Annotated in this window: 92 protein-coding genes and 1 pseudogene (1 of these 93 only partly in view); 39 read left to right on the top strand and 54 right to left on the bottom strand. The window is 64.6% G+C overall.

Going from position 1 to position 115,343, the window contains the following annotated elements:
• From BLW56_RS08895 to BLW56_RS08885, 3 genes are all read left to right on the top strand, one after another.
• On the top strand, positions 1-190 hold the final stretch of the coding sequence (locus BLW56_RS08895) for an alpha-2-macroglobulin family protein (RefSeq protein WP_093510167.1). 5,654 nt of this gene lie to the left of the window's left edge; the window shows 190 of its 5,844 coding nt (coding positions 5,655-5,844); its start codon lies off the left edge, out of view; it ends in the stop codon at positions 188-190.
• 4 nt (positions 191-194) lie between these two features.
• Positions 195-2,351, top strand: a complete 2,157-nt coding sequence (gene pbpC / locus BLW56_RS08890) for a penicillin-binding protein 1C (protein ID WP_093510166.1) — start codon at positions 195-197, stop codon at positions 2,349-2,351.
• Between the two features lie 99 nt (positions 2,352-2,450).
• On the top strand, positions 2,451-4,013 hold the full coding sequence (locus BLW56_RS08885; protein WP_093510165.1) for an amino acid permease: 1,563 nt from the start codon (positions 2,451-2,453) through the stop codon (positions 4,011-4,013).
• Positions 4,014-4,081: 68 nt separating this feature from the next.
• Here BLW56_RS08885 and BLW56_RS08880 read toward each other — a convergent pair whose 3' ends face one another.
• The 4 genes from BLW56_RS08880 to BLW56_RS08865 all read right to left on the bottom strand — a co-directional run bounded on the left by BLW56_RS08880 (position 4,082) and on the right by BLW56_RS08865 (position 10,915).
• On the bottom strand, positions 4,082-5,326 hold the full coding sequence (locus tag BLW56_RS08880) for a multidrug effflux MFS transporter (RefSeq protein WP_093510164.1): 1,245 nt from the start codon (positions 5,324-5,326) through the stop codon (positions 4,082-4,084).
• Positions 5,327-5,456: 130 nt separating this feature from the next.
• Positions 5,457-5,759, bottom strand: coding sequence for a hypothetical protein (locus tag BLW56_RS08875; RefSeq protein ID WP_062185929.1), 303 nt, complete (start codon positions 5,757-5,759; stop codon positions 5,457-5,459).
• Between the two features lie 26 nt (positions 5,760-5,785).
• Positions 5,786-8,665, bottom strand: coding sequence for a M16 family metallopeptidase (locus BLW56_RS08870; protein ID WP_093510163.1), 2,880 nt, complete (start codon positions 8,663-8,665; stop codon positions 5,786-5,788).
• Between the two features lie 93 nt (positions 8,666-8,758).
• On the bottom strand, positions 8,759-10,915 hold the full coding sequence (locus BLW56_RS08865; protein WP_177175887.1) for an acylase: 2,157 nt from the start codon (positions 10,913-10,915) through the stop codon (positions 8,759-8,761).
• Between the two features lie 155 nt (positions 10,916-11,070).
• Between BLW56_RS08865 and BLW56_RS08860 the strand changes: the two genes are divergently transcribed.
• Both BLW56_RS08860 and clpB read left to right on the top strand, forming a co-directional pair.
• Positions 11,071-12,636 (top strand): leucyl aminopeptidase, encoded by a 1,566-nt coding sequence (locus tag BLW56_RS08860; RefSeq protein ID WP_093510876.1) that lies wholly within the window; start codon positions 11,071-11,073, stop codon positions 12,634-12,636.
• A 205-nt stretch (positions 12,637-12,841) separates the two neighbouring features.
• A complete protein-coding gene (gene clpB, locus BLW56_RS08855) occupies positions 12,842-15,421 on the top strand; it encodes an ATP-dependent chaperone ClpB (protein WP_093510162.1) in 2,580 nt (859 codons plus the stop codon).
• Between the two features lie 25 nt (positions 15,422-15,446).
• Here clpB and BLW56_RS08850 read toward each other — a convergent pair whose 3' ends face one another.
• The 10 genes from BLW56_RS08850 to xseA form a co-directional block, all read right to left on the bottom strand.
• On the bottom strand, positions 15,447-15,764 hold the full coding sequence (locus tag BLW56_RS08850) for a hypothetical protein (protein WP_143043417.1): 318 nt from the start codon (positions 15,762-15,764) through the stop codon (positions 15,447-15,449).
• A 92-nt stretch (positions 15,765-15,856) separates the two neighbouring features.
• The gene (locus BLW56_RS08845; RefSeq protein WP_256203361.1) at positions 15,857-17,377 is read right to left on the bottom strand and encodes a 2OG-Fe(II) oxygenase family protein; all 1,521 of its coding nucleotides are present in this window, start codon (positions 17,375-17,377) and stop codon (positions 15,857-15,859) included.
• Positions 17,374-18,531: an aspartyl/asparaginyl beta-hydroxylase domain-containing protein gene (locus BLW56_RS08840; RefSeq protein ID WP_177175732.1), complete on the bottom strand. Its 1,158-nt coding sequence runs from the start codon at positions 18,529-18,531 to the stop codon at positions 17,374-17,376. Before BLW56_RS08840 ends, BLW56_RS08845 begins: the two co-directional genes overlap by 4 nt.
• Positions 18,528-20,537 (bottom strand): tetratricopeptide repeat-containing sulfotransferase family protein, encoded by a 2,010-nt coding sequence (locus BLW56_RS08835; RefSeq protein ID WP_177175886.1) that lies wholly within the window; start codon positions 20,535-20,537, stop codon positions 18,528-18,530. Before BLW56_RS08835 ends, BLW56_RS08840 begins: the two co-directional genes overlap by 4 nt.
• Before the next feature lie 72 nt (positions 20,538-20,609).
• On the bottom strand, positions 20,610-23,756 hold the full coding sequence (locus tag BLW56_RS08830; RefSeq protein WP_256203360.1) for a TonB-dependent receptor domain-containing protein: 3,147 nt from the start codon (positions 23,754-23,756) through the stop codon (positions 20,610-20,612).
• A 264-nt stretch (positions 23,757-24,020) separates the two neighbouring features.
• Positions 24,021-25,502 (bottom strand): 2OG-Fe(II) oxygenase family protein, encoded by a 1,482-nt coding sequence (locus tag BLW56_RS08825; protein ID WP_093510158.1) that lies wholly within the window; start codon positions 25,500-25,502, stop codon positions 24,021-24,023.
• A gap of 92 nt (positions 25,503-25,594) precedes the next feature.
• Positions 25,595-28,609, bottom strand: a complete 3,015-nt coding sequence (locus BLW56_RS08820) for a TonB-dependent receptor domain-containing protein (protein WP_256203359.1) — start codon at positions 28,607-28,609, stop codon at positions 25,595-25,597.
• A 267-nt stretch (positions 28,610-28,876) separates the two neighbouring features.
• A complete protein-coding gene (locus BLW56_RS08815; protein ID WP_093510157.1) occupies positions 28,877-29,809 on the bottom strand; it encodes a M23 family metallopeptidase in 933 nt (310 codons plus the stop codon).
• Complete coding sequence (locus tag BLW56_RS08810) at positions 29,806-30,018, bottom strand: DUF2093 domain-containing protein (RefSeq protein ID WP_039576993.1); 213 nt, start codon at positions 30,016-30,018, stop codon at positions 29,806-29,808. Before BLW56_RS08810 ends, BLW56_RS08815 begins: the two co-directional genes overlap by 4 nt.
• Before the next feature lie 76 nt (positions 30,019-30,094).
• Positions 30,095-31,519: an exodeoxyribonuclease VII large subunit gene (xseA, locus tag BLW56_RS08805; RefSeq protein ID WP_093510156.1), complete on the bottom strand. Its 1,425-nt coding sequence runs from the start codon at positions 31,517-31,519 to the stop codon at positions 30,095-30,097.
• Between xseA and purD the strand changes: the two genes are divergently transcribed.
• The 4 genes from purD to BLW56_RS20840 all read left to right on the top strand — a co-directional run bounded on the left by purD (position 31,518) and on the right by BLW56_RS20840 (position 34,667).
• Positions 31,518-32,795 carry a phosphoribosylamine--glycine ligase gene (gene purD, locus BLW56_RS08800; RefSeq protein ID WP_093510155.1) on the top strand — a complete coding sequence of 426 codons (1,278 nt, stop codon included), beginning with the start codon at positions 31,518-31,520 and terminating at the stop codon, positions 32,793-32,795. The genes xseA and purD overlap by 2 nt on opposite strands.
• A 98-nt stretch (positions 32,796-32,893) precedes the next feature.
• On the top strand, positions 32,894-33,724 hold the full coding sequence (locus tag BLW56_RS20845; protein WP_256203358.1) for a hypothetical protein: 831 nt from the start codon (positions 32,894-32,896) through the stop codon (positions 33,722-33,724).
• A 115-nt stretch (positions 33,725-33,839) separates the two neighbouring features.
• Positions 33,840-34,154, top strand: a complete 315-nt coding sequence (locus tag BLW56_RS08790; protein ID WP_177175885.1) for a hypothetical protein — start codon at positions 33,840-33,842, stop codon at positions 34,152-34,154.
• A 75-nt stretch (positions 34,155-34,229) separates the two neighbouring features.
• Entirely contained in the window at positions 34,230-34,667 is a 438-nt protein-coding gene (locus tag BLW56_RS20840) for a hypothetical protein (RefSeq protein WP_256203357.1), read from the top strand.
• A 50-nt stretch (positions 34,668-34,717) separates the two neighbouring features.
• Here the strand turns inward: BLW56_RS20840 and BLW56_RS08780 are convergent, their stop codons facing one another.
• On the bottom strand, positions 34,718-36,040 hold the full coding sequence (locus BLW56_RS08780) for a hemolysin family protein (RefSeq protein WP_093510153.1): 1,323 nt from the start codon (positions 36,038-36,040) through the stop codon (positions 34,718-34,720).
• A gap of 221 nt (positions 36,041-36,261) precedes the next feature.
• Between BLW56_RS08780 and BLW56_RS08775 the strand changes: the two genes are divergently transcribed.
• On the top strand, positions 36,262-36,951 hold the full coding sequence (locus BLW56_RS08775; protein ID WP_093510152.1) for an OmpA family protein: 690 nt from the start codon (positions 36,262-36,264) through the stop codon (positions 36,949-36,951).
• Positions 36,952-37,004: 53 nt separating this feature from the next.
• Here the strand turns inward: BLW56_RS08775 and BLW56_RS08770 are convergent, their stop codons facing one another.
• Genes BLW56_RS08770 through BLW56_RS08745 form a run of 6 tightly spaced genes read right to left on the bottom strand, consistent with a single transcriptional unit; the run spans position 37,005 to position 41,124 of the window.
• The gene (locus BLW56_RS08770; RefSeq protein WP_093510151.1) at positions 37,005-37,634 is read right to left on the bottom strand and encodes a MarC family protein; all 630 of its coding nucleotides are present in this window, start codon (positions 37,632-37,634) and stop codon (positions 37,005-37,007) included.
• Positions 37,631-38,302 (bottom strand): hypothetical protein, encoded by a 672-nt coding sequence (locus BLW56_RS08765; RefSeq protein ID WP_093510150.1) that lies wholly within the window; start codon positions 38,300-38,302, stop codon positions 37,631-37,633. Before BLW56_RS08765 ends, BLW56_RS08770 begins: the two co-directional genes overlap by 4 nt.
• Positions 38,302-39,198, bottom strand: a complete 897-nt coding sequence (gene folD, locus BLW56_RS08760) for a bifunctional methylenetetrahydrofolate dehydrogenase/methenyltetrahydrofolate cyclohydrolase FolD (RefSeq protein ID WP_093510149.1) — start codon at positions 39,196-39,198, stop codon at positions 38,302-38,304. Before folD ends, BLW56_RS08765 begins: the two co-directional genes overlap by 1 nt.
• Complete coding sequence (locus tag BLW56_RS08755; protein ID WP_093510148.1) at positions 39,198-39,497, bottom strand: YggT family protein; 300 nt, start codon at positions 39,495-39,497, stop codon at positions 39,198-39,200. The genes folD and BLW56_RS08755 overlap by 1 nt, the downstream gene beginning before the upstream one ends.
• Before the next feature lie 44 nt (positions 39,498-39,541).
• On the bottom strand, positions 39,542-40,450 hold the full coding sequence (gene argB / locus BLW56_RS08750; protein WP_371262218.1) for an acetylglutamate kinase: 909 nt from the start codon (positions 40,448-40,450) through the stop codon (positions 39,542-39,544).
• A complete protein-coding gene (locus BLW56_RS08745) occupies positions 40,447-41,124 on the bottom strand; it encodes a queuosine precursor transporter (protein WP_093510147.1) in 678 nt (225 codons plus the stop codon). Before BLW56_RS08745 ends, argB begins: the two co-directional genes overlap by 4 nt.
• 126 nt (positions 41,125-41,250) lie before the next feature.
• On the opposite strand from BLW56_RS08745, the gene BLW56_RS08740 reads away from it, so the two are divergent.
• The 3 genes from BLW56_RS08740 (at position 41,251) to BLW56_RS08730 (ending at position 43,655) form a co-directional block, all read left to right on the top strand.
• A complete protein-coding gene (locus tag BLW56_RS08740; protein ID WP_093510146.1) occupies positions 41,251-42,591 on the top strand; it encodes a NupC/NupG family nucleoside CNT transporter in 1,341 nt (446 codons plus the stop codon).
• 112 nt (positions 42,592-42,703) lie between these two features.
• Positions 42,704-43,324, top strand: a complete 621-nt coding sequence (locus BLW56_RS08735) for a beta/gamma crystallin-related protein (protein WP_093510145.1) — start codon at positions 42,704-42,706, stop codon at positions 43,322-43,324.
• A 13-nt stretch (positions 43,325-43,337) separates the two neighbouring features.
• The gene (locus tag BLW56_RS08730; protein WP_177175884.1) at positions 43,338-43,655 is read left to right on the top strand and encodes an MliC family protein; all 318 of its coding nucleotides are present in this window, start codon (positions 43,338-43,340) and stop codon (positions 43,653-43,655) included.
• A 34-nt stretch (positions 43,656-43,689) separates the two neighbouring features.
• Here the strand turns inward: BLW56_RS08730 and BLW56_RS08725 are convergent, their stop codons facing one another.
• The 8 genes from BLW56_RS08725 to gluQRS all read right to left on the bottom strand — a co-directional run bounded on the left by BLW56_RS08725 (position 43,690) and on the right by gluQRS (position 50,778).
• The gene (locus BLW56_RS08725) at positions 43,690-44,832 is read right to left on the bottom strand and encodes an epoxide hydrolase family protein (RefSeq protein ID WP_093510143.1); all 1,143 of its coding nucleotides are present in this window, start codon (positions 44,830-44,832) and stop codon (positions 43,690-43,692) included.
• Positions 44,833-44,860: 28 nt separating this feature from the next.
• The gene (locus BLW56_RS08720) at positions 44,861-45,346 is read right to left on the bottom strand and encodes a hypothetical protein (RefSeq protein ID WP_093510142.1); all 486 of its coding nucleotides are present in this window, start codon (positions 45,344-45,346) and stop codon (positions 44,861-44,863) included.
• 316 nt (positions 45,347-45,662) lie between these two features.
• Complete coding sequence (locus BLW56_RS08715; RefSeq protein ID WP_093510141.1) at positions 45,663-46,529, bottom strand: 3-hydroxyacyl-CoA dehydrogenase NAD-binding domain-containing protein; 867 nt, start codon at positions 46,527-46,529, stop codon at positions 45,663-45,665.
• Between the two features lie 69 nt (positions 46,530-46,598).
• On the bottom strand, positions 46,599-47,585 hold the full coding sequence (gene egtD, locus BLW56_RS08710) for an L-histidine N(alpha)-methyltransferase (RefSeq protein WP_093510140.1): 987 nt from the start codon (positions 47,583-47,585) through the stop codon (positions 46,599-46,601).
• Between the two features lie 2 nt (positions 47,586-47,587).
• On the bottom strand, positions 47,588-48,853 hold the full coding sequence (egtB, locus tag BLW56_RS08705; protein ID WP_093510139.1) for an ergothioneine biosynthesis protein EgtB: 1,266 nt from the start codon (positions 48,851-48,853) through the stop codon (positions 47,588-47,590).
• A gap of 152 nt (positions 48,854-49,005) precedes the next feature.
• Positions 49,006-49,587, bottom strand: coding sequence for a cob(I)yrinic acid a,c-diamide adenosyltransferase (locus BLW56_RS08700; protein ID WP_093510138.1), 582 nt, complete (start codon positions 49,585-49,587; stop codon positions 49,006-49,008).
• A gap of 105 nt (positions 49,588-49,692) precedes the next feature.
• Positions 49,693-49,917: an HIG1 domain-containing protein gene (locus BLW56_RS08695; protein WP_093510137.1), complete on the bottom strand. Its 225-nt coding sequence runs from the start codon at positions 49,915-49,917 to the stop codon at positions 49,693-49,695.
• A 9-nt stretch (positions 49,918-49,926) separates the two neighbouring features.
• On the bottom strand, positions 49,927-50,778 hold the full coding sequence (gene gluQRS, locus BLW56_RS08690; protein WP_093510136.1) for a tRNA glutamyl-Q(34) synthetase GluQRS: 852 nt from the start codon (positions 50,776-50,778) through the stop codon (positions 49,927-49,929).
• 171 nt (positions 50,779-50,949) lie between these two features.
• Here gluQRS and BLW56_RS08685 point away from each other — a divergent pair, with 171 nt between their 5' ends.
• From BLW56_RS08685 to ppc, 3 genes are all read left to right on the top strand, one after another.
• Positions 50,950-51,516 carry an HNH endonuclease gene (locus BLW56_RS08685; protein ID WP_093510135.1) on the top strand — a complete coding sequence of 189 codons (567 nt, stop codon included), beginning with the start codon at positions 50,950-50,952 and terminating at the stop codon, positions 51,514-51,516.
• 37 nt (positions 51,517-51,553) lie between these two features.
• Positions 51,554-51,976, top strand: a complete 423-nt coding sequence (locus BLW56_RS08680) for a YbaY family lipoprotein (RefSeq protein WP_093510134.1) — start codon at positions 51,554-51,556, stop codon at positions 51,974-51,976.
• A gap of 64 nt (positions 51,977-52,040) precedes the next feature.
• A complete protein-coding gene (ppc, locus tag BLW56_RS08675; RefSeq protein ID WP_093510133.1) occupies positions 52,041-54,719 on the top strand; it encodes a phosphoenolpyruvate carboxylase in 2,679 nt (892 codons plus the stop codon).
• 111 nt (positions 54,720-54,830) lie between these two features.
• Here the strand turns inward: ppc and BLW56_RS08670 are convergent, their stop codons facing one another.
• The 4 genes from BLW56_RS08670 to BLW56_RS08655 form a co-directional block, all read right to left on the bottom strand.
• The gene (locus BLW56_RS08670) at positions 54,831-55,349 is read right to left on the bottom strand and encodes a hypothetical protein (RefSeq protein ID WP_093510132.1); all 519 of its coding nucleotides are present in this window, start codon (positions 55,347-55,349) and stop codon (positions 54,831-54,833) included.
• Between the two features lie 151 nt (positions 55,350-55,500).
• Positions 55,501-56,304 carry an SDR family oxidoreductase gene (locus tag BLW56_RS08665; RefSeq protein ID WP_093510131.1) on the bottom strand — a complete coding sequence of 268 codons (804 nt, stop codon included), beginning with the start codon at positions 56,302-56,304 and terminating at the stop codon, positions 55,501-55,503.
• A 16-nt stretch (positions 56,305-56,320) separates the two neighbouring features.
• Entirely contained in the window at positions 56,321-57,439 is a 1,119-nt protein-coding gene (locus tag BLW56_RS08660) for an acyl-CoA dehydrogenase family protein (RefSeq protein ID WP_093510130.1), read from the bottom strand.
• A gap of 3 nt (positions 57,440-57,442) precedes the next feature.
• The gene (locus BLW56_RS08655) at positions 57,443-58,624 is read right to left on the bottom strand and encodes an acyl-CoA dehydrogenase family protein (protein ID WP_093510129.1); all 1,182 of its coding nucleotides are present in this window, start codon (positions 58,622-58,624) and stop codon (positions 57,443-57,445) included.
• A gap of 172 nt (positions 58,625-58,796) precedes the next feature.
• On the opposite strand from BLW56_RS08655, the gene BLW56_RS08650 reads away from it, so the two are divergent.
• The 11 genes from BLW56_RS08650 to BLW56_RS08600 all read left to right on the top strand — a co-directional run bounded on the left by BLW56_RS08650 (position 58,797) and on the right by BLW56_RS08600 (position 70,918).
• Positions 58,797-59,654: an SDR family NAD(P)-dependent oxidoreductase gene (locus BLW56_RS08650; protein ID WP_093510128.1), complete on the top strand. Its 858-nt coding sequence runs from the start codon at positions 58,797-58,799 to the stop codon at positions 59,652-59,654.
• The gene (locus BLW56_RS08645; RefSeq protein WP_177175883.1) at positions 59,651-61,111 is read left to right on the top strand and encodes an MFS transporter; all 1,461 of its coding nucleotides are present in this window, start codon (positions 59,651-59,653) and stop codon (positions 61,109-61,111) included. Before BLW56_RS08650 ends, BLW56_RS08645 begins: the two co-directional genes overlap by 4 nt.
• Before the next feature lie 110 nt (positions 61,112-61,221).
• Positions 61,222-62,511, top strand: coding sequence for an acyl-CoA dehydrogenase family protein (locus BLW56_RS08640; protein WP_093510126.1), 1,290 nt, complete (start codon positions 61,222-61,224; stop codon positions 62,509-62,511).
• Between the two features lie 23 nt (positions 62,512-62,534).
• The gene (locus BLW56_RS08635) at positions 62,535-63,626 is read left to right on the top strand and encodes a Zn-dependent alcohol dehydrogenase (RefSeq protein WP_093510125.1); all 1,092 of its coding nucleotides are present in this window, start codon (positions 62,535-62,537) and stop codon (positions 63,624-63,626) included.
• Entirely contained in the window at positions 63,623-64,696 is a 1,074-nt protein-coding gene (locus tag BLW56_RS08630) for a phosphotransferase family protein (protein WP_093510124.1), read from the top strand. Before BLW56_RS08635 ends, BLW56_RS08630 begins: the two co-directional genes overlap by 4 nt.
• On the top strand, positions 64,693-65,469 hold the full coding sequence (locus BLW56_RS08625) for an SDR family NAD(P)-dependent oxidoreductase (RefSeq protein WP_093510123.1): 777 nt from the start codon (positions 64,693-64,695) through the stop codon (positions 65,467-65,469). The genes BLW56_RS08630 and BLW56_RS08625 overlap by 4 nt, the downstream gene beginning before the upstream one ends.
• Complete coding sequence (locus BLW56_RS08620) at positions 65,469-66,272, top strand: SDR family NAD(P)-dependent oxidoreductase (RefSeq protein ID WP_093510122.1); 804 nt, start codon at positions 65,469-65,471, stop codon at positions 66,270-66,272. The genes BLW56_RS08625 and BLW56_RS08620 overlap by 1 nt, the downstream gene beginning before the upstream one ends.
• Before the next feature lie 12 nt (positions 66,273-66,284).
• Positions 66,285-67,232, top strand: coding sequence for an aldo/keto reductase family protein (locus BLW56_RS08615; protein ID WP_093510121.1), 948 nt, complete (start codon positions 66,285-66,287; stop codon positions 67,230-67,232).
• Complete coding sequence (locus BLW56_RS08610) at positions 67,229-68,431, top strand: serine hydrolase domain-containing protein (protein WP_093510120.1); 1,203 nt, start codon at positions 67,229-67,231, stop codon at positions 68,429-68,431. Before BLW56_RS08615 ends, BLW56_RS08610 begins: the two co-directional genes overlap by 4 nt.
• 73 nt (positions 68,432-68,504) lie before the next feature.
• The gene (locus BLW56_RS08605) at positions 68,505-70,538 is read left to right on the top strand and encodes a 3-hydroxyacyl-CoA dehydrogenase NAD-binding domain-containing protein (protein WP_093510119.1); all 2,034 of its coding nucleotides are present in this window, start codon (positions 68,505-68,507) and stop codon (positions 70,536-70,538) included.
• A gap of 152 nt (positions 70,539-70,690) precedes the next feature.
• Positions 70,691-70,918, top strand: coding sequence for a hypothetical protein (locus tag BLW56_RS08600; RefSeq protein ID WP_256203356.1), 228 nt, complete (start codon positions 70,691-70,693; stop codon positions 70,916-70,918).
• On the opposite strand, the pseudogene mmsB reads toward BLW56_RS08600, so the two are convergent.
• The 8 genes and pseudogenes from mmsB to BLW56_RS08560 all read right to left on the bottom strand — a co-directional run.
• Positions 70,912-71,787, bottom strand: a pseudogene (gene mmsB, locus BLW56_RS08595) (3-hydroxyisobutyrate dehydrogenase); the annotation flags it as partial. The gene BLW56_RS08600 and the pseudogene mmsB overlap by 7 nt on opposite strands.
• The gene (locus tag BLW56_RS08590; protein WP_093510117.1) at positions 71,786-72,568 is read right to left on the bottom strand and encodes an enoyl-CoA hydratase-related protein; all 783 of its coding nucleotides are present in this window, start codon (positions 72,566-72,568) and stop codon (positions 71,786-71,788) included. The gene BLW56_RS08590 and the pseudogene mmsB, both read right to left, overlap by 2 nt.
• 107 nt (positions 72,569-72,675) lie before the next feature.
• Positions 72,676-73,722 carry an enoyl-CoA hydratase/isomerase family protein gene (locus tag BLW56_RS08585; RefSeq protein WP_093510116.1) on the bottom strand — a complete coding sequence of 349 codons (1,047 nt, stop codon included), beginning with the start codon at positions 73,720-73,722 and terminating at the stop codon, positions 72,676-72,678.
• Positions 73,719-74,864 (bottom strand): acyl-CoA dehydrogenase family protein, encoded by a 1,146-nt coding sequence (locus BLW56_RS08580; protein WP_093510115.1) that lies wholly within the window; start codon positions 74,862-74,864, stop codon positions 73,719-73,721. Before BLW56_RS08580 ends, BLW56_RS08585 begins: the two co-directional genes overlap by 4 nt.
• 2 nt (positions 74,865-74,866) lie before the next feature.
• Positions 74,867-75,262 carry a RidA family protein gene (locus tag BLW56_RS08575; protein WP_256203355.1) on the bottom strand — a complete coding sequence of 132 codons (396 nt, stop codon included), beginning with the start codon at positions 75,260-75,262 and terminating at the stop codon, positions 74,867-74,869.
• Complete coding sequence (locus BLW56_RS08570) at positions 75,255-75,557, bottom strand: I78 family peptidase inhibitor (RefSeq protein ID WP_093510113.1); 303 nt, start codon at positions 75,555-75,557, stop codon at positions 75,255-75,257. The genes BLW56_RS08575 and BLW56_RS08570 overlap by 8 nt, the downstream gene beginning before the upstream one ends.
• A gap of 23 nt (positions 75,558-75,580) precedes the next feature.
• Positions 75,581-76,117 (bottom strand): hypothetical protein, encoded by a 537-nt coding sequence (locus BLW56_RS08565; RefSeq protein WP_093510871.1) that lies wholly within the window; start codon positions 76,115-76,117, stop codon positions 75,581-75,583.
• 90 nt (positions 76,118-76,207) lie between these two features.
• Complete coding sequence (locus BLW56_RS08560; RefSeq protein ID WP_093510870.1) at positions 76,208-77,701, bottom strand: CoA-acylating methylmalonate-semialdehyde dehydrogenase; 1,494 nt, start codon at positions 77,699-77,701, stop codon at positions 76,208-76,210.
• 97 nt (positions 77,702-77,798) lie between these two features.
• Between BLW56_RS08560 and BLW56_RS08555 the strand changes: the two genes are divergently transcribed.
• On the top strand, positions 77,799-78,686 hold the full coding sequence (locus BLW56_RS08555; RefSeq protein ID WP_093510112.1) for a LysR family transcriptional regulator: 888 nt from the start codon (positions 77,799-77,801) through the stop codon (positions 78,684-78,686).
• On the opposite strand, the gene BLW56_RS08550 is transcribed toward BLW56_RS08555, so the two are convergent.
• The 4 genes from BLW56_RS08550 to BLW56_RS08535 are packed head-to-tail and all read right to left on the bottom strand — an operon-like array spanning position 78,683 to position 83,535.
• Positions 78,683-80,002, bottom strand: coding sequence for a mannitol dehydrogenase family protein (locus BLW56_RS08550; protein ID WP_093510111.1), 1,320 nt, complete (start codon positions 80,000-80,002; stop codon positions 78,683-78,685). The two genes, BLW56_RS08555 and BLW56_RS08550, sit on opposite strands and share 4 nt — an antisense overlap.
• Positions 79,999-81,411 (bottom strand): glucuronate isomerase, encoded by a 1,413-nt coding sequence (uxaC, locus tag BLW56_RS08545; RefSeq protein WP_093510110.1) that lies wholly within the window; start codon positions 81,409-81,411, stop codon positions 79,999-80,001. The genes BLW56_RS08550 and uxaC overlap by 4 nt, the downstream gene beginning before the upstream one ends.
• 4 nt (positions 81,412-81,415) lie before the next feature.
• Positions 81,416-82,723 carry an MFS transporter gene (locus BLW56_RS08540; protein ID WP_093510109.1) on the bottom strand — a complete coding sequence of 436 codons (1,308 nt, stop codon included), beginning with the start codon at positions 82,721-82,723 and terminating at the stop codon, positions 81,416-81,418.
• A gap of 20 nt (positions 82,724-82,743) precedes the next feature.
• Positions 82,744-83,535 (bottom strand): 2-keto-4-pentenoate hydratase, encoded by a 792-nt coding sequence (locus BLW56_RS08535; protein ID WP_256203354.1) that lies wholly within the window; start codon positions 83,533-83,535, stop codon positions 82,744-82,746.
• 100 nt (positions 83,536-83,635) lie between these two features.
• On the opposite strand from BLW56_RS08535, the gene BLW56_RS08530 reads away from it, so the two are divergent.
• Positions 83,636-85,132: a UxaA family hydrolase gene (locus BLW56_RS08530; protein ID WP_093510107.1), complete on the top strand. Its 1,497-nt coding sequence runs from the start codon at positions 83,636-83,638 to the stop codon at positions 85,130-85,132.
• On the opposite strand, the gene BLW56_RS08525 is transcribed toward BLW56_RS08530, so the two are convergent.
• Together BLW56_RS08525 and BLW56_RS08520 are read right to left on the bottom strand one after the other, a co-directional pair.
• Positions 85,129-86,724, bottom strand: a complete 1,596-nt coding sequence (locus BLW56_RS08525) for a family 43 glycosylhydrolase (protein WP_093510869.1) — start codon at positions 86,722-86,724, stop codon at positions 85,129-85,131. The two genes, BLW56_RS08530 and BLW56_RS08525, sit on opposite strands and share 4 nt — an antisense overlap.
• A 97-nt stretch (positions 86,725-86,821) precedes the next feature.
• The gene (locus BLW56_RS08520) at positions 86,822-89,647 is read right to left on the bottom strand and encodes a TonB-dependent receptor (protein WP_256203353.1); all 2,826 of its coding nucleotides are present in this window, start codon (positions 89,645-89,647) and stop codon (positions 86,822-86,824) included.
• Between the two features lie 259 nt (positions 89,648-89,906).
• On the opposite strand from BLW56_RS08520, the gene BLW56_RS08515 reads away from it, so the two are divergent.
• Genes BLW56_RS08515 through BLW56_RS08505 form a run of 3 tightly spaced genes read left to right on the top strand, consistent with a single transcriptional unit; the run spans position 89,907 to position 92,655 of the window.
• Positions 89,907-91,286, top strand: coding sequence for a pectate lyase family protein (locus BLW56_RS08515; RefSeq protein WP_093510105.1), 1,380 nt, complete (start codon positions 89,907-89,909; stop codon positions 91,284-91,286).
• A complete protein-coding gene (locus tag BLW56_RS08510; protein WP_093510104.1) occupies positions 91,283-91,684 on the top strand; it encodes a cupin domain-containing protein in 402 nt (133 codons plus the stop codon). Before BLW56_RS08515 ends, BLW56_RS08510 begins: the two co-directional genes overlap by 4 nt.
• Complete coding sequence (locus tag BLW56_RS08505) at positions 91,681-92,655, top strand: alpha/beta hydrolase (protein ID WP_093510103.1); 975 nt, start codon at positions 91,681-91,683, stop codon at positions 92,653-92,655. Before BLW56_RS08510 ends, BLW56_RS08505 begins: the two co-directional genes overlap by 4 nt.
• Here the strand turns inward: BLW56_RS08505 and BLW56_RS08500 are convergent.
• From BLW56_RS08500 to kduI, 4 genes are read right to left on the bottom strand one after another with little or no spacing between them, the layout of a single operon-like run.
• Entirely contained in the window at positions 92,652-94,178 is a 1,527-nt protein-coding gene (locus BLW56_RS08500) for a carboxylesterase/lipase family protein (RefSeq protein WP_177175882.1), read from the bottom strand. The two genes, BLW56_RS08505 and BLW56_RS08500, sit on opposite strands and share 4 nt — an antisense overlap.
• On the bottom strand, positions 94,165-95,175 hold the full coding sequence (locus BLW56_RS08495) for a sugar kinase (protein WP_093510102.1): 1,011 nt from the start codon (positions 95,173-95,175) through the stop codon (positions 94,165-94,167). The genes BLW56_RS08500 and BLW56_RS08495 overlap by 14 nt, the downstream gene beginning before the upstream one ends.
• Positions 95,176-95,184: 9 nt before the next feature.
• Positions 95,185-95,940, bottom strand: coding sequence for a 2-dehydro-3-deoxy-D-gluconate 5-dehydrogenase KduD (kduD, locus tag BLW56_RS08490; protein ID WP_093510101.1), 756 nt, complete (start codon positions 95,938-95,940; stop codon positions 95,185-95,187).
• Complete coding sequence (gene kduI, locus BLW56_RS08485; RefSeq protein WP_093510100.1) at positions 95,940-96,782, bottom strand: 5-dehydro-4-deoxy-D-glucuronate isomerase; 843 nt, start codon at positions 96,780-96,782, stop codon at positions 95,940-95,942. Before kduI ends, kduD begins: the two co-directional genes overlap by 1 nt.
• A gap of 168 nt (positions 96,783-96,950) precedes the next feature.
• Here kduI and BLW56_RS08480 point away from each other — a divergent pair, with 168 nt between their 5' ends.
• Complete coding sequence (locus BLW56_RS08480; protein WP_093510099.1) at positions 96,951-98,006, top strand: LacI family DNA-binding transcriptional regulator; 1,056 nt, start codon at positions 96,951-96,953, stop codon at positions 98,004-98,006.
• Positions 98,007-98,009: 3 nt separating this feature from the next.
• Here BLW56_RS08480 and BLW56_RS08475 read toward each other — a convergent pair whose 3' ends face one another.
• Positions 98,010-99,689, bottom strand: coding sequence for a hypothetical protein (locus BLW56_RS08475; protein WP_143043415.1), 1,680 nt, complete (start codon positions 99,687-99,689; stop codon positions 98,010-98,012).
• Positions 99,690-99,762: 73 nt separating this feature from the next.
• Positions 99,763-102,369: a TonB-dependent receptor gene (locus tag BLW56_RS08470; protein ID WP_177175881.1), complete on the bottom strand. Its 2,607-nt coding sequence runs from the start codon at positions 102,367-102,369 to the stop codon at positions 99,763-99,765.
• Between the two features lie 364 nt (positions 102,370-102,733).
• Between BLW56_RS08470 and BLW56_RS08465 the strand changes: the two genes are divergently transcribed.
• The 6 genes from BLW56_RS08465 to BLW56_RS08440 all read left to right on the top strand — a co-directional run bounded on the left by BLW56_RS08465 (position 102,734) and on the right by BLW56_RS08440 (position 114,130).
• Positions 102,734-103,912 (top strand): efflux RND transporter periplasmic adaptor subunit, encoded by a 1,179-nt coding sequence (locus tag BLW56_RS08465; protein WP_177175880.1) that lies wholly within the window; start codon positions 102,734-102,736, stop codon positions 103,910-103,912.
• A 6-nt stretch (positions 103,913-103,918) separates the two neighbouring features.
• Entirely contained in the window at positions 103,919-107,125 is a 3,207-nt protein-coding gene (locus BLW56_RS08460; protein ID WP_093510096.1) for an efflux RND transporter permease subunit, read from the top strand.
• Positions 107,122-108,528, top strand: a complete 1,407-nt coding sequence (locus BLW56_RS08455; protein ID WP_093510095.1) for an efflux transporter outer membrane subunit — start codon at positions 107,122-107,124, stop codon at positions 108,526-108,528. Before BLW56_RS08460 ends, BLW56_RS08455 begins: the two co-directional genes overlap by 4 nt.
• Before the next feature lie 82 nt (positions 108,529-108,610).
• On the top strand, positions 108,611-109,411 hold the full coding sequence (locus BLW56_RS08450) for an ImuA family protein (protein ID WP_093510866.1): 801 nt from the start codon (positions 108,611-108,613) through the stop codon (positions 109,409-109,411).
• Positions 109,302-110,852, top strand: a complete 1,551-nt coding sequence (locus BLW56_RS08445) for a Y-family DNA polymerase (RefSeq protein WP_093510094.1) — start codon at positions 109,302-109,304, stop codon at positions 110,850-110,852. Before BLW56_RS08450 ends, BLW56_RS08445 begins: the two co-directional genes overlap by 110 nt.
• Positions 110,849-114,130, top strand: a complete 3,282-nt coding sequence (locus BLW56_RS08440) for an error-prone DNA polymerase (protein WP_093510093.1) — start codon at positions 110,849-110,851, stop codon at positions 114,128-114,130. Before BLW56_RS08445 ends, BLW56_RS08440 begins: the two co-directional genes overlap by 4 nt.
• 219 nt (positions 114,131-114,349) lie before the next feature.
• Here the strand turns inward: BLW56_RS08440 and BLW56_RS08435 are convergent, their stop codons facing one another.
• Entirely contained in the window at positions 114,350-115,162 is an 813-nt protein-coding gene (locus BLW56_RS08435; protein ID WP_093510865.1) for a flagellin N-terminal helical domain-containing protein, read from the bottom strand.
• Positions 115,163-115,343: the final 181 nt, after the last annotated feature.

Below are 115,343 nucleotides of genomic sequence, written 5' to 3'. Positions count from 1 at the left end.
CGGCAAGGACAGCTGGCGCGGCTATTTCGGCTGGATGCCCGCGGGCACCCACGCGGTCGAATATGTCGTGCGCTTGAACGGCTCGGGCAAATTCACCCTGCCGCCGACGCGGGTCGAGGCGATGTATTCGCCCGCAATCCGCGGCCAGTGGCCGAACGCGCCGATGACGATCGCCAGCGTCACGCAGTGATGCGATGAGCCTGTCGCCCGTCCCCGGGCGCCGGCGGCGCTGGCCCCATGTCCTTGCATGGGCCGCGCTCGCGGCGCTTGTTCTCGTCACCATCGCACATCTCGCAACGCGGCCGCCCGCGATGCCGGCCTTCGACGAGGTGCGCGCCGGTTGGAAACCAAGCGAAGCATGGCTCTATGACCGCGACGGCCAATTGCTCGATAGCGAACGCGTCAATTTCGAACGCCGCCGCCTTGCATGGGTGCCACTGGACCACATCAGCCCTGCCGTCCGCACCGCCGTGGTGCAAAGCGAGGACCGCCGTTTCTGGTCGCATGGCGGGGTCGACTGGCTTGCCATCGCCAGCGCGATCCGTTCGCGTCTGACAATGTTGGGGGGGACCGGTGACCGTTCGCGCGGCGCCTCGACGCTCGCGATGCAGCTCGCCGCCTTTCTCGATCCCGGCCTCGCGCAGCCCGGCAAACGCGACTGGCGAACCAAGCTCCGCCAGATGCGCGCCGGACAGGCGCTTGCGGCAAGCTGGTCGCACGAACAGATGCTCGAGGCCTATTTCAACCTCTTGCCCTTGCGCGGCGAGGCGCAAGGGATCGGCGCGGGGGCGCAAAGCCTGTTCGGCAAGAAACCCGCCGAGCTGAACCGCACCGACGCTGCGCTGTTCGCCGGCCTCCTCCCTAACCCCGCCGCGGGTGCCGAAGCGCTCGGCCGCCGCGCGTGCCGTGTTGCAAAAGCAAAGGATTGCACCGCGATCCGCGCGGCCGCAGCAACGCTTGTTTCGGGCGAGCATGCCGCGCGCTTCGACCCTGCGCTCGCGCCGCACCTCGCCGTCCGCCTGCTCGACAAGCCCGGCAAGCGCGTCAGAACCACGATCGACCGCCGCATCCAGGCCGCCGCGATCGTCGCGCTGCGCCGCCAGCTCGCGGGACTTGGCTCAGACCGCGTGCGCGACGGCGCCGTCGTCGTGCTCGACAATGCCACGGGCGAAGTCCTCGCCTATGTCGGGGGCGTCGGCCTCAAATCGACCGCCGCCTCGGTCGACGGCGCCAACGCGCGGCGGCAGGCGGGCTCGACCTTGAAACCGCATCTCTATGCGCAGGTGATCGAACATGGCTGGCTCACCGCCGCGTCGATCCTCGACGACAGCCCCGTCCAGCTCGACACCGCCTCGGGGCTCTATGTACCGAAAAACTATGACCACAGCTTCAAGGGGCCGGTCAGCGTCCGCCACGCGCTCGCCAGCTCGCTCAACGTCCCCGCGGTGCGAGCGCTCGTCATCGACGACGTCCAGCAATTCCGCGACCGCCTCTGGGCCCTCGGCTATCACGGCCTCGTCGAGGACGGCGAGTATTACGGCTTCAGCCTTGCACTGGGTTCCGCCGAAGTTTCGCTGGTCGAACAGGCCAACGCTTTCCGTACCTTCGCCAATCGGGGCCGCTATTCCCCTGTCCATTTCATGCGAAGCGAAAAAGCGGATGATGCGCGCCAGATCGTGAACCCCGCCGCCGCCTTCATCGTCGGCGACATCCTTTCCGACGCCTCGGCACGTACGGATGCCTTCGGCGCCGACAGCGCGCTCCGCCTCCCCTTCTGGGCGGCCGCCAAGACGGGCACATCGAAAGGCATGCGCGACAATTGGTGCATCGGCTGGTCCGACCGCTTCACCGTCGCAGTATGGGTCGGCAATCTCGAGGGCGATTCGATGCGCGCCGTCTCGGGCACGTCGGGCGCCGCGCCGGTGTGGCGCGACGTCATGCTCGCGCTCCACGCGGGCAGCCCTGGCAAGCCTCCCGCCATGCCCGATGGCGTTGATGCGCGTCAGATCAGCCTGCCCGGAACGCGCGAACCACCGCGGCGCGAATATTTCCTGCATGGCACCGCACAAAGTGAAATGGCCGCGGCGCCGCACGCCGCGCGCCGGCCGCGCATCACCAGCCCCATCAGCGGCAGCGTTTACGCGCTCGATCCCGACATTCCGATCGATCGGCAACGGCTGGCGGTCACCGTTAGCGGATCGGTTGCCGGATACCGGCTGATCCTCGACAAGAAAACGCTCGGCGACGCCGATGCGGGGGCGCAGATCCTGCCGCGCCCCGGGGTCCATATGCTCACGCTGGTTGATCCAGGCGGCCGAATGATTGACCGGGTGCGCTTTACGGTACGGTAGGCTGCGCCAGCGCATGAAATTAAGTTGCGCTGACGCGCGGAGCGACTAGTCTGCCCCGCCATGAGACGGCGGCAGTTCAGCCGCCCCAAGGGGAAGAATATGCTATTTGACCGGGTAAAACCGTTGGATGCCATTTTGGCGACAGCGGAAAAAAAGTCGCTTCACCGCACATTGGGTGCCTTTCAACTAACGCTGTTCGGCATCGGCTGCGTCATCGGCACCGGCATTTTCGTGCTGACGGCGGCAGGCGCCCAAAAGGCCGGCCCCGGCCTGATGCTCGCTTTCGCGATCGCCGGCCTGATCTGCATCGTCGCGGCGCTCTGTTATGCTGAAATCGCAGCCATGATCCCGGTCGCCGGCTCGGCTTATACCTATACCTATTCGACCATGGGCGAAATGCTCGCCTGGACGGTCGGGTGGGCGCTCGTCCTCGAATATGCTGTGGCGGCCTCCGCCGTGTCGGTCGGATGGTCCGGCTATTTCACCGGGACAATATTAAACGAATTCCTTGGGATACAGCTTCCTTCCTTCCTTGCCGGCGCTCCGCTCGCGCTCGGCGGCGTCGAGGGCGGCTTCATCAATCTTCCCGCCGTGGTTATCGCGCTGCTCATTACCTGGCTGCTGATGATCGGCACCACCGAAAGCGCGCGCGTCAACGCGATCCTCGTCGCGATCAAAGTCACTGCACTCACCGCCTTCATCATCCTGACGCTGCCCAGCGACTATTTCACGACAGACAAGTTCAACCCCTTCCTGCCCGCCGGGGTCTTCGGCGGCTTTGGCTCGGGCGTCGGCGCCGTCGGTGCCGCAGCGACGATCTTTTTCGCCTATGTCGGTTTCGACGCGGTTTCGACCGCTGCCGAGGAAACAAAAAATCCGCAGCGCAACGTGCCGATCGGCCTGATCGGCTCGCTCCTGTTCTGCACCGTCTTCTACATTCTCGTGGCGGCGGGCGCGATCGGCACCGTAGGCGGCCAGCCGATCATGGGGCCGAACGGCGTTCCCTTCCCCGCCGGTTCGGAAGAGCTGGCGCGCCAGTGCGCGACCTATGCCGCGAACGAGTTGCCCCTCGTCTGCTCGAACGAAGCTCTTGCGCACGTCCTTCGCCAGATCGGCTGGTCAGGTGTCGGCAACATGCTCGGAATTGCAGCTTTTGTCGCTTTGCCTTCGGTTATCCTGATCCTGCTGTTCGGCCAGACTCGCGTCGCCTTCGTGATGAGCCGCGACGGGTTGCTGCCTGAATCGTGGAGCAAGGTGCATCCGAAGTGGAAGACGCCGCACGTGATCACTGCGATCACCGGCGTGGCGGTGGCCTTTGCTGCCGCATTCCTGCCTGTCGGCAAGCTTGCCGACATCGCCAATGCGGGCACGCTCTATGCGTTCATGATGGTCGCCATCGCGGTGATGATCCTGCGCCGGACCGCCCCCAACCAGCCGCGCGCTTTCAGGACGCCTGCATTGTGGCTGGTCGGCCCGCTCACGATCGCCGGTACCATCTTCCTGTTCCTCAACCTGCCGCTGGATGCGATGCTGGTGCTCCCGATCTGGGGCGCGCTCGGCTTGCTGATCTATTATCTCTACAGCCGCAACCGCAGCCACCTTGGCCGCGGTATCGTCGAGGTTCATGAGGACGATCTGGAACCGCACACTCCGATCAACTGAGGAAGCTCAGTCGAAAAGGGAATGGGGGGTCGCCCGGGCAAATGCGCCGGGGCGGCCCTTTTTTCTTGTCAGTAAGGGCTCTTTGGCGCCGTTCCCGGCCGGGTGAACAGCTTGCCGCGTTCGGCCCAGAAGACGAGCGCGAGGCCAACCACCGCGCTGATCAGGAAGGCATAGGCCAGCGGCAGCGTCGTGCCGTCATATTGCTGCCCGATCGTCGCGCCGACGGTCGCGGCGAGCAAAGTCTTGGCAAAGCTCTGATAAGACGACGCGACCCCGGCCATATGGCCAAAATCTTCCATCGCGATCGACCCGAAATTGCTGCCGATGAAGCCGACGAGGCCGACATTGACCATCATCAGCGCGGTGAACATCCACAGCGTTTCCGCGCCGCTCAGCGCTGCGATAATCTGCAGGATCGAGGTCGCCATGAAGGCGAAGACCGCCGACTGCGACACACGGCGCGCGCCGAACCGCTCGACGATCGCGGCGTTCGAGAAATTCGCAATCGCGATGCCCACCGCGACACAGGCAAAGATCAACGGGAACATCGCCTGCGCCCCGAACACCTCGGAGATGATCTGTTCGCTGCTGTTGAGATAGCCATAGAGCGCGCCCTGCATCATCCCCGACGCGATCATATAACCGGCGGCGCGGCGGTGCCGCGTCACCGTCGCCCAGCCCGCGATCATCGTCTTGAGGTCGAGCGGACGCACGTCGGCCGGAGCAAGCGTTTCGGGCAGGCGGCGGAGCCACAGCAGCATCACGATCGACATCACCGCCAGCACGATGAAGATCGCCCGCCAGCCCGCAACCGCGGCGATCCCCGCCCCGATCGTCGGCGCGATGATCGGGACGATCATGAAGACAAGGAAGATCAGCGACAGCCTTTTCGCCATCGCATCGCCCGCGAACAGGTCGCGGATCACCGCGACGACGATGACGCCGAGCGCCGCGCTGATCAATCCGTGAACGAAACGCAGCACGAGCAGCATCGCAAAGCTCGTCGCCAGCCCGCACCCGATCGACAGCGCCAGATAAGCGAACAGCGCGGGGACGAGCACGCCCTTGCGCCCGAAACGGTCCGACAGCGGCCCGTAAAGCAGCGAACCGAAACCGATGCCGAGCAGATAGATGGAGATAACATGCTGGCGGTCGTTCGCGACGGTAACGCCCAGCGCCTCGCCGATCGCCGGAAGCGCGGGCAGCATCGAATCGATGGCGAGCGCATTCAGCGCCATGACCATCGCCATCATGACCACCATCTCACGGTCGCCCGGCAGGCTCCGTTGGGGGGATTGGGCCGGCTTGTGCATGGGAGCAGCCTATGCGCCCGCGTCGCCGCTTTGGATAGCCCCCGAATGCCCGCAAAGCCAAAGGGCATTGCTATGCAACGCAAAAGGGCCGCCCGATACGGACGGCCCTTCGCATTAGGTGGCTCGTGATTCAGCCCTGGCGCGTGCCGGTCATCGCCATCGAACCGAACGCACCGGCCTTGATCGTACCGGTCAGCGCGTCGCCGTCGATCGTCGCTTCGCATTCGAGCGTCATCGGCATCGGCACCTTCATGTTCATGGTCCAGGTCAGCTTGTTGCCGTCGACCTTGCCATTTTCGACGTCGAGCGAACCCATTGCGCCGGCGTTCTGGCCGGTGAAGCCGTCGCCGCTGCTGTTGACGGTGAAAACCGACTTCTGATCGCCCATGGGCGACTTGGTGACGCAATCATAGCTGCCATCGACTTGAGACATAGGGGCTCTCCTTACTGAAACTGATGTTAGTTATCGAGGGACACCGTTTCCACCGGCAAACCCAATCCGTCAAGCTGCGGTTTTACAACCGCGGCATCGCCGACGACGACATAGACGAGGTCGGCGATGCTCAGCGCCTTGCGCGCCGCAGCATCGATCTCGGCCGTGGTCATTGCCTCATAGGTGGCGGGCAGCTTTTCGTAATAATTGTCGGGGCGACCGAACTTCGCGATCTGGCGCAGCCCGCCGAGCACATCGCCCGAGGTTTCGAAGCTGCCGGGCAGTTCGCGGACACTGCCGTTGATCGTGCGCTCCAGCTCTTCCTTCGTCACGCCCTTGTCGCCAAGGAAGCTTTTGAGGTCGCTCTGGAACTCCTTGATCGAATCGCCGGTACGGTCGGCCTGCACCGGCGCCACGGCGACCCAGGTCAGCCGGTCCTGATCGCCCGAAATGCGGCTGCGCACGCCATAGGACCAGCCCTTCGTCTCGCGCAGGTTCGTGTTGAACCGCGACAGGAAATTGCCACCGAAAATATCGTTCGCCGACCGCAGCACTTCGAGCGCGTCGCCACCCTTGGCGTCGAGCACCTTGCCCGCGAGGATCACCGACTGCGGCGACTTGGGGCGGTCGAACAACAGGATACGCGGCTTCGGCGCCGGAATCGCAACCTCGAAATGCTTGACCGGTTTGGCCGTGGCGGGCGCCCGCCACTGGCCCAGCGTCGCATCGAGCTGCTTCTTCACCTCGGCCAGCGTGGTGTCGCCGACGACAAAGATCTGCGCATTGTCGGGACGGATCCACGCGGCGTGGAAGGCCGCGAGCTGGTCGCGCGTCGCCGCCTGCACCGAGGCTGCGTTGCCCAGACCCGAGGGCGGAATGCCATAGGGGTGATCGGCGCCATAGAGCACCGGCGTCAATATGCGCGACGCGATGGCACTCGGGTTGTTGAGCTCGGCCTTGAGCCGGTTCAGTTGCTGCGCGCGAACGCGCTCCAGTTCCTTGCCGTCGAATGCCGGATTGCGGATATAGTCGGCAAGCAGGCTCAAAGAGGCACCAAGATTGGGCTTCAGCGCGAACAGGCTGAACACCGTTTCGTCGGCATTGGCGGTCGCGTCGATCTGCGCGCCCAGACGCTCCTTCGCCTCGGCAAAGGCGATTGAATCGAGATTTTGCGTGCCTTCGTCCATCAGGCTGAGCATCAGCGACTGCGTGCCCAATGCGCTGTGCGGGTCGGCGGCATAGCCTGCGTCGAAGCTCACCGCGACATTGACCGTCGGCACCGTCGTGCGCCGCGCGAAAACGACCTCGACACCATTTTTGAGCCTGGTGCGTTCGATCGCCGGAAATTCGAGCGCCTTGAGGTCGGCGACCGCGGGCAGCTGCGAACGGTCGGCGAATGAGGATGTTCCGCCTGCGCCGGGCCCGACATCGCCAAGCGCTTCGTTCCAATAACGGTCGGGCTGGATCGGCGCGACCACCTTGCCCTCAGTCACCGCGCCGCCGCGGTTTTCGCCGCCCTCGGTACGCTCGCCGGGGGTGTAGGTCAGCGAGAAGGCAGGGCGCGACATCCATTTCTGCGCCACCGCCTTGACCTGTTCGGGCGTGGCCTTTGCCATCCGGTCGAGCTCGATCTTGTAATAGGCGGGATTGTTCGAATAGAGCGCCCCCTCGGCCAGCGTCACCGCCTTGCCGCCGAACCCGCCGACCGACTCCAGCCCCGAGATCGTCCCCGCGAGATAGCTTGCGGCGGTACGCTGCAACTCGTCGGCAGTGGGGCCGGACGCGATGAAGCTCGCGATTTCCTCATCCAACCGCTTGCCAACCACGGCTGGATCGACACCGGGCTTCACATCGGCCTGAACGATCAGGAAGCCTGCATCCTCGAACGGCTGCGCGCCCGCCGACACGCTCACCGCGATCGGATCCTTGCGTACCATGGCGTTGTCGAGGCGCGACGAGGACAGCCCGCCCAGCACCGTCGCCGCCATCTGCAGCGGCACCGCTTCGGGATCGTTGAGGCCAGGGATGGCCCACATGCGATAGAGGCGTGTCGTCGGGACGAGATCCTTGACCTCTTTAGCCAGCGGCGCGGGAAGCGTCGGAACCGACGTCTTGGGCGCCATAATTTCGGGCCCGCGGGGGATGTCGCCGAACCATTGCTGCACCTTGGCCTTTGCAGTGGCGACGTCGACATCGCCCGCAAGCACCAGCACCGCATTGTTCGGACCGTAATTGTCGGTGAACCACTTCTTCACATCGGCGAGGCTGGCCGAATTCAGGTCGCCCATCGAACCGATCGTGCTGTGGTGATAGGGGTGGCCGGTCGGAAAGAGATTCTCGAAAATCTCGTACCGCAACAATCCATAGGGGTTGTTGTCGCCCTGACGCTTTTCGTTCTGGACGACGCCGCGCTGGTTATCGAGCTTCTCCTGCGTCACCGCGCCCAGCAAATGCCCCATGCGATCGCTTTCGAGAAACAGCGCCATGTCGAGCGCGCCAGTCGGCACGGTCTCGAAATAATTGGTGCGATCGACGTTGGTCGTCCCGTTCTCGTCGGTCGCGCCGACCTGTTGCAGCGGTTCGAAGAAATCGCCCGGCGCATTTTCCGATCCGTTGAACATCAGATGTTCGAACAGATGCGCAAAGCCCGTCTTGCCCTTGGGCTCATGCTTCGACCCGACGCGATACCATACCGACACCGCGACCACGGGCGCCTTACGATCCTCGTGCACGATCACGCGCAGACCATTGTCGAGCGTAAAGCTCTGGTACGGAATATCGACCGCCTTCACGAGGTCGGCGATCGGTGCGGGGCTGGCGGCCTTCGCCTTGGCGAACGCCGGTGCCGCCGCAACGAGCGAACTAGTGACCGCGAGGGCAAGGGCGAAACGATGGAAACGGGGCATGGAAATCCTTTTTACGGGGCACAGGCCGGGCCTGTTTTCAACCGGGTGCCGGGCGGCACTGTATCAATGGTTTAGGACAGCGCCTTCGGCCTTTCAAGGCCGATAGAATCGCACGCCGCTCGCCTTCAAGGCCGCCGGGTCGAACAGCACGGGCTTCAGCTTGTGCGCGACGAACAGCGGCGCCTGATCATTATAATGCGGGCTTTCGGGGCGCGTTGTCGCCGACCCGAACGGCTGGATCGATTCCGACCGGACGCGGCCATCCTTGTCCCAGGTCACGAACATGATGAAGCTGTCGCCATGGCGCACCTTCAGCCGTCCGTCGGGTTCGGCATCCCACAATGTCGAGGCGCGCACCGTATCGTTACCGCCGTCGAGCGGCAGGTCGACGCGCGACGCCCCCTCGCCGTGCCGCAACCGCAAGACCGTCCCGAGCTTGGGATCGAGCCCGTTAAAATGCTCCTGCAGATGCGCGACGGTCTCTTTCAGCACGGTCCGCGGATCGGGTGCCGCGCGGCGCTGGTAGTGGCTGCCGTTGGCAGGGCGCAGCACCATCAGCGCCAGCGCATCGCCCTTGCCCCGGCCATCGAGATTCCAGTCCCATTCGCGCAGCAACTTCTGCGCTTCGGCCAGTGCGGGATCGCCCTTCGTGTCGAGCGCGAGCAACCGGTCAATCCACGCCTTGGCATAACCCGTTTTGGCATAGGCGGTGTCATATTTGATCGTCTTCAGCCGCGCTTCGTCGATCTGCCCCGACGCCTCGAACAGTTCGATCAGCCGCGTCGCGCGGTTGGTCATATCGTCCTCGATCCCGAGCAGCGGCGAGAAAGCCGCAGCATCGAGTTCGTCGCCCGGACCCGCCGCGACCCACGGCGTGTTGTTCGCATTCATCACATAGCCCGAGCGCGGATTGACCAGCGCCGGCACCCGGTCGAAGGGCAAAGTCTTCGTCCACAGGTCCGCCGATGTATCGCCGGGCAGCACGCCGCGCCAGTTGAACCCGGCCGGCCGGTCGGGGAACATCGCATTATAGAAGAGCCCGATATTGCCCTTGGCATCGGCGTAAATGAAATTGGTCGCGGGCACGCCCTGTCCCGCCATCGCCGCGCGCCACTCGGCAAAACTCTTCGCTTTGTTCAGCCGGTAATATTGGGTGACCATATTCGCCTGATCGATCCCCGCATAACGGATCGCGAAGGCACCCTTCTCATTCTTCACCACCGGCCCATGGACCGAGCGATAAATGGTGCGCGGCACCGGCAGCACAAACGGCCCGACCTTGACCTTCAGCCAGATGCGCTTTTCCTCGAGCGGCCGCCATGCCCCGTCGAAGCGATATTTCTTGCCGCTCTCATCAAAGGTCAGCTTGTAAACATCGATCAGATCGGGCCGGTTCACCGTGTTCGTCCAGCCGAGATATTTGTTGTGGCCGAGGAAGGGGTAAGGCGAGCCGGGGAAGTTCGCGCCCGCGAAATCCCATCCCTCCTGGCTATGAACGACCAGCTCGTACCAGGCGACACCGCCCGTCCACGGCTGGTGCGAGTTGGAGACGAGCCGCGTCGCGCCGTCGGTCGAGCGCGCGGGCGCGACCGCCATGCCGTTCGATCCATTATCGGCCGGGTCACGGCCGACCGGGGTGAGTTCGCGCGGGACGAGCTTGCCGGTCGCATCGAGCGCCGGGCCGCCCTCGCGCGCCAGCGCCTTGTCCTCGACGAGCGACCCCAGCACCGAATCGAGCCCGAAGAAAAAGGGCGAGCGCAGCACGAAGCCCGCGACGACATCCTCGCCGGTCACCGGGAACAGCCCCGACAGTCGCACCTCATCGGGATGCTTGTCGGCATAATGGTTGAGTCCCGCGGCATAGGCCGTGAAGAGCGCCTTCACATCGGCGGGCAAGCGCGGCCAGTCGCGCGCGGTCGTTGCGCGAACACCCAGCAGCGCCTCGGCATAATCGATCTTCGCGCCGTCCTCGCCGAGCATCGCGCCCGCGCGGCCGCGCGTCATCGCGAGCACTTCCTGCAGGGTCGAAAAATCATCCTCGGCATGGGCATAGGCGACGCCATAGGCTACGTCGGCGTCGGTCTTGCCGAAGATATGCGGCACGCCGAACTTGTCGCGCGCGATCCGGACGTCGGTGGGCTTGAACGCGGGCGCAGCGGGCGCCTCGGCGGTCAGCGGTTCCCAGAAAGCGAGCGAGGCAGCCGTCAGCGCCAGCAGCAACAGGAGACCCAGGAAAATCCGTCGCAGCATCGTTGGTCCTCTTACGGTTTGCCTCGCAGGGCTATGTGACCGCCATGTCGTCCGATGGCAAGCGACTGTCGTTCGTCGAGCCGGATTTGCGGACGCGCCGCGTCCGGCTATGCAGGGTCAGGTCATTGAACAACGGGGAATATCGAACCATGCGCATGAAAAGCCTGCTCCTGTCCGCCTGCCTGTCGCTCACGCTCGCGCCCGCCGCGATGGCACAGGACATCGCCGGATCGGGCGTCGTTCCGGCGACTGCCGGCAACAGCGCCGAGCGCACAATCGGTTTTGCCGCAAACGCTCCCGCAGGCGCAGCCCTCGTTATCGTGATGACCGACGCCACGCTGCCGCCGCTCGACGGCGTGGCGCTAAGCACGGCCGAGCGTCAGGCGATCTCCGCCGCGGTGGCATCCGCCGCGTTCGACGGCAAGGCCGGGTCGACATTGTCGTTGCGGGGCATCGGTGCGCATCCGCGCATCCTGCTTGTCGGTGCGGGCGCGGCACCTTCGTCGCTCGCGCTTGCCGAGGCCGGCGGCAAGGCGGTGCAGGAACTCAAGAGCGAAGCGCAGCCGGTGGCGATCGCAGGCGCGTTCGGCGATGTCTCGGCCGCCGACGTCGCTTATGGCGTCGCGCTCGGCCAATATCGATTCGACCGCTATCAGACCGTTGGCAAAAAGGCGCCGCCGACCGGCGCGGTGACGGTCGTCGGGGCGAATGCGTCGGCCGCCGAGGCCGTCTTCGCCAATCGCTGGAAGCCGCTTGCCGATGGCGTGCGCCTGTCGCGCGACCTCGCGAACGAACCCGCAAACGTCATCTATCCCGAGACCTTCGTTGCCGAGGCGCGCAAGGCTTTCGCCGGCGTTGCGGGCGTCAGCATCGAAGTGCTCGACGAAGCGGCGATGCGCAAGCTCGGCATGGGGACGCTCGTCGGCGTCGGCCAGGGCAGCCCGCGCGGATCGCGCCTGCTGCTGGTGCGCTATCGCGGCGCGAACGCGCCCGACGCACCGACCGCCTTTGTCGGCAAGGGCATCACCTTCGATTCGGGCGGCCTGTCGCTGAAACCCGGCGCAGGCATGGGCAATATGAAGGGCGATATGTCGGGCGCCGCCTCGGCAATCGGCGCGGTCGTGTCGCTCGCCAAATCGCGCGCGCCGGTGCATGTTGTCGGCGTCGCGGCGCTGGCCGAGAATATGCCCGACGGCAATGCGCAGCGTCCGGGCGACGTCACGCGGACCATGTCGGGCAAGACGATCGAGATGGTCAACGCCGACGCCGAGGGGCGCCTCGTCCTCGCCGATGCGAATGAATATGTCGCCAAGGCTTACAAGCCCAAGGCGATCGTCAACATCGCGACGCTGACCGGCGCGGTCGTCGGTGCGCTCGACAACAGCTATGCGGGTCTCTTCGCGCGCGACGAGGCGCTTGCGGCGCGCCTGACCGCCGCTGGCACCACAAGCGGCGAGGAAGTCTGGCGCCTGCCGCTCCACAAGGATTATGCCGAGCGGATGAAATCGGATATCGCCGATATCCGCAACTCGGCGACCGGACAGGGCCCCGGCGCGAGCCTCGGCGCCCATTTCATCGGCTTCTTCGTCGACGAGGCGACCCCGTGGGCGCATCTCGACATCGCCGGGGTCAACCGTTCGGAGAAGGCGGGCGCGCTCGCTCCCAAGGGCATGACGGGCTTCGGCGTGCGCCTGCTCGACCAGTTCGCACGGAGCGAATAGAGTTTTTCGACGAACATCGAAGCGGCACCAGCCCGCTCCCCCACCCGGCCTCCCATTTCAGGATACGCTGTTGGGAGGTCGGGTGGGGGAGCGGGCCGGTGCCGCCTCTGTTTCAGCTCCGCTGAAACAGAGAGGAACCTTCGAGACTCCCCTTGTGTTGCACAAAGGCAACACTATCTTGCTCGGCGAGAAAGGGGCTTTCTGAATGAACCTCGAAAAATTTACCGACCGCGCCAAGGGCTTTTTGCAGGCGGCGCAGACGATCGCGATCCGCATGAACCATCAGCGGATTTCGCCCGAGCATATCGCGAAAGCGCTGCTCGAAGACAGTGAGGGCATGGCCGCGGGCCTGATCGCGAAAAGCGGCGGCGACGCCCCGCGCGCGGTGCAGGGCCTCGACGGGCTGCTCGCCAAGGTTCCCGCTGTGTCGGGATCGGGCGCACAGCAAACGCCGGGCCTCGACAATGACGCCGTGCGCCTGCTTGACCAGGCCGAACAGGTCGCGAGCAAGGCGGGCGACGGCTATGTCACCGTCGAGCGGCTGCTGCTCGCGATGGTACTTTCGACGACCACCCCGGTCGGCAAGGCGTTCGCCGATGCCGGCGTGAAGGCCGACGCGCTCAATACCGCGATCAACGACCTGCGCGGCGGCCGCAGCGCGGATACCGCCTCAGCCGAAGATCGTTACGAAGCGCTCAAGAAATTCGCCCGCGACCTCACCGAAGTCGCGCGCGAGGGCAAGCTCGACCCGGTCATCGGCCGCGACGAGGAAATCCGCCGTACGATCCAGATCCTCGCGCGCCGGACCAAGAACAACCCCGTGCTGATCGGCGAACCCGGCGTCGGCAAGACCGCGATCGCCGAAGGGCTCGCGCTGCGCATCGTCAACGGCGACGTGCCCGACAGCCTGAAGGACCGCCGCCTGTTGTCGCTCGACATGGGCGCGCTGATCGCCGGTGCCAAATATCGCGGCGAATTCGAGGAGCGCCTGAAGGGCGTGCTCGACGATGTGAAGGCCGCCGAGGGCGAGATCATCCTGTTCATCGACGAGATGCACACGCTCGTCGGCGCGGGCAAGGGCGAGGGCGCGATGGACGCGTCGAACCTCTTGAAGCCCGCCCTCGCGCGCGGCGAACTCCACTGCATCGGCGCGACGACGCTCGACGAATATCGCAAGCATGTCGAAAAAGACCCCGCGCTCCAGCGGCGCTTCCAGCCCGTCTTCGTCGGCGAACCGACGGTCGAGGATTCGATCTCGATCCTGCGCGGGATCAAGGAAAAATACGAGCTGCATCACGGTGTACGGATCACCGACGGCGCGATCGTCGCCGCGGCTACGCTATCGAACCGCTATATCTCCGACCGCTTCCTGCCCGACAAGGCGATCGACCTGATGGACGAGGCCGCGAGCCGTATCCGCATGGAGGTCGAATCGAAGCCAGAGGAAATCGAGGGCCTCGACCGCCGCATCATCCAGATGAAGATCGAGGAATCGGCGCTCGGCAAGGAAAGCGACGCCGCGTCGAAGGACCGGCTCGCAAACCTGCAGGCCGAACTCGCGAACCTCGAGCAGCAATCGGCGGGCCTCACCCAGAAATGGCAGGCCGAAAAGGACAAGATCCACGCCGAAGCGAAGATCAAGGAAGAGCTGGACGCGGCGCGTTCGGCGCTCGATCAGGCGCAGCGCGCCGGCGACCTCGCGAAGGCGGGCGAGCTAAGCTACGGCACCATCCCCGGCCTCGAAAAAAGGCTCGAGGAAGCCCAGGCGGCTGCCGGTAACGCCATGCTGCGCGAGGAAGTCACCGCCGACGACATCGCCGCGGTGGTCAGCAAATGGACCGGCATCCCCGTCGACCGGATGATGGAAGGCGAGCGCGAGAAGCTTCTCGGCATGGAAGCGACGCTCGAAAAGCGCGTCATCGGGCAGGACGACGCCGTCCGCGCCGTCTCGACCGCCGTCCGCCGCGCCCGCGCGGGGCTTCAGGATCCGAACCGCCCGCTCGGCAGCTTCCTGTTCCTCGGCCCCACGGGGGTCGGCAAGACCGAGCTGACCAAGGCGCTCGCACGCTTCCTGTTCGACGACGACAATGCGATGGTTCGCATCGACATGTCCGAATTCATGGAAAAGCACAGCGTCGCGCGGCTCGTAGGCGCACCTCCGGGCTATGTCGGCTATGAAGAAGGCGGCACGCTGACCGAGGCGGTACGCCGCCGACCCTATCAGGTCGTGTTGTTCGACGAGGTCGAAAAGGCGCATGCGGACGTGTTCAACATCCTGCTCCAGGTGCTCGACGACGGGCGCCTGACCGATGGGCAGGGCCGCACGGTCGACTTCACCAACACGCTGATCATCCTGACATCGAACCTCGGCAGCCAGGCGATCGCCGCGCTGCCCGACGATGCGCCGGTCGAACAGGCCGAGCCCGCCGTCATGGAAGTGGTGCGCGGGCATTTCCGGCCCGAGTTCCTGAACCGGCTCGACGAGATCGTGCTCTTCAACCGCCTCGCGCAGCAGCATATGGGCGGCATCGTCGATATTCAGGTCGCACGGGTGCAGAAATTGCTCACCGATCGCAAGGTGACGCTCGACCTCACCGACGCTGCGCGCGCATGGCTCGGCCGTGTCGGCTATGATCCGGTGTACGGCGCACGGCCGCTGAAGCGCGCGGTGCAGAAATATCTGCAGGACCCGCTCGCCGACCTGATCCTGAAGGGCGAGGTCAAAGACGGCTCGACGATCAGGGTCGACGAAGGCGATGGGGCGCTGAAGCTGGCGTCGCAATGATCGCGCCGGCCAGCGGGTCGGGGCGCTATCGCGTCACCGAACCGCGCTGAACCTGCCGGCGTTCGACCTCGCTGCGCTGCTGGCGGTTCGCTTCGGCCCATTCGCTCCGCGTCATGCAGATGCGTTGCGACCGGAGGCGGCTGCCCAGCACGTCCTCTTTCCGGCAAACAACCTCGTTCGGATCGGCTTTCTTTTTGCCTTTGCCCGACGCGGTCGCGGCGGGCGCCGCAGCGGTGGCGGGGGTCGAGGAAGCGGTATCGGGATCGGCCGCTTGGCTTGCGACCGACATCATCATCGAACAGCCGAGCAATGCGGCTAGCGACAGGGAACGAACAGAAAGCATGGCAAACGCCCTCAATATCATCTGATAATCCATGTTTATGCCCTCCTCTCCGGGCGGCCAAGCCTTTTCGATGAACGGCGGATTCGCGCTGTTCAACGCGGCACCGCCACGTCGAAGGCGACCGTGAGCCGTTCGCCTTCGGCAAACGGCCGGGTTCCGTGCCATAGCCACGATGGAAACAACACCAGCCGCCCCGGCTTGGGTTCGACGCGCCTGATCGGCGCCAGATCGAGCCCGAGCGTATCCTGCGGTTCGCCCAATGTCAGCCAGCCCGCATCGGGCGCATCGGCGGGGCGCCTTTCGGGCAAGGCCACATAAAGCGCCGAACTCACCCAGCCTTGCGGATGAACGTGATTGGCGTGATAGCCGGAGCCGCGCAGTCGGACCGACCAGCTACCGGCAAAGCGGCGGCGGCGGTCGCGTGGCGGCCCCAGCAACGGATGCGCGGCATCGGGCGCCGGCAGTGCCGCGACATAGGCGTCGACCGCCTCGACGACCGCCGTGCGCAGCGTCCGGATCAGCGGATCGACACGGCTGAACAGCGGGCCGTCGGTCTGCGTCCCCCCCCGCACCGACTGGTCGAGATATTCGCTGCGCGCAACATGGAGCGAGCGGAGATGCGCCGCCAGCTCGCCAAGTGGCGGCAGGCGGTCGCGCAGGTCGAATTCGCGCACAAGGTCCGGGTTACCGACCAGCCAGTCATATCGCGGATCGCCCCGATCGCGCCACAGCAGCAACGCATAGGGCCAGATCGCCGCGCGCCGCGCGCCGCCCGCTTCGATTTCGGCATCGATCAGCGGCCACGCCTGCGCAAATCGGCCGGTGCGAAGAAGGTGCCGCACGCGCCATATCCGCACCGCGAGACGCATCGCGGCGTCCGGCAGTGTTTCGAACAAACGGTCCGCGCGATCGGCCTGCCCCAGTTCGGCGGCAGCGATCGCCGCATGATCGGCCAGCTCGGCAGCGGGCACCCCGGCCGCCTCGGCGCGCTCGGCGACAGCCGCCTGCGCGGCATGGTCCTCGTTGCGCAGGTGCAGATCGAGCAATCCGCGCCAGAGCGCGACCGACGCCGGCTCCTGCGCAAGCGCACGCTCGAACGACGCGGTCGCCCCGTTGCGCCGCCCCATCAGCGCGCGCAATTGCGCGAGCTGCGCATGTCCCTGCATCCACAGCGGCACCTGTGCGACAATCGCGTCGAGCGCGGCTTCGGCCGCATCGCCCTGCCCCGCCGCCCAGCGCGCCGCCGCCAGACCGATCAGCACATCGCCATTCGGCGGCCCCAGCCGCTCGGCCGCCTCGAAAAGCGAAACCGCGTCAAGCCCGGCCTCGAAAGCGACGCGGGCGCGGCCGTGCGCAATGCCCGCGTCTTCCGGCGCGCGCTGCGCCGCCTCGTCGAAAGCCGCAAGCGCCGCCTCATGCTCGTCGAGCCCGCGGTGCAGCAAGCCCGTCCATTGCCAGAAGCGCGCGCCACCGCTCGCCTTGGCGGCTGCAATAAGCATGGGCAGCGCCGCCGCCTCTTCGCCCTCGTCGAGCGCAAGGCTGGCAAGCTGGCCCAGGCTGTCGCCATCGGCCTGCCCGGCACGGACGGCGGCAAGCCGCGCCGCAAAATTCACGCATTCTCCGGAAGCTGGTTCGCATCGCTGCCGATCAGCGCCGCGACCGCTTCGCGTTCGACCGGGGTCAGGTCGGGATGCCACAGGTCGAAGATCAGGACGACGCGCAACCGGTCGCTCGGGTTCATCGCTTCATGCTCGATCGTATCGTCGAACACGAACGCCGCGCCGCGCCGCCATTCGCGGGTTTCGGCGCCGACGCGGAACCAGCATCCCGCGGGCACGACCAGCGGCAGATGGCAGACAAGCCGCGCATTATTATAACCGACATGCGGCGGAATCGCGGTGCCCGGCGCGAGCAGCGAAAACATGACATTGGGCGATGCGCCGGCGATCACCGGCTGCGCGACCCCCTCGATCAGCGCGAGCGTCGCCGGGCAATGGCGCGCATTGGCCTCGATTCGCCGGCCGCCACGCATCAGGTGGATCGCGGTCCAGTCGGGATTGTGATTGAGCGTGCGCCATTGGTCGAGCGGCTGGTGCGCCGCATATTGCACATAGGGCACAAGCTCGGCGCGCTCGGCATTCATCACCGCGTCGAGTTCGTCCGCGATCGTATCGGTCGCCGCCTCGATGTCCGCCAGCCATGGGAACAGGCTGCGTGGGTGGAATTCGCGCTCGCGCAGACCCGGAAAATGAAAATGGGTCGGTTCGCTATGATAGGGCCGCGTGCGGCGCAGGGCGTTGCTGCGGAAGCGCGCGATACGGTCGCGCTCGCCGGCATCGGCGCGCGCCTCGGCATCGCCCGTCAGCTCGCTCCAGCGCGCATCCTTCGCGTCGAGCCAGGCCGCATATTTTCGTTCGCCTTCAGCAAGAACCTGGGCCAGTTGCGGCGGCAGCGCCTCGTCCGGCCGCTGTGCGATCGCATGCCCCCATGCCTCGCCGGCGCCCGGATCGCCGATCCGGTCGAGCAGACTGGCGCGCATCATCAGAGCGGTAAAGTCGAGCGGCGCGAGCGCGAGCGCGCGGTGAACCGCGGCGAGCGCGAAGCGTGGACGGCCGGCTGCGCGCTGGACACCTGCGAGCCGCAGCAACACCGAAAAATCCTCGCCCGAGGACAGCGCCTCCTCGAGCAACGCCGCCGCACGCGCCAGATCCTGCGCCGCCAGCGCGCGGTCGGCCGCGGCGATCAGCGCGGCGCGTTCGTCGCTCACAGGCTGTATCCGAATTTCTCGACCCACGGACGCAGGACCGGCAGGATCGGCTCGAGATGCGCGCGATAGCCTTCCCACCGCCCGGCGGCGCGCTTGTAGATCGGCTCGACGACCTGCGCATAGCTCGCGGTGGTGATCAGCCCGCGCTTCTTCGCGGTCGCCTGATGGTCGAGCACTTCGTCGCGCCATTCGAGCCCGAGAAAATCGAACAGCGGCCGCACTTCGGCCCCGACATCCTCGATCAACCGCTCGTACACGATCGTGTGGACATTCAATCCGAACAATTCGCGCGCGCGCTCCCAGTGTGAAAAGGCAAGGTCATAGAAGTCCGCGGCGTCTTCGAGCCGCAGGAAGTTCGACATCGCATTGTTGAGCCGGAAATTGCTCATGAAACAGCTCAGCAGCACGTCGCACGGATGGCGGAGCGCAAGGATGAAGCGTGCGTTCGGAAACAACCGCTGGATCAGCACCGCCTTCGTCAGGAACAGCGGCGACTTGTCGACGAGCATGCGCCCGGGCGCCAGCGGGGTGGGCGCGACCTTCGCAATTTCCTCGAAATAGAAACGGCGCGCATCGGCGACTGCCGCGGCGTCGAGCCCCGGGATCGCCGAAGTTCCACCAATCCGCTTGTCGGTCAGGTTCAGCGGCGGCTGCTCTTCGAGCACGGCCGTATCGGGATGCCCCATCAGGATCGTATCGAGCAAGGTGGTTCCCGATCGCGGAAAACCGAGCAGGAATACCGGATCGGGATGGTCGCGCACGGTCTCGATCGCGGGCCAACTCGCCGCCCACGCGGGAGTCATCAGTTCTAGGTCGCCGCGCACCTGCGCGCGCAGTTCGGCCGAGCGTTGCAGCGGGTCGGTTGCCGATTGCTGATGCAGGCGATTGGTTTCGCTGAAGGCTGCGAAAGCCTCGTCGATACGGCCGAGCCGGTCGAGAATCTGCCCGCGCAGATGCGTCGTCCGTTCGAGTTCGACCCCCGATGGTACGAGCGCGAGGCTTTCGAGCGCGTCCTCGAACCGCTTGGCGCGGCGATATTCGAAAGCGCGCATGAAGGCGAGCGCGCCATCATCGATACCATTGGCTTCCGCCAATGCGATGAGCGGCGCAAATTCGTCCTCACGGTTGCTATGCTCGTACTGGACGGTCAGGCCAAGATAGGCGTCGACAACCGCCGGGTCGATTTCCAACACCTTGCGAAAGGCCTGTTCGGCCTCTTCGATCCGGTTCACCAGCCCGCATTCGACGCCGAATTTCAGCTGGAGGTTGGCGTTGACCGGATCGCGTGCGAGTGCGCCTTCCAGCGCTGCCATCGCCTCATCCTGGCGGCCTTCCTTCTTGTACTGCACATAAAGTTCGTGGAGCGCGCGCGCGTCATTCGGAAATTCTTCGGCCGTCTTGCGCAGCAGGGTTTCTGCCTCTTCGGCGCGGCCCACCGATCGCAGCGCCACCGCGAGGTTGAGGCGCGTCGGCGGCGCCAGCGGGTTCAGCGCCATCGCCTTTTCAAGCGCCGCGACGCTGCCGTCCAAATCGCCCGTCGCCGACCGGGCGTTGCCCAGATTGTTCCAGCTTTCGAAATCATCGGGTTCGCGCGCGACGACCTGCTCATAAGCCTCGACGGCTTCGTCGAAGCGTTCGAGCGACTGCGCCACAAAGCCGCGATACCGCGCGATCCGCAGCGTCGGATCGCTGCGCGCCAGATCGACGGTGGCGATCACCAGCGCATCGCCGAGGTCACCCTTGTCGATCAACACTGCGATCAGGTTGCACGCGATCGTCGTATCGGCCGGCCGCTCGGCGTGTGCCGCCTGCAAGTGCCGGACGGCGCCCGCAAGATCGTTCGACCGGGCAAGCAACATGCCGAGAAACGCGTTGAGCGCTGTCCGGTCCCCGCCCGCCTCCAGCGCGCCTTCCGCAAGCTGGCGCGCGCGCGCCGCATCGCCCGATTGCGCGGCCCCGACCGCCTGGCGCAGCACATCGGCGGTCTTGGGATCGAGCATCTTCATCATCCGTCGAATCAAAAAAAGGGGCGGCGGGTCGCATGACCAGCCGCCCCATCTTAGGGTTAAATGCCGACCTTAAAAGTCCAGCGTGAAGCCTGCGAACAAGTAACGGCCCAGCGCGTCATAGGTCGCCGGATAGGTGTTGCCGTTGCACGGACCCGTCGGACACAGGTTCGAACCATCGACGCCCGCATTGCCCGACGTCACCAGCGGCGGCTGCTTGTCGAACAGATTGTTGACGCCCAGACGGAAGGTGTAATTGTCCGAGACGTTGAACGTCGTCGTCAGGTCGAAGAAGCTGTACGACTTGATGCGCGCGCCCGGATCGAAGATCGAGTCCGGATCAGCGTTCAGCGACTGGCTGGCGCTGGTGGTCTCGGCCTTGACCTTGCCGATGAAGCGCCACTGGAACGAAACGCCGACACCGTCCGCGAACTGGAAGGTCGAGCGCAGCTTGTGGCGCCATTTCGGCAGCATCGAACCACCGGCGGTCGTGCCGCCCGAGCTGCAGACCGGGCCATAAAGTCCGGCGCAGTCGTAAGGCGCGGTGATGCCGTTATCGACCTTATACTTGTCGAGATAGGTGCCGACGAAGTTGAACGACAGCGTGCCGAGGTCGCCAATTTCCTGGCTGTACGCGCTGTTGATTTCGACACCGCTCGTGTGGACGCGGCCAAGGTTCGACGGGATATTGTCGACATAGCCGCCCGGGGTCAGCCACAGCGACCCGGCAGGGTCGCGGAAGATGAGGCTGCACGAGAAGGGCGTCGAGGTCGCCGTGGCGTTGAGGGTACAATCCTTGAGGATCGCATCCTGCGCCGGCGGCTGGATCGCATTCTTGAGCTTGATGTCGAACCAGTCGACCGTCAGCGAGAAGCGCGGCAGGAAGCCGGGCTGCAGGATGACGCCCAGCGTCTTGGTCGTCGCCGTTTCGGGCTTCAGGTCGGGGTTGCCGCCCAGAAGACCGTTATACTGACCAGCCGGGTTCGCGGTCGTGCCCTGCCCGACGGCAAGGCCCTGCGCGATACAGCCATAATCGGTCGCGGTGATCGTGCGGCCTGCGCACGGATCGCTCGCACCGTTCAGGCCGACGGTCGGCGTCGAGAACAGTTCCTGAATGTTCGGGGCGCGGACCGCACGGTTATACTGGCCGCGGAACCGGATATCGCGAACCGGCGCCAGTTCAAGCTGCAGCTTGTAGGTGTCGGTGTCATATTTCCGGTCGGCGCTCGTCTCGTACCACGACTTGCGATAGCCACCGCTGAAGGTCAGGTCGTAGATGAAGCTTTCCTGCACCAACGGAACCTGCGTTTCGGCGAAGAATTCATAGACGCGGAAGCTGCCCGACAGCGGCAGCGTCGCACCGCCCTGACCGGTCAGATCGCCCGTGCTGAACGCATTGTCGGTCTTGAGGTCGAGCGATTCCTTGCGCCATTCGAAACCGATGTTCGCGCTGATGCCATCCTGCGCCCACGGCAAGGTCATGCCATATTCGCCGAGCAGGCCGGTGAACGACACGTTGGCGACCTGTTCCGACGTATACCCCTTCTGGAAACCGGTCGCCGACAGATAGGCGATCGATTCGGGGCTTGCGCCGCCGGCTCCGTTGAAGATGTTATAAGGAACGCAGGTCGGATCGCTGCCGTCGATGACCGAACGGCAAACCGGATCGAACGCAGCGGTGCGCGGATCGTCGATGACGTTCAGCGCGCGGCCGAGGCGGGCGACCGAGAATTCGTTCGAATAGACCTGGGTGTAGTTCGAACGGCCATATTGATAATAGGCGTCATACGACCAGGCCTTGCCGAGGTCGCCCTTCGCACCGATCACGCCGCGGAAGTTGGTGTGCTGCAGATCGCTCTGACGCGGACCGCCTTCGACGTTGCGGCGCAGAACCTGGAGGAAGCCCTGATTATAGGTGTTGCCGAGCGAGTCGGTGAACACCAGCGCCGGCGCGCCCGGTCCGGGCGCTCCGTTGGCGATCGTGTTGTACGGCGCCGCGATGGCGGTCGGGAAATTGCCGATATAGCCGTTGATCAGGTTCGGATTGGCGCAAATGACGGCGCGCTGGGCGGCCGACATCAGCGCGTTGTCGCAGTTGATCGTCAGCGTGTTGCCGAAGTTGCCCGACGGAGCGATCTGGGCGACCGTGCGGTCGTCCATGAACATGAACTCCATGTACGGCTTGATCGACTCGTTGATCTCATAATTCGCGAACAGGCCGGCCGTGTAGCGTTCGTCGGGACGCTGGAAGTGGTTCGTCGGCGCGAAATTGTACCGCGAGGTGGTGTTTTCGAAGCCGCCGCCCGGCAGGAAGCTGTAGACCGTCGACGACGCCGTGTTGAGCGTCGGGTCGAACAGGATCGCCGTGCCCGTGGCGTTGGTCAGCGAGCCGCCGCAGTTCGGAACACCGCCACCCGTGTTCTGGATCGTACAGGCGCTATAGTCGCGGTTCGACTGAAGCACGGCCTTCGCCTTGCGGTAGCCGGCATAGGCGACGATGTGGCCGCGGCCGTCGTCGAAGGCGGCGCCGAAGGTCGCGGTCAGGTCGACCGTGCCGCCATCGACGACGCTCGAGGTCGGATAGCCGAAGCCGCGCGCATCGAGGATCGGCGGGGTCAGCTTGTTGCGATTGGTGTGCTGGAAGACGCTATACTGGCCGTCGAGGCGGAAACCGGTGAAATCGGTATCCATCACGAAGTTAACGACGCCCGCGACCGCGTCCGCACCATAGGTCGCCGAAGCGCCGCCGGTCAGAACCTGAACATTCTTCAGCAGCGAGGCCGGGATCATGTTGATGTCGGCGGCCGAACCGCTTCCGGGGCTGGGGTCGCCCGGCAGCAGGCGGCGGCCGTTGACCAGCGCGAGGGTACGCGTGGTGCCGAGGCCGCGAAGGTCGACCGTTGCCGTGCCGTCAGCGCCGTTTGCGGCGGTCGACGACTGGCTGGCGAACACCGAAGGCAGCGAATTCAGCATGTCTTCGACGCGGGTCGTGCCCTGCAGCTTGATGTCTTCGCTGGTGACAACGGTGACGGGGGCGGCCGATTCAAGATTGGCCTGCGGGATACGCGAACCGGTGACGACGATCGTCTCTTCGGCGCCGGCATTGTCTTCCGCAGTCGTGTCCTGCGCCATGGCTGGCGCGGCACTTGCGAGAAGGCCGATACCGAGAACGAACGGCGCAACGCCGATCTTCAATTTCGTGATGTTGGTGGTTTTCACAGTGCAGTCCCTTGCTACTGATGGTTCCGTTACCAAGGGCGCGCGTGTTCCGACGGCAAATATCGTCACACTAAACGCCCCGGATGCTTGCGGAATGATCCCCGATACTGGCCGAGTAAAGCAATTTCCTGTCATTTGTGTCGTTTGCGCAGCGATTGTGTCTGAATTGCAACAGATGGCAAAGAGCAACCGAAACGGAGTTATCGGCGCCATCAGGCCGCGAAAACGGCTCGATCTTTAGGGGTCGGGTGGGCGATCTGGGCGCTATCCGGCCGCCGCGACGTCGAAGGCGACGGTCAACCGCTCACCCGCAGCGAAGGGCAAGGTGCCGTGCCACATCGTCGAGGGGAATAATATCAACCGTCCCGCCACCGGCTCGATCGTGCGATACGCAGGCAGATCGAGTCCGAGCTCGTGCGGCGGTGCCCCCAGTTGCAGCCAGCCTGCCGGCTCGGGCCCCATGTCCGCCGGCGGCGGTAGCGCGACATAGAAGGCGGAACTGATCCAGCCTTGCGGATGGATATGGTTGCTGTGATGGCCGGCGCCGGTCAGTCGCACCGACCAGGACCCCGAAAAGCCGAAGCTGCGACCGACGTGCCGCCGCGTCGGGTGCGCGGCATCGCGCGGTCCGATGCCGCCGACATGGCCCCGCACCGCATCGACGATGGCGGCGCGCAGCTTGCGGATTTCGGGCTCCTCGCGCGCAAAAAGCGGCCCGTCGGTCTGGGTGCCGCCGCGCACCGACTGGCCGAGCGGCGCCGCCTTGGCACGGTGCAACGCACGGAGACGCTCGGCGAGCGGGACGAGAAGATCGGCAACATCAAGGTCGACGACGCCGATCAACGCCGGGTCGCCCTCCAGCCAGTCGATCCGATCGTCACCCGTCAGGCGCCACGCCAGCGAGACATAGGGCCAGATACGGTTCGCCTCGGCATGATCGCGCCAGCGTTCGGCGAGCGCCGCCGCCGCATCGGCGCGCCGGGTACGCAGCAAGTGACGAAGGTGGCGTTCGACGATGCCGATGTCGGCTCGGCCGGCAAGCGCCGCGAATAATCGGTCGGCCCGGTCCGTCTCGCCGAGTTCCGCCGCACAGGCCGCCTCGAGCGGCATCAGTGCGTCCGGCGTATCGATTGCCGCTTGCGCTTGTCCGATCGCCGCCGCGGCGTCGGCGTAACGCTCGACATGTATCAGCAGATTGACAAGCTCGCTCCAGAGCGCCGCCGATTGCGGCATCCCGGTCAGCGCTTGCCGATAGCCGTCGGCGAACCCGTCCAGATCCCCCGCCAGCCACCGCAGCCGCGCCAGCGTCGCCTGACCGTCGAACCACAAAGGATTGTTCCGGACGATGTCGGCGAGCCCGTTTATGGCTTCGTCGGCATGCCCCTCGGCAATTTGCGCCGCCGCGCGGCCGAGCAGTAGCGAACCGTCGCCGGGCGCCAGTGCGCGGGCGCGCTCGAACAGCGCCGTTGCCGGCCGGCCGGCCTCGAGGCTAGCCTGCGCGACGCCATAGACGGGTTTCAGATCGGCAGGTGTCAGCCGCGCCGCTTCGGTGAAAGCCTTGACGGCGGCCGCACTGTCATTGAGCGCGCGATGGAGCACACCCAGGGTCTGCCACAGGCGTGGATTGCGCGGATGCTCGGCGATCACCGCTTTTAACAGCGGCAACGCGTCTTCGCCGCGTCCGGCGTCGCGCGCGTCGAGCGCCAGATCGATGGCTTGTTCAGGGGATTGAACCGGGAAAGACATGGCGGACAGCCTATAATCATCTCAGCCGATGCTCGATAAAAAAAGGGGGCGGACCCAAGGCCCGCCCCCCGATTTTTTTCAGTTCGAGTGCCTCAGAACTTGAGACGCGTCGTGACCGAATAGCTCCGTCCGATCGTGTCATAGAGCGACGGGAAGGTGTTGGCATTGTTGAATGCCGTACCACCGATCGTCGCGCCCACCACCGGCGGCTTCTTGTCGAACAGGTTTTCGACGCCAAAGGTGAACGTGAAATTCTCGTTCACTTCCGCCGCGACCGTCAGATCGAAATAATCATAGGCCTTGATGCGTTCGTAGGCGTCAAAGATATTCGCCGGATTCGGACCCGCGGTCTGCGGGACATCCAACGCCGGACGCTGGCCTGCCGGCAGGGCAGCGGGTTCCAGACGCACGCTCGAGATGTGATTCCACATCAGCGAGATATCGAACGGTCCGTTCGAGTAGGTCAGGCGGCTGTTCCATTTCCATTCGGCGCGCGGGTTGGTGCAGTTGGTGCTGTAGTAGCCCGTGCAGTCGCGATTGATCGCGTTCGGCGTTGCCTGGAAGTGGTAATAGTCGAGCCACGTGCCGTTGAAGCTGAACCGCAGACCGCTGTCTTCACCGAGGTCAAGACGATAGGTCAGACCAAGGTCGATACCTGCCGTTTCGATCTGGCCGAGGTTCGAACCCGCCAGGATAACCCCCGGGGTTTCGCCAGCGCCGTTGAGCGACCCGTTGTTCGGGCTACGCTTGATCAGATCGCAGAACGCATTCGGCGTCTGGCTCGGATTCAGCGCGGTCGAATAGCAACCGTTCAGAATATCGCCGGCAGCCGGGTTGCTGATCGCATCCTTCACCTTGATGTTGAAATAATCGACGGTGAGGGCGAGGCTCGGCACGAAGGACGGCTGGAGCACCACGCCCAGCGTCCAGGTCTTGGCCCGTTCGACATCGAGGTTGGGATTGCCCGAAGTCGTCGCGTTGATCTGACCCGAGGTCGGCGACGAGATGTTGCCGATCGAAGCAGCCGGCGCACCGGTGTACTGGCAGAGTGCTGCAAGCTGCGGGTTCGCCGTCGGCGACCCGGGCACGCCAAGCTGGCTTGCCTGACACGGATCGGTACCCAGGTTGTTCAGCCCCGTAACCGGCGACTGGAACAGTTCCTGGATGTTGGGCGAACGCGCCGCGACCTGGTACATGCCGCGGATCTTGTAGCCCCGTACCGGTTCCCAGCTACCGCCGGCCTTCCACGTCGTCGACGTGCCGGTGGTGTTGTAATCCGAATAACGAAGGCCAGCTTCGAGCGACAGATCATAGAAGAAGGGCTTGTCCTCGACGATCGGAACGATCAGTTCGCCGAAGATTTCCTTCACCGTGATGCGGCCGAAGTCCGCCGGCGTGCGTGCGCCCGTACCCAGAACTTCGCTCTGGATCCGCGACGGCGCGTCCGGGTTGCTGCGCGACGAGAGGTTGCGGTGCTCGACACCCAGCGAGAAGGCGACAGCCTTGTCCGAGAACGGGCTCGAAATCCCGAACAAATCGCCCGAGATGTTGGCGCCAACGACGCTCAGCTTCGTCACGCGACGGATCTGCGCGTCGAGGTCGATGAAGTTCAACATGTCCGAATTGATCGAACCCAGCGGGCCGAAGAGGTTGATCGGAACGCAGCCGTTGCTCGTGTCGTAGCAGACCGGATTGTTGTTCGCGTCACGACGCGACAACAGGGCCTGCTGCAGACGCGAATAGGAACCCCAGTTTTCGCGGGTCTGATTCTGCGTCGTTTCACCATATTGGCCGAACACGTCGTACCGCAGCGTCTCGGTGATGTTGCCGCGCAAACCGCCCTGGATCTGGAACTGGTTCGAATCGACCTGGTTACCGCGTGCGCCGAATTCGACGATACGGCGACCCGGCGAAGCCGCAACTTCACGATAGTTGGGGTCTGTACGCGACGTGGCCGTCGCAGCAGCGGTACATTGTGCCGCCGTCAGGCCAATCGCGCCGCAAAGCTGATTGCGAGCGGCAACCGGCAGATAGGCGTTGCTGATCGGGATCACGAACGGATTGCTGAACGTGCCGGTGGAGGCGAGCTGAATACGCGCCGAGTTGCGCGTGAACATGCCGCTGGCATAGGCTTCGACATTGTCGCTGATTTCATAGCGAGCCTGAGCGTAAACGTTGAAGCGTTCCAGCGGTGCCTGAACATACTGGAATTCGTTGGTGTTATAGGTGTCCGACTGCAGTGCCGGGCGGAACACGCCGAGCACGGGATCGAAGGCAGCGCCGAAATCGCTGGCCGCAAGGCCCAGCGCGGCGTTCGACGGCGAACCCTGAATGATCGTCGGGACCGCAGCCGTAGCGCCCTGGAAATTGCCGTTCGCGATCGAACGCGGGAAACGGCCGACTTCGCGGTCCACCGAAAAGACCGGCTTGCGGTCGGTGTAGCCGAGCGCGAGGACGACGTTACCGCGATCATCGTCGAAGCTGGCGCCCATCACCACGTCGGCGCGGAACTGCTGGCCGTCGCCGCGTTCGGTGATACGATAGGATGCCGACGCGTCGAGACCCGTGAAATTGCGCTTGGTGACGAAGTTCACCGCGCCGGCGACGGCGTCCGCACCATAAACGGTCGACGCACCGCCGGTCAGCACGTCGACGCGTTCGACGAGTGCGATCGGGATGTTGTTGAGGTCGGTGAAACCGTCGAGGCCGAACGGCACGATGCGGCGGCCGTCGAGCAGCACCAGCGTGCGCTGCGACGAGTTGGAGCCGGCCTGGTTCAGGCCGCGAAGGTCGACCTGCGAGCTGCCGTCACCGCCGTTGTTCACTGCCGGGCCAAGCGCCGGGCGAACCGAAGGCAGGTCGCGGAGCAGATCTTCCGCCGTGTTCGGCTGCTTATACTGGATTTCTTCGGTTCCGACGACGGTAACCGGGCTCGAAATCGTGAGGTCGGGACGGCGGATGAGCGTGCCGGTAACGACGATTTCAGGTTGGCTCGACGCGCCCTCTTCGGCGGCGTCCTGCGCAAAGGCAGGCGTCGAGACGAGGGCGAGCCCCAGCACCAGCGGTGCCGCGCCCAGTCTCAATTTCGAATCTATGATCTTCTTCACAATGCAGTCCCCTTACTGCTGTTCCCAGGATACCCGGGCGCCATCATGCAAGCGAAGAACCGCCCCCATAATCCACCCCGATACGCCGGGGATGGCGGGTCGTCTGTGGCGAGTAAAGGGGTTTCACCGGCGGAATCCGCCGTTTCAAAACCGATTGTGACGAATTTGCAACAAATCGGGAAATCGGCGAAACACTATGTGCGGCATCGCCGGATTCGAGACATTTTATTACTTAGCTAGCGAAGCCAGCCCACCGAAGTTACACGCCTAGCCGCCGTTCGGCCCCGCGAGTTTCCCCGGATCAAGCCGCGCATCGCGCCACTTCAGTCCCCAGTGCATATGCGGCCCCGTGGCGCGTCCCGTCCGCCCGACCGTCCCGAGTTTCTGCCCCTGCACGACGCGGTCGCCGACCTTTACGTCGAGCCGCTGGCAATGGAGAAAGGCACTCGACAGCCCCATGCCATGGTCGACAATCAACAGATTGCCTTCGAGGGTAAAGGGCGCGGCCGCCGCCAGCACGACGACCCCGTCGGCCGGCGCCACGAACGGCGTTCCGGCTGGCACAGCGACATCGGTGCCGCTGTGATAGGTGCCGGGCTTGCCCTGATAGACGCGCTGCGATCCGAAGAAGCCCGACAAGCGCCCCGTGACCGGCCAGCGAAATTTCTGCCGCCAGCCGTCGGAGGCGACCTCCATGTTGCGCGCTGCCGCGATCTCAGCGAGTTCGGCGGGACGGCGGCGCTCGAAATCGGCGTCGCTCGACGCGCTGCCGCGCCATGGCGCGTTGATATGTTCGAGCCGCCAGCTTCCCGGAGCGACCGCGATCGCGCGCTCGACCGACCGCCCGTCGGCCAACGTCGCGACCAGCCGCGCGCCCGGCCCGGCATCGCGGTCGAACGCGATCAGGAAGCGCCCGTCGGCGGCAAAAGGGATCGCCTTGCCATCGAGCGTAAGCGCGCTGGTATCGCTGGGTACCTGCCCGACCATCACCGCCCCCTGTTCGGCGAGGCCGGTCAACGTAAAGTCTGCGCGAATGGGGTCGCGCGGCGGAGCGGGAGTCACAGATGGCGCGGTGACGGGCGGAGCTTCGGCGCGCGGCGCGAGCCGCGCCTCGGTCTCGGCGGGCGGAACGCAGCCTGCGGCGACGATCAGCAGCGCCAGCGTCGCCCCATGCCGCCGCCAATCCTTCGCGACCCTCATGCCTTGCGCGCGGCGTCCAGTTCGGCCTGCACCGATATCTCGGCGGTGGCGTAGGGCTCCTGCCGCGCGACCGACCAGTAACGCAGCTCGTCGAGCCCGATCGGCGCGCCGCTCACCGCGCACAGCACATGATCGCCGGGCGCGAGGACGCGAAAGCCGTTCGGTCCATATTGCAGGCGGGCGAGGCGGTTGCGGCTGGCGATCAACATGATTCTCTATCCATTCGGCGGTCCATAATTGCCCCGACTATAACAGCATCGCGCCGCGCGGCCACCCCCGCCAGGCTCAGAAAAGCTCGCCCTGCCCCCGTCTAGGCTCCGCGGGCGGCGCTTTGCGCGCGGGTCGGGGCGCGGGCGGAGCATCATCGCCGCCATCGACAACGACCGGCACTTCGCCCTCGGCGAACTGCAGCTGCAGATGGCCGGCAGCGCGTGCCTTCGCCGCGGTCGTGACGATCGTCCCCTCCTTGTCGCGCACCATCGCATAGCCGCGCGACAGCAAGGCGCGCGGGTCGAGCGACGTCAGCAACCGCCCCAGCCCTTCGAGCAGCGCGCGGTCGCGGTCCCAACGCCGCGCAAGCAGGCTGGGCCGTAGCGCCGCGCCGCGCGTCGCGAGCCGCTCCGAAATCACCGTCAGCCGATGCCGCTGGCTGCGGTCGAGCCGGTCGCCCGCATCGTCGAGCCGCTGCCGCTGCGGCGCATAGAGCGCATCGCGCTTCGGCAAATGCCGCGCCAGCGCGGTCAGCCGCTCGCCCGCCAGCGCCTGATGCCGGTTCGCCGCGCCGATAATCCGCCCGTTCCATGTCGCGAGCTGCGACATCAGCTCGGCGCGCACCGGCACCGCCATTTCGGCGGCCGCGGTCGGGGTCGGCGCGCGGACGTCGGCGGCATAATCGGCGAGCGTCACGTCGGTCTCGTGCCCGACCGCGCTGATCGTCGGGATGCGGCAGTCGGCGATCGCGCGCACGACCACCTCTTCGTTGAACGCCCACAGATCCTCGATCGACCCGCCGCCGCGCGCAACGATGACGAGGTCGGGCCGCGGCACCGGTCCACCCGGCGCGATCGCGTCGAAACCGCGGACGGCACCCGCGACCTGCGCCGCCGCACCGTCGCCCTGCACCAGCACCGGCCAGACGATGACATGCGTCGGACAGCGATCGGCGAGCCGGTGGAGAATATCGCGGATCACCGCCCCGGTGGGCGAGGTCACGACCCCGATCGTGCGCGGCAGATAGGGCAGGCGGTCATATTTGCGCTCGCGGTCGAACAGACCCTCGGCGCCCAGCCGCGCCTTCAGCTTTTCGAACAAGAGCATTAACGCGCCCTCGCCCGCGACCTCGAGCGTATCGACGACGAGCTGATATTTGGAGCGCCCCGGATAAGTGGTGAGCTTGCCGGTCGCGATCACCTCGATCCCGTCCTCGGGCCGGAACGCCAGCCGCCCTGCCTGCCCCTTCCACATCACCATATCGATCAGCGCATTGTCGTCTTTCAACGCGGCATAGAAATGCCCCGACGCCGCCCGTTTCGTTCCCGACAATTCGCCCCTTACCCGGACCCGCGCAAAGCCGTCCTCGACCGTCCGCTTGATCGCCGCGGATAATTGGCTGACCGACAAGGCAGGCGCATTGTCCCCCGGCGCTGCCTCGGCTAACAGCCGCGCTTCGGTGCCATCGTCGGACGCCGTATCGGGAAAAGGGACTGACATGAATATCCTGCTGGTGGGCTCGGGGGGCCGCGAACATGCGCTCAGCTGGCAGTTGGCACAATCGCCAAGCTGCGCCAAGCTCTATGCCGCACCGGGCAACCCGGGGATCGAACTCTACGCCGAATGCGTGCCGATTTCGGTCGACGACATCGACGGCCTGATCGCCTTCGTAAAGGCTCATGCGATCGACTTCGTCGTCGTCGGCCCCGAAGCCCCCCTCGTCGCCGGCCTCGCCGACCGCCTTGCAGAGATCGGCATACCGGCGTTCGGCCCGTCGGCCGCGGCCGCGCGGCTCGAAGGCTCGAAAGGCTTTACCAAGGATCTCTGCGCGCGCGCGTCGATCCCGACCGCCGCCTATGTCCGCTGCACCAGCGCCGAAGAAGCGCTCGCGGTGCTCGAGGGCTTTTCGATCCCCGTCGTGATCAAGGCCGACGGCCTCGCCGCGGGCAAGGGCGTGATCATCGCCGAAACGCGCGAGGAGGCCGAGGCCGCGATCGACGACATGTTCGATGGCGCCTTCGGCAGCGCGGGCGCCGAAGTGGTGATCGAGGAATTTATGACCGGCGAGGAGGCAAGCTTCTTCGCGCTGTCGGACGGCAAGGACGTCATCGCCTTCGGCAGCGCGCAGGATCATAAGCGCGTCGGCGACGGCGATGTCGGACCGAACACCGGCGGCATGGGGGCGTACAGCCCTGCTCCCGTCCTCACGCCCGAACTCGAAGCGGCAGTCATGGACCGCATCATCCGCCCGACGGTGGCGACGCTCGCCGCAGAGGGTACGCCCTATGTCGGCGTGCTGTTTGCGGGGCTGATGCTCACCGACGAAGGGCCGAAGCTGATCGAATATAATTGCCGCTTCGGCGATCCCGAATGCCAGGTGCTGATGATGCGCTTCAAGGGCGATTTCGCCGCGCTGCTCCACGCCGCCGCGAGTGGAACGGTCGCCACCGCCGACGCGCCCGCTTTCTCGCACGACTATGCGCTGACTGTCGTGATGGCGGCAAAGGGCTATCCGGGTACCCCCGAAAAGGGCGGCGCGATCCACCGCATCGCCGATGCCGAAGCGGGCGGCGTGCGCGTCTTTCACGCCGGCACCGCTCGCGAGGATCGGGTGATCGTCGCCGCCGGTGGCCGCGTGCTCAACGTCACCGCGACGGGCAAAAGCGTCACCGAAGCGCAGGCACGCGCCTATACCGCGGTCGACAGGCTCGATTTCCCGAGCGGCTTCTGCCGCCGCGATATCGGTTGGCGGGAGGTCGCGCGCGAAACCGAATGACATTTCCTGACGAGGAAATTCATGGTGGCCCGTTCGTTAAGGTAGACCCGGCACCCAAGCCCGCATAGGCTAGCCGAAAATCTCAAGCGGAGAAGATCATGACCTGGCTTCAGGAAAACTGGATTATCGCGGTTGTCGGACTCGTCGTGGCCGTCGTGCTGCTCTGGTGGCTGTTCGGTCGTTCGAAACCCGAAGAGATTGCGCCGCCGACCGTGGTCGAACCGGCGAAGCCCGCGAAACCGCTCGAACCGGTAAAGCCCGAAATCATCGCCGCCGAGCCCGCGCGCTTCAAGCCGATCGAGCCCAAAGCGCCGCCCGTCGCGCCCGCCGCGCCGCCACCCGCCCCCGAACCGGTCGCCAAGGCCGCTCCGCCGCCGCCCGAGCCGGTCCCCGCTCCAAAGCCCGCCCCCGCCGCCAAACCGGCTGTCGAGGCGGCGTCGCCAGCGCCCAAGCCCGCCGCGAAGCCGAAAGCCGCCGCAAAGCCCGCCGCGAAGAAAACGACGGCCAAGGAACCGGCAGCGAAACCCGCAGCGAAGCCCGCGGCAAAGGCGACCGCCAAGCCCGCGGCCAAAAAGGCTGCGAAACCTGCGCCCGCCAAAGCCGCCGCAGCCATCCCCGAAGAGCCGACCGTTCCACCGCCGCCCGCTGCGAAGCCCGCCCCGGCCCCCGCAAAAACCGGCGCGGACAATCTGCAACTGCTGAAGGGCGTCGGCCCCAAGCTCGCCGTGCTTTTGGGCGGTCTCGGTGTCACCAGCTTCCAGCAGATCGCCGATTGGACCGACGCCGACATCGCACGGATCGACCCCGAACTCGGCACCTTCCAGGGCCGCATCGCGCGCGACAATATTGTCGACCAAGCTGGCTATCTCGCACGCGGCGACAAGGCCGGGTTCGAAGCGAAATATGGCGCGCTCGGCGGCGAGCTCTAACGGCAACCAGCAATCGCTTTCCTACCCGTCATCATCGTCCCGGGCTCGGTCCGGGATGACGAATGACAGTTAGCGACCGATTGCAGACATCGACGATAGCGTTATGTTTGAGCGCATGATGGGCTTTGCAGACCGCGTGCGCATCAAACGCACCGAAGAAACCGAACGGCTTGGCTTGGCTGGACGTGAAGGCCAAGTATTTGGGTATACCACGCCATCCGTCACTGACGTGGCAGTGGTGGGCATTTTAGCGGATGACTATGCCGTCAACGTTCACTTCAAAGAATTGGCTGAGGGATTCTGGTTTGCGGACCACCTTGTTGAACAAATTGATCATGCACCAGGAACGGTGATGTCCCTTGAGGGACAAAATACGGCGTGGGTGCGCCTGCCGAATGGAGGGTGGCAGGAAAAGTCGTCACTAGGCTAACGTCTGCTTCCCACCCCAAAGCCGACGTCCGAATAGCTCTTTCCTACATTATCGGGTCATGCTCCATACTGACGGATGGAACAAAACGCCGCCCCGACCCGGCTCCTCGCCGACACCTGCTTCGCCTTCACACCCGTCGAACAACAGCGTCAGCGCGCCGATGGCTGGACGCCCGACGCGCAGGCCAATTTCATCCGCGCACTCGCCGCAATGGGCTCGGTCGGCAAGGCGGCGCGCGCTGTCGGCATAGGCCGCGCATCCGCCTATCGCCTCCGCGAACGCCCCGGTGCGGCAAGCTTTGCCGCCGCGTGGGATTGCGCGATTTCGATGGGGCGAACCCATCAATATAGCATTGCGATGGACCGGGCGCTCAATGGGGTCACCATCGTCCGCGTACTGAAGGGCGGCGCCATCGACGTCAGTGGCGGTCCCGACATGGCGGTCGTCCACGCCGCGCTGCGCGACGAAGCCGTGCCCCCGCATCTCCTTAAAGCGACAAAGGAGACAGAATGACGGCGCACGTCCGTATCTTTTGTCGCTTTAAGACCGCAATTGGGCCCGCGTCACGCGTCCTCGTCATCCTTCGGCTTCGACAATTCGGTGACGAGCAGCTTGTCGATCTTGCGCCCGTCCATGTCGACGATCTCGAAGCGCCAGCCCCGGTCGGTGAATTTTTCGCCTTCGGTCGGCAGATGCTTCAGGATCGCGAGCACATGGCCTGCGGCGGTCGCATAATCGCGGTCGTCGTAGAGTTCGATCCCCAGCCGTTCGGCCATCTGGTCGGCCGGCATCGAACCCGCGATCAGCAAGCTGCCGTCCTCGCGCTCGACCACGAACGGCTCGCTCCCGATATCCTGGTCCGACGCGAATTCGCCCGCGATCGCCGAAAGCAGGTCGGCGGGTGTCACCAGCCCGTCGAAATGACCATATTCGTCGTGGACGAGCAGCATCGGCACCTCGGCCACGCGCAGCGCCTCGAGCGCGTCCATCGCGTCGATCTGGTCGTGGATGACCTTGGCCGGCCGCATCAACTGTTCAAGGTCGAGCACTTCGCCCTGGAACAGCGCCGCCGCGATGTCGCGCGCCTGCACGACGCCGACGATGTCGTCCACCGATCCCCGCGCGACCGGCAGGCGGCTGTGCGGGGTTTCGAGCAATTTGTCGCGCACTTCGCGGGCGTCGAGCGAGATATCGACCCAGTCGACATCCTTGCGCGGCGTCATCACCTCGCGCACCGGCCGGTCGGCAAGGCGGACGACGCCCGAGATGATCGCGCGTTCGCTTTCCTCGATCACCCCCGACTTCGACGCCTCCGCGACGATCAGATGGAGTTCCTCGGCCGTCACCCGGTCTTCCGATTCGCGGTTGAGTCCAAGCAGGCGAAAGACGAGCGCCGAACTATTGTCGAGCAACCAGACCAGCGGCGCGGCGATGCGCGACAGCCAGTACATCATCGGCGCGACAATGATCGCGATCCGCTCGGGCGCGCGCAGCGCAAATTGTTTCGGCACCAGCTCGCCGGCGATCAGCGAGGCATAGGTGGTGAGCGCGATAACCACGGCAAAGGCCACCGACAGGGCGGTCTCCGCGTCCAGACCGAGCAGGGCCTGCAGGCGCTCGGCCACGGGCTGGCCCAGGCTCGCGCCCGAATAGGCGCCGGTCAGCACGCCGATCAGCGTGATGCCGACCTGCACCGTCGACAGAAAGCGTCCGGGGTCGGAGGCGAGCTGGCGCGCGATCTTGGCGCCGCGGCTCCCGCGTTTCTCGGCCGCCTGCAGCCGCGGGTCGCGCGACGAAACAAGGGCGAGTTCGGACATGGCGAAAACGCCGTTGAGCAGGATGAGAATCAGGATGATTACAACATCCGACCAGGGAAAAGGGGTCATTGGGCGATTGGACGGCGCGTCGGCGCCCGGCCCCTGTCAGCTTCGGTCATGCCCACCCTATAAGCGAAAGGCGGCGCATTGCACAATGGCACTCACCTGAATGTCCCGCTCAGTAAGTATTCAGGCGATTTTTGGAACCAGATTGCCGGCCATATGTTATCGGCAAGGAAGGGCGGCGTGCGGACGGACCAGACGCATCCGCCGGACAAGGGAGCGAAATAATGAACAGCAAGACGATCAAGCTCACCATTTTGACCAGCATCGGCGCGATCGCGCTGACCGGCTGCGTCACCGACCCGGAGACCGGTGAACGGCGCATCTCGAAAGCCGCGATCGGCGGCGTCGGCGGCGCGCTGGGCGGCTATCTGCTCGGCGACCTGATCGGCGGCCGCAACAGCCGTACCGAGGAAATCGTCGGCGCGGGCATCGGCGCGGTCGCCGGCGCGGGTGTCGGCTATTATATGGACCAGCAGGAAAAGAAGCTGCGCGAACGCACGGCGGGCACGGGGATCGACGTCGAGCGTCAGGGCGACCAGCTCGTGCTCAACATGCCCGGCGACGTAACCTTCGACCTTAACAGCGCGATGGTGAAATCACAGTTCCGCAGCGCGCTCGACAATGTCGCATCGACGCTCGCCGAATATCCGAGCACCTATATCGACGTTTACGGGCACACCGATTCGACCGGCAGCGACAGCTATAATCAGGGCCTGTCCGAACGCCGCGCGTCGTCGGTCGCCGACTATCTGGCGGGCCGCGGCATTCAGCGCGCGCGCATGGCGACGCTCGGTTACGGCGAATCGCAACTGAAATGCTCGCCCGAACGCAGCGAGGCCGATTATCAGTGCAATCGCCGCGTCGAAATCCGCATCGCGCCGGTCACGCAGGCCGACGTCAACGCGGCGCGTTAAGAGGTTCCATTCCCATGGAATAAGGAGGCGTCGCCTGCGGGCGGCGCCCTTTTTTAAGCGAGGCTCGGGAAGCTCGCCTTCAGCCCGTCGATCACGAACTGCGCCGCCAGCGCCGCAAGCAGCACGCCGAGCAGGCGGGTAATCACCGCCTCGCCCTTGTTGCCGATCAGCCGCATCAGCGGCCCCGCCGACAGCAAGGCGGCGAGCGTCAGCAGCAGCACGAGCAGCAATGCGCCAAAGATGACGAAAGCGCGGTCGAGCCCGTTATTCTGCGACACGAGCAGCATCACCGACGCGATCGACCCCGGCCCGGCGAGCATCGGCATCGCCATCGGAAACACCGAAACATCCTCGATCTCGGGGGTCGCCATCACTTTTTCGGCGCGCTGTTCGCGCCGTTCGGTGCGCTTTTCGAACACCATGTCGATCGCGATGATGAACAGCATGATCCCGCCGGCAATGCGGAAACTGTCGAGGTCGATGTGAAGAAAGCTCAGCAGCGCTTCGCCGAACATCGCGAAGAAAACGAGAATCAGCCCGGCGATCACCGTCGCCCGGATCGCCATCGACCGGCGCTGCGCGGCGCTCGCCCCCGTCGTCAGGCTGGCATAGATCGGCGCACAACCGGGCGGGTCGATGACCACGAACAAAGTGACAAAGGCCGAGATGAAAAGGTCGATCATGGCTGCTTCGGCGCCGCGACCTGGTCGTCGATGACAGTCGCCATCGCCTTGCCGTCCCACAAGCGGATCGTAAGGCGGCGCGACTTGTCGGCGCGGACGGTCGACGTCCAGCTCAGCGTCTGGTCGGGCGACAGGCCAACCGCCATATCGTCACCCTCGCCGCCCGCTTCGATCGGCACCGCGGGGCGCGAGCCGCAGACCGCCTGCTTCGCTGCGATAAACTCGGGCGCCTCGCGCGGCGTCGCCAGCGTATCGCCATGATCGAGCGTCCAGGCGAGCTTCCCTTTTTTGGGATCGCGCAGCCAGACTGTCGTGAAATAACCGTTCGCCGGCCCCTTCTGCCAGGCACCGGTCGTAACGCCGACATTGCCGTCACAGCTGGTATAGACCGCATGCGGCTGCCACTTCACCGCCTCGGCAGGGTCTTTTTGCGACTTGAGCCAATCGCGCGCAATCACGCGTTGCGGCACGAACATCACCGCTTCGGGCGCCGCCGTTTCGCGAAAGGCCGTCCACTGGCCCTTTTCCTGCGCGAGCCGCGCAAAGCCGATTTCGGCGGCAATGAACGCGCTGGGGTTCGCCGCGAGCGGCCGGTCGCGCTCGCGAGCCGTCACGGCACCACCCGCGATCACCGAAAGGACAATGGCCGCGACCGTCAAACGACGCATCAAAATCCCTCCGGATCGGCGAGCCCGGCGCGGCGGTGCGCGGCGACGAGCGTGTTGCGGAGCAGGCAGGCGATGGTCATCGGGCCGACGCCGCCGGGAACCGGGGTGATCGCATCGGCAACCGCAGCGGCGCTGTCATAATCGACATCGCCGACAAGCCGGCCTTTCGCGGCGCCGTCGGCGGGCGGCAGGCGGTTGATACCGACGTCGATCACGATCGCGCCGGGTTTGATCCAGTCGCCCTTTACCATTTCGGCGCGGCCGACCGCGGCAACGACGATATCGGCGCGGCGCACCAAATCGGGCAAATCCCTCGTCCGGCTGTGCGCCATGGTGACGGTGGCGTTCGCGCCGAGCAGCAACTGGCCCATGGGTTTGCCGACAAGAATCGAACGCCCAACGACGATCGCGTCCTTGCCCGACAAATCTCCCAGCCGGTCCTGCAGCAGCAGCAAACAACCATAGGGGGTGCAGGGCACCATCCCGGGGATACCGAGCGCGAGGCGACCTGCGCTGACCGGGGTCAGCCCGTCGACATCCTTGTCGGGATTGATCGTCGCGACCGCCGCCTGCTCATCGAGATGGCCGGGCAGCGGCAATTGCAGGAGGATGCCGTCGACCGCGTCGTCTTCATTGAGTTGACGCAGCAACGCCTCGACCTCGGCCTGCGTCGCGGTCGCGGGCAGGCGATGCTCGAAGCTTTCCATGCCGGCGGCGACGGTCGCCTTGCCCTTCGACCCGACATAGACCGCGCTCGCCGGATCGTCGCCGACAAGCACGACCGCCAAACCCGGCGCACGTCCGGTTGCCGCCTCGAACGCCGGAACGGCATCGGCAATCCGCGCCCGCAGGCCGGCGGCGAAAGCCTTGCCGTCGATCACCTGCGCGGCGGTCATCACGCCATCCCGTTCGCATAGGCGAGCCGCGCGAGATAGCTCAGCACCGGCCCGTCAATGATGATGATCAGGATCAGCACCAGCATCGGCGTCAGGTCGAGCCCACCAAAATCGGGCATGATGCGGCGGAACGGACGGTAAAGCGGCTCGGTAATCCGATCGAGCACCATCCACAGCTGGCCTACGAACTGATTGTGCGTATTGATGACGTTGAACGCGATCAGCCACGACATCACCGCCTGCGCGATGATGAACCACCACAGGACCGTCAGGATGATGTGGACGATCTGGAGGAGCATGAGAAGCAAGGCGTTTTCTCCAAAAAAGGGTCTTGCCGCGTCTCTTAGCGGTGAATGAGTGTCCCCGCACCCCTTGCGGTGAAAATTTCCAGCAGCATCGCGTGCGGAATGCGCCCGTCGAGGATGACCGCCGCCTCGACCCCCGCATCGACCGCGGCGACGCACGTCTCGACCTTCGGGATCATCCCGCCGGTGATCGTCCCGTCGGCTTTCAGCGTGTCGATCGCCGGACGGTCGAGATCGGTAAGCAGTGCGCCCGACTTGTCGAGCACCCCAGCAACATCGGTCAGCAGGAAGAAGCGTTTGGCACCCAATGCACCGGCGATCGCGCCCGCCATCGTGTCGGCGTTGATATTATAGGTCGCGCCGTCAGCGCCCAAGGCCACCGGAGCGACGATCGGGATGAAATTGTCGTTGGTGAGGTTGACGAGGATCGTCGGATCGACCGCAACCGGCTCTCCGACAAAGCCAAGGTCGACATGCCGCTCGATCCCCGAATTGGGGTCGGGCTCGGTGCGGCTGACCTTTTCGGCGAGCACGAGATTGGCATCCTTGCCCGAAATGCCGACCGCCCGGCCGCCGAGCGCCGCGATCCAGCTCACGATTTCCTTGTTAATCTTGCCCGCCAGCACCATTTCGGCAACCTCGGCGGTTGCAGCGTCGGTGACGCGGAGGCCCCCGACGAAGGTCGATTCAATCCCGAGCTGTTTCAGCATCGCGCCGATCTGCGGCCCGCCGCCGTGCACGACGACGGGGTTGATGCCGACCGCCTTCAGCAGGACGACATCCTCGGCGAAGTCGCGCTGCGCCTCGGGATCGCCCATGGCATGGCCGCCATATTTGATCACGAAGGTCTCGCCGGCATAGCGCTGCAGATAGGGCAGCGCTTCGACGAGCGTTTCGGCCTTGGCGAGCAGGTCGGGCATTTTCGAAGGATCGGTCATCGACATCATCCGGCGTTCTTCGCATCGAGGCTGCGGCCGAGCGCGACCATGCCGGTGATGACGAAAGGAATGACGAGCACCGACAGCGCCACCTTGGCGAGCATCTGCCCGCCCATCAGGTTGGCGATCGGGAACACGCCGTAAAAGGCGATCGTGACGAACAGCAACGTGTCGACGATCTGGCTCAATGCGCTGGCGATCGCGCCGCGTATCGCGATCCACGTCGCGCCCGTGCCCGCCCCTTCGCGTCCGCGAAGCTTTGAAAAGATCGTGACATTCAGGAATTGCGACGTGCCATAAGCAACGATACCCGCCGCCATCAGCCGCGGGCTTTGCCCCAGGATCATGTCGAACGCCGCGAGCCGCTCGGGCTGCATTTCGGGGGATGCCGGAAGCGCAAGCACCAGTGCCGTCAGCATGATCGAGAGAACCAGCGGAACGAAACCCCAGAGCACGAGGCGGTTCGCGACCGACTGCCCATGCAGTTCCGACACCGCGCTCGACAGCGCGACGAGGATCAGAAAGGCGAAGATGCCTGCCTCGACCGCCAACCAGCTCCCCAAAGCGACCTGCTTGTTGCCCAGCACGCCGGCAAGCACGACCATGCCGCCATAGACGATGGAGAAAAGGAAGAGCGAGGGCGATAGGGTGCGCGGCAACGCCGCCGAGGTCGGTTCGGTCATGCCGCCCGATAGTCGGTTTTACGCGGACTGGAAAGACCGGGAAACACGGCTGGCCGCGCGGGCCTTGCCCCGCCGCCAAAGCCCGCTAGACAGGCCTATTGGACTTGCGGGGGACGCACAGAAATTATGGAACGCCTTATCGGTTTGGTCGGCATCGTCGCATTGCTTGCGATTGCCGTGCTTTTTTCGTCGAACCGTCGCTGGATTCGCCCGCGTATCGTGATCCCCGCCTTCCTGCTCCAGGCCGGTTTCGCCGTGCTCGTCATCGGGACGCCATGGGGCCGCGCGGTGATCCAGGCGATGTCGAACGGCGTGTCGAACCTTTTGAGCTATGCCGACGAGGGGACGAAGTTCCTGTTCGGCGAGGTGTTGACGCAGGCACCCTATGGCAAGGCGGTGTTCGCGATCGGCGCGCTGCCCGTCATCATCTTCTTCGCCTCGCTTATTTCCGTGCTCTATTATCTTGGCATCATGCAGCTGATCATCAAATGGGTCGGCGGCGCGATCCAGAAGGTTACGGGGATCACCAAGGTCGAAAGCCTCGGCGCGGCGGCGAATATCTTCGTCGGCCAGTCCGAATCGCCGCTCGTCATCCGCCCCTACCTCGCGGGCCTGACCCCGCCGCAGTTGTTTACGGTAATGACGGTCGGGATGGCGGGTGTCGCGGGAACGATCCTCGGCGCCTATGCCGGAATGATCGGCCCGCACCTCCTTCCCTATCTGCTCGCCGCCAGCTTCATGTCGGCGCCGGGCGGCATCCTGATGGCCAAGATCATGATGCCCGACGATCCGAAGGATATCGGTATCGAGCCGGTCGTCATGCCCGAGGCGAGCCATGACGAGGAAAAGCCCGCGAACATCATCATGGCGGCAGCGCAGGGTGCGCAGACCGGCGTCAAGCTCGCGGTCGCGGTCGGTGCGACGGTGATGGCCTTCGTCGCGCTCGTCGCGCTTGCCAACGGCATCTTGGCCGGCATCGGCGGCTGGTTCGGCGTTGACGGCCTGTCTTTCCAGGCGATCATCGGCACGATCTTCCGCCCGGTGATGTGGCTGATGGGCGTGCCGTGGGAAGAAAGCGCAACCGTCGGCGGGCTTTTCGGCAGCAAGGTGGTGCTCAACGAATTCGTCGCCTTCATCGACCTTGGCCGCGCGCAAGGCGACATGTCGATGGCGGCGGTCGCGATCGCGACCTTTGCGCTCTGCGGTTTCGCCAATTTCAGCTCGATCGCGATCCAGATGGCGGTGACCGGCGGGCTGGCGCCGAACCAGCGTCCGATGATCGCGAAGCTCGGGCTGAAGGCTCTGCTCGCGGGTAGCCTGTCGAACCTGATGTCGGCGGCGCTCGCTGGGCTGATGCTCGGCATCGCCCCGCCGCTCGCCGCGCCGGTATCCGAACCGGCCGCGGCGCCGACAACATCTTCTCAGGCCAGTCCGGCGCCGGCCCCGGCGCCCGAACAAGCGCCGTGATGCCAAGCGACGCATCGCGCTGAATATGGGAGAATTTGCAAGCCGTCCGCGAATGACGTAAACTTAGGAATATAACGAATCCCGGGTCGCGTTCGCAAAATGGGAGGCTGTGATGAAAACCGCTTATCGTTTGTCGATTCTTGCCGCGGCTGCGGCATCGATAGGGGCGGGTTTCCTCGCCACTTCATACGCGCAGACCGTCGAAACCGAGCGCTACCGGCCCGAACGCCCGCCCGAGGCGACCATCTATCGCGACGCCGGCTATCGCGGCCCAGCAGTCTTCATCGGCGAGGAAAAGCCGAACCTCGGCCTCGCCTGGCCGGTCAATTCGATCCGCGTGCCCAATGGCCGCTGGGAACTTTGCGAAAAGACGCGCTATCGCGGCAATTGCCGCACGGTCGATCGCGACACGCCGATGCTCAACAATGTCCTTCGCGGGTTGACCATCCAGTCCATCCGCCCGGTCGGTGGGGGTGGCGGCTGGAACCCGAATCCACCCGCCAACGATCAGGTCGCACGCGGCAATTTTGCCGAATTCCATACCCAGCCATCGGAGCGCAATTATCGCGTGCTCGCCTGCGCCCGCGGCTCGGCGACCGCCAATTGCGCGGCGCAGACCGCCGACAGCTGGTGCCGCTCGATCGGCTGGAATGGGTCGGCACGCGAGCATATGGAAACGATCAGCGGGCGCATCTACCTCGCCGACGTGCTGTGCGTCCGTTCGGGCTATTGAGGGGAGACGGAATATGAAAACGACGATTCTTGTCGCGGCGGGCGCCGCGATCCTTTCCCTCGCGGCCTGTTCGTCGGTCCCGCGCAACACGGGGACAAGCTATGACTGCAGTGGCGGTACGAAGCTGAAGGTCGATTATGTCGGCGATGGTGCAATTGTGCGCGTCAACGGCCGGCGCACGATGGTACTCAAATCGACCCCGGCCAATCGCGGCCAGATTTACGAGAACAAGAGCGGCGCACGGCTGCAACGCAATGGCAATGATGTGACCTGGAATACCGCGCTGCGTACAGCACCCGAAAGCTGCCGCGTCGTTTATACGCCGTTGTGACCCGGCGGGCCGCCGGCGCGATCGGCGGCCCTTGCTATAATGTCATTTGCGCCAGCGCCGCGCGGACTTCGCCGGCGAACAGTTCGGGCTGTTCCCACGCGGCGAAATGACCACCGCGATCGGGTTCGTTCCAATAGACGATATTGGTGTAGCGCCACTCGGCCCAGCGACGCGACAGGCGCATGATTTCGTTCGGGAACAGGCTGCACCCCGTCGGCACCGCGATTTCTCCGGCGGCGAAATTGCGGAAACTGTGCCAATAGAGCCGCGCCGAAGAGGCCGCACTCGCCGTCAGCCAATAGAGGCTGACGGTGTCGAGCATCGCATCGCGCGACAGCGCATTTTCGGGGTGGCCGCCGATCGATTGCCCGCCCGGCTGATGACCGCAATCGGTCCAGCCGTGAAATTTCTCGACGATCCAGGCCATCTGTCCGGCAGGCGAATCGGTGAGCGCATAGCCGATCGTCTGCGGCCGCGTCGCCTGCTGGGACGAATAGCCATTGTCCTTGGACTGATACCAGCCGAAGCGCGCGAGATAGAGTTTCTCGCTGTCGGTGAGGTCGGTCATCAGATCGGGCGGCGGGGCGCCGACGACCATGTTGACGTGGATTCCGGCACAATGATCGGCATGGTTCATCCCGATCGCGCAGGTCACCGCGCTGCCCCAATCGCCACCCTGCGCAAAATAGCGATCATAGCCGAGCGCCCGCATCAGCGCGTCCCATGCCGCGCCAATATGTTCGACGCTCCATTTGGCCTCGGCGGGCTTGCCTGAAAAGCCGTAACCCGGAAGCGACGGGATCACGAGATGATAGTCTGCGACAAGCGGCTCGATCACATCGAGGAATTCGAGCACCGATCCCGGCCAGCCATGCGTCAGAATTAACGGCCGCGCCGCCGGATTGGCCGACCGGACATGCAGGAAATGAATGTCGAGCCCGTCGATCGTCGCGAGATAATTCGGGAGCGCGCCCAGCCGCGCCTCGACCCGGCGCCAGTCATATTCGTCGTGCCAATAGGCCGCGAGTTCGCGTGCATAGGCGAATGGGATGCCTTGATCCCAATCGTCGACCGTTTCCTTTTCGGGCCAGCGCGTGCGCGCCAGCCGCTCCTTCAGATCGTCGAGCGCCGCTTGCGGTACATCGACGGTGAAATCGCGAATATTGTCGACCTTCATCTGCTCGCCCCTCGCAAACGGATAATTTTCAGGGCCGCGCCGGCGCCTTGCAGCCGCGTTCGAGCCCGACGCCCTTCAGGAATCCGCGGCGAACCGTCCCGGCATAGACCGCCAGCGCGTAGCGCCGCCGTTCGGCGTTGGCGCCGGTAACTTCGCCGATCAGTCCGCGAAACGGGATGATCCCGCCCGCGACCGTGCCGGCAACGCGGCCGGCGGTTTCCTCGCGCTTCTTGGCGCGGTCCTTGTCGACCTGTTCATTGACGTCGGCGCCGAGAACTTCGTTGAGTTCATTCACTTCCTTGATGATCGCGGCGCATTTGCCGAGCCCCGCCAGCGAATAGGGGTCGCCCTGAATTGCCAACAGCTTCGGCGGAACCTCCTTGCCGTCAAAGGGCTCGGTGACCGTATTGGCGGTGTCCTTGATCGTCGATTCTTCGGGCGCCCCCTGCTGGGCCTGCGCGGGCAGGATCAGGGTGACAGCGGCGACGAGGCCGATCAGTGTAGAGTTGCGCATCGATTATCCCCTGTTGCTATTTGCGGATCGCACACAGACCCAACGCGCCACAGCCCGGTCGGCTCCCTCTAATCCCTTGTCGTATAACCGCTTTCGATCGCGCAGGAGTCGAATCGGCGCTTGAACTCGCCGCGCGGCAGGCCGGCAGCGGCATGGGCGCCAAACATATGGAGCGGCCTTTCATCGGCGGCAGCCGCCAGAATCGAACGCATGACATCCCCCACCGAGAAAGGCACATGACCTTTTCCGCATGCTGTGCAGCAATGCACCCCGCGTCCAGCCCTAAATGGCGAGGCGGCTCATTTTCCTGACGCTATCAGCGCGTCGGAACGGGCTCCGGCCCGGTCCAGTCATAAAAACCGCGCCCGGCCTTTTTCCCGACCCAGCCAGCGTCGACATATTGGACGAGCAGCGGCGCGGGGCGAAACTTGGGATCGCCTGTGCCGCTGTAGAGCACGCGGATAATTTCGAGGCAGGTATCGAGGCCGATGAAATCGGCGAGGGTGATCGGACCCATCGGATGGTTGAGCCCGAGGCGACAACCCGCGTCGATGTCCCGCATCGTTGCGACACCTTCGCCAAGCGCGAACACCGCTTCGTTGATCATCGGCATCAATACGCGGTTGACGATGAAGCCCGGTGCGTCGTTGGCGTGGACGATTTCCTTGCCGAGCCCGCGGCCGAAGGCTTCGACTGTTCCGAGCGTGTCGTCGCTCGTTGCAAGGCCGCGGATGAGTTCGATCAGGCCCATGACGGGAACGGGGTTGAAGAAATGGACGCCGATGAAGCGCGCCGGATCGGGCGCCGCCTGCGCGAGCCGGGTGATCGGGATCGAGCTGGTGTTCGAGGCGAGGATCGCAGTCGCCGAGAGATGCTGGCCGACGCTGGCAAAGATCGCGCGCTTGATCTCCTCGCGCTCGGTCGCCGCCTCGATGACGAGATCGGCGGGCGCGAAAGCACTATGGTCGGCGACAGGAGTGATGCGGCCAAGCAGCGCGTCGGCGTCGTCCTGGCTCATCTTTTCCTTGGCGACGAGCCGACCGAGCGCCTTGGCGATCCCCGCCTTGCCCGCTTCGGCGCGTGCGAGATCGATGTCGGAGAGAAGAACGTCATGGCCGGCGCCCGCCGATACCTGCGCAATGCCCGCACCCATTTGTCCCGCACCGATAACGCCGACGATCATATACTGCCCTTTTCGCTGAAAACCGTGCCTGTGCCCCTACGGGCTCGGTCCCGCGCGTCAAGAGCCGCGTCAGGGTGCCGAACGGAACTCCGTCGCCTCAGCGAGGATCAGGGCAAAGGCGGGATCGGCATCGTCCCACGTCGCAAGCGGCGTCCACCCACCTGCGCGAAGCAGCAGATTGGCGTCGCGCGGGCCATATTTATGGCTGTTCTCGCTGTGGATCGTCTCACCCTTCGCCATATGATAGGTGCGGCCATCGATGGTGAAGTCGATATCGCACGCGGCGACAAGGTGCATCTCGATCCGCGCATGGACATCATCCCAGACCGCACGGTGCGTGAAATTGTCGACCGGGATATCGCCCCCAAGTTCGCGGTTGATCCGTTCGAGCAGGTTGAGGTTGAACGCCGCCGTTACCCCGGCCGGGTCGTCATAGGCGAGTTCGAGGGTCGCGATATCCTTGATCCGGTCGACCCCGATCAGCATCAGCGATCCGTCGCCAAGCGCGGCCCGCCAGTTGCGCAGCAGATCGATCGCGGTGCGAGCGACCATGTTCCCGATCGTCGAGCCCGGAAAGAAGCCGAGTTTCGGGAGAGCGCAGATTTCACGCGGCAAATCGACGCGCTGGGTGAAGTCTGCCTCGACCGGATAGATGGCGAGCCCGGGAAAACGCACCGCAAGCGCCTCGGCGCTGTCGCGAAGGAAATCGCCCGAGATATCGACCGGAACATAGGCGGCGGGGTCGATCGCGTCGAGCAGCAACGGGGTCTTGGTCGAGCTGCCCGACCCGAGTTCGACCACCGCGCGGCCGGGACCGATCGCCGCCGCGATGCCCGCCGCGTGACGCGTCAGAAGATCCGTTTCGCTGCGCGTCGGATAATATTCGGGCAGCGCCGTGATATCCTCGAACAGCGCCGAGCCGACCGCATCGTAGAACCAGCGCGCCGGTACGGCCTTTTGCTTTTGCGACAGGCCGGCGTGAACGTCGGCGCGAAAGGCGACATCGATGCCCGCCGCATCGGCGTCGACCTGGCGAAGCTGGCGGACGACACCCATGGTCAAAGATCCTTTGCGAGGCGCAGGCCGGTGAATTGCCAACGCTGATGGGGGTAGAAGAAATTGCGGTACGAGGCGCGCAGATGGCCGCGCGGAGTCGCGCAGCTGCCGCCGCGAAGCACGAACTGGCCGCTCATGAACTTGCCATTATATTCGCCGACCGCACCGGGCGCGGCGCGAAAGCCGGGATAGGGGCGATAGGCGCTGCCGGTCCATTCCCACACGCTGCCGAACATCTGTTGCAGGTCGGTGTCATCATCCGCTGCAGCAGGCTGCACGGGCCCCGCTTTATCGAGTTGCTGCCCGCCGTCGGGGCCGAAGGCCGCAGCGGCCGCCTCCCATTCGAACTCGGTCGGCAGGCGCGCGCCGGCCCAGCTGGCGAAGGCGTCGGCCTCGAAGAAGCTGATATGCGTCACCGGCCCAGCGGGGTCGATTTCGCGCCAGCCTGAAAGCGTGAACTGCCGGTCGCCATCCCAATAAGCGGGCGCGTCGATATTTTCGGCCTGCACCCACGCCCAGCCGTCGCTGAGCCAGAGCGAGGGCGTGTGATAGCCGCCGTCGGCGATGAATTCCTGCCATTCGCCATTGCTCACCGGGCGGCTGGCGAGCGCGTGGGGGGCGAGCAGCACATCGTGGCGCGGCCCCTCGCAGTCGAAGGCGAAGCCGGTGCCGTCATGCCCGACTGCGGTCACACCGCTGGCACCCTTGATCCATTTCATCGCAGAAAACTGCGTAACTTCACTCGCGATCGGCGTTTCCCACACGGCGGGACCCAGCGGGCTTTGCGCGAAAAGATGCTTGAGGTCGGTGAGCAGCAATTCCTGATGTTGTTGTTCGTGATGGATACCGAGCTCGACGAGCGTCAGTGCAGCGGGCGAGAGGTCGGGCAGCGCGCTTTGCACCGCGGTGTCGACATGCGCGCGCCAGATGCAGATTTCGTCGAGCGACGGACGCGTCAGCAGGCCGCGCTGCGGACGCGCGTGGCGCGGTCCCTCGGCCTCATAATAGCTGTTGAACAGGAAAGGATAGCGATCGTCAAAGAGGCGGTAGCTCGCAACATGGTCGCGCAGGATGAAAGTTTCGAAAAACCATGTCGTGTGCGCAAGGTGCCATTTGGCGGGCGACGCGTCGGGCATCGACTGTGCGCTCGCGTCGGCGTCGGACAGCCTGGCGACAAGATCGAGCGACAGGCGCCGGGTCGCGGCGAAACGGCGGCCCAGTTCGTTCACAGGATCGGTGCGGGTAGAGGCGTCGGTGCGGCTGGCCATGGTGAGACAATCCCCCGAGATGCGATTCGGTTTCGCTGGTCGGCCGATTATGGTTACGCCGCGATGGAAAGTCTAGAACATTAAGGGAACATCAAAGTATAAGGCACCCCATATGGCGAGGCCCGGGCATTCCCCTTAGCGAAAATGCAGGGTCAGCGCGTCGCGCCGGGTTTCCACAAAATGTCGCCACCGGCCGCGGCGTTAAGATGCCGCGTGAAAACGAAGAGATGGTCCGACAGGCGGTTGAGATAGTTGAGCGCGATCGGGTTGAGATCACGCGTCGCGCTGGCCGCGACCGCCGCGCGTTCGGCGCGCCGCGTCACGGCGCGAGCAAGATGGAGCCGCGCCGCCGCCTCGGTACCTCCGGGCAGGATGAAACTGCGAAGCGCATCGAGCGCGTCGTTCATGCCGTCGATCTCATCCTCCAGCCGCGCGATCTGGCTCGGCACGATGCGTAGCGCCATTTCGTGGGGACCGAAGCCGAACTGGATGTCGGGCGGGGTCGCAAGGTCGGCGCCGAGGTCGAACATCTCGTTCTGGATTCGCGCGAGCATCGCGGCCTCATCGCTCGCGGGGTCAAGCACCGTGGCGGCAAGGCCGATCGCGCTGTTCGCTTCGTCGACGTCGCCGATCGCCGCCATCAGCGCGTCCGATTTGGCGACGCGCGATCCGTCGACGAGCCCGGTGGTGCCGTCGTCGCCGGTGCGGGTGTAGATCTTGTTGAGCTTGACCATATTATCCAGGTTCCCGCACCGGCCCGCTCCCCCATCCGGCCTCCCCGACCAGTGTACCCTGTGGGAGGCCGGGTGGGGGAGCGGGCCGGTGCCGCATCGTCAGAATTACTTCCCGGCGGCGAAGAGGCCGATCAGCACGAGCAGGATGATGGTGATCGCCTGCCACTTCACGCGCGACATCATCATCTTGTTCTGCATCACCTGATTTTCGTGCGCGGTGCCGTCCATCTGGGCGCGGTGACCTTGCGAGAAATAGAAGAGCCCGCGCGCGAGCGAGAAGAGGACGAAGCCGGCGGCAATCACGACGCCAAGGATGAGCAGGATTTCCATGCGTCCACTCTAGGGATTTTGCAGCGAATAGCCAGCGGGAAGCCGCCCCGCCGCCAGATCGGCGGCGAGCGCCCGCCCGTCGATCCCGGTCGAACGCAGCGAGGCGAGCGACGCTGCGGCGTCGCGTTTCGCCAGCCGTTTTCCGTCGGCGCCGCAGACGAGCGCATGGTGGCGATAGAGTGGAGTCGGCAGGGCGAGCAGCGCCTGGAGCAAGCGGTGGACATCGGTCGAGGCGATCAGGTCGGCGCCGCGGATGATATGCGTCACCCCCATCGCGGCGTCGTCGAGCGTGCTCGCGAGATGATAGCTGGCGGGGGCATCCTTGCGCGCGAGCACGATATCGCCGTGCGCAAGCGGATCGGCTACGCGCAATCCCCTCCCCGCTTCTTCCCATGCAAGCGCGCCCGCCTCCGCAACAGCACGCGGCATGTCGAGCCGCCAGCAATGCGGTTCGGTCGCGATGCGGCGTTCGCGGTCGGTTTCCGGGAGATTGCGGCAGGTGCCGGGGTAAACGGCGCCTGCCGGCCCATGCGGCGCCGACATGCTGGCGGCGATATCGGCGCGGGTGCAGAAGCAGGGATAGACGAGACCGCGCACGCGGAGCGTGTCGAGCGCAGCGGCATAGTGGTCGAGCCGTGCCGACTGCCGCACCGGATCGCCATCCCAGTCGATCCCGAGCCACGCCAGATCGGCGAGCGAGGCGCCGACATATTCCTCACGCGAGCGGCTGCCGTCGATATCGTCGATACGGATCAGGAAGCGCCCTGCCGCCGAACGCGCCGCATCATGCGCCAAGACCGCGCTATAGGCGTGACCGAGGTGAAGGTCGCCGGTCGGGCTGGGAGCGAAACGCGTCAACATGGGAGAGGCAATGAATCCATATGCTGTGCCGAGTCAAAGCCTATCATTCCATATCTTGCGGGCAGAAGCCCCCTTGACGTCAGAATCTGATAGGGCATGTAATGACAGTGTCACGCGCGGGAGGCAGTGGCGCGCCATCCCGTGAAACAAGGGGGGCAGCGTTACCTAGCCATGTTCCATCCCGATCTTGCCCGGCATCCCGATAGCTGTCCGGCGCTCGTACTCAACGCAGATTATACGCCGCTGAGCTATTATCCCCTGAGCCTGTGGCCGTGGCAGACCGCGGTCAAGGCGGTGTTCCTCGACCGCGTCACCATCGTCGAAAATTACGAACGCGAAATCCACTCGCCGACGAAGACGATGCCGATCCCGAGCGTGATTGCGCTGCGCCAATATGTGAAGCCGTCGGAGCATCCCGCCTTCACGCGTTTCAACCTGTTCCTGCGCGACCGCTTCGCGTGCCAATATTGCGGGTCGGGCAAGGATCTGACCTTCGATCATGTCGTGCCGCGCCGGCTCGGCGGGCGGACGACGTGGGAGAATGTCTCCACCGCCTGCGCGCCGTGCAACCTGAAAAAGGGGGGCCGGACGCCGCAACAGGCGCATATGCCGCTCTATCGCCAACCCTGGCGCCCGACGAGTTGGCAGTTGCAGGACAATGGCCGGGCGTTCCCGCCGAACTATCTCCACACGAGCTGGATCGACTGGCTGTACTGGGATGTTGAACTCGAAGGATAATCGGTTCAGGCTCGCCGGGTTCAGAAGGAGAAGACCGATGCGCCGTTTCGCCGCTTTCGCCCTTGGCCTTTCCGCGCTTGCGCTGTCCGCCTGCGCCGCGACGGGCGAGGCCGCGAACCAGCAATATACGGTGTCGGGCAAGATCGCCTATCGCGAGCGCATCGCGCTGCCGCCGAGAGCGCAGATCGAGGTGAAGCTCGACGACGTCAGCCTCGCCGATGCGCCGTCGCGCAATATCGCGCGGCAGGCGTTCGGCGCCGACGGGCAGCAGGTGCCGATCGCCTTCCTCCTCCGTTTCGACCGCAGCCAGATCGATCCGAAGCACAGCTATGCCGTGTCGGCGCGCATCACCGGCGACGACGGCAAGCTGATGTTCATCACCGACACGCGCAACTCTGTTACGTTCGATGGCGCGTCGGAGATTGATCTGGGCGTGCTTAACCTCGTCAAGACGCACTGATCTAATAGAAGCATAGCTATGCGCGGCTTGACCCTGCACCTTCGCAGGTGCAGCAAGCGCGCTTATGGGCCCGCCTATCCAGATCTCGCAAAACCCCGACATCCGCTATTTGGGGCGGATCCTCGGTGACGTCATCCGCACCTATGGCGGCGACAAATTGTTCCGCCAGACCGAATATATCCGCTCGTCGAGCGTCGACCGGCACCGCGGCATCGCGGGCGCCGAGGCGATCGACCCGGGGCTCGACGCGCTGAGCCTCGACGACACGATCGCGTTCGTGCGCGGCTTCATGCTGTTTTCGATGCTCGCCAACCTCGCCGAAGACCGGCAGGGGGTCGCGGCCGAGCCCGAGGCGACGGTCGCGGCGGCGATCGAAAAGCTGAAGGGCGACGGGATCGATGGCGACGCGATCGCGGCGTTGCTGAGCGCGTCGCTCGTCGCGCCGGTGTTGACCGCGCACCCGACCGAGGTGCGGCGCAAGTCGGTGCTCGACCACAAGAACCGCATCGCCGAGCTGATGCTGCTGCGCGACCGCGGCGAAGACGAGACGGCAGAGGGCGACGTCGTCGAGGATGCGATACGGCGGCAGGTCGTACTGCTGTGGCAAACCCGCCCGCTGCGCACCGAGAAATTGTTCGTTGCCGACGAGATCGACAATGCGCTCACTTATCTGCGCGACGTCTTCCTGCCCGTGGTGCCGAAGCTTTATGCGCGCTGGGAAGCCGAGCTGGGGCAGCGCCCCGCGAGCTTCCTGCGCGTCGGGAGCTGGATCGGCGGCGACCGCGACGGCAACCCCTTCGTCACCGCCGGGACGATGCATATGGCGACCGCGCGCAACGCCGCGGCGGTGCTCGGCCACTATATCGACGCGGTCCACCACCTCGGCGCCGAGCTGTCGGTGTCGGCAAGCCTTGCAGCAGTTCCCGAAGCGGTCGAGGCGCTGGCCGAGGCGAGCGGCGATACGGCACCAAGCCGCCGCGACGAACCCTATCGCCGCGCGCTGTCGGGCATCTATGCGCGGCTTTGTGCCACCTACGCCCAGATCGTCGGGCGCGCGCCGCCGCGTCCGTCGGCGCTGAGCGGCGCGTCCTATGCGACGCCCGCCGACTTCCGCCGTGACCTGGTCACCATCGCCACCGGCCTGTCGGCGAATAGCCAAGGGCAATTCGGCGGCATCGGCGCCTTGGGGCGGCTGATCCGCGCAGTCGAGGTGTTCGGATTTCACCTCGCGACCCTCGATATGCGTCAGAACAGCGCGGTGCACGAACGCGTGCTCGCCGAATTGCTGGCGGTATCGGGCGTGTGCGCCGATTATCTGGCGCTGGGCGAAGAGGCCCGCGTCGCTTTGCTCACCGCCGAACTGCAAAGCGACCGGCCGCTCGCCGCACCGTGGCACCAGTGGAGCGACGAGACCGCGGGCGAACTCGCGATCGTCCATGCCGCCGCCGATGTCCGCACGCGGCTGGGCAATGACGCGATATGCCAGTGGATCATCAGCATGGCGCAGGAATTGTCCGACCTGCTCGAAGTCCACGTCCTCGCACGCGAGGCGGGGCTGTGGCGGAGCGGCGATGCGGCGGGCCAATCGAACCTGATGGTCGTGCCGCTATTCGAGACGATCGCCGACCTCGACCGCGCCCCCGCGATCATGGCGCGATACTTCGCGATGCCCGAAATCGGCCCGCAGATCGGCCAGCGCGGGCATCAGGAAGTGATGATCGGCTATTCGGATTCGAACAAGGATGGCGGTTACCTGACCTCGACCTGGGGATTGCATCAGGCGTCGCAGGCGCTGACCCCGGTGTTCGAGGAAGCCGACACCGCGATGCAATTGTTCCACGGCCGCGGCGGCGCGGTCGGACGCGGCGGCGGCAGCGCCTTTGCCGCGATCCGCGCGCAGCCCGCGGGCACAGTGCAGGGGCGCATCCGCATCACCGAACAGGGCGAAGTGATCGCCGCGAAATATGGCACCGCAGCGAGCGCGGCAACGAACCTCGAAGCGATGGTGTCGGCGAGCCTGCTCGCGAGCCTCGAGCCCGAGGCGCTGAGCGAGAAGGATGCGGCACGCTTTACCGCCGCGATGGACCAGCTGTCTGACAGCGCTTTCGCCGCCTATCGCGGGCTCGTCTATGACACCCCGACCTTCAAGGATTTCTTCCGCGCGATGACGCCAATCGCCGAGATCGCGACGCTGAAGATCGGGTCGCGGCCGTCGAGCCGCACCAAATCGAGCGCGATCGAGGATCTGCGCGCAATCCCGTGGGTGTTCAGCTGGGCGCAGTCGCGCGCGATGCTGCCCGGCTGGTACGGCACCGGCGAGGGTTTTGCGGCGTTCGAGGACAAGGCGCTGCTGGCCGACATGGCGGCGGGCTGGCCCTTCTTTGCAGCACTGCTCGGCAATATGGAGATGGTGCTCGCGAAATCCGACATGGGGATCGCGGCGCGCTACGCCGAACTCGCGGCGGGCATCGACGGGCATGATGCGATCTTTGGCCGCATCCGCGACGGGTGGAACCGCGCGCATGACGGGCTGCTCGACATTACCGGGCAAACGCGGCTGCTCGAGAAGAACCCGGCGCTCGAAGCATCGATCCGGCTGCGCCTGCCCTATATCGAGCCGCTCAACCTGTTGCAGATCGAGCTGATGAAGCGCCACCGCGCCGGCGAGACCGACCCGCGCATTGCCGAGGGTATCCAGCTCACGATCAACGCGATCGCGACCGCGCTCAGGAACAGCGGGTAGGCGACTTCCGTCATTGCGAGCGAAGCGAAGCAATCTCCAGTGACCGGCCTCATGCCAGATCGATAGCTGGAGATTGCTTCGTCGCGACGCTCCTCGCAATGACGAAGGAACTCAGCTCTTCGTAATCACGACCTCGCCCTTGGCATTCGCGCCGTCGGGGCCGAAGTTGATCTTGAAGTCCGAGCCGTCCTTGTCCTTGCCCGCGAGCGTATCGCCGATACGCGTGACCTTGACGCCCTTCTTGGCGAATTCGCCTGCCATCCAGTCGGCCGCTTTCTTCGGTGCGGCGGGCGAGATGAAGCCGAGTTTGACCGTCGCCGTATCGGCGCCATTTTTGTCGTTCGCGTCGACGTCGACCTTCGTTACCTTGCTGCCGGGGTAGAGCTTTACCCCGTCGATATCGAAATCGCTCTCGATATCGAGGTCGACGAAATCGGGGATGTCGATGTCGATACCCGCTCCACCGCCACCGATCTTGATGTTGCCGCCATCCTTGCCGGTCTTGATCTGGACCCCGCCATGCTCGTCGCCGGCGTTGATCGAGACCTGGGTGCCCTCGGCAGACGTCTTCTCCTCCGAGCCGCAGGCGGCGAGGAGCATCATCGGGGGAATGAGGAAGGCGAGACGCATGGAATATCTCCTTGGTGAGTTATATTAATAATACACCTTGGCTGGCCTGGAGTCAAATCACCTTCCCCGTCACCCCCGACTTGATCCGGGGCCTGCGTTGTCTTGAAGCAAGAAAGGCGGGTGCCGGATCAAGCCCGGCATGACGAATGGATCAGGCGTCGATGCTGGTCCTGAGATCGCCGTGGACCAGCCCGCCATCGACGGTGATCGTGTCGCCGACGACATAGTCGCCCGCTTTCGACGCGAGGAAGATCGCGGCGCCCGCCATATCTTCGGGCACGCCAATGCGCTTCACGGGGATGCTCTTCGCCACCGCATCGCCATGGTCGCGCGCGGCCTTGTTCATATCCGACTGGAAGGCGCCGGGAGCGATCGCGGTGACGATGATGTTGTCGGTCACGAGCCGCGCGGCGAGGCGCTTGGTGAGGTAGAGGATCGCCGCTTTCGACGCGTGATAGCTATAGGTTTCCCACGGATTGAGGCGCTGGCCGTCGATCGAGCCGATGTTGATGACCTTCGCCGGACGCGCGGCGCTGCCGCCTGCCTTGAGCAGACCGTGGAGCGCCTGCGTCAGGAAGAAGGGTGATTTGACGTTGATGTCCATCACCTTGTCCCAGCCCGCCTCGGGGAAACCCTCGAACGGTTCGCCCCACGCGGCGCCGGCATTGTTGACTAGGATATCGAGGCGTTCCTCTCGCGCTTCGAGTTCCTTCGCAAGCGCGCGGCAACCTTCGACGGTTGCGAGGTCGACGGGAAGCCCGATCACCTTGCCGGGGTAACGCGTTTCGAAATCGGCGACGGCTTCCTCGATCTGCGCGGTCTTGCGTGCCGAGATATAGACGCGCGCGCAGCCGGCCGCGAGATAGCCCTCGACGATCATCTTGCCGATGCCGCGCGAGCCGCCGGTGACAAGCGCGATGCGGCCGTCGAGGCCGAACATGTCTTGAAGATTCATTGTTTCTCTCCCCGGCTCAATAGCCGTTCATGCGGGCGACCTGGTCGATGTGATAATGCACATCGCCCATGAACTCGGCGAGCGCGCGGTCGCGTTTCATATAGAGGCCGATGTCATATTCGTCGGTCATGCCGATGCCGCCGTGCATCTGCACGCCTTCGCGGACGGCAAGGTTGGCGGCGCGGCCGGCCTTCGCTTTCGCGACCGAGACCATCAGCTTCGCGCCCTCGCTGCCCTGATCGAGCAGTTCCTGCGCCTTCATCACCGTCGCGCGCGCGACTTCCATCTCGCCGTAAAGATGCGCGGCGCGGTGCTGCAGCCCCTGAAACTCGCCGATCAGCTTGCCGAACTGCTTGCGTTCCTTGAGGTAGGTGACGGTCATATCCATCGCGCCCTGCCCGACGCCGACCATTTCGGCGGCGGCACCGGTGCGCGTCGCGGCGAGCAAGGCGTCGAGAATCTCGCCGCCCGCATCGACCTCTCCGATCACCGCGTCGGCATCGACCTCGACGCCGTCGAGCGTGACATGGCTCGCGAGGCTGGAGTCGACGAGGCGGCGCGGATCGGCGGTGACGCCCTTCGCATCCTTCGGCACCGCGAACAAAGTGATACCGCCGTCGGTCTTCGCCGCGACGATGCTCATGTCGGCGACATGGCCGTGGAGGACGAAGCTCTTCTTGCCGTCGAGGCGGAAGCCGTTGCCGGCGCGCGTCGCGGTGGTGGCGATGCGGTCGGGACGGTGCTTGGCGCCCTCGTCGATCGCGAGTGCGATGATTGCTTCACCGCTGGCAATCGCCGGGAGCCAGCGGCCCGCCTGCGTGCCGCCCGCTTTCGCGAGCGCGGCGACCGCGCCGACGCTGGTCGCGAGGAACGGCGACGGGGTCAGGTTGCGGCCGATTTCCTCGAGCACGATACCTGCTTCCATATGCCCCATGCCGAGCCCGCCATGCGCCTCGGGAACGAGCATGCCGGGCAGGCCCATCTCGGTGAACTGTGCCCAGAGATCGCGCGAAAATCCGGTCGCGTCGGCGCTGTCGCGCAGTTTGCGCAGGTGCGAAACCGGCGCCTGTTCGGCCACGAAGGGCGCGACGCTGTCCTTGAGCATCGCCTGGTCGTCATTGTGATACAAAGGCATGGGTCAGGCTCCGGGCAGGTCGAGGATACGCTTGGCGATGACGTTGAGCATGACTTCGCTCGTCCCGCCTTCGATCGAATTGGCCTTGGTGCGCAGCCATGCGCGCGGGCGCGCACCGCCCTTGGTCTCTTCGCTATCCCATTCGAGCGCTTCGCTGCCGCCGCCCGACATCACCAGCTCGTGACGCCGCTTGTTGAGCTCGGTCCCGACATATTTCATCATGTTCGACGAAGCGGGGTGTGCCCGCCCGGTCTTCCACATATCCATGAAGCGTTCGCCCATCGCGCGATAGGCGAAGACATCGACGTCGAACGCCGCCATTTCGGCGCGCAGGATCGGATCGTCGAGCTCGCCCGCCGCATTCTTGCCGAACGCCTTGGCAAAGGCGCCGCCGATGCTGACCATGTCGCCGCCGGCGCCGCCGCCCGAGATCATCTCGCGTTCGTGACCGAGCAGATATTTGGCGACGTCCCAGCCGCGGTTGATTTCGCCGACGAACTGCGTCTTCGGCACCTCGACATCGTCGAAGAAGGTTTCGCAGAAGGGCGAGTTGCCGCTGATCAGCAGGATCGGCTTGGTGGTGACGCCCTTGCTCTCCATATCGAAGAGCATGAAGGTGATGCCCTGATATTTGTTCGTCTTGTCGGTGCGGACGAGGCAGAAGATCCAGTCGGCCTTGTCGGCATAGCTGGTCCAGATCTTCGACCCGTTGACGACCCAATGATCGCCCTTGTCCTCGCCGAAGGTCTGCAAGCTGACGAGGTCGCTGCCCGAGCCGGGTTCCGAATAGCCCTGGCACCAGCGGATTTCGCCGCGCGCGATCGGGTTCAGATAATGGACCTTCTGTTCCTCGGTGCCGAATTGCAGCAGCGCGGGGCCAAGCATCCAGATGCCGAAGCTGTCGAGCGGCGAACGCGCCTTGATGCGTTTCATTTCCTGTTTCAGGATCTTGGTCTGCTCGGCCGTCAGACCCGCACCGCCATAGGGCTTCGGCCAGTCGGGGACGGTATAGCCTTTGGAAACGCAGGCATCGAGCCACGCTTTCTGGGCGTCATTCTTGAATTTGAAATTGCGTCCGCCCCAGCAGACGTCATCCTCGTCGCGGATCGGTTCGCGCATTTCGGCGGGGCAGTTGGCCTCCAGCCATTCCCGCACCTCGGCGCGGAAAGCGTCCTGTTCGCTCATCCTTTTGGCTCCTCTTCTGCAGCCAAATCTACGTCCGCTTCGCCGCTTTACGCAAGCGTCAACTTGGTTGGACCGACCTGCCGTTACGGCGCCGTAGCGTCGGTTTGACCGCCGTTGACGCGTCACCTTTGGCGCCTAAGCTAAGTGGCAAAAGAAAACGGGAGAATGGGTCATGCGATTCGCAGGCAAGGTAGCCGTCGTCACCGGCGCAGCGTCGGGCATCGGCAAAGCATCGGTTTTGAAACTGGCGAGCGAGGGCGCTCATGTCTTCGCCGCCGACATCGACGAAGCGGGCGGACGCGCGCTCGCCGAGCAGTCGAACGGCAAGATCGACTTCATCCGCTGCGACGTGACCAAGCCCGCTGATATCGAGGCACTGATGAACGCCGCTGCAGCGAAGGCGGGCGGGATCGACATCGTCTTCAACAACGCAGCGGCGGGCGGTGACCGCGCACCGATCGACGAGATCAGCCCCGAAGGCTGGGACCGGACGATGGATCTGGTGCTGAAATCGGTCGCGATGGGAATCCGCTATGCCGCACCGCACATGAAGGGACGCAAGGGCGCGTCGATCGTCAATACGGCGAGCGTCGCGGCACTCGGCGCGGGCTATTCGCCGATCGCCTATGCCGTTGCAAAGGCGGGCGTGCTGCACCTCTCGAAAGTCGCGGCGACCGACCTCGCGCAATATGGCATCCGCGTGAACGCCATCTGCCCCGGCTTCATCAACACCAACATCTTCACCGCGTCGCTCGACGTGCCCGGCGAATTCAAGACGCAGGCGAATGAGGTGATCGCGCAGATGAGCGCGCAGGCGCAGCCCGTTGCACGCGGCGGCCAGCCCGAAGATATCGCCAATGCGGTCGCTTACCTCGCCAGCGAGGAATCAAGCTTCATGACGGGTACGCACCTGCTCGTCGACGGCGGGCTGACGATCGGCCAGCGGCATGCGTGGGACAAGGAAACGCCGGGCATGTTCGACGCCCTGCTCGCGATGGAGGAAGCGGCGAAAGCCGGAGCTTCCGCGTGAGCGCGGCAAGCGTCGCGGCCCCCAAAGCCGAACGCCTGCCCGTCTGGCTGAAGGTCACCCACGGCCTCGGCAGCATCGCCTATGGCGTCAAGGACAACGGCTTTTCGACCTTCCTGCTGCTCTTCTACAATCAGGTCATCGGGCTCGACGCGGGGATCGTCGGGCTTGCAATCATGGTTGCACTGATCGCCGATGCCTTCGTCGATCCGGTGATCGGCGAACTCACCGACCGCACACGCAGCCGCTGGGGCCGGCGTCTGCCGTGGCTCTATTTCGCGCCGATCCCGCTCGCAATCGCGTGGATGCTGCTGTGGTCACCACCCGCGATGAGCGACGCGATGACGATCGCCTGGCTGATCGGCTTTGCGATCATCGTCCGGTCGCTGGTGTCGATGTGCGAGGTGCCGTCGGTCGCGATCGTGCCGGAGCTTTCGTCGGACTATGACGAGCGCACCGTCGTGATGCGCTATCGCTATCTGTTCGGCTGGGGCGGCGGGTTGCTGATCCTCTGGCTCGCCTATGCGGTCTTCTTCAACGGCGCGCTCGGACTCGTCGATCCTGCGGGTTATTTCCCCTATGCGCTGACCGGCGCGCTGTTGATGGCGGGCGCGGTGATGCTGTCGGCGGCGGGGCAGCACAGCCGGATCGCGGTGTCGAACCTCGACCAGCCCAAAGCGACCGCAAAGCTCAGCCATGTCCTGCGCGACATGCGCGACACGCTGTCGAACCGCGCTTTCCTGTGGCTGACCTTTGCCGCGCTGTTCGCCTTCATCAACCAGGGCATCACTTTCTCGATGACCAACTATTTGCTTGGCTTTTTCTGGCGGCTGACCGGCGCGGAGATGAGCCTCTATGTCTTCCTGTTGTTCGGGACGATGATCGCCGCCTTCCTGCTCGTCGCGCCGCTGTCGGCGAAGCTCGGCAAGAAGGGCGGGGCGATCCTCGCCGGTGCAATCGCGTTGCTCGTCAACAGTGGCATGTATCTGATGTGGATTCAGGATGTCTTCCCCGGCCTGCCGGGCAAGCCGAGCGTCGCGGCCTTTTTTGCGATGGTCTTCATCGGCAACACTTTCTCGATCATCCTGATGATCCTCTCCTCGTCGATGATGGCCGACGTCGTCGAGGCATCGCAGGGCGAGACCGGCCGCCGGTCCGAAGGGCTGTTCTTCGCCGGCTATTTCTTCATGCAGAAATGCGCGACGGGCGTCGGCATCTTCCTTGCCGGACAGATATTGTCCTTCGCGGCCTTTCCTGCCGCCGCGAAACCCGGCGAGGTCGGCGATGAGGTGCTCACCAGCCTCGCCTCGGGCTATGCGCTGGCGATCGCGATCATCGGGACGATCGGCCTGATCGTGATGCGCCGATTCCCGATCTCGCGCGCCGATCATGAAGCGCGGCTGGCGCTGCTAGACGACACGGCGCGCGCCGAACCTGACGCCAGCGGGGCACATCCGTAACGATCATGTCGCCAATCGGCAGGATGATGTAATTTTGGGCCCGCAGGACTTGGCAAGGCCGACGAATCGGTCCAAGGGTTTACGTAAACGTAAAGGGAAAGGAAGCGCAGATGGACTTCGATCTCACCGACCGGCAGGTCTATTGGCGCGACCGGGTCCGCGATTTCATCGAGCGCAAGGTTCGCCCCGCGGTCCCGACCTATAACGAGCAGGACAAGGCCGGCGATCGCTGGAAGGTCATCCAGGTCGTCGAGGATCTGAAGGCCGAGGCGAAAGAGGCCGGCATCTGGAACCTGTTCATGCCGCCCAAGTCGGCCGCGCACCATCATGTCGAAGATAGTTTCGAATTCGAAGGCCCCGGCCTCACCAACCTCGAATATGCGCTGTGCGCCGAGGAAATGGGCCGCGTCGGCTTTGCCAGCGAGGTGTTCAACTGCTCGGCGCCCGATACCGGCAATATGGAGGTGTTTCACCGTTACGGCACCCGCGCGCAGAAGGACAAATATCTCGGCCGCCTGATGAATGGCGAAATCCGTTCGGCGTTCCTGATGACCGAACCGCGCGTGGCGTCTTCCGACGCGACGAACATCGAAACGCGCATCGAGCGCGACGGCGACGATTATGTCATCAACGGCACCAAATGGTGGTCGTCGGGCGCGGGCGATCCGCGCTGCGAGATCGCGATCGTGATGGGCAAGACCGACTTTGCCGCCAAGCGCCACGCGCAGCAGTCGATGGTATTGATGCCGCTCGACGCACCCGGCGTGACCATCCTGCGCCACCTGCCCGTCTTCGGCTATGACGACGCGCCGCACGGCCATATGGAAATCGAGCTGAAGGACGTGCGCGTCAACGCCGAGGAAGCGATGCTGCTCGGCGAAGGCCGCGGCTTCGAGATCGCGCAGGGCCGCCTCGGCCCGGGCCGCATCCATCACTGCATGCGCACGATCGGCGTCGCCGAAGAAGCGATCGCCAAGATGGCGAAACGGCTTCAGTCGCGCGTCGCCTTCGGCAAGAAGGTCGCCGAATACAGCATCTGGGAACATCGCCTGGCGCGCGCCCGCATCGATATCGAGATGACGCGCCTGCTCTGCCTCAAGGCGGCAGACATGATGGACAAGGTCGGTAACAAGACCGCCGCAGCCGAGATCGCGATGATCAAGGTGCAGGCGCCGAACATGGCGCTGAAGATCATCGACGATGCGATCCAGGCGCATGGCGGCGGCGGCGTGTCCGAGGATTATGGCCTGGCCAAGGCTTATGCGCATCAACGGACCTTGCGTCTCGCCGACGGTCCCGACGAAGTCCATGAGCGTGCGATCGCGCGGATCGAATTCGCCAAGCATAGCGAAGCGAGCGAGCCCGGCTTTTCGTCGGGCGACATCGGCGTTTCGCGTTAAAACCTGAAAACCGGAGAGCAATTGTGACCAAAGCCGCGATTCTGATCGAGCCGGGCAAGCCGCTGTCGATCGAAGACGTCGTCGTTGCCGACTGCGGCCCGCACGAGGTGCGCATTCGCACCGCCGCGTGCGGGCTCTGCCATTCGGACCTGCATTTCATCGATGGCGCCTATCCGCATCCCCTGCCGGCGATTCCCGGCCATGAAGCCGCGGGCATCGTCGAGGCGGTCGGCAGCGAAGTGCGCACGGTGAAAGTCGGCGATGCGGTCGTCACCTGCCTCTCCGCCTTCTGCGGTCACTGCGAATTCTGTGTCAGCGGCCGCATGTCGCTGTGCATGGGCGGCGACACCCGCCGTGCCGCCGGATCGGCACCGCGCATCACGCGCCCCGACGGCAGCATCGTCAACCAGATGCTGAACCTCAGCGCCTTTTCCGAAACGATGCTGATCCACGAACATGCCTGCGTGCGCATCGATCCTGACATGCCGCTCGACCGCGCCGCCGTCATCGGCTGCGCCGTGACAACCGGCGCGGGAACGATCTTCAACGCGTGCAAGGTGACGCCGGGCGAGACCGTCGCGGTGGTCGGCTGCGGCGGCGTCGGACTCGCGACGATCAACGCGGCGAAGATCGCGGGCGCCGGGCGCATCATCGCCGCAGACCCGGTACCCGAGAAGCGCGAACTCGCGAAGAAGCTGGGCGCAACCGACGTCGTCGACGCGCTGGCCGACGATGCGGCGAAGCAGATCGTCGAGTTGACGAAGGGCGGGGTCGATCATGCAATCGAAGCCGTCGGCCGCCCGGCATCGGCCAGCCTCGCGGTCGCCTCGCTCCGCCGCGGCGGCACCGCGACGATCCTCGGCATGATGCCGCTCTCCGAAAAGGTCGGCCTGTCCGCGATGGATCTGCTTTCGGGCAAGAAATTGCAGGGCGCGATCATGGGCGGCAACCGCTTCCCCGTCGACATCCCGCGCCTCGTCGACTTCTACCTGCGCGGCCTGCTCGACCTCGACTCGATCGTCGCCGAGACGATCCCGCTCGCCAAGGTCAACGAAGGTTTCGACAAGATGCGAAAGGGCGATGCCGCACGGTCGGTCATCGTGTTCGACCAATGACGACGGCAATGGACGCGCAGAAGCTGTTCAGCGGCACCGTCGCGCCCGAGGGCGCCGACCTGCTCGACGAAGCGAAGCTCACCGCATGGATGGAAGCCAATGTCGAAGGCTTTAAGGGCCCGCTGACGCAAGGCAAGTTCGCCGGCGGCCAGTCGAACCCGACCTACAAGATCAGCGCACCGTCGGGTAATTATGTGCTGCGGCGCAAGCCGTTCGGCCAGTTGCTCCCCTCGGCGCACGCGGTCGACCGCGAGTATAAGGTGCAGGCGGGCCTCCACAAGACCGGCTTCCCCGTGGCGCGCCAATATGGGCTTTGCACCGACGACAGCGTCGTCGGCAGCTGGTTCTATGTCATGGGCATGGTCGATGGACAGACGATCTGGGACGGATCGATGCCGGGATCGACGCCCGAGAACCGCCGCGCCACCTATGACGCGATGATCGACACGCTCGCCGCATTGCACAGCGTCGATATCGACGCCGCCGGCCTGTCGGACTTCGGCAAGCCGGGCAATTATTTCGGCCGCCAGGTCGATCGCTGGACCAAGCAGTACCGCCTCTCGGAAACCGAGACGATGGACGAGATGGAACAGCTGATCACCTGGCTGACCGCGACCTTGCCCGAACAGACGCGCACCAGCGTCGTCCATGGCGATTATCGCATCGACAATATGATCTTTGCGAAAGACCGCCCCGAAGTGCTCGCGGTGCTCGACTGGGAACTGTCGACGCTCGGCGATCCGCTCGCCGATTTCACTTATGTGGCGATGGCGTGGGTGACCGAGAATGGCGGCCGTTCGGGGGTCATGGACCTCGACCGCAAGGCGCTGGGCATTCCCGAGCTCGACGAAGTCGTCGAACGTTATTGCCAGGCGACCGGCCGCGACGGCGTGCCCGACATGAACTGGTATTTCGCCTATAATTTCTTCCGCCTCGCGGGCATCATGCAGGGCATCAAGAAGCGCGTCATCGACGGCACCGCCTCGTCGAGCCATGCGAAGGAAATGTCCGAACGTGTCCTGCCGCTGGCGCAAAAGGCCTGGGACTTCGCGAAGAAAGCGGGCGCGTGAGCCTGTTCGACATGGCGGGCCAGGTCGCGCTGATCACCGGATCGTCGCGCGGCATCGGCAAGGCCACGGCAGAAGCCATGGCCGAACAGGGCGCGAAGGTCGTGATCTCGAGCCGCAAGCAGGACGCCTGCGAAGCCACCGCGGCCGAGATCAATGCGCGCTTCGGTGAGGGCACCGCGATCGCCGTCGCGGCGAACATCTCGTCGAAGGACGATCTTCAGAACCTCGTCGACGAGACGCGCGCCGCGTTCGGCAAGATCACCACGCTCGTCTGCAACGCCGCATCGAACCCCTATTATGGCCCCGGCCTCGGGATCAGCGACGATCAGTTCCGCAAGATCATGGACAATAATATCCTGTCCAACCACTGGCTGATCGCGATGGTCGCGCCCGAAATGCTCGAACGCGGCGAAGGGTCGATCATAATCATCAGTTCGATCGGCGGGCTCAAGGGATCGCCGATCATCGGCGCTTACGGGATTTCGAAAGCCGCCGACATGCAGGTCGCGCGCAATTTCTCGGTCGAATTCGGCCCGCGCGGCGTGCGCGTCAACTGCATCGCGCCCGGCCTCATCCGCACCGACATGGCGCGCGCGCTGTGGGAAAATGAAGAAAATCTGCGGCGATCGACCGCGGCATCGACGCTGAAGCGTATCGGCGAGCCGCACGAGATTGCGGGCGCCGCAGTCTTTCTCGCCAGCAAGGCGGGGGCATTCACCACCGGCCAGACCATCGTGTGCGATGGCGGAGCCACGATTTCGGGAGGCGCATGATGGGCGCATTGGACGGCAAGGTTGCGATTATCACGGGCGCCGGCAGCGGCATCGGCCGCGCGAGCGCGCTGCGCTTTGCCGCCGAGGGCGCGAAGCTCGTCATCGGCGACAAGACGGCGGCGGTGCACGAGACCGCCAGGCTGGTGAAGGATGCCGGGGGCGACGCCGTCGCGCTCGAAATCGACGCGGGCGTCGAAGCCGATGTCATATCGTTGGTCGCGGCCGCAAAGGACACTTATGGCGCGCTCGACGTCGCCTTCGCCAACGCCGGAATCATCGGCGACATGGGCGGCATCTTCGATTTCGACCCGGCCGCCTGGGCCGAGACGCTGCGCGTCAATCTGATCGGCCCGGCGCTGATGGTGAAACATGCCGGCAAAGCGATGGTCGATCAGGGTCGCGGCGGCGCGATCGTGCTCACCGCGAGTGTCGCCGGCTTGAATTCGGGCGCCGGCCCGGGCGCCTATTCGGCGTCGAAGGCTGGGGTGATCAACCTCGCCAAGGTCGCGGCGCAACAGCTGTCGACGAGCGGCGTGCGCGTCAACGCGGTGTGCCCCGGCCTCACCGAAACGGGAATGACCAAACCGACCTTCGATTATGCCAAGGCGAAAGAGGTCACGCACAAGCTCGGCCAGCTCAATCCGCTGCGCCGCGCCGCCCAGCCCGAGGAACTGGCGAATGTTGCCCTCTTCCTTGCAAGCGACCAGGCGAGCTATGTCAACGGTCAGGCCATAGCGGTCGACGGCGGACTCACCAGCTCGCACCCGGTGACGCGTCAATTGCTGGGCCAGACCTCGCACTGACGGAGCAAGCCCATGCAATATCGTGACCTTGGCGACAGCGGCATCAACGTTTCCACCATCTGCCTCGGCAGCTGGCTGACCTATGGCGCGGGGGTCGACGACAGCGCAGGGCGTGCGTGCGTCGATGCGGCGTTCGACGTCGGGATCAATTTCATCGACACCGCGAACATCTACGGTCGCGGCGCGGCGGAGTCTTTTCTGGGCGATGTGCTGAAGGACCGGCCGCGCGATAGCTATGTCCTCGCGACCAAGCTCTTCTTCCCGATGACCGAGAGCGACCGCGGCCTGTCGAGGAGCCAAGTCGCGAAGCAGATCGACGCGAGCCTCGCGCGCCTGCGTACCGACTATGTCGATCTCTACCAATGCCACCGTTACGACCCCGAAACGCCGCTGGAAGAGACGATGGAAGCCTTGAGCGAGGTCGTGCGCAGCGGCAAGGCGCGCGCGATCGGCTTTTCGGAATGGTCACCGGACCAGATCGCGGCGGCGCTCGCGCTCGCCCCGCCGTCGGTCAAATTCGTGTCGAGCCAGCCGCAATACAGCCTGCTCTATCGCCGCGCCGAAGAGAAGGTGATTCCGATCAGCATCGCAGGCGGGATCGGCCAGATCGTCTGGTCGCCGCTCGCACAAGGTGTACTCAGCGGCAAATATCTACCCGGCGCGGCGCTGCCCGCGGGGAGCCGCGCGACCGGCGATGACGCGCATTTCATGCAACAATTTCTGACCGCCCCGGTGCTGGAAGCGGTGCAGAGTCTGAACACCGTCGCCGACAGGGCCGGATGCTCGCTGGCGCAGCTGGCGATCGCCTGGGTAATCGCGCAGCCGGGAATCACCAGCGCGATAGTTGGCGCAAGTCGCCCCGATCAGTTGCGCGAAACCGCCAAGGCGGCCGACCTTACAATAGACCCGGCGTTGCTCGCCGAAGCTGCCGCCATAATTGAGGGAGTTCGCATTTCGTGAGCCACGGTTTCGACACCAAGCGGCTCGACCGCATTCCCGCCTTTCTCGAGGCCAAATATATCGCGCCCGGTCGTTTGCCGCACGCCGCGACTTTGGTGTCGCGGCGCGGCGAGATCGCGCATCAGTCGGTCATCGGCGAAGCAAGGCCGGGCGAAGCGCTGAAGGAAGATGCTATCTTCCGCATCGCGAGCATGACCAAGCCGATCACCAGCGTCGCCTTCATGATGCTTGTCGAAGAGGGGAAAGTCGCGCTGTCGACCCCGCTCGCCAAATTTTGCCCCGAGTTCAACGACACCGGCGTCTTTGTCGCAGGCGGCGGCAATGTGCCGTTTCTCACGCGGCCGCCGGCGCAGCCGATCCGCATGGTCGACCTGCTGCGCCACACCGCCGGCCTGACCTATGGCTTCCAGGAGCGAACGCCGGTCGATGCTGCCTATCGCAAGGCGCGGATCGACGATTTCGATGCCGATTATACGATGGACGGCTTCATCGCCGATCTCGCGAAAATCCCGCTCCAGTTCGATCCCGGCGCGCATTGGAATTATTCGATGGCGACCGACGTGCTCGGTGCGGTGATCGAGCGCATCGAGGGCAAACCCTTTGCGCAAGTGTTGCAAGAGCGCATCTTCGGCCCGCTCGGCATGGTCGATACCGGCTTCAAGGTGCCCGCCGACCAGCAGCACCGGCTGGCCGACGCCTATGCCTTTCACCCGAAGGACATAAAACAGGACTTCGATGCCGGCGCGCGCAGCCGCTGGGCGAAGGATCGCAGTTTCCATTCGGGTGGCGGCGGGCTCGCCTCGACGCTCCACGATTATCACCGTTTCTGCCTGATGCTGCTCGGCGGCGGCAAGCTTGGCGATACGCGGATCATCAGCCGCAAGACGCTCGACCTGATGACGTCGAACCATTTGCCCGGCGGCGGCGATCTGACGCAGCATAGCGTCGGCATCTTCAGCGAGGACGAAAATGCCGGGGTCGGCTTCGGGCTCGGCTTCGCGGTCACGCTCGATCCGGCGGCCGCAGGCATTCCCGGTTCGACCGGCGATTATTATTGGGGCGGCATGTTCTCGACCGGCTTCTTCGTCGATCCGGTCGAGCAGATCTGCATGGTCTTTATGACCCAGCTCATGCCCTCCTCCACCTATCCCGTACGGCGCGAGGTCAAGACGTTGGTCCACGCCGCCATCGACGATTGAAATGCAACACCACCATTCCGTTCGTGTGTCGACAAAGCTCGATACGAACGGGGCCTAATCAAAGGAGTCTCCCATGTCCGAAGAAACCCCCGTCAGCGTTACGATGGAGAAGGACGGCGAAGTCGCCGTCATCATCGTCAACAATCCGCCCGTCAACGCGCTGAGCTGGCACGTCCGGCAGGGCCTTGAAGACAATTTCACCGCCGCGCTCGCCGACGACAGCGTCAAGGCGATCGTGCTGCGCTGCGCCGGCGCGACCTTTATCGCGGGCGCCGATATCAGCGAATTCGGCAAGCCGCCGCGCGGTCCCGATTTCAACGCGGTGCTCAATAGCATCGAAGCGGCGTCGAAGCCGGTCGTCGCGGCGATCCATGGCACGGCGCTCGGCGGCGGTCTCGAAACCGCGCTGGTCTGTCATTATCGCGTCGCGGTGCCGTCGGCGAAACTCGGCGTTCCCGAAGTGAAGCTCGGCCTACTGCCCGGCGCGGGCGGCACGCAGCGCCTGCCGCGCGTCGTCGGCGTCGAAGCCGCGGCGACGATGACCTCGACGGGCGATCCGCTGCCCGCATCGAAGGCCAAGGAACTCGGCCTCGTCGACGCGCTCGCGGGCGAGGACAGCCTGGCAGCCGACGCAATCGCCTTTGCGCGCGCGAAGGTCGCCGACGGCCCGCGCCCGACGCGCGAACGCCCGGTGTTCGGCGATGTCGCCATCATCGAACAGCTCAAGACCGCCAACGCCAAGCGCTGGCGCGGGTTTGAGGCGCCCTACGCCAACCTCGCCTGCGTCGAGGCAGCGACGCGCCTGCCGTTCGACGAGGGTCTGGCGTTCGAGCGCGAACAGTTCATGAAGCTGATGTTCGGCAGCCAGTCGGCGGCGCAACGTCACATCTTCTTTGCCGAGCGTCAGGCCGCCAAGATCGACGGCCTGCCGAAGGACACGCAGCTCCGCGATATCAAGAAGGTCGGCGTGATCGGCGCCGGCACGATGGGCGGCGGCATCAGCATGAACTTCCTCCAGAAGGGCATTCCGGTAACGATCGTCGAGATGCAGCAGGAAGCGCTCGACCGCGGCGTCGGCGTGATCCGCAAGAATTACGACGCCTCTGCCGCCAAGGGCCGGTTCAAGCCCGAACAGGTCGATCAGATGATGGGCATCCTGACCCCGACGCTGAACCTCGACGACCTTGCCGACTGCGACCTCATCATCGAGGCCGTCTATGAGGATATGGGCGTCAAGAAGGACATCTTCGGCAAACTCGACAAGATCGCCAAACCCGGCGCGATCCTCGCGTCGAACACCAGCTACCTCGATGTCGACGAAATCGCGACCGCGACGAACCGCCCCGGCGACGTGCTGGGCATGCATTTCTTCTCGCCCGCCAATGTCATGAAATTGCTCGAGGTCGTGCGCGGCGAAAAGACTGCGCCCGACGCGCTCGCGACGGCGATGGCGATCGGCAAGAAAATCGGCAAGGTCGCCGTGGTCGCCGGTGTGTGCGACGGCTTCATCGGCAACCGCATGCTGAAGCCGCGCCAGCTGGAAGCGATGAAGCTGCTCATGGAAGGCGCAACCCCGGCGCAGGTCGACAAGGTGCATGTCGAATTCGGCATGCCGATGGGGCCGTTCCAGATGAGCGATCTGGCTGGCGTCGACATCGGCTGGCACCGCGACCCGAACCGCATCGAAAGCATCCGCGACGCGCTCTGCGCCGAAGGCCGCTGGGGCCAGAAGAAGCAGGCTGGCTTTTACGACTATGACGAAAAGCGCAATCCGTCGGAAAGCGCCCGCGTCGCCGAGATCATCGAACAGTTCCGTCAGAAGGCGGGCGTCGAGAAGCGCGAGATCACCGATCAGGAAATCATCGAGCGCACGCTTTATCCGATGGTCAACGAAGGCGCACTGATCCTGTCCGAAGGCAAGGCGCAGCGCGCGAGCGATATCGATGTCGTGTGGATCTATGGCTATGGCTGGCCGGTCTATCGCGGCGGCCCGATGTTCTGGGCGGGGCTGGAAGGCACCGACAAGATCGTCGCGGCGCTCGAGAAGCATGGTTTCGAAATCGCGCCGCTGCTCAAGGAAAAAGCGGAGGCGAAGTCGGGCTTCTAAGCCCGCTACACTTACAAAGATCAGGCCGTCTGTCCCTATGCGGGGCAGGCGGCCTTTCTTTTGCCGTCGCGTCGCCGCAGGTGCGACCGGAAACTTGCGATTCAGGGTTAAAGCGCTGGCAAGACCTGCCGTTAGGGCAGAGCATGACCGCCATGTCCGCCCTCGCCGTCCTTTTGCTCGCCGGCAGCGCGCCGGCTGCCGCGCCCGTCGCGACACCGCAGGTTAGCGCGATCGGCATAGCGCGCGCGCGAATCCTGGCGCCGGCCGAGGTGCGGCGGGTTGGCGACCGGATCGAGGTCCGGACCGGCGAGCGCAAGGCCCCGACGCAGGTGCACCGGACCGAGCGCCGCGACGGCGGCGAGACCGCCGACTTTTACTGAAGCGTCTTGATGATCGCCGAAAAGTCGCGGCCGTCCTTGTCGGCCTCGACAAAGGCTTCGTAGAGTTCGCGCGCCTTCGACCCCATCGGAACGTCGGCATCGACGCTGGCCGCAGCCTCCATCGCAAGACGCAGATCCTTGAGCATCAGCGCCGCGGCGAACCCGCCCTTATAGTCATTGTCGGCGGGTGTCGTCGGACCGACGCCCGGAAGCGGCGCATAGCTGGTGAGCGACCAGCATTGCCCCGACGACACGCTGGCAATGTCGAAGAATTTCTGCGGATCGAGCCCGAGTTTCTGCGCGAGCGCAAGCGTCTCGCACGTCGCGACCATTGAAGCGCCAAGCAGCATATTATTGCAGATCTTCGCCCCCTGCCCCGCGCCCGCATCGCCTGTGTGGATCACCGCCTTGCCCATCTTAGCGAGGATCGGCTCGGCGCGCGCGAAGCCCTCGCCGGTGCCGCCGACCATGAAGGTCAGCGTGCCCGCGTTGGCGGCGGCGATGCCACCCGAGACGGGCGCGTCGACGGCGACAAGGCCCTTGGCGGTGGCAGCTTCGATATTCGCGCGCGCCGTTGCAACGTCGATCGTCGAGCAGTCGAGGAGCAAGGTGCCGGGCGCGGCGTTCGGGAAGACCTGGCTTTCGTAGACCGACGCTACATGCTTGCCCGCCGGGAGCATCGTCACGACGGCCTCGGCGCCGGTGACGGCCTCGGCCGCCGATACGGCACGGGTGCAACCCGCTTCCACCGCGCGCGAAAGCGCCTCTTCGCTGAGGTCGAATGCGCGCACCTCGTGCCCTGCCTTCGCCAGATTCGCCGCCATCCCGCCGCCCATATTGCCGAGTCCGATGAATGCGATTTTCATGTCAGCGCCCCTTCCACACGCCTTCGCGTTTCTCGATGAAGGCGGCCATGCCTTCGGCCTTGTCCTCGGTCGCCGCGAGGATCTGGAACAGGCGGCGTTCGTAGATCAGCCCCTGATCGAGCGTGGTTTCGAAGGCGGCGTTGACCATATCCTTGTTCACCATTGCGGCCATCGGCGGCATCGATGCGATCACCGTCGCGGTCTTTACCGCCTCTTCGACCAGCGTGTCATGCGGCACGACGCGCGCGACGAGGCCCGAGCGTTCGGCTTCGGCGGCGTCCATCATCCGGCCGGTCAGGCACATTTCCATCGCCTTCGCCTTGCCGATCGCGCGCGTCAGCCGCTGCGATCCCCCCATGCCCGGCGCGACGCCGAGCTTGATTTCGGGCTGGCCGAATTTCGCCTTGTCCGACGCGATGATGAAATCGGCCATCATCGCGAGTTCGCAGCCGCCGCCCAATGAGAAGCCGTTCACCGCGGCGATCCACGGCTTGCGAACCTTCTTCACAAAGTCGCTCGTCCATTTCGAGAAGAAGTCCTCGAGGTAGAAATCAGCGGCGGGCTTGTCGGCCATTTCCTTGATGTCGGCGCCCGCGGCAAAGGCCTTGTCGCCCGAACCGGTGAGCACCGCGCAGCGCTGGCTGTCGTCAGCCTCGAAGGCAGCGAAGGCCTTGATCAGATCATCAAGCACGCCCGAGTTCAGCGCATTCAGCGCCTGCGGACGGTTGAGCGTCACCAGCGTAACGGCCCCGCGCGTTTCGACGAGGAGGGTTTCGTAAGTCATTCGGCTATCTCCGGGTGTTGTCATCCCGGACTTGATCCGGGATCCATAGCTGCGCTGTAGTCATGGCGCCCGGATCAAGTCCGGGGTGACGAAGGTGGGTGGCAAAGTCAGGTGAGCGGGGTCCATTTCTCGGATTCCGGCAGCGGCGCAAAGATCGCGTCGATCCAGTCGTCGGTGACCGCTTCGGGCGTCGGCGGATCCCACTTTGGACTATTGTCCTTGTCGACGATCAGCGCGCGCACGCCCTCGATGAAGTCGTGCATCGCGACGACGCGGCTACCGATCGCATATTCCTGCGTCATCTGCGCCGCGAAGTCGTGCATCTCGCCGCCTTCCTGCAATTGGCGGAGCGCGACCTTACACGTCTGCGGCGATTTGCCGTGGAGCGTCGCCAGCTCTTTTTCGGCCCATTCGCCGCCATCGGCTTCGAGCAGGGCGAGGATATCCTCATAGGTGTCGCTCGCGAACAGGCGGTTGATCCGTTCGAGATGCTGGGTGATCGCGGCGGGCGGCGCGGTGACCGACAATTCGCCCAAAATGCCGCTGATGCGGTCGGGGTCGACCGCGATGCGTTCCTTCGCCTCGGCGAGCTTTTCGGACGGCAGATAATGGGTCGCGAGCCCGAGCGCGAGGCACTCCGCCCCGTCGAGCCGCGCGCCGGTAAGCGCGAGATAGGCGCCGACGCGCCCTTCGAGGCGCGGCAGGTACCAACCGCCGCCGACGTCGGGAAACAGGCCGATCCCCGTCTCGGGCATCGCAAAGCGCGTATGCTCGGTCGCGACGCGATATTTCGCCGGCTGCGAAATGCCGACCCCGCCGCCCATGGTGATACCGTCCATGAAGGCGACGACGGGCTTGGGGTAAGTGAAGAGCAAATGGTTGAGGCGATATTCGGTGTGGAAGAATTGTCGCGCTTCCTTGCCATCCTTCGCGCCGCTTTCCGCAAGCATGCGAATGTCGCCGCCGGCACAGAAGCCGCGGCCCTCGCTATGGTCGATGATCACCGCCTCGACCGCGTCATCGTCACGCCATTTGACGAGCGCGCCGATCATCGCTTCGCACATCGGCAGGTTGAGCGCGTGGATCGCCTTCGGGCGATTGAGCGACAGGCGGCCGACGCGGACGTCGGTGCCGACAAGCACATCTTCGGTCATTGGCGCAGCAGATCCCTTCCGACGATCATCCGCATCACCTGGTTGGTGCCTTCGAGGATCGAATGGACGCGCAGGTCGCGCCAGAAACGCTCGATCGGATAGTCGCGCAAATAGCCGTAGCCGCCCAACAGCTGGAGCGCATCGTTGACGATCTTGCTGCCATTGTCGGTCGCCAGGCGCTTTGCCATCGCCGAAAAGCGCGACTTGTCGGGGGCGTTCGCGGTGACTTTTGCCGCCGCCATATAAAGCAACGCGCGCGATGCCTCGAGGTCGGTCGCCATGTCAGCGAGCATGAACTGGGTGTTCTGGAAATCGGCGATCGGTTGCCCGAACTGCTGGCGATCCTTGGTGTAGGCGATCGCCTCGTCGAGGCAGCGCTGCGCACCGCCAAGCGAGCAGGCGCCGATGTTGAGACGGCCGCCGTCGAGCCCCGCCATCGCGAAACGGAAGCCGTCGCCCTCGGCACCGACGAGATTTTCGACCGGCACGCGGCAATCCTCGAAAATCACCTGCGCGGTCGGCGAGGCATTCCAGCCGAGCTTCTTCTCGGGCGCGCCGAAGCTGAGACCCGGCGTGTCCTTTTCGATGACGAGACAGGAAATGCCCTTCGACTTTTCCTCGCTGGTACGGACCATGCAGACGTAAATGTCGTTATAGCCGGCGCCCGAAATGAACTGCTTGGTGCCATTCAGCACATAATGGTCGCCGTCCTTCTTCGCGGTGGTCTTGAGCGCCGCCGCGTCGGACCCCGAACCCGGTTCGGTCAGGCAATAGCTCGCGACCTTTTCCATGCTGACGAGGCTCGGCAAGAAACGTTCCTTGATCTCCGCGCCGCCGAAGCGGTCGATCATCCACGTCGCCATATTGTGGATCGAGACATAGGCCGACGTCGCGGGGCAGCCATAGGCCATCGCCTCCATGATCAGTGCCGCCTCCAATCGGCCAAGCCCGATACCGCCCGATTCCTCGGCGACGTAAATCGCGCCGAAGCCGAGTTCGCCCGCCGCCTTCCACACGTCGACGGGATAATGGCTTTTCTCGTCCCATTCGGCCGCGAAGGGCGTGATGCGGTCGGCGGTAAATTTGCGCGCCATATCCTGGATGGCGAGCTGGTCGTCGGTAAGCTGGAACTGGTCGGTCATGGTCACTTCTCGATAATGGCTTCGGCTTCGATTTCGACTTTCCATTCGGGCCGGATCAGCGCGGATACAACCAGCATCGTCGATGCCGGACGCACATTTTTAAATGCCGACCCGTGCGCGCGTCCCACCAGATCGGCATCCGCCGCGTCGGTGATGTACATGCGTGTGCGCACGACGTCGGCAAAGCTGCCGCCGAACGCCTCGAGCGCTTCGCCGATGATCGCGATGCACCGTGCCGCCTGCACCCCGGCGTCGCCGGGGGTCGAGCTGCCGTCGGGTTCGATCGGCGCGCAGCCCGCGACGTCGATGCGGTTCCCCACCCGAACCGCCCGGCTGTAGCCGTAGACCGGTTCGAAGGGGGAGGCCGAGCTATGATTGCGCCGGGTCGGCTCAGCCACAGCTGATCCGTTCGATCTTGAGCGCGTCGTCATAGGAAACGGTCAGCCGGTCGGGGCGGAAATCCATGGTGACCGCGGTGCGCGGCGGCACCCAGCGCAGGTTCGTCGCGCCGCTGCCCTTGAGCAGCTGGCCGCCGATGTCGGCGGTCGCCGTCTGGCCGACGAGCGACTGCACCGCGTCGGCGTTGCACGCGGCTTCAGCGGGCGGGGTCGGGGTCGATTCGACAGGCGGCCGTTCCTGTGTGCACGCGGCGAGCGGTAGGATCGCGGCAATTGCAAGCAAGCGAATGTCCATCACAAGTCTCCCTTTCAAAACCATCAGACGCAGCGCGTATAGCGCATCGGGCCCGCGGCGGCACCCTCGCCCTCGTCGCGGCGGATCAGTGTTTTTCCGCCATCGGCGAGGTCGAGTTGCATCCGGCGATCCCATTCGACGCCCTCGCCGCTGAACTTGTAGTCGGCGACGATGCGGCCAGCATCACTATCCCGAACGCGCGCGAGTTCGCCGTGCGATTCGTAGAAGCGCAGGTTCGTCGCGTCGATCGTCAGCGCGGTGAGGTCGCTGCCCTTCTTCGCCTTGCAATCGGCGGCCTTGAGCGCCCAGCGGCCGCGGATCGCGGCGGGGATCGTCTTGCCATCGCCCGCGGTTTTGGGTTCGGGCTTTGTCGGGGCTTCCGCCGCGGCATCGGGCAGATCGGCGTCAACCGCCGGTTCGGGTTTTTCGGCGGGTGCGGGCCGCTCGGCCTTTTGCAGCGGGCCGATGCTCGCGCTGGCTTCAGGCCCGGATTCCTCGTCCTTGCCGCCGCTGCACGCGGCAAGCAAAAGCGTCGCGGCAAGAAAAACCCAGCGTGGCATCGTCATTCTCCTCGCGGCGCCGACCCGATGTCGGCACCGTTATTGGAAGAATGCCCGATGGCCGAGCCGGGTTTCATCTCGCGCGTCCGATCAGCCCATCGTCGGGATGACGAAGGCGTTGCCCCCGTCGGGCGAACCGTCGGGCCAGCGCTGCGTGATCGTCTTGACCTTGGTCCAGAACTTCACGCCTTCCATGCCGTGCTGGTTGGTGTCGCCGAATGCCGAGCGCTTCCAGCCGCCAAAGCTGTGATAGGCGACGGGAACCGGGATCGGCACGTTGATGCCGACCATGCCGACGTTGACGCGCGCGGCGAATTCGCGCGCGGCGTGGCCGTTGCGCGTGAAGATCGCAACGCCGTTGCCGTACTGGTGCTTCGACGGCAGTTCGAGCGCGGTTTCGAAATCCGGGGCGCGGACGATCTGCAGCACGGGGCCGAAGATTTCTTCCTTGTACGATTCCATGTCGGTTGTGACATGGTCGAACAGGGTCGGGCCGATGAAGAAGCCCTTTTCATGCCCCTGCAGCGCGAAGCCGCGGCCGTCGACGACGAGTTCGGCACCTTCGTCGGCGCATTTCGCGATCCAGCCCTCGACCTTTTCCTTGTGCGCCTGCGTCACGACGGGGCCATAATGCGCCTCGGCATCGGTCGACACGCCGACGCGCAGCGCCGCGATCGCGGGGATCAGCTTGGCTTTCAGGCGCTCGGCGGTCTCGTCGCCGACGGGGACGACGACGGGCAGCGCCATGCAGCGCTCGCCCGCCGAGCCAAAGGCAGCGCCCGTCAGGTCGTTGACGACCTGGTCGAGGTCCGCGTCGGGCATGACGATGCCATGATTCTTCGCGCCGCCCATCGCCTGCACGCGTTTGCCGTTCGCGACGCCGCGATTGTAAACATAATGCGCGATGTCCGACGAGCCGACGAAGCTGACCGCGCCGATATCGGGATGGTCGAGGATCGCGTCGACCATTTCCTTGTCGCCATGGACGACCTGGCAAATGCCTTCAGGCAGCCCGGCTTCGAGGAAGAGTTCGGCTAGGCGGACGGGAACCGACGGGTCGCGCTCGCTCGGCTTGATGATGAAGGCGTTGCCCGTCGCGATCGCGACGCCCGACATCCACAGCGGGATCATCGCGGGGAAGTTGAACGGGGTTATGCCCGCGCCAATGCCGATCGGCTGGCGCATCGAATAGACGTCGATGCCGGGGCCGGCGCCCTGCGTATATTCGCCCTTCAGCACATGCGGGATGCCGCAGCAGAATTCGATGACTTCGAGCCCGCGCTGGATGTCGCCCTTCGAATCGGCGATCACCTTGCCATGCTCGCTGGACAGCAGGTGCGCGAGTTCGTCCATATTCGCTTCGACGAGGCGCTTGAATTCGAACATCACGCGCGCACGGCGCTGCGGGTTGGTGGCGGCCCACGCCGGCTGCGCCTTTTTCGCCGCGGCGACCGCACGCTCCAGAAGCGCCGCGTCGCCGAGCGCGACCTGCGCCTGAATACCGCCGCTGTTGGGGTCGAAGACGTCGCCCTGGCGGGCGCTGCCGCCGGCACCGCCGACGATGTGATGGTCGATCTGTCGCATGTTCGATTCTCCCATTAGATGTTGGCGCTGCCACAGCCGAGTTACGACGCGATTGCAAGGGATAGACTTGCAGCATGATCCTGCATATTTGCAGGATATGGATTGGGATAGGCTGCAATATTTCCTGTTCGTTGCGCGCCACGGTACGCTCGCGCGGGCCAGCGCGGCGCTGCATGTAGATGCGACGACGGTGAGCCGCCGCGTGAGCGCCCTCGAAGCCGCGCTCGGCCAGACGCTGTTCGAACGTGCGCCGTCGGGTTTCGTTCTGACCGCCGCCGGCCGAGCGCTCGTCCCGCACGCCGAAGCGATGGCGGCGGCGGCGGCGCGCATCCATTCGGCACGCGAAGATGCGACCGCGCTGTCAGGCCAATTGCGGGTCAGCGTGTCGGAAGGCTTCGGCAACAGCTTCATCGCGCCGCGGCTGGCGGGTTTTGTAGCGGCGCATCCCGAACTCGAGATCGATCTGGTCGCCTCGTCGGGTTTCCTCAATCCGTCGCGGCGTGAGGCCGATATGGCGGTGCTGCTGGCACGACCGCGCAAGGGCCCGCTGATCACGCGCAAGCTGTCGGATTATAGCCTAGGCATCTACGCCCCCGCCGAGCGGCCCGACTGGCAGGCGGCGGTCGCCGACGCCCCGCTGTCGCGCACCGGCATCCCGGTGATCGGCTATATGCCCGACATTCTTTACGCGCCCGAACTCGACTATCTGGGCGAGATCGAGCCGGGGCTCCGCGCAACTGTGCGCTCCTCGTCGATCCTAGCGCAGCGGCGGATGATTGCGGGCGGTGCGGGGGTCGGCGTGCTGCCCTGCTTCCTCGCGAGCGGTGACCCCGCACTGGTGCGCGTGCGGCCCGAGCAGACGATCGCGCGCGCCTTCTGGCTCGCGCTCCACCGCGACGTCGCGCCGCAGCCGCGCATCCGGGCCTTCATCGACTGGCTCGATACCGAGGTGCGCGAGAGCCGGGCGTTGCTGGTTCCGGCTTAAACCGGACGCCAGTCGGAGGGGATCAGGCCGCCGTCGCCGAACAGCCTTTCGATTGCATCCGGACCGGCCGCCGCTGCGCGCAACGCGTCGGCGAGTGGGTCGTCGATCGCATGGTCGCTGCGCAGGAAGGCAATCCATGCTGTGACAGCCGTTTCGAGCGAGAGGCAACGCTGCCCGCGTTCCTGATGCCAGGCGAGCGTTTCGAGCCAGCGCTGCGGGATCTTCTGACTGCCGTCCATCGCGATCTGGATCAGGCGGTGATGGAGCGCCGGATTGGCGAAGCGACCCATCAACGCATCGGCGTAAGCGGCTAGATCCTGCCCCGACGCCGCGTCGATCGTCGGCGCAGCCTCCTCGCGCATCAGCCGTTCGATGATCGGCCGAATGTCGGGGTCGGCAATCGCCTGATGGACATATTCATGGCCGCCGCCAAGCCCGATATAGGCAAGCGCCGAATGCGCGCCGTTGAGCATACGCAGCTTCGCCGTCTCATAGGGCGCAACATCGGCGACCAGTTCGGCGCCGACAGTTTCCCAACGCGGACGCGGGCCAGCGAAATCATCCTCGATCACCCACTGGCTGAAAGCTTCGGTGACAACCGCACCCTCGTCACGCGCGCCCAGGGTCGCTTCGACGGCCACACGGTCGGCGTCGGTAGTCGCCGGAACAATCCGATCGATCATCGTTGCGGGGCAAGTGCATTCGCCGTCGAACCACGCCGAAAGGTCGGGGTGATAGGCGGCAAGATATTCGCGCATCAAGCGGCTTAGCACCGCACCATTGCCCGCGAGATTGTCGCAGCTAAGCAGAGTGACGCCGCCGAGCCGAGCGGCCTTGCGCGCGGCGAGGCCAGCGGCAACGAAGCGATAGAGGCTCACCCCACCGACCGCAGCGGCCAGATCGAGCGACCCGTCGGCGCGGCGCAGATAGCCCTTTTCGGTGATGGTGAAGCTGATGATATGCGTTGTCGGCGCGGCGATCGCGTCGATCACGGCCTGCGGATCCTCAGCCGCGACGAGCACTTTCTGCACCGCGCCGATCATCCGCAACTCGGTCCCTGCTGCGCTGCGCGTGCTGACGGTGTAGAGCCCGTCCTGCGGGTTCAACTGCGCCGCAACGTCGCCCGAGCGCAACGACACGCCAATGGTGCCCCAGTCACCGTCACCCGCCGCCATCGCATCGTCGGTATAAACCGCCTGATGCGCACGGTGGAACGCGCCAATGCCGATATGGACGATGCCCGCCGCTTGGCGCTCGCGGTCGTAGCCCGGCGCCTTAACGGAAGCCGGGAGCGGTGTGTGCGCCGTCAGCCTCACAGCTTATAGGCCGCCTTGGCGAGATTGTAGCTTAGGTCGGTCGCGAGTTCGGCGGCCTCCCACTCCTCCATACGGTGTTCGGCGACGAGCTGCGCAAGGAAACCGCAGTCGATGCGCCGCGCGACGTCGTGGCGTGCCGGGATCGACAGGAAGGCGCGCGTGTCGTCGTTGAAGCCGACGGTGTTGTAGAAGCCCGCGGTCTCGGTCATCTGGGTCCGGAAGCGGCGCATGCCCTCGGGGCTGTCGTGGAACCACCAGGCCGGGCCGAGCTTCAGCGCCGGATAGTGGCCCGCGAGCGGAGCGAGTTCGCGCGCGTAGCTCGTCTCGTCCAAAGTGAAGAGGATGATCGTCAGCGCGGCCTCATTGCCATAACGCCCAAGCAGCGGGCGCAGCGCATGGACATAGTCGGTGCTGGTCGGGATATCCGCACCCTTGTCGCGGCCATAATGGTCGAACAGCCAAGGATTGTGGTTGCGGAACGCGCCGGGATGAATCTGCATCACCAGCCCGTCGTCAAGGCTCATCCCCGCCATCACCGTCAGCATATGCGCGCGGAACAACTCCGCATCGGCCGCGCTGACATCGGCGCCGGTGACGCGGGCGAACAGCGCCTCGGCCTCGGCGTCCGACAGGTCGGCGGTGGCGGCGGTCGGATGGCCATGGTCGGTCGAGGTCGCACCCATTTCGGCGAAGAAGGCGCGGCGATCCCGGTGTGCGGCAAGATAGCCCGCGTAGCTGAAGGCATCCTCGCCCGAGAGGTCGGAGAAACGCTTGAGGTTGTCGCGGAAGCCCTCGAACTCCGGATCGACAACCGGATCGGGACGATAGGCCGTGATCACGCGCCCGCCCCATTCACCGCTCGCGTTGGCGGCGCGGGTCACCGCGTGATGTTCGAGCGTGTCGAGCGGGCTTTCGGTCGTCGCTATCACCTCGATTCCGAAACGGTCGAACAGCGCGCGCGGGCGGAAGGCGTCGGTCTCCAGCGCTTCGGTGATGCGATCGTAATAGAGGTCCGAAGTCTCGGCAGAGAATTGCACGTCGAAGCCGAAGGCCTCGGCGAACACCCAATCCATCCACATGCGGCTGGGAGTGCCACGGAAGAGGTGGTAATTTTGCGCGAAAAGCCGCCAGCTCTCGCGTGGGTCCGCATCGCGGTTGCGGATACCGAGCGCACCCAATGACACGCCCTGCGAATAGAGCATACGGAACACATAATGATCGGGATGCAGCAGCATTTCGGTCGCATTGCCGAAGGGAGCGTTGCCAGCAAACCAGCTCGGGTCGGTGTGCCCATGCGGGCTGATGATCGGCAGACCCGCCACGTCCTTGTAGAGCCGGCGCGCGATGTCGCGCTGCGCCGGATCGGATGGAAAGAGACGATCGGGGGAGAGAACCAACGGGCGCGACATGGGATCAGGCTTTGCTTTCGACGGTGACCGGCGCGAGGCGCGGGCTCAAAAGATGGATCGCCAGCACGGCAAGGAAATAAACGACCGTACAGGCAGCGAAGATCACCGTGTAATTGCCGCCCGTCGCATCGAGCACCAGCCCGGTCGATTTCGCCATGATCATCCCGCCGACGCCGCCCGCAAAACCGCCGAGCCCGATCACCGAACCGACCGCACGTTTGGGGAACATATCGGGCGGGATCGACAGGATCGTCGACGAAAAGGCCTGATGGCCCGCGAGCGCGATGCCGATCAGCACGACCGCGAGCCACATATTGTCGAGTCCCGAAACGAACAGCAAAGGCAGGACACAGCAACCCGCGCCGAGCATCGTCGCCTTACGCGCGAAATTGACACTGTGCCCAGTTTGGATCAGCTTCGACGACACCCAGCCGCCAAGGATGCTGCCAACGTCGGAGAGCAGATACATGATGATCATCGGCAGCAGCACGACCTTGAGATCGACATTGTAGGTGGTGCTGAAATATTTGGGCAGCCAGAAGAGCATCAGGAACCAGACCGGATCGGTCAGAAACTTGCCGGTCGCATAGGCCCAGGCTTCGCGCTTGGTGACGATCGCGCCCCAGCCGAGACGCTCGATCTTTTCGGGCGGGTCATGCTCGATCCATGCAAGTTCGGCATCGCTGACCTTCCCGCTCTCGCGCGGATTGCTGTAGAGCCAGAGCCAGAGCAGCAGCAGGATCACACCGAAAGCACCGGTGTAGATGAAGGTCTGGCGCCAGTCGAAGTCCATCCAGACCATGAACAGCCAGATTGTCGGCGCGGTCAGGATAACGCCGATCGTCGTCGCGCTATTGACCCAGCCGATCGCATAAGAGCGTTCCTTTTGCGGAAACCATTCGCTCGACGCACGCACGACCGACGGAAAATGCCCCGCCTCGCCGACGCCGAGGATGACGCGCGCCATCATGAAAGAGACCACCGACGAGGCGAAACCGTGCGCGACATGGCCGACGGTCCAGATACTGATCGCGATCGCGTAACCGACCTTCGGCCCGAAACGGTCGATCAGCCAGCCCATGAGCAGGAAGCCAAGCGCATAGGCGGCCTGAAAAGCGGTGACGATGTTGCCATAGTCATTCTCGCTCCACCCGAGTTCGGTTCCGAGTGTCGGTGCGAGCAAACCGAGCATGGTGCGGTCGATATAGTTGACCGTGGTCGCGGCAAACAGCACCGCGACGATCAGCCAGCGGCAACGTCCCGACTTCGGCACTGGCGCCGCCGTACCTCCGCCTGCGAATGCCTGTGCCATAAACCTCTCCCGTTTTTGCTTTAGTAGCTTTTGATCGAGCAGCTGACGCGGATTTTTCCGTCGAACAGTGCTTCGGCGCGCTGGCCGGGCCGGACTTCATGGATGCCGGTAATTGCCCCCGCCGACACCCAGGTGCCGGGCGGGATCGCGATACGGCGCGCGCGCAGGATGTCGATCAGGAACAGCGCCGAGCCGAAGGGGCCGTCGAGCATATTCTCCATCGTCGCCGCACCGACGGTTTCGCCATCGATCGCCATTTCAACCGGCATGCCGATGAGGTCAACGTCCTGCCAGTCGGGGATCGGCGGACCGAGGATCAGACCCTTGTTATTGCCATAGTCCGACGCGGTGACTGCGGGGCCGTGGCGATTGATCTCGGGAAAAGGCGAGCTCGCGATCTCGATGCCGGTTCGGACGTCGGCGATGCACTCGCGCACGCTGTCGATGTCATAGTCGCGTGTCCCGATATCACCGAAACAGAGCAACACCTCGGCCTCCGCCGCAGCGAACCCGTCGACATAGACCGGCATCACCGGATCGGCGGAGCCATCGAAAATCTCGTCGGTGAAGATCGGGCCGGTCAGGCGGTTGCGGCCGTAACGCTCAACGAGTTCGGGAGCGATTCGTCCCACCTTCCATCCGCCGACGCGGCGCCCGTCGAGTGCGATCGCGCTATCCTGGATCGCATAAGCCTCGGCCATCGTTTCCGGCATCGTGCCAGGATAGACGGTAAGCGGTGTCTTTCCCGCACGCGCGTCGATTAATGCACGCGCTACATTCTTTTGATCGCTTGTCGCCAGCATCTTTCTCATTTCCCTCTTCCGCGAAGCGGTGTAAGAGACACCGGTGTCAAAAGCAAGCAGTTATCAGATGTATGACAAATTACTTCGCCATGTCTGGCGCTGAGCGGCGATGATCGACCCGATCGAAACCCGCGCGGTTCGCGTCCATGACGCCGACAATGTCGTGACTGCGATTGCCGACATCGCGATGGGTGATCGGCTGTTTGCCGACGCCGACCTGCGAACCGCGGCCGCCGTGGGGCGCGGACACAAAATTGCCCTCGCCCCGATCGCGCAAGGCGCGGCGGTGATCAAATATGGCTTTCCGATCGGCATCGCGACCGCAGACATCGCACCGGGCGACCATATCCACAGCCATAATCTGGCGACGGCGCTGAATGGCGACGGCGATTATGTTTATCGCGTGGGAGCACCAGAAGCGGCGCCAGCAGCCGCGGTCTCCAATAGCTTTCGCGGCTATATCCGTCCCGACGGCCGCGTCGGGACGCGCAACGAAATCTGGATCCTGCCGACGGTTGGCTGCGTCGGCAACCTCGCCGCGCGCGTCGCGCGGATCGCGGGCGAACGCTATGCGGGGCGCATCGACGGGGTGCATGCCTTCAAACACCCATTTGGCTGTTCGCAGCTCGGCGACGATCTGGGCCATACGCGTGCGCTACTTGCAGCACTGGCGCAGCACCCCAATGCGGGCGGCGTGCTGATCGTCGGGCTGGGGTGCGAGAGCAATCAGCTCGGCGCATTGCTCGACCTGATCCCGGCCGAGCGCCACGCCCATATCCGCACCCTGTCGGCGCAGACGGTCGAGGATGACGAGGCGGCGTGCTTGACGCTGGTCGACGAGCTGGTCGCAGGCTGCGCCGACGCGCAGCGTAGCGAAGTGCCGCTGTCAGAACTGGTCCTCGGAGTGAAATGCGGCGGATCCGACGGCCTGTCGGGGCTGACCGCCAACCCGCTCGTCGGACGCATGGCGGATGCGGTCGCGGCGGCGGGCGGCAAGGTGGTACTGACCGAGATTCCCGAGATTTTCGGTGCCGAACAGGTGCTGATGGACCGCGCGATATCGCGCGAAGTGTTCGACGAGACGGTCCGGCTGGTGCAGGATTTCAAGGATTATTTCATCCGCAACGGCGAACCCGTGAGCGAGAATCCGTCGCCCGGCAATATTGCGGGCGGGATCACGACGCTCGAGGAAAAATCGCTCGGCGCGGTGCAAAAGGGGGGCAAAGTGCCCGTCGTCGACGTGCGGCGTTACGGCGGCGAAGCAACGCTCGCCGGGCTGACCCTGCTCGAAGCGCCGGGCAATGACGCGGTGTCGTCGACCGCGCTGACCGCGGCGGGCGCGACGATCATCCTGTTCACCACCGGCCGCGGAACCCCGCTCGGCTTTCCGGCGCCAACGCTGAAGATCGCATCGAATAGCGCGCTGGCGCAGCGCAAGACGGGCTGGATCGACTTCGACGCTGGGGCGGTGCTCGATGGGGGCTTCGACAGCGCATCGGACGCCTTGCTCGACCTGATCGCCGCCACCGCGTCGGGCGCGCCGACCAAAGCCGAAGCGAATGAAGAGCGCGATATCGCGATCTGGAAGTCGGGTGTGACGCTCTAGTCGAGCGCACGGAAGGTGAAATTGCAAAAACGCGCTTCGCCCTCCCCTGCCGAATAGAGGCCAGGGCGCAGCATCAGGAACCCACCGCGCACATTATGGTGGTATCCCGACACCTCCATGCCGCGATCGAAACGCGTCCACGTCTTCCCGCCGTCGCCGCTGGTATCATAGGTGACGATGTGGCGATCATTGGTGACGCGCATCCGCATGCGAGCCCCATGCGGATTGACCGGCCGCGCGCGTTCGATGCCATATTGGTGGGTCACGAAACGCTCGCCATCGAAGCCGAGCCCGCAATAGAGCCTCTCATCATAGAAAAGGATCAGCCCCGCGGTGCAGCCGGGCGCGATTTCGATATCGCATTCGAAGCGATAGGCCTGATCGCCCGCGATCAGCAGCAGGGGCGATGAATCGACCGGCGCCTTGCCGCGTCCCGTCAACACCAGCGCGCCGTCTTCGACGCGCGCGCGGCTGCGTTCGTCGGCCGCGGGCTTGAAGAAATTCCATTTCGCGCCAAGCGCGAGGCTGGTGAAATCGTCGGACAGCGCCATGCCGTGCGGTCCAGCCACCGTGCCCCCCTTCGGCTTTGCGATCGGCTGCGACAGGTCGCCGCCCTTCATGCGGAACCAGCCGTCGTCGGTCCATTCGATCGGGTCGAGCAACGCCTGTCGCCCGAGCGTCCAATATCCATTCTCGAATCCGTGATAGACGCTCCACCAATCGCCCGCCGGCCCCTCGACGAGCGTCGCATGGCCGCGCGACCACCATTTCTCCGCTACCGATTTGGTGTGGACGAGCGGGTTTGCGGGGCAATTCTCCCACGGCCCGTGGATCGATTTCGAGCGCGCGGCGATCACCATGTGGCCGGTCGGCGGACCCGCAGTGCCGCCAACCGCGGTGATCATGTAATAATAGTCGCCACGCCGCGTGATCTTCGGCCCTTCGGGCGCAAAGCCTTCGACCACCCAGTCGGCGGGGTAGCGCCAAGGGTCGTAGATATGCTCGGGCTCGCCGATGCGCGACAGGCCATCGTCGGACAGGCGGACGCGATCACCGCCCGACAGGAACAGCCAGCGCGACCCGTCTTCGCCGACCGCGTGGCCGGGATCGATATGATCGGGCAGCCCTAAGTCGATCGGCTCGCTCCACGGCCCCTCGATCCGGTCGGCCCAGATCACCCAGCTCGTGTTGGGACCCTTGGTCGGGATGTAGAGATAATAGCGGCCCTTGTGCTTGCACAGTTCGGGCGCCCAGACCGCCCCGATATTCTTCGTCAGCGCGGGGCCGATTGGCCGCCAGTTCACGAGATCGCGCGAATGCCAGATGACCAGCCCCGGATAGGAATCGAAGGTCGAGAAGGTCATATAATAGTCGGCGCCGTCCTTCAGGATCGACGGGTCGGGATGGTCGCCGGCCAAGATCGGATTGAGAAAGCGTCCGTCGCCAAGATCGGCCTTTCGCTGCCCGTCAAAGCCCTTCGCCCAAGCGGGCGCCGGGCCGGAAGAAGCGGGTGCCGACATGGAAAATGCCGCTGGCGCGCCAAGACCCGAGAGGCCGGTCGCGAGCAGGCCCGTTCCGGCAAGTTTGAGCATGTCGCGGCGATCGGTCACTGGTCTCTTCTCCCTCAAAAAAAGAAAGACCCGGCCCCCGCGTGCGGAAACCGGGCCTCACCGGGACTAACCCTTTGCGTCAGATCTTGACGCGCGCACCGAACAGGAAGGTGCGGCCGAAGTGGTTATTCTCGTAATTCCGATCGGCATCGATATCGGTGAAGCGATAGCGATACTCGTCGGTCAGGTTGATGCCTTCGACCGAGATTTCGATATTGTCGGTGATCGCATAGCGGACCGAGGCATCGACATTGATCGTCGAACCATAGCCTTCGAACACGTTACCGGTACCGCTATTGGCGTCGGCATAGCGGCTGCGATAGCTGACCGAGGCACGCGCGCTGAACTTGCCGTCGTCATAATAGAGCGTGCCGTTATAGGCGCGTTTCGACAGATTGAAGAGCGTACCGTTGCGCACCGCCGACACATTCGCGCCGCCCGGGACGATCGACGGGCCGGCGACCGTATAGTCGGCGTCCGAATCGACGTACGTCGCGTTCACGATGCCGCCGAAGTTCGACAGGAACCCGGGCAGGAATTTGAACGGCGCCTGCAGCGAGACTTCGATACCCTTGAGCTTCGCGCCCTCGCCATTGCCGATCGAGGTGATCGTCCAAAGCTGACCTTCGGGATTGATCGAGCCCGGGCTGCTCGGCGGGATCACCGACAGCGGCAGGCCAGTCGATGCGAAGGTGCCGCTCGCGGTCGTTGCGACCGGGAAGCTCGCGATGTCCTTCTTGAACAGCGCAACCGAGAAGATCGACTGCGGTGCAAAATACCATTCGAACGCGAGATCATAGGAGGTCGCGCGAAACGGATCGAGGAACGGGTTGCCGTAGTTGATGCGATAGTTGAACCCGTCGACGGATCCGCCCGGCGTCAGATTACCGAGCGTAGGACGCGTCATCACATCGGCAACCGCGGCGCGGATGATGATGTCCTCGTGCGGGAACAGCGCGAGGTTCATGGAAGGCAGCCAGTCTTCATAGCTGCGCTTCACCGTCACCGCCGCACCGCTATTGAGCCCGCTCGACGTCTGATCGGTGTGGACGTAGCGCACGCCGGCGTTGAGCGCATAGCGCAGGCCGGCGAGCTCGCCCTTGGCGTCGAACTGCAGATAGCCGCCCGTCACCTCTTCGCGCACGGCGCGGTTGTTGCCGGCGTCCACTGCGGCGACACGATCATAGAGTTTGGTGAAGGCCGTCGTCGCATCCAGATTGGCGACCAGCCATTCGGTCGTCGTGCCCGACGGCTGCCCCGCCTTGCCGAGGGTGAACAGGTCGGCGAGCCCCGAATTGACCGGGAAACCATATACCGCGGCGGGACCGAAGGCCGACGACGGCGAACAGGCGAGCGTGCCGAGGACGCGGTCGACCCCGCCGTTGCCGCACACGACGGTGTCACGCGTGAAGGCGATGCTGGCAAAGTCGAAGCGGCGGTAGACGCCGCCCGCCTTGACCGTGAAATCGTCGCTGATGTCCCATTCGGTGCGCAGTTGCACGGTGCGGAACTTGTTCTCGACCTCCGACGGGCGATCGCGGATTTCGGCGAGCTGGAAATTCGCCGGATTGGTCACGCTGGTGCCAAAGGTCAGCAACGGGCGTTCCATGTCGCTATAATCATAGCGATAGTCCTGCGCATCGCGATCGTCGAAGACGATGGTCGTTTCGAGCGGAATCGATGCCTTCGATTTCGACAGGCCGCCGAGCAGGGTGAAGCGGAACGTGTCGCTGACATCCTGATCCCACGTCGCGCCGACCTGCCAGAATTCGGTCTTTGCCTTGCGCAGATAATGTTCGGTGCGCACCCAAGCGTCGTCGAGCGTCGCCGAGATCATATTATTGTCGCCGTCGATTTCATAATCGCTGACGTTGATCGAGCGTTCGTTGCTGCGCAGCAGCACCTCGGCCCAACGCTCGCGGCGCTGATGCTTGAAGCTCGAATAGAGCCCGTCGAGCGAGATTTTGGTCGCATCGGACGGGGCGAACTGGATCGATCCGGTGATGCCGAGGCGTTTCTTGTCATGCGCAATTTCGCCATAACGCGGAATGCGCGGGTGGAAGGCGAGCGCGACCGCATCGCATGCTGCGCCGGGAATATAGGTGCCGCCCGAATTGGCGGCGGTCCAGCATGGCGTCCCGTCGACCGAGTCGAAACGCGCCTGCGCCCAACGCACACTGTTGTTGCCGAGTTCGAGGGTTTTCTGGTCCGAATAGGCGGCCGATACGGCCACGCCAAACGTGCCGGCATCGTTGGCCCAGCTCAGCAGGCCGGCAACGCGCGGCCCGACCTTCTCGGACAGATCATTATAGCTGCCCTGAGCCGACAGCGCGGCGGTGAAGCCACCTTTGCCGCCAAGCGGGTTGCCGGTGTTGAGATCGACCACCGCGCCCAGCGAGCCTTCGTCGAGTTCGGCCGAAGCCGTCTTGTGGACGACGATCGAACTGAACAGCTCGGAAGCGAAGACGTTGAAGTCGAACGCGCGGTCGCGGTTCGCCGATGCGCCGTCGGTCGAGGTCGCAACGGTTTCGAGTCCATTGACGCGAACGCGGGTAAATTGTGAGCCAAGGCCCCGCACCGTGATACCGCGGCCTTCGCCGCCGTCGCGCTGGATCGTGATACCCGGGATACGCTGAAGCGATTCGGCGAGATTCTGGTCAGGGAATTTGGCGATATCTTCGGCGACGATCGCATCGACCGCTGCGACCGACTCGCGTTTTACGTTGAGCGCGGCGCCCAACGAGGCGCGGAAGCCGGTGACGATGATCTCATCTTCGGCTGCGACAGTTTCGTCAGCAGCGACGGTGTCCTGCGCATAGGCCGGCGCGACCGCGATCACGGCAAGCGATGCGCCGCACGCCAGCCGGGTCAAAGTGCGAATGCTCCGCGTTGCATATATTGCCATTATCATCCTCCCTTATCGCCCCGTTGCCCCCGCTCGCGCAAGGAATGACACCGGTTACTTTGCTGGACAAAGCGATTTGGCATAGCGCTTCGTCCGTCGATTTTTCAGAGAGTAAGATGGCTCGTCGCTTGGCGCGATGAACCCGATCAGACCCTCTCCCTTGGAAATATTTTCTCGTTGACCGATTGGGGTAACCGGTGTCAGAAAGATTGCGGATTGCGACGAACATGTCAATACCCCAAAGATGAGGAGAGACAGGATGCCCAAAAAGCTTTGGATAACCGCGCTTTTTCTGGCCTTTAGCCTGTCGGCTGGCTCGGCGCTGGCGGCCGATCCCGCCCCGCTCGCCTTCCTTGGCGCGGTCGGTCCGGCGGGGCAGACTCCGGGCGGACGCGGCGGACAGATATTGCGTGTGACGACGCTCGCGCCCGACGGGCCGGGGTCTCTGAAGGCGGCAATCGAAACGCCGGGGCCGCGCATCGTCGTGTTCGAAGTCGGCGGCGTGATCGATATGGGCCGCGAGACGATCGAAATCAAACATCCCTATCTGACGATCGCCGGGCAAACCGCGCCCGGACCCGGCATCACGCTGATCCGCACCGGCATCGACGTGAAAACCCACGACGTGGTGATGCGGCATATACGCGTCTATACGGGAGTCGACGGCCAGCCAAAGCGCAGCGGATGGGAGGCGGACGCCTTCTCAACCGTCGGAGCGCACAATATCATCGTCGATCATTGCACCTTCCTGTGGGCAATCGACGAAAATATGTCGGCATCGGGACCCCGCTTCACCGGCAACAGCGTCGCCGAATGGCGCGAGGGGACGAGCAAGAATGTCACCTTCTCGAACAATCTTGCCGCCGAAGGCCTCGCCGATGCGAGCCATCCGAAGGGCGAGCACAGCAAAGGATCGCTGATCCACGACAATGCCACCGGCATCGTCTTTTACCGCAACGTCTGGGCGCACAATGTCGAGCGGAGCCCGTTGATCAAGGGCGGAGCGCAGGCGCTGATGATCAACAATCTGATCTACGACCCCGGCCACCGCGCGGTGCATTATAATCTGATGAACCTCGAATGGGTCGGGCATCCCTATGTCACCGGACAGATTACCGCGATCGGCAACGTCATGCGCGGCGGCAATAGCACCGACGAGGGGCTGCCTTTCCTGATGCTGGGCGGGGACGGCGATCTCGATTATTATGGCAAGGACAATCTGGCCGTCGATCGCCACGGCCAGCCGCTGCCCGAATTCGGTCGCTATGGCGAAACGCAGGCCAAGCTGATCCGCGCGAAGGCGCCGCTCGCGCCGATCGGGGGCTATCGCATCCTGCCGGTTCGCGACGTCGAAACCTCGCTGCTGGGCTCCGCCGGTGCGCGGCCATGGGCGCGCGATGCCGAGGAGATTCGTATCCTCTTCTTCATCGCCGAAGGCCGTGGCGGCATCATCGACGACGAAAAACAGGTCAGCGCTTATCCGAAGGTCGCTCCGCCGGTGCGCGCGCCGTTCGTCGAGGCCGACTGGGATATCGCGACGATGGAACCAAGATCGGGGACTTATCCGGCGCAGACGGCCCCGATGCCGCAGGAGCATCTGTCGGTGCGCGATATCGATTCGCGCGGAAATGTGAAATGAGCGCGCTTCTCGCTCTGTTGCTCAGTGGTGTCGCAGCTCCTGCGATGGTCGTGATCGACGAGGCAGCGACGACGCGCGAAGAAGCGCCACCGCACGGCGCGATCGGCATGTCGACGGCATACCGGATCAGCGATTCGGTCCCCGCGCCGCGTAGTTTCGAATTCCGCAAACGCGCGCTGCACGTCGGCGCGGCTATCGGGGTCCATCCGATCGACCATGACGAGATTTATTATGTCCTGTCGGGCACAGGCGTCGTCCATTCAGACGGCGAGGAGAAGGAATTGAAGGCCGGCACGGCTGCATGGCTCTATACCGGCGCGAAGGTCGGCATCCGCCAGACCGGCAGCGAACCGCTGGTGCTGATCATCGCCTATCCGAACAAGGCTCCAGGCAAATGACTTTCAACCGCCGCACGTTGCTGACAGCGAGCCTGGTGCTGCCGATCGCGAGCACCGCGGCAGCGAAGGAAGTATGGACGCGCCCGGCCGGCATGGCACCCGATACGAGCGCCGCACTCTGGCCGGAAGGCCATATCACCCCGCCGCCCGGCCTGATCGAACAGGTCGTCCAGCGCAGCGACGACCCGAACGCCAGCGACCGGATGCTGGAGAGAATCAGCCGTCCGCGGCTCGACATTTTCCGGCCAGCAAAGCCCAATGGCGCGGCGGTCATTCTCGCGCCCGGCGGCGGCTATCGCTATGTCGTGGTCGACAAGGAAGGCTATGAGCTGGCGCGATGGCTGCGTGATCGCGGGGTCACCGTCTACGTTCTCTTCTATCGCCTGCCCGGCGACGGCTGGACGAACGGCGCCGACGTGCCGCTCGCCGATGCGCAGCGCGCGGTACGGCTGGTACGCAGACGCGCGGGAACGGACGGCATCGATCCGGCGCGCGTCGTCTTCGGCGGCTTCTCGGCGGGTGGACAAGTCGCGACGAGCCTGCTCACGCGCTTCGACGCCAAAGCCTATGCGCCGATCGACGCCGCCGATACGCTATCCGCGCGTCCCGATGCGCTGGCCGCCATCTATCCGGTCGTGTCGATGGATCCCGCCATCGCCCATGCCGTTAGCCGCGAGAAACTGATCGGTGCAAACCCCGACGCCGCGCGTGAGGCACTCTATTCGCCCGAACGCAACACGCGCGCCGACCAACCGCCGCTCTGGCTGCTGCATGCCGAGGACGACAGCGTCGTAAAGGTCGACAATAGCGTGCGCCTGCGCGAAGCGACGCGTGCCGTGGGGGCTCCGGTCGAGGCACATTTCTTTGAGCGCGGCGCGCATGGTTTCGGGCTGATGAAGACCGCGGGGCTACCCGTTGCAATCTGGCCCGAGCTGCTGTGGAATTGGCTCGGCTCGCACAAGATCGTCTAACTGCCCGGCTGGATATAGGGTACGCGCGCGAACAGCTCGCGCTCCCACCGGCGCGGATCTTGTTCGACGCGGCTGACCATATCGAAGATCATCGTCTGGCGCTTGGCCAGATCATAGGCCGGCCAGCCGGGATTGCCGGTGCGCGCAAAGCGGACGAAGGCATCCATCACGCGATCGCTCATCGCCTGCTGCGCGGCGGTTGGATCGGGCACTGTTCCGAAACCGAGCGCAATATCGTCGGCATGTTTAGCGGCCTCGAAATCGAGCTGATAGACGAAGCCCGGATGGCCGGCGCGCGCACGCGCATCAGCCTCCTCGACCTGCCCTCGCCAGCTTCGCGCCGATGTGACGATGCGATGGAACAGATCGAGCGGCGCCGCTTCGGGATAGCGGCCGCGGAACTGGCTCACGACCCACGACGGTTCGATGTCGATGCGCATTTCCGGCGCGATCCGGGCCGCGAGATTGTCGAAGCTCAATCCCGCAAGCTGCTTGCCGTCGGGTGCGTAGAAGGCGCGCGTCTCCATCACCGTGTTGCCGAGCATCATTGGAAGTTCGAGTGACTGCGGCGCCGCGTCGGGCCAGAAGGGGTGGCGCACGAGATGCGTCATGTCGAGCACCGGCCCCATATAGACGCCGCCGCCGAGAATCGGATCGGTCGCCGAGAGCGCAGCGACGATTTGCTCGACCGGTGCGGTTACGGGGTCGACGTCTTTGCCGAGTTTGTCGAGAAACGCCTGCGCACGCCTGGTCGCATTGAGCGGACCCGAGGCGGTGACCTGCTGCCCGCTCATCGTGATCGCCTTGTGGAACAGATCCTTCGCTTCCGGCATCGCCATCAGCGTTGCGATCTTCGCGCCGCCTCCCGACTGGCCGAATACGGTAACATTGGCGGGGTCGCCTCCGAAGGCTGCGATGTTCCGCTGCACCCATCTGAGCGCGACAATCAGGTCGAGTTGACCCGCGTTGCCGCTGTCGGGAAAACGCGGGTCGAGCGCGGCGAGGTAAAGATAGCCGAATGCGTTCAGCCGATGGTTGACCGTCACCACGACGACATCGCCGCGCGCAGCCAACACGGCCCCGTCGTTGACCGGATCGGTTACGCTGCCGGTCGAATAGGCACCGCCGTGAAAATAGACCATGACCGGGCGTTTGGCGGGCTTTTCAATGTCGGGCGTCCAGACATTGAGGAACAGACAGTCCTCGTCCTGCGGCTGATAGCGTCTGCCCGTTTGGGGGCAGGCAGGACCAAAGACGTCACCCCGGAGTTGCTCGGCCTTCGTCACCGCGGCGGGCGCCCGGAAACGCTCGGCCCGACCATAGCGGATGCCTGTAAAAGCCCACGACCGGGCGTCGCCGAAGCTGCGATAAATACCCGAACGATAGGCGCCGTCGGAGGCACTCACCCCCCCGATATGTTGGACCGGCGTGAAGACCTCGGCCCGTGCGAAGGCGGAAAGGAGAAGCGAACTGCCGGCAGTTGCCAGAAGCCCGCGCCGGCCGATCGGGTCAGCGCCGGACATCAAGCCCGCCGCTGTGGAAGGCGTCGATATCCCCCTGTCCGAAGCGGCTGGCGTCGCCCGGCAGCGAATGTTTGAGACACGTCAGCGCGAGGCCCGATTCAGCCATTGCGCGCGCATCCCCGCCGCCCAGATGCGCGTGAAGCACGCCCGCAGCGAAAGCGTCACCCGCACCGATACGGTCGACGATGCCGGTGACGTCGATCTCGTCGGTCTGATGGCAACTATCGCGAAGGTCGACACGCGCGGCGATGCGGTGATGATCGGCGGTGACCGTATGCCGCGCGGTCGAGGCGATCAGCTTGAGGCTCGGGAAGGCGGCAAAGCCGGCTTCGGCCGCCTCGCGTCGCCGGTCTTCGCCCTCGCCGCTGAATTCCTTGCCCAGCACAAGTGAGAGATCGCGGTGATTGCCGAACAATATGTCAGCAATGCCGATCAGTTCGGACAGGGTCGCGCGCGGATCGCTGTCCCATGCCTCCCACAGCATCGCACGGTAATTGCCGTCGAAGCTGACGGGCACGCCGAGCCGTTTCGCCGCGCGCGCCGCCGCAAGCGCGGCTTCGGCCGAGCGTGGCCCGAGCGCGGGGGTAATGCCCGACAGGTGAAGCAGGCCGGCGCCAGCCAGTAGACGGTCGAAGTCATAATCATCAGGCCCGGTCGCAGCGAAGCTCGATCCCGCGCGGTCGTAAACGATCTCGGAGGCGCGGAGTCCTGCCCCGACGCTGAGAAAATAGAGTCCCATGCGTCCCGGAGAAGGGGTGACGGCGGTGCAATCGACGCCTGCGCCGCGCACCGCCGCCACTGCTCCGCGACCCAGAGCATTCGGGGGTATCTTGCCAACCATCGCGCAATCATGGCCGAGGTGCGCGAGACCGATGGCAACATTCGCTTCGGCACCGCCGACATGGAGTGCCAGCGAAGGCGACTGCATCAGCAGTTCGTTGCCCGGCGCGGTCAGGCGGATCAGCAGTTCGCCGAAAAAGACAAGGCGGCCGGTCATCGTCCGACGCTAGCGCGCGAGCCAGCCGCCGTCGACGGCGAGAATATGGCCCTGCACATAGTCCGACGCCGACGAGGCGAGGAAGACCGCCGCGCCGCCGATGTCGCTCGGGTCGCCCCAGCGTCCCGCAGGGATGCGCTCCATGATCTGGCGGTTGCGCGTCTCGTCGCCCTGCAGCGCGGCAGTGTTGTTCGTCGCGATATAGCCGGGCGCGATCGCATTGACCTGAACCCCCTTTGCCGCCCATTCGTTCGCGAGCAGCTTGGTAAGCCCGCCGACGCCCGATTTCGACGCGGTATAGCTCGGCACGCGGATGCCGCCCTGAAAGGTCAGCATCGAGGCGATGTTGATGATCTTGCCCGAACCGCGTGCGATCATATGCCTGCCGACCGACTGACAGAGGAAGAAGAGCGTCTTGAGATTGGTGTCCATTACCGCGTCCCAGTCGGCCTCGGTGAAATCGACCGCGTCGGCGCGGCGGATGATGCCGGCATTGTTGACGAGGATGTCGATGCGCCCGAACTCGGCGAGCACCGCGTCGACGAGCGGCTGCACCGCGCCGACGCTCGACAGGTCGGCGGCGAAATTCTCGGCCCTACGGCCGAGGCCGCGCACCTTGCCGACGGTCTCGTCGGCCGCCGAGCGGCCCGCCGCAGCGATGTCGGCGCCCGCTTCGGCGAGCGCGACCGCAATCCCCTGCCCGATTCCGGTGTTGGCGCCGGTAACAAGCGCGACCTTGCCCGAAAGATCGAACGGGCCCGCCATTACGACAGCTGACAGATGTCGAGGACGTTCATGTCGGTATAATCCTGATTCTCGCCCGCCATCGCCCAGATGAAGGCATAGGATTTGGTGCCCGCGCCCATGTGGATCGACCAGGGCGGCGAGATCACCGCTTCCTCATTCTGCATCACAATGTGGCGGGTGGCTTCGCCTTCGCCCATGAAATGCATCACGCGGTCGCTATCGAGATTGTCGAGTTCGAAATAGAAATAAATCTCGCTGCGACGCTCGTGGATGTGCGGGGGCATCGTATTCCAGACGCTGCCTTCCTTGAGCACGGTGAGGCCCATGACGAGCTGCGCGCTGTCGCAGACACCGGGAATGACGAGCTGGAAGATCGTGCGCTCGTTCGACTCGGCAAGGCTGCCGCGATCAAGTGCATTGGCGTCGGCGATGCCGAGCTTGCGCGTCGTGAACGCCTTGTGCGCCGGGCATGACGCCAGATAATAGCGCGCGCCTGCGCCCGCGAACTCGACGTCCTTCGCGCCCATCGTCACATAGAGGCAATCCTTGTTGCCGAGCGTGAAGCTCTCGCCATCGACGGTGACCGTGCCCTCGACCGACGAGACGTTGACGATCGCAAGTTCGCGGCGCTCGAGAAACGGATGCCCTGCTGCCGACGGCGGCTCGCTCTGCGCGGGAAGCTTGACCGGTGCCGAACCGACGGCAACCCCGCCAATCACGAAGCGATCAGCGTGAGTATAGTTGAGGACGCATTCGCCGGTACGGAACAGGTTCTGGATCAGATAACGATCACGAAGCTCCGCATTCGACACCTCCTCCATCATCACGGGATGGGTGGCGTAATAGGTCTTGGAAAACATGATGGCATCCTCGCTGGATATTTCTGGCTTGTCGTCTTGCTAGATTTGATGGTAACCGGTGTCAAGAGGTGTTGGCGCCCCCGCCGAGCGGTTGATTTTACAGTTCCGAGCGCCCATCAGCATCGAAAGCGCGAGCCGGACCAGAGGTTTGCAGAGGAAAGACAGAATATGGCGGCACAGAATAAGGGGCCGGGGGGCAAGCAACCGACGATCAATGACGTCGCGGCGCTTGCGGGGGTTTCGAAAAAGACCGTGAGCCGGGTGATAAACCGGTCCGAATTCTTGACCGACAAGACGCGCGCGGCGGTCGAAAAGGCGATTGAACAGCTGGGGTTCGTACCCAATCCGCAGGCGCGCGCGCTCGCCTTTCGCCGCAACTTCCTGATCGCCTTGCTGCACGACAATCCGAACGCGCAGACCGTGCTGAACTTTCAGCGGGGTGTGCTCGACGCGATCAAGGACAGCGACCTTGCGCTGCTCGTCCGTCCGGTCGATCGCGGCTCGGACAAGATGCTCGACGATGTTCGCATCTTCCTCGAAAAGCAGCGCCCGATCGGCGCGATGCTGTTGCCGCCAATTTCGGAAAATGACGATCTTGCCGCGCTCTGCGAGGATCTGGGCGTGCGCTATGTCCGTATCGGGTCCGCACGGATCGACGATGCGAAACATTGCATTTCGTCGAACGACCGCGAGGTGGTTTCCGAAGCGGTACGCGGACTGATCGCGCTTGGTCACCGCCGCATCGGCTTCGTACGCGGCCCTGTCGGCTTCCGCTCGGCCGCCGAACGCGAAGAGGGCTTCCGCGAGGCGCTCACCGAGGCGGGCCTCGACCTGCCCGCCGAACTCTATGCGCCGGGCAACTACCGCTATACCGCGGGGATCGAGGCGGGCGAAGCCCTGCTCTCGTTGTCCGCACCGCCGACGGCGGTCTTCTGCTCGAACGACGAGATGGCGGCGGGCGTGATGAGCGTCGCGCATGGCAAGGGCATCAAGGTGCCCGGCGAATTGTCGATCATCGGTTTCGACGACAGCCCGACCGCGACGCATATCTGGCCCGCGCTGAGTACAGTACGCTGGCCGATCCGCGAAATGGGAATCCGCGCCGCGCAGACGCTCGTTCCCGACTTCCTCGGCCCCGGCGCCAAGGGCGGTGACGACGAGAGCAATATGCTCCCCTCGACCTTCGTCGAACGGCAATCGGTTGCCGCGCCGCCGGCAAGCTAACTTTCAGCGCCGCCGACGCGCGAGCTGATATTCGTAAAGCGACGGCGCCGCATCGATCGCCTGCCCGGTCAACTCGATATAGGGTGCGGGATTATAGCTGACACTGATCTTGCGGTTCGCGTGGAGGCCGACGATCCGCTCGCCCGGTCCTTCGAGGCCGCTGGTGATCGCGACCGTCGCATCGGCGGGTACGCTGTCCGGCATGATCAGCTTCGCGTTCCACAGCGTGTTGTAAAGACCGTGCCCCGGCTTCCAATAGGGTGCTCCGCCGCCAACCCAGAGCTGGTATTGCCAGCCATCCTTGCCCTGCTTCGGATCGATATGCATCTCGATCGCATCGAACAGATTCTGGTGGTTCGATCCGCTGTGCTGGTCGATGATCGCGTCGCGGTCGATGACCGAACGCAGGAACACCGAACGCGTCGAGCGCGTGTTGATGCTGACCGGATGGACCACCGGATTCTCGACCTTCAGATCCTTGACGAGCACATTGTGCACCGCCCCGACATGCACCGAATAATGCGCGCGGCGGTCACCTGTCGTGGTCACATCGGCGATCGTCAGGCTCGCGGCATTGTCGGTGAGAATGCCGCTGTCCGACCGGTCGATCGTCAGCTTCCTGACCCAGCCGTCGAACACGCCAGTCATATAGATGCCGTTATAGCCCTGTTCTAGATGGTGACCGAAGGCGGGCGCCTTGGGGAATTGCAGCCGCAGATTCTGGATACCGACGTTCGTCAGATGCTTCCAGTCGGCGATCACCGCGGGCTGGTCGGCTCGTACATCGTGGAGCAGCGGATCGCCGAGCGTCATCGTCTTGCCACGCACCGCGATGACACGCGTAGCCTGCACGACGACCGGCCGGTTCGGTGATGTCCAATGGTGCGAACCGATCGGCAGGTCGGTGTCGCCATAGAGCGATTTCAATATCCGGCTCTTCGGTCCGTCGACCGAAAACCATTGCAGTTGCACGACGTCACCGACCTTGAGCTTTGCCGCATTATCGACCGTCAGGGTGCGCGCGAACTGTTTACCCGACACGCCGTTCGCAAGCACCGGGTCGCGGACATCCTTGGCGCCGTCGTAAGAGACCGGCCGGCTCTTTTCGGGCGCAACGAGGATCATCCCGCCCGCCCAGCTATATTCGGTAAAGAGATAATCAATATTATGCTCGGACTCGACCTGCTGCTTCTTCTCGCGCACCAGATATTCGCGCAGCTCGTCATAATCGTGGCTTTTGTCGATGAGCTTCAGCGGGCGCGGGAACCAGAGCTCGCTGCCGCCCGGCCCGTTGCCCGCACCGTCGAGGACGATGTTGCTGCGCGTTATGCGGAGCACTTCGGTAATCTGCGTCCGTCCCTTGGGAAAGCGTAGTGTGACCTTGCCCTTCACGGCGTTTGCAGCGGCGAGCGCGCGCAGCACAGCTTTCGTATCGTCGAGGCCGTCGTCGGGGATCGCGCCGTGGTCGGTCACATCGATGATCGTACCCACGTCGGCGGGGATCGGCGCAAGCCCGAAACCATAGCCGGCATAGCTGAAATCGGGCAACGGGTTGGCCGCCACTGTCTTGGGATCCGACAGGATCTTGGGCAATTTTGCCGGTTGCGCCTGAACCGGAAGCGTCATCACCGCGCCAAGCGCCAGAACCGATACTAGGCGCGCGCGCCGACCACCCAAAATCATAATCCAATACACTCCCTGCGGCCCGTTTGGCATGACGGCGAGCGACCCGCACCGTCATGCCGGGGACCTCATTCTAAAACTTAGCGCGCACGCCGACCGAGAAACGCCGCTCGGACAAGGCGTAGCTGTTGAGCGCCGTCGTGTTGAAATTGCTATATTCGGTCGTAGCCGATTTTTTCGGCATCAGATTCTGCGCCTGCAGCGACAACGCGATATTCTTCGTGATGTCGAGTCCGACCTGCGCATCGAGCTGTGAGCGCGAACCGACGAAGCTCGGGCGCCCTTCGGAGAATTCGAACACTGCCTCGTCGCGGTAGTTATAGGCGATGCGCGCCGAGAAGGGGCCCTTCTCATACAGGCCGACAAGATTGTAGCTGTTCTTCGACATCGCGACGAGCGGGAAGCCCGCGCTGTCTTCCGAATCCGAATAGGTGTAGTTCGCGATCACGCCGAAGCCGTCGAGCGGCGAGGGCAGGAAATCGAAGAACTGCTGGATGCCGATTTCGAACCCCTTTATCTTCGCGCTCGACAGATTTTCGGGGCGTGAGAAGGTCAACTCGCGACCCTGCGGATCAAGCGTGGTGTCGATGCCCGTGGTGACGAAGCTCGCGATGAAATTCTTGACGTCCTTGTAGAAGACGGCGCCCGAGATCAGCGAGCTCTTGCCCGTATAATATTCGAAGCTGACATCGGCCTGCGTCGAGATCGGCGGTTCCAGATTCACGTTGCCACCGGTCACCGACAGGTTGGTCGCGTTGAAGAAGGTCGAAGGCGCGAGGTCCGCGATCGACGCGCGCTGCATCGTCTGCGACCCCGATACGCGGATCAGGAAATCGTCGGTGACGTTGAAGGCGATATTCGCGCTGGGCAATATGTTCGTATAGCGGTTCTTGTCGTTGCGCAGCGTGCTGACGGTGCCGACATTGACATAGGAATCGACTGACAAGCGCGTCGCGGCGATGCGGACGCCGGCGTTCGCCTTGTATGGAATACCCGCGATCTCGCCCTCGCCCGACACCATCAGATAACCCGCGAGCGTCTTTTCACTGAAGTCATAATCGCGCTGGAGATTGGGCAGCAAGGTCGAGCGACCGTTCGGATCGGGATTGGGCTCCGCCGCCTGTGCGCGGTTGAAAATATAATCATAAGTCGGCGACAGGCTGAGGAAATCGCGCGGAAAATTGCCGGCGATATCTGGCACGAAGCCACTGATCGGTTTCAAAAACGGCTCGATCTCACTGCGGGTCGGGGTGACCTGGCTGCGGAACGCATTCGAGCGGGCGTGAAGGTCCGTATAGCGCACTCCGGCCGCGATCGTCACGCCGCCGCCGGTTTCGTAGCTGACATCGAGCTTGCCCGTCCATTCCTCTAGCAGGCCGATCAAGCGGTTGCTGCGCACGCCGTTGGTCGCCGGATTATAGGAATCATAATTGGTCGGATCGAAGGTTCCACCCAGCGTCAGCGACGGAACCTTCGTATCGCGAAAATCAAAGGCGCCGGGGACAAGCGCGGTGCCCTGCAATGTGATGATCTGGATCGTCTGGTCGATCGTACCCTTGCTGTAATAGCCGTCGGCCTCGATCGTCAGCCCATTGTCGCCCTCATATTTGCCGTTGAGGCCATAGAGGAAGCTTTCGGTCGGCTCGTTGCGGATCTGCCCCGCGGTGGTGACGGTGCCGTTGGCGTTGCCCGCGACGACCATGCCATCCTCGACGACGCGATTGGTGACGGGGTTCGCGCCTGTGGGTAGGCGGAAGGCAAAGAAATCCTGACGGCGCCCGGTCTTGAGCTTCGAATAGAGCGCGTCGGCAGTGATGGTGAATTCAGGCGTTACCTCGAACTGGATCGCGCCGTTGAGGCCGAGGCGTGAGCGGTCGACCGTGAATTGCTCATATTGCAGTAACGTGGGGGTCGGGATCGCGCCCCCGCCTGTACCCGTGTAGGTGCGGTTGAGGAAATTGTTGCGTTCGAACGTCTGGGTGCTCGAAGTGCGCTTCTGATATTCGCCCGCAAGCATGACGCCGATGCGACCGTCGGCGAATTTCGTCGTTGCAAAGCCGGTGATCGCGGGTTCGAACTTGTCCGAATTTTCCGAATAGGTTCCCTGCGCGCGGACCGAGATCGTCGCCTCCTTGAACGACAGGGGCTTGGGCGTGACGAGATTGACTGTGCCTCCAAGGCCTCCTTCGGCGTCGCTCGCAACCGGCGATTTGCGAACCTCAAGCCGGCCGAACAGGCCCGACGGCACCGAATCGAGTCCCGACGAGCGCCCGAGCTGGTCATTTTCGGGTGGCGACAGGCGCGCCGACCAGCCGAGCAGCGTGCGGCCGTCGACCTCGACACGGACCTGCTGAAGCCCGCGCACCGAGACGGACTGGCCTTCGCCAAAGACGCGAGTGATCTGGACGCCGGTGACGCGCTGGAGCGCTTCGGCGACATTCGCATCGGGAAGTTTGCCGACATCTTCGGCGGTGATCACGTCCATCACCTGCCCGGCTTCGCGCTTGATATCGGCGGCACGCTCGAGCGAGGCGCGGATACCGGTGACGACGATCGCATCCTCGTCCGCCGGAGCCGCCGTATCCTGCGCATATGCCGGCGACATAGCCAGCGCCGCGAGCGATGCGCCGCCCGCCAATCTCGCCAATGCCCGGATGCCCCGCCTCGCCTGAATAGCCATTTTCATCCTCCCACCCGGCGCCGGACCATGTCCGGTCGCCCATGATTTCCCACGGAGGTGGCGCCTGCCGACCGCTCCTTTTCGGCGCGATCGCCCGCCTCCTCATTTCTGTTTCGTTGCCCGGAACTGGTAACCGGTGTCACGAATGATGCGGGAACTGGCAAGCTTCTGTCAAGTGATAATTGTATGACAACTACCCGAGTGGTATGACAACTTTAGCTCGCGATCCGATCGGGCGGAGGCGACGGAAAAAGTGTCGCAAATTGTCTCATCGCGCCCATTGCACTTGCCAGCAGGGGGGCAATGGGCTGAATAGGCGCAAAACCCCCCTTTCCGCTGCGGACCCGAAACGAGATTGACCTTTATGCTGGACAAGAGGCCGCTGCTCCGCGCCGGAGCGCTGTGCGTCATCGCCCTGTCGTTGGCCGCCTGCTCTGCGGAAGAAGAGAAGGGCGGCCGCGGCGCGCCCGAAGTCGGCTATGTCACCGTCAAGGTCGAGCCGGTGCCCGTGACCTCGTCGCTCGGCGCACGCACCGTCGCGTTCGAGACGAGCGAAGTGCGCCCCCAGGTAAACGGCCTGATCCGCCGCCGCCTTTTCACCGAAGGCGCTTTCGTCCGCGCCGGCCAGCCGCTCTATCAGATCGACGCGAGCCTCTATCAGGCCGGGGTCGATCAGGCCGCGGCCAATCTGGCCAGCGCGCGCGCAAGCGCACAGGCGGCCGAAGAGCGCGCAAGGCGACTCGAACCGCTCGCAAAGATGCAGGCGGTCGCCGAGCAGGATTATACCGATGCACTTGCGCAGGCCCGAATGGCGCGCGCCGCGGTCGCGCAAAACGGCGCCGCGCTCGAAACGGCACGCATCAACCTGCGGTTCGCGACGATCACCGCACCGATCAGCGGCCGGATCGGGCGCAGCCTCGTTACACCCGGCGGGCTCGTCAGCGCCAGTCAGGCGACCCCGCTTGCTGTGATCCAGCAGACCGACCCGATGTTTGTCGATATGCAGCAGTCGAGCGCCGAGCTCACAACGCTGCGACAGGCGATCGAAAGCGGCGGGGTGACCGCGGGCAGCACGTCCGTCCGGCTGCGCCTTGAGGATGGCAGCGCCTATCCCTTTGCCGGGACCGTCGAGTTTTCAGACATTACGGTGAGTGAGGCGACAGGCACCGTGACATTGCGCGCACGCTTTCCCAATCCGAAAGGCATATTGCTGCCCGGCATGTTCGTGACCGCGCTGTTCGATCAGGCGGTAAATCCGGCGGCGATCCTGCTGCCGCAAGCTGCGGTGCAGCGCGATTTCGACGGATCGGCCTTCGTCTATCTCGTCGGCAAGGACAATAAGGCGGCGCGGCGCAAGATCGTCGCCGATCGCACCTCGGGCGCCAATTGGGTCGTCACCGACGGGCTGAAACCCGGTGAGCGCGTCATCACGCAGGGCATCGGCAATCTGCGCCAGGGTGCGCCGATCCGTCCGGTCCCGGCGAATAGCGTGCAGCGCGTCGGCGCCCCCAAGGGCGATGGCGCCGAAGCGAAGGGCAAGTAACAGGCGATGTCGCGCCTTTTCATCAACCGGCCGATCTTTGCCTGGGTGCTGGCGATCATCGTCATGCTGGGCGGCATCGGGGCGCTGTTCGCCCTGCCGATCGAACAATATCCCGACATCGCCCCGGCACAGGTCAATATCCGCGCGACCTATCCGGGTGCATCGGCCGAGACGATCGAGAACAGCGTCACGCAGGTACTCGAACAGCAGCTGACGGGGATCGACGGCCTGCTCTATTTCAGCTCGCAGTCGAGTTCGCGAGGGCAGGCGAATATCACTGCGATCTTCGAAAAGGGCACCGATCCCGACATCGCGCAGGTGCAGGTCCAGAACAAGATCCAGTCGGCGGTCTCTCGGTTGCCGCAACAGGTGCAGGCGCAAGGCATTCGCGTCACCAAATCGAACTCGGACACGCTGCTGCTCGTCGGCGTTTATGACTCGACCGACACGCGCGTGAACCAGGACGTGTCCGACTATATGGCGTCGAACATCCAGGATCCGCTGTCGCGCGTCGAAGGGGTTGGTGAGGTCAATATCTTCGGCGCGCCGCACGCGATGCGCATCTGGCTCAACCCGCAGCGGCTCGCAGCGGTGTCGCTGATGCCGAGCGACGTGATTTCGGCGATCACCGCACAGAACAGCGAAGTGGCCGCGGGTGACGTCGGCGGCCTGCCGTCGCCGCAGGGGCAGATGCTCAATGCGACCGTCACCGCGCAATCGCGGATGCAGACGGTGCCCGAGTTCGAAAATATCGTGCTGAAGACGCTGCCCGACGGGTCGACGGTGCGGATCAAGGATGTCGCGCGCGTCGAGATCGGGGCCGAAAGCTATGCCGTCGTCAGCCGGATCAACGGCCATCCGGGCGCGGGCATGTCGATCTCGCTGTCACCGGGATCGGACGCGCTCGAGACCGCCGACCGGGTCAAGGCGCGCATGAGAGAACTCGCGGCCGATTTCCCCGACGGCCTGACCTACAGCTACGCGAACGATTCGACCGAATTCATCAAGCTGTCGGTCAGCGAAGTTCAGAAGTCGCTGTTCGAAGCCATCCTGCTCGTCATTCTGGTCATGTTCGTCTTTCTGCAGAGCTGGCGCGCGGTGCTGATCCCCGCGATCGCGGTTCCCGTCGTGCTGCTCGGCACGTTCGCGATCTTCTATATGCTGGGATTCAGCATCAACACGCTCACTCTGTTCGGGCTGACGCTCGCGATCGGCCTGCTCGTCGACGATGCGATCGTCGTGGTCGAGAATGTCGAGCGATTGATGGAAGAAAATCCCGGCATGTCGGCGCGCGAGGCGACGATCCAGTCGATGCAGGAACTGCAGGTCGCGCTGATCGCCATCGCGCTCGTGCTGTCGGCTGTGTTCATGCCGATGGCTTTCTTCGGCGGGTCGACCGGCGTCATCTATCGCCAATTCTCGGTCACCATCGTCTCCGCGATGGCGCTGTCGGTGCTCGTCGCCCTGATCCTGAGCCCAGCACTCACCTCGACCCTGCTCAAGCCGAAGAATCATAGCGACACATCCACGGAAAGTGGCCGCTTCCCGCGCGTCTATGCCTTTTTCGAACGCGCCAAGAACGGCTTCAACACCCGTTTCGACCATATGGTCGAACGCTATGTCGGCAGCGTCACCAAAGTCGTTGACCGCAAATGGCTGTTCCTCGGTATTTACGCGATCCTGCTCGTGGCGCTCGCCTTCCTCTTCCTCCGTCTGCCGAGTGGCTTCCTGCCCAATGAGGATCAGGGGCGCGTACAGGTCCAGTTCCGCCTGCCCGCAGGCGCGACGCAGGGCCGCACGCTCGAAGTGCGCGACGCGATCGAAAAATATATGCTGACGTCGGAAAAGGCGAACACGCAGGCGCTGTTCCTGATCGCGGGCGGCGGCGGCGGCGCGGCGGCGGGGCAGAATACCGGCCAAGGCTTCGTCAACCTCACCCATTGGGACAATCGACCGGGCAAGGAAAATACCGCCGACGCGATCGCCGAACGCGCGCGCAAGGCACTGAGCGGCCTTCGCGATGCCCAGATTTTTGCGCTCGTACCCGGTGCGGTGCGCGGCCTGGGCGATTCGTCGGGCTTTACGATGCAGTTCCAGAACCGCGGCGGGATGAGCCGCGCCGAGTTCGCCGATGCGCGCGACAGGCTGCTTGCGATGGCGAATGAAAATCCCAAGCTCACGTCGGTACGGCTCTCCGACCTTCCCGACGTCGCCACGCTGAAGATCGACGTCGATACGCAGCGGCTGACCGCCTATGGCATTAACAATGCCGATGTGAATTCAACACTCGCGACCGCATGGGGCGGCCGTTACGTCAACGACTTCATCGACAAGGGGCGCGTCAAGCGCGTCTATGTCCAGGGCGACGCTCCCTTTCGCGCGCGTCCGGAAGATCTTGGCCAATGGTTTGTCCGCTCGGCCGATGGCGAGATGTCGCCTTTCTCTGCTTTTGCCAAGACCGGCTGGTCGACGACCCCAAGCAGCAGTTCGCGCTTTCAGGGGGTGCCCGCATTCGAAATCTCGGGCCAGCCCTCGCCGGGCACCAGTTCGGGCGAAGCGATGGACGAGATGGAACGGATGGCAGGGGAAATTCCCGGAACCAGCGTCGCCTGGTCAGGCTCATCCTATCAGGAACGCCTCTCCTCCGGGCAGGCGCCACTACTTTATGGCCTGTCGTTGCTCGTCGTCTTTCTCTGTCTCGCGGCGCTCTATGAAAGCTGGTCGGTTCCCCTCGCGGTGATCCTCGTCATCCCCCTTGGCCTGATCGGCGCAGTGTTCGCCGTGAATTTGCGCGGGCTGGAAAATGACGTCTATCTCCAGATCGGCCTGCTCACGACGATGGGGCTCGCAGCAAAGAATGCGATCCTGATGATCGAATTCGCCGAGCAGGAAGAACGCAAGGGCAAGCGCGTGATCGAGGCGGCGATCGCCGCGGCGCGCATCCGCCTGCGCCCGATCCTGATGACAAGCTTCGCCTTCATCTTCGGCGTGCTGCCGCTCGCGATCGCGACCGGCGCGGGCGCGAACAGCCGCGTCGCGATCGGCACTTCGGTCATCGGCGGCATGCTCACCGCCGCCTTCCTCGCAATCTTCTTCATCCCGCTCTTCTTCGTGCTCGTCCGCCGCGGCGTGCGCGATGGCCTCGCCGCGATGCGGGCGCGCTTCGGCAAGAAAAAAGACGGCAATGAAGGCGTTGCGGAGATTCCGGCATGATCCGCGTCCCTTCCCTGCTGATGATAAGCACGCTCGCGCTGGCGGGTTGTTCGCTCGCTCCGAAAACGGTGCTACCCGCGACGCCCGTCCCGCAAAGCTGGCCAGTCGGCGACGCCTATCTGTTGCAGAGCGAGACGGCGTTGCCGATCCTCTCGTACAAAAATGTCTTCACCGACCCGCGGCTGCAGGCGCTGACCGATCGGGCGCTCGCGAACAACCGCGACCTCCGCGTTGCCTATGCCAATGTCGCCGCGGCGCGCGCGCAGGTTCGCGTTACGCGATCGGGGCAATTCCCCGAACTCGGGATCAATGCTGGCGCGGGCTATTCGGATTCGAGCGGAAGCGGGAACGGCAGCGGCGATTTTTCGCTCCGCGGCGGTATTACAGCTTTCGAACTCGACCTGTTCGGCCGCCTTGCCAATGCGACCGAGGCCGATCGCAACCGCGCGCTCGGCACCGAGGCGGCCTCGCGCACGGTGCGGCTCGCACTGATCGCCAACCTCGCCGACGCATGGGCGAGCTATGGCGCCGACCGCGACCTGCTGAAAATCGCTGAGGACACCGCCGCCAATGCACGCGAAAATGTCCGGCTGACCAGGGCCCGCCTCGACGGCGGCGTCGCACCGCGCACCGACCTCAGACAGGCCGAACAGATTCTCGCAACGGCCGAGGATTCGATCGCGCAGCAGAGAACCGCGCTCGCGCAGGACGAGAATCTGATCCGCCTGCTCGTCGGCGGGGATATCGACCGCGCGTTCTTGCCCGCAAGCCTGACCGAGGTGACGACGTCGATCGTCTCGCTGCCCGCCGGGGTCAGCTCGGAAATCCTGCTGCGCCGCCCCGATGTGATCGAGGCCGAATATGGCCTGCGCGCCGCCAATGCCGATATCGGCGTCGCGCGCGCGCGGCTCTTCCCGTCGATCTCGCTTACTGGACTGCTCGGCTTTGCGAGCAATGCGCTCTCGAGCCTGTTCGACAGCGGCTCGTTCAGCTGGTCGGCGGGCGGCGATGCGACGGCGACGATCTTCGACGCCGGCGGCCGCCGCGCGGGCGTCGCGGTCAGCGAAGCGCAGCGCGACGCCGCGCTCGCAGGCTATGAAGGCGCGATCCAGACCGCGTTCCGCGAGGTCGCCGACGCGCTTGCGGTGCAGGGAACGATATCCGAACGCGTGCGCGCCGCTGCGGCGAACAGCTCGGCCGCTGCCGATACCGCAACGCTCACCGATGCACGGTACAAGGGCGGCGTCGACAGCTTCCTCTCCAGCCTCGATGCCCAGCGCAGCCTCTATTCGGCGCGGCGGAGCGAGATCGGGACGCAGCTTCTGCTTGCCCAGACGCGAATCGCCCTGTTCCGGGCGCTCGGCGGCGACAGCGGCGCGGGAACCGAATCGGCAGCTCGCTAACCCACTCTATCCGCACCATTTCCTGACCCTTCTTGACAAGCGTCACCCCCAAGGCGCTAATAGAACATATCAGGAACAAATGATGCGCGATTCGTCTCCCATACTCGCCGGGCTGCGCCAGAGCATCGCCCGGATGACCGCCGATGGCGGTTTCGAAAGCCGCCCGGCTGAGGGCTGGCTGGGAAGCGGCGACGCGCGTTTCGACGCCGCGCTCGGAGGGGGACTCGCAGTCGGGCGCACCCATGAATTTTTCGCCGCCGACGCGCTCGACGCGACGAGCGCCGCGGCTTTTGCCGCGCTTGTCGCGCTCCGCACGCCGGGCAAAGCGCCGCTGATCTGGCTGCGCACCACCGATGCCGGCAAACGCACCGGACATATCTATGCCCCCGGTATTGCCGAACTCGGCGGCGACCCCGACCGGCTGCTGATCGTCGAGGCCGCCGATCCGAAAATGCTGCTCGCCTGCGCGAATGACGCGATCCGCTGTGCGGGGTCGGCGGCGGTGATCGTCGAAAGCTGGGGCAAATTCCCTTTGCTAGACCTCACCGCCGGACGCCGCCTCACTCTCGGCGCGCGCGATGCAGGCACCACATTGCTGATGCTCCGGCTGAACGCCGCACCGACGCCAAGCGTCGCCGAGACGCGCTGGAATGTCGCCGCCGCCGCCTCGCACGCCCTCGAAGCAAACGCCCCCGGTACGCCTGCCTTCGACCTCGAACTGCTGCGCTGGCGCGGCGGGCCTGCCGGGACACGCTGGCGACTGGACTGGAACCATGACGAAAAATGCTTCGGGTCAATCCCTGGCGAAACGGCGCTATCTGGCGCTCTTCTTCCCCTTCCTGCCCACAGAGCGGTGGCTTCGCACGGCGCCGCGGCCGCCTGACGCCCCGCTCGTCTTCGCGGAAAAGCAGCGCGGCGCAATGCGGATCGCGAGCGTCGACGCGGCGGCGCTGGCGATCGGATTGCGCCCCGGCATGCCGCTCGCCGATGCCCGTGCGCAGGTCGGCGAGCTGGCCGTCGTTCCGCACGACCCTGTGCTCGACCAAGAGTGGCTCGACCGGCTCGCGCAGGGCTGCGCACGCTATTCTCCCCTTGTCGCGCTCGACGCGCCCGACGGACTGATCCTCGACATCGCAGGAACCGAGCATCTGTACGGCGGCGAAGCCGACCTCGTGGCCGATGCCGAAATGCGCCTCGCACAGCTCGGCATAAGTTTGCGCCATGCCCTTGGTCCGACCGCCCACGCCGCACGCGCGCTCGCGCGCTACCAGACGCGCCCCGCCGCCGATGAAGCGCAAGCGGTCCGCCGCCTGCCCGTCGCCGCGCTCGAACTCGAAGCCGAAGCGACGACCGCGCTCGTTCGTGCAGGACTGAAGAGCATCGGCGATCTCGCGAGTCGCCCGATGGCGAATATCGCCGCACGCTTCGGTACCGACGCCGCGATGGCGCTGCGCCGCCTGCTCGGGGATGCACCCAGCCCGCTCGACCCGCGCATCGCGCTGCCACCGGTGGTCACCGAACGCCGCTTCGCCGAACCGCTCGGCAGTACGGCGCATGCGACCAAAGTTCTCGCAGAACTTGTGAGCGAAGCGATCGAAGACCTGAACGAACGCGGCAAGGGCGGACGTCATTTCCGCGCGACCTTCTTTCGCAGCGACGGCCTCGCGCGCAGCATCGCGATCGAAACCGGCCACCCGACGCGCGACACGGGGTTGGTGATGCGCCTGTTCGCCGAGCGTATGGACAGCCTTGCCGACCCACTCGACCCCGGCTTCGGTTTCGACATGATCCGCCTTTCGGTTCCGCGGCTCGAAGCGCTTGGTGCAAGCCAGCTCAAGCTGGAAGGTGGTGCCGTGAAGGACGCCGCAATCGACGAACTCGCCGATCGCCTTGCGACACGGCTGGGCCGCGGCCGGGTGCGGCGGCTCCGCCCCGTCGACACGCATATTCCCGAACAGGCGCAACTCGAACTACCTGCGGTCGACGCGCCGACGCCTTCACCTTGGCAAACGCCCGAACCGGGCGAACCGCCGACGCGGCCCTTTCACCTCTTCGACCCGCCGCAGCCGATCGAGGTGATCGCCGAGGTGCCCGACGGTCCGCCACACCAGTTCCGCTGGCGCCGGCAGGCGCACGCGGTGCGCCGTTATGAAGGCCCCGAGCGCATCGCTGCCGAATGGTGGCGGCGCCGCGACAATGGCGGCCTGACGCGCGACTATTACCGTGTCGAGGATGCGCAGGGCCGCCGCTTCTGGCTCTTCCGCCACGGCCTCTACGACGAAAAGCCCGACCCGCGCTGGTATATCCACGGGGTCTTCGCATGAGCGGCGAGCTTGCCAATCCCGACCCCGAATCCGGCTTCGCCGAACTGGTCGCCGCGACCAATTACAGCTTCTTGCGCGGCGCCTCGCATCCCGCCGAGATGGTGGCGGAAGCAATCGCACTCGGCATGACAGGCATCGGCATCGCCGACCGCAACAGCGTCGCGGGGGTGGTGCGGGCGTGGGCGTTCCTGAAGGAGCAACAGGTCAAGAACCCTGAGATGGTGGAAGGCTTCCAGCTTGTCGTCGGCGCCCGGCTCGCCTTCGCGGACGGTACACCCGACATCGTCGCTTACCCCGTCAATCGCGAAGGCTGGGGCCGTCTGACGCGTCTTCTCTCAACCGGAAACTTGCGGGCGCAAAAGGGCGACTGCATCCTCGAACTGGGCGATCTGCTCGATCATTGCGACGATCTGCTTCTCATCGCGATGGAAAGCGACAAGGCATTGCTCCGTACCCTCAAGCGCCGGCGCCCCAAGTCGGTCTGGCTGGCAGCCACGATGCCGCAATCAGGCGCAGACGCGCGCCGACTAGCCGAACTCCAACGCCTGTCGACAGCGACCGGGGTGCCGCTGCTGGCTACCAACGACGCGCTGTACGCAACCAAAGCACAGCGCCCGTTGCACGACATCATCACCTGCATCCGTGAAGGTACGACGGTCTCGAAGGCCGGCAAGCTGCTCCGCGCCAATGGCGAGCGCTATCTGAAGGCCCCCGCGGAGATGAAACGGCTTTTCGACGGCTATTCCAAAGCGATCGGGCAAAGCGCCAAGCTGCTCGCCCGTATCCGGTTCGACCTCGAAGACCTGCGATACGAATATCCGCATGAACCGGTCCCGCCAGGCTGGAAGCCCTTCAACTATCTCCATCATCTGGTGAAGACCGCGGCGGAGAAGCGCTACGGCACCCCCCTCCCTACAAAGGTCCGTGCCTTGGTTGGCAACGAACTTCGGCTGATCAGAAGGAGGAGCTATGTCTATTATTTTCTGACCGTCCATGACCTCGTGCGCTTCGCCCGCAACCAAAAGCCACCCATTCTTTGCCAAGGTCGCGGATCCGCAGCGAATTCGATCGTCTGCTTTCTGCTCGGAGTCACCTCGGTCGATCCCATCGAGCATAAGCTGCTTTTTTCGCGTTTCATTTCGGCCGAACGGGACGAGCCTCCCGATATCGATGTCGACTTCGAGCATGAGCGGCGCGAAGAAGTGATCCAACATATTTATGAACGCTATGGTCAAGATCGCGCCGCGATTGCCGCGACGGTCATCCATTATCGCCCTCGCAGCACGATCCGCGAGGTAGGCAAGGCGCTGGGGCTAAGCGAGGATGTCACCGCGCGGCTTGCCGATACGAGCTGGGGAAACTGGGGCAATGAGGTTCCGGTCGAGCGCCTCGTCGAGGCCGGACTCAATCCGCATAATGGCGAGATCGAGCGTTTGCATCGCTTTGTCAGCGAACTGCTCAAAGCCCCCCGCCACCTGTCCCAGCATGTCGGTGGTTTTGTGCTCACCGAGGGGCGGCTCGACGAGTTGGTCCCAATTCACAATGCAGCGATGGAGAAGCGGACTTTCATCGAATGGGATAAGGACGACATCGACGCGCTCGGGTTAATGAAGGTCGATGTGCTCGCTCTCGGCATGCTGACCTGCATCCGCAAATGTTACGATCTGATGCGCGAGCATGGGCTAGGCGACCACACGCTCGAGTTGGACATCGATTGCAAGGACGAAGCCGTCTACAAAATGCTCCAGCGCGGCGACAGTATCGGTGTGTTCCAGGTTGAAAGCCGAGCACAGATCAACATGTTGCCGCGACTGAAACCAAAAGTCTTCTACGATTTGGTGGTGCAGGTTGCTATCGTCCGCCCCGGCCCCATCGAGGGAGATATGGTTCATCCCTATCTGCGTCGGCGTAACGGGGAAGAAGAGGTGGAATATCCTTCTCCTGCACCTCCCCATGATCCAGATGAGCTGCGTGAAGTCCTAGGAGACACCTTCGGCGTCCCGCTATTTCAGGAACAGGCAATGAAGCTGGCAATGGTTGCGGCAGACTTCTCTCCCGAGGAAGCGAACGGGTTACGGCGCGCCATGGCAACCTTCCGCAATGTCGGTACCATTGATAATTTCGAAGAAAAGATGGTCGAAGGCATGGTGGCACGAGGATATGAGCGTAGCTTCGCTCAACGCTGCTACAGTCAGATCGAAGGCTTCGGCAGCTATGGCTTTCCCGAAAGCCATGCCCAGTCCTTCGCGCGGCTCGTCTATGTCTCCTCATGGATCAAGCATTACCACCCCGCGGTCTTCGCGTGCGGCATCCTAAATTCGCAGCCGATGGGCTTCTACGCCCCCGCGCAGCTCGTGCGCGATGCGCGCGAGCATGGCGTCGAGGTGCGCGAGGTCGATGTGAATGCAAGCCATTGGGACAACAGCCTTGAGCGGAAGGACGATGGCAATCTCGCGCTGCGGCTCGGCTTCCGGCAAGTCGATGGGTTCCGCGAGGAATGGGCGACACAGATCGTTGCGGCGCGCGCCACGCCCTTCGCCTCGATCGAGGAACTCGCACGCCGCGCCAATCTACCCTCACGCGCGCTGCGCCTGCTCGCCGACGCCGATGCGTGCCGGTCGATGGGGCTCGAGCGGCGGCCGGCACTGTGGGATGCAAGGCGCGTTCGGCAAGGCGTGCTGCCGCTGTTCGGGGCGGCCGAAACCGACGAGCTTGGCGCCGAAGAGGATGCCGCATTGCCGCCGACGCCGCTGGTTGAGCATGTGCTGACCGATTATCAGACGACGCGGCTGTCGCTGAAAGGCCATCCGATGGCGTTCCTGCGCCGCGATTTCGAGCGCGAAGGTGTTTTGAGCGCGTCGCAGGTCGCCGCCGCGAAGAACGGATCGATCGTCCGCACTGCAGGTGTCGTGCTGATCCGCCAGCGCCCCGGAAAGGGCAATGCGATCTTCATCACGCTTGAGGACGAGGGCGGGGTCGTCAACATCCTGCTGTGGGCGCGCCACTTCGAACGCTATCGCCGTGCCGTCATGGCGTCACGGTTGATGCTCGCCGAGGGCGAGGTCCAGCGGAGCAAGGAGGGCGTGATCCACCTGATGGCGACGCAGATCGTCGATCGCACCGCAATGCTCGACACGCTGGGCAGCGACTGGCGTTTCGAACCCGACGTCTGCCGCGCCGACGAGGTAAAGCATCCGCAGTTGCCGCGCGGGTATTCGGCAAAGCACGGCCATCCGCGTGACGTCCGCATCCTGCCCAAGTCGCGGGATTTTCATTAGCCGCGGCCGACCGACGTCGACAACGGCACCGGCCCACTTCCCTACCCGGCCTACCCGACGATAGTAACCTAGGGAGGCTGGGTGGGGGAGCGGGCCGGTGCCGACTCTGCTCGGTTATGAGCAGATCAAAAAGATGATGCCCCGGCTGTGGGGGCCGGGGCATCGGATCAGGCTATCTAAGGGACCAACCAAATATAGCCTGAATATCGTTCGCGAATTTTAGCGAAGCAGGTTCATCACGCCCTGCTGGCTCTGGTTCGCCTGAGCGAGCATCGCGGTCGATGCCTGCGCCAGGATGCCGGCAGCCGCGAGGTTCGTCGATTCGACCGAGAAATCGGCGTCTTCGATGCGCGACTTCGATTCCGACAGATTCGTGACGGTCGACGTCAAATTGTCGACAGCCGAGCTCAGGCGGTTCTGCTGCGCACCCAAGTTGGCGCGTTCGGTGGCAACCGTCTGGATCGCGGTGTCGAGCGTCGCGAGCGCACCCGAAGCACCAGCTGCGGTCGAGAAGTCGAGACCGTCGACGCCGAGGCCGGCGGCCTGGAGGTCTTCGATCACGATGTTCACGACTTCGCCGTCGTTGAGGCCGGTCTGGATGTCGAGATCGGCCGTGCCGTCGAGCAGCGCGGTACCGTTGAAGGTCGTGCGGCCCGCAACGTCGTCGATCTGCGCGATCAGCGCGGTGACTTCGGTCTGGATCGCGGTGCGGTCGTCGTCGCCGAGCGTGCCGGTCGAAGCCTGCATCGCAAGGTCACGCATACGAACGAGGATGTCCGCGATGCTGCCGGCGGCGCTGTCGGCGGTCTGCGCCAGCGAAATGCCGTCGTTGGCGTTGCGGATCGCCTGCGTCAGGCCGCGGGCGCTGGCGTCCATGCGGGTCGCGATGGCGAGGCCGGCTGCGTCGTCCTTGGCGCTGTTGATGCGCTTGCCGCTCGACAGGCGTTCCATCGCCTGCGACTGCATCTGGTTGGCAACACGCGAGTTATTCTGGGCGCGAAGCGCGCTCACATTGGTGTTGATGACGGTCATTACTTGTTCCTTTCCGGCCTCGATGGCCATTCCCATAATGTGAGGGCTCGAGGAGCGGTCACGAAACCAGTAACGGCGCAGGGCACAGGCGATTAAGTGCCCGCGTCAAAAAAACGCCAAAACCCTACACGGGGCCGATCACGCTACGATCAATCCATTGAAAACAAGTAATTAAAATATT

It is taken from the genome of Sphingopyxis sp. YR583 (assembly GCF_900108295.1).
GTDB lineage: Bacteria > Pseudomonadota > Alphaproteobacteria > Sphingomonadales > Sphingomonadaceae > Sphingopyxis.
This window is presented reverse-complemented; position numbering and strand designations above follow the sequence as displayed.

What these genes read in the sequence shown, in the direction of transcription:
- pbpC (WP_093510166.1), top strand. Translation starts at nt 195, where the DNA reads ATGAGCCTGTCGCCCGTCCCCGGGCGCCGGCGGCGCTGGCCCCATGTC.
- BLW56_RS08885 (WP_093510165.1), top strand. Translation starts at nt 2,451, where the DNA reads ATGCTATTTGACCGGGTAAAACCGTTGGATGCCATTTTGGCGACAGCG.
- BLW56_RS08880 (WP_093510164.1), bottom strand. Translation starts at nt 5,326, where the DNA reads ATGCACAAGCCGGCCCAATCCCCCCAACGGAGCCTGCCGGGCGACCGT.
- BLW56_RS08875 (WP_062185929.1), bottom strand. Translation starts at nt 5,759, where the DNA reads ATGTCTCAAGTCGATGGCAGCTATGATTGCGTCACCAAGTCGCCCATG.
- BLW56_RS08870 (WP_093510163.1), bottom strand. Translation starts at nt 8,665, where the DNA reads ATGCCCCGTTTCCATCGTTTCGCCCTTGCCCTCGCGGTCACTAGTTCG.
- BLW56_RS08865 (WP_177175887.1), bottom strand. Translation starts at nt 10,915, where the DNA reads ATGCTGCGACGGATTTTCCTGGGTCTCCTGTTGCTGCTGGCGCTGACG.
- BLW56_RS08860 (WP_093510876.1), top strand. Translation starts at nt 11,071, where the DNA reads ATGAAAAGCCTGCTCCTGTCCGCCTGCCTGTCGCTCACGCTCGCGCCC.
- clpB (WP_093510162.1), top strand. Translation starts at nt 12,842, where the DNA reads ATGAACCTCGAAAAATTTACCGACCGCGCCAAGGGCTTTTTGCAGGCG.
- BLW56_RS08850 (WP_143043417.1), bottom strand. Translation starts at nt 15,764, where the DNA reads ATGCTTTCTGTTCGTTCCCTGTCGCTAGCCGCATTGCTCGGCTGTTCG.
- BLW56_RS08835 (WP_177175886.1), bottom strand. Translation starts at nt 20,537, where the DNA reads ATGAAGATGCTCGATCCCAAGACCGCCGATGTGCTGCGCCAGGCGGTC.
- BLW56_RS08825 (WP_093510158.1), bottom strand. Translation starts at nt 25,502, where the DNA reads ATGTCTTTCCCGGTTCAATCCCCTGAACAAGCCATCGATCTGGCGCTC.
- BLW56_RS08815 (WP_093510157.1), bottom strand. Translation starts at nt 29,809, where the DNA reads ATGAGGGTCGCGAAGGATTGGCGGCGGCATGGGGCGACGCTGGCGCTG.
- BLW56_RS08810 (WP_039576993.1), bottom strand. Translation starts at nt 30,018, where the DNA reads ATGTTGATCGCCAGCCGCAACCGCCTCGCCCGCCTGCAATATGGACCG.
- purD (WP_093510155.1), top strand. Translation starts at nt 31,518, where the DNA reads ATGAATATCCTGCTGGTGGGCTCGGGGGGCCGCGAACATGCGCTCAGC.
- xseA (WP_093510156.1), bottom strand. Translation starts at nt 31,519, where the DNA reads ATGTCAGTCCCTTTTCCCGATACGGCGTCCGACGATGGCACCGAAGCG.
- BLW56_RS20845 (WP_256203358.1), top strand. Translation starts at nt 32,894, where the DNA reads ATGACCTGGCTTCAGGAAAACTGGATTATCGCGGTTGTCGGACTCGTC.
- BLW56_RS08790 (WP_177175885.1), top strand. Translation starts at nt 33,840, where the DNA reads ATGATGGGCTTTGCAGACCGCGTGCGCATCAAACGCACCGAAGAAACC.
- BLW56_RS20840 (WP_256203357.1), top strand. Translation starts at nt 34,230, where the DNA reads ATGGAACAAAACGCCGCCCCGACCCGGCTCCTCGCCGACACCTGCTTC.
- BLW56_RS08780 (WP_093510153.1), bottom strand. Translation starts at nt 36,040, where the DNA reads ATGACCCCTTTTCCCTGGTCGGATGTTGTAATCATCCTGATTCTCATC.
- BLW56_RS08775 (WP_093510152.1), top strand. Translation starts at nt 36,262, where the DNA reads ATGAACAGCAAGACGATCAAGCTCACCATTTTGACCAGCATCGGCGCG.
- BLW56_RS08770 (WP_093510151.1), bottom strand. Translation starts at nt 37,634, where the DNA reads ATGATCGACCTTTTCATCTCGGCCTTTGTCACTTTGTTCGTGGTCATC.
- BLW56_RS08765 (WP_093510150.1), bottom strand. Translation starts at nt 38,302, where the DNA reads ATGCGTCGTTTGACGGTCGCGGCCATTGTCCTTTCGGTGATCGCGGGT.
- folD (WP_093510149.1), bottom strand. Translation starts at nt 39,198, where the DNA reads ATGACCGCCGCGCAGGTGATCGACGGCAAGGCTTTCGCCGCCGGCCTG.
- BLW56_RS08755 (WP_093510148.1), bottom strand. Translation starts at nt 39,497, where the DNA reads ATGCTCCTCCAGATCGTCCACATCATCCTGACGGTCCTGTGGTGGTTC.
- argB (WP_371262218.1), bottom strand. Translation starts at nt 40,450, where the DNA reads ATGATGTCGATGACCGATCCTTCGAAAATGCCCGACCTGCTCGCCAAG.
- BLW56_RS08745 (WP_093510147.1), bottom strand. Translation starts at nt 41,124, where the DNA reads ATGACCGAACCGACCTCGGCGGCGTTGCCGCGCACCCTATCGCCCTCG.
- BLW56_RS08740 (WP_093510146.1), top strand. Translation starts at nt 41,251, where the DNA reads ATGGAACGCCTTATCGGTTTGGTCGGCATCGTCGCATTGCTTGCGATT.
- BLW56_RS08735 (WP_093510145.1), top strand. Translation starts at nt 42,704, where the DNA reads ATGAAAACCGCTTATCGTTTGTCGATTCTTGCCGCGGCTGCGGCATCG.
- BLW56_RS08730 (WP_177175884.1), top strand. Translation starts at nt 43,338, where the DNA reads ATGAAAACGACGATTCTTGTCGCGGCGGGCGCCGCGATCCTTTCCCTC.
- BLW56_RS08725 (WP_093510143.1), bottom strand. Translation starts at nt 44,832, where the DNA reads ATGAAGGTCGACAATATTCGCGATTTCACCGTCGATGTACCGCAAGCG.
- BLW56_RS08720 (WP_093510142.1), bottom strand. Translation starts at nt 45,346, where the DNA reads ATGCGCAACTCTACACTGATCGGCCTCGTCGCCGCTGTCACCCTGATC.
- BLW56_RS08715 (WP_093510141.1), bottom strand. Translation starts at nt 46,529, where the DNA reads ATGATCGTCGGCGTTATCGGTGCGGGACAAATGGGTGCGGGCATTGCG.
- egtD (WP_093510140.1), bottom strand. Translation starts at nt 47,585, where the DNA reads ATGGGTGTCGTCCGCCAGCTTCGCCAGGTCGACGCCGATGCGGCGGGC.
- egtB (WP_093510139.1), bottom strand. Translation starts at nt 48,853, where the DNA reads ATGGCCAGCCGCACCGACGCCTCTACCCGCACCGATCCTGTGAACGAA.
- BLW56_RS08700 (WP_093510138.1), bottom strand. Translation starts at nt 49,587, where the DNA reads ATGGTCAAGCTCAACAAGATCTACACCCGCACCGGCGACGACGGCACC.
- BLW56_RS08695 (WP_093510137.1), bottom strand. Translation starts at nt 49,917, where the DNA reads ATGGAAATCCTGCTCATCCTTGGCGTCGTGATTGCCGCCGGCTTCGTC.
- gluQRS (WP_093510136.1), bottom strand. Translation starts at nt 50,778, where the DNA reads ATGTTGACGCGTTTCGCTCCCAGCCCGACCGGCGACCTTCACCTCGGT.
- BLW56_RS08685 (WP_093510135.1), top strand. Translation starts at nt 50,950, where the DNA reads ATGTTCCATCCCGATCTTGCCCGGCATCCCGATAGCTGTCCGGCGCTC.
- BLW56_RS08680 (WP_093510134.1), top strand. Translation starts at nt 51,554, where the DNA reads ATGCGCCGTTTCGCCGCTTTCGCCCTTGGCCTTTCCGCGCTTGCGCTG.
- ppc (WP_093510133.1), top strand. Translation starts at nt 52,041, where the DNA reads ATGGGCCCGCCTATCCAGATCTCGCAAAACCCCGACATCCGCTATTTG.
- BLW56_RS08670 (WP_093510132.1), bottom strand. Translation starts at nt 55,349, where the DNA reads ATGCGTCTCGCCTTCCTCATTCCCCCGATGATGCTCCTCGCCGCCTGC.
- BLW56_RS08665 (WP_093510131.1), bottom strand. Translation starts at nt 56,304, where the DNA reads ATGAATCTTCAAGACATGTTCGGCCTCGACGGCCGCATCGCGCTTGTC.
- BLW56_RS08660 (WP_093510130.1), bottom strand. Translation starts at nt 57,439, where the DNA reads ATGCCTTTGTATCACAATGACGACCAGGCGATGCTCAAGGACAGCGTC.
- BLW56_RS08655 (WP_093510129.1), bottom strand. Translation starts at nt 58,624, where the DNA reads ATGAGCGAACAGGACGCTTTCCGCGCCGAGGTGCGGGAATGGCTGGAG.
- BLW56_RS08650 (WP_093510128.1), top strand. Translation starts at nt 58,797, where the DNA reads ATGCGATTCGCAGGCAAGGTAGCCGTCGTCACCGGCGCAGCGTCGGGC.
- BLW56_RS08640 (WP_093510126.1), top strand. Translation starts at nt 61,222, where the DNA reads ATGGACTTCGATCTCACCGACCGGCAGGTCTATTGGCGCGACCGGGTC.
- BLW56_RS08630 (WP_093510124.1), top strand. Translation starts at nt 63,623, where the DNA reads ATGACGACGGCAATGGACGCGCAGAAGCTGTTCAGCGGCACCGTCGCG.
- BLW56_RS08620 (WP_093510122.1), top strand. Translation starts at nt 65,469, where the DNA reads ATGGGCGCATTGGACGGCAAGGTTGCGATTATCACGGGCGCCGGCAGC.
- BLW56_RS08615 (WP_093510121.1), top strand. Translation starts at nt 66,285, where the DNA reads ATGCAATATCGTGACCTTGGCGACAGCGGCATCAACGTTTCCACCATC.
- BLW56_RS08605 (WP_093510119.1), top strand. Translation starts at nt 68,505, where the DNA reads ATGTCCGAAGAAACCCCCGTCAGCGTTACGATGGAGAAGGACGGCGAA.
- BLW56_RS08600 (WP_256203356.1), top strand. Translation starts at nt 70,691, where the DNA reads ATGTCCGCCCTCGCCGTCCTTTTGCTCGCCGGCAGCGCGCCGGCTGCC.
- BLW56_RS08590 (WP_093510117.1), bottom strand. Translation starts at nt 72,568, where the DNA reads ATGACTTACGAAACCCTCCTCGTCGAAACGCGCGGGGCCGTTACGCTG.
- BLW56_RS08585 (WP_093510116.1), bottom strand. Translation starts at nt 73,722, where the DNA reads ATGACCGAAGATGTGCTTGTCGGCACCGACGTCCGCGTCGGCCGCCTG.
- BLW56_RS08580 (WP_093510115.1), bottom strand. Translation starts at nt 74,864, where the DNA reads ATGACCGACCAGTTCCAGCTTACCGACGACCAGCTCGCCATCCAGGAT.
- BLW56_RS08570 (WP_093510113.1), bottom strand. Translation starts at nt 75,557, where the DNA reads ATGGACATTCGCTTGCTTGCAATTGCCGCGATCCTACCGCTCGCCGCG.
- BLW56_RS08565 (WP_093510871.1), bottom strand. Translation starts at nt 76,117, where the DNA reads ATGCCACGCTGGGTTTTTCTTGCCGCGACGCTTTTGCTTGCCGCGTGC.
- BLW56_RS08560 (WP_093510870.1), bottom strand. Translation starts at nt 77,701, where the DNA reads ATGCGACAGATCGACCATCACATCGTCGGCGGTGCCGGCGGCAGCGCC.
- BLW56_RS08555 (WP_093510112.1), top strand. Translation starts at nt 77,799, where the DNA reads ATGGATTGGGATAGGCTGCAATATTTCCTGTTCGTTGCGCGCCACGGT.
- uxaC (WP_093510110.1), bottom strand. Translation starts at nt 81,411, where the DNA reads ATGTCGCGCCCGTTGGTTCTCTCCCCCGATCGTCTCTTTCCATCCGAT.
- BLW56_RS08540 (WP_093510109.1), bottom strand. Translation starts at nt 82,723, where the DNA reads ATGGCACAGGCATTCGCAGGCGGAGGTACGGCGGCGCCAGTGCCGAAG.
- BLW56_RS08535 (WP_256203354.1), bottom strand. Translation starts at nt 83,535, where the DNA reads ATGAGAAAGATGCTGGCGACAAGCGATCAAAAGAATGTAGCGCGTGCA.
- BLW56_RS08530 (WP_093510107.1), top strand. Translation starts at nt 83,636, where the DNA reads ATGATCGACCCGATCGAAACCCGCGCGGTTCGCGTCCATGACGCCGAC.
- BLW56_RS08525 (WP_093510869.1), bottom strand. Translation starts at nt 86,724, where the DNA reads ATGCTCAAACTTGCCGGAACGGGCCTGCTCGCGACCGGCCTCTCGGGT.
- BLW56_RS08520 (WP_256203353.1), bottom strand. Translation starts at nt 89,647, where the DNA reads ATGGCAATATATGCAACGCGGAGCATTCGCACTTTGACCCGGCTGGCG.
- BLW56_RS08515 (WP_093510105.1), top strand. Translation starts at nt 89,907, where the DNA reads ATGCCCAAAAAGCTTTGGATAACCGCGCTTTTTCTGGCCTTTAGCCTG.
- BLW56_RS08510 (WP_093510104.1), top strand. Translation starts at nt 91,283, where the DNA reads ATGAGCGCGCTTCTCGCTCTGTTGCTCAGTGGTGTCGCAGCTCCTGCG.
- BLW56_RS08505 (WP_093510103.1), top strand. Translation starts at nt 91,681, where the DNA reads ATGACTTTCAACCGCCGCACGTTGCTGACAGCGAGCCTGGTGCTGCCG.
- BLW56_RS08500 (WP_177175882.1), bottom strand. Translation starts at nt 94,178, where the DNA reads ATGTCCGGCGCTGACCCGATCGGCCGGCGCGGGCTTCTGGCAACTGCC.
- BLW56_RS08495 (WP_093510102.1), bottom strand. Translation starts at nt 95,175, where the DNA reads ATGACCGGCCGCCTTGTCTTTTTCGGCGAACTGCTGATCCGCCTGACC.
- kduD (WP_093510101.1), bottom strand. Translation starts at nt 95,940, where the DNA reads ATGGCGGGCCCGTTCGATCTTTCGGGCAAGGTCGCGCTTGTTACCGGC.
- kduI (WP_093510100.1), bottom strand. Translation starts at nt 96,782, where the DNA reads ATGTTTTCCAAGACCTATTACGCCACCCATCCCGTGATGATGGAGGAG.
- BLW56_RS08480 (WP_093510099.1), top strand. Translation starts at nt 96,951, where the DNA reads ATGGCGGCACAGAATAAGGGGCCGGGGGGCAAGCAACCGACGATCAAT.
- BLW56_RS08475 (WP_143043415.1), bottom strand. Translation starts at nt 99,689, where the DNA reads ATGATTTTGGGTGGTCGGCGCGCGCGCCTAGTATCGGTTCTGGCGCTT.
- BLW56_RS08470 (WP_177175881.1), bottom strand. Translation starts at nt 102,369, where the DNA reads ATGGCTATTCAGGCGAGGCGGGGCATCCGGGCATTGGCGAGATTGGCG.
- BLW56_RS08465 (WP_177175880.1), top strand. Translation starts at nt 102,734, where the DNA reads ATGCTGGACAAGAGGCCGCTGCTCCGCGCCGGAGCGCTGTGCGTCATC.
- BLW56_RS08460 (WP_093510096.1), top strand. Translation starts at nt 103,919, where the DNA reads ATGTCGCGCCTTTTCATCAACCGGCCGATCTTTGCCTGGGTGCTGGCG.
- BLW56_RS08455 (WP_093510095.1), top strand. Translation starts at nt 107,122, where the DNA reads ATGATCCGCGTCCCTTCCCTGCTGATGATAAGCACGCTCGCGCTGGCG.
- BLW56_RS08450 (WP_093510866.1), top strand. Translation starts at nt 108,611, where the DNA reads ATGCGCGATTCGTCTCCCATACTCGCCGGGCTGCGCCAGAGCATCGCC.
- BLW56_RS08445 (WP_093510094.1), top strand. Translation starts at nt 109,302, where the DNA reads ATGACGAAAAATGCTTCGGGTCAATCCCTGGCGAAACGGCGCTATCTG.
- BLW56_RS08440 (WP_093510093.1), top strand. Translation starts at nt 110,849, where the DNA reads ATGAGCGGCGAGCTTGCCAATCCCGACCCCGAATCCGGCTTCGCCGAA.
- BLW56_RS08435 (WP_093510865.1), bottom strand. Translation starts at nt 115,162, where the DNA reads ATGACCGTCATCAACACCAATGTGAGCGCGCTTCGCGCCCAGAATAAC.